General features: G+C 65.6%; 95 protein-coding genes and 5 tRNA genes (2 of these 100 cut by a window edge). 61 read left to right on the top strand and 39 right to left on the bottom strand.

All coding sequences use genetic code 11. From position 1 onward, the window contains the following. Positions 1-642, top strand: the end of a protein-coding gene (gene clpB, locus RUGAMON1_RS02055; protein ID WP_445228920.1) for an ATP-dependent chaperone ClpB. It extends 1,941 nt beyond the left edge of the window; 642 of the gene's 2,583 nt are visible here — the last part of the coding sequence; its start codon lies off the left edge, out of view; it ends in the stop codon at positions 640-642. Between the two features lie 5 nt (positions 643-647). Here clpB and RUGAMON1_RS02060 read toward each other — a convergent pair whose 3' ends face one another. Then, positions 648-1,571 (bottom strand): GGDEF domain-containing protein, encoded by a 924-nt coding sequence (locus tag RUGAMON1_RS02060; protein WP_445228921.1) that lies wholly within the window; start codon positions 1,569-1,571, stop codon positions 648-650. A gap of 98 nt (positions 1,572-1,669) precedes the next feature. Next, positions 1,670-2,458, bottom strand: a complete 789-nt coding sequence (locus RUGAMON1_RS02065; protein WP_445228922.1) for an AraC family transcriptional regulator — start codon at positions 2,456-2,458, stop codon at positions 1,670-1,672. Positions 2,459-2,552: 94 nt separating this feature from the next. Between RUGAMON1_RS02065 and RUGAMON1_RS02070 the strand changes: the two genes are divergently transcribed. From RUGAMON1_RS02070 to aceA, 4 genes are all read left to right on the top strand, one after another. Continuing rightward, entirely contained in the window at positions 2,553-3,770 is a 1,218-nt protein-coding gene (locus RUGAMON1_RS02070; RefSeq protein WP_445228923.1) for an MFS transporter, read from the top strand. 36 nt (positions 3,771-3,806) lie between these two features. Then, positions 3,807-4,301 carry a ribonuclease E activity regulator RraA gene (gene rraA, locus RUGAMON1_RS02075; protein ID WP_445228924.1) on the top strand — a complete coding sequence of 165 codons (495 nt, stop codon included), beginning with the start codon at positions 3,807-3,809 and terminating at the stop codon, positions 4,299-4,301. A 125-nt stretch (positions 4,302-4,426) separates the two neighbouring features. After that, positions 4,427-5,026 (top strand): PEP-CTERM sorting domain-containing protein, encoded by a 600-nt coding sequence (locus RUGAMON1_RS02080; RefSeq protein WP_445228925.1) that lies wholly within the window; start codon positions 4,427-4,429, stop codon positions 5,024-5,026. Between the two features lie 281 nt (positions 5,027-5,307). Continuing rightward, positions 5,308-6,603, top strand: coding sequence for an isocitrate lyase (aceA, locus tag RUGAMON1_RS02085; RefSeq protein ID WP_445228926.1), 1,296 nt, complete (start codon positions 5,308-5,310; stop codon positions 6,601-6,603). 53 nt (positions 6,604-6,656) lie between these two features. Here aceA and RUGAMON1_RS02090 read toward each other — a convergent pair whose 3' ends face one another. Together RUGAMON1_RS02090 and RUGAMON1_RS02095 are read right to left on the bottom strand one after the other, a co-directional pair. Continuing rightward, positions 6,657-6,878, bottom strand: coding sequence for a hypothetical protein (locus RUGAMON1_RS02090; protein WP_445228927.1), 222 nt, complete (start codon positions 6,876-6,878; stop codon positions 6,657-6,659). A 2-nt stretch (positions 6,879-6,880) separates the two neighbouring features. After that, complete coding sequence (locus tag RUGAMON1_RS02095) at positions 6,881-7,138, bottom strand: hypothetical protein (RefSeq protein WP_445228928.1); 258 nt, start codon at positions 7,136-7,138, stop codon at positions 6,881-6,883. 176 nt (positions 7,139-7,314) lie between these two features. On the opposite strand from RUGAMON1_RS02095, the gene RUGAMON1_RS02100 reads away from it, so the two are divergent. Both RUGAMON1_RS02100 and RUGAMON1_RS02105 read left to right on the top strand, forming a co-directional pair. Further along, positions 7,315-8,244, top strand: a complete 930-nt coding sequence (locus RUGAMON1_RS02100) for a 23S rRNA (adenine(2030)-N(6))-methyltransferase RlmJ (protein ID WP_445228929.1) — start codon at positions 7,315-7,317, stop codon at positions 8,242-8,244. Positions 8,245-8,349: 105 nt separating this feature from the next. After that, the gene (locus RUGAMON1_RS02105) at positions 8,350-9,618 is read left to right on the top strand and encodes an EAL and HDOD domain-containing protein (RefSeq protein WP_445228930.1); all 1,269 of its coding nucleotides are present in this window, start codon (positions 8,350-8,352) and stop codon (positions 9,616-9,618) included. An 86-nt stretch (positions 9,619-9,704) separates the two neighbouring features. Here the strand turns inward: RUGAMON1_RS02105 and RUGAMON1_RS02110 are convergent, their stop codons facing one another. Then, positions 9,705-10,430 carry an SAM-dependent methyltransferase gene (locus RUGAMON1_RS02110; RefSeq protein ID WP_445228931.1) on the bottom strand — a complete coding sequence of 242 codons (726 nt, stop codon included), beginning with the start codon at positions 10,428-10,430 and terminating at the stop codon, positions 9,705-9,707. Positions 10,431-10,438: 8 nt separating this feature from the next. Continuing rightward, on the bottom strand, positions 10,439-11,029 hold the full coding sequence (locus RUGAMON1_RS02115; protein WP_445228932.1) for a Maf family nucleotide pyrophosphatase: 591 nt from the start codon (positions 11,027-11,029) through the stop codon (positions 10,439-10,441). A 128-nt stretch (positions 11,030-11,157) separates the two neighbouring features. Between RUGAMON1_RS02115 and RUGAMON1_RS02120 the strand changes: the two genes are divergently transcribed. After that, positions 11,158-11,655, top strand: a complete 498-nt coding sequence (locus tag RUGAMON1_RS02120; protein ID WP_445228933.1) for a YceD family protein — start codon at positions 11,158-11,160, stop codon at positions 11,653-11,655. 183 nt (positions 11,656-11,838) lie between these two features. Next, the gene (rpmF, locus tag RUGAMON1_RS02125) at positions 11,839-12,021 is read left to right on the top strand and encodes a 50S ribosomal protein L32 (RefSeq protein ID WP_008449924.1); all 183 of its coding nucleotides are present in this window, start codon (positions 11,839-11,841) and stop codon (positions 12,019-12,021) included. A gap of 34 nt (positions 12,022-12,055) precedes the next feature. Here rpmF and RUGAMON1_RS02130 read toward each other — a convergent pair whose 3' ends face one another. After that, the gene (locus tag RUGAMON1_RS02130) at positions 12,056-12,244 is read right to left on the bottom strand and encodes a hypothetical protein (protein ID WP_445229256.1); all 189 of its coding nucleotides are present in this window, start codon (positions 12,242-12,244) and stop codon (positions 12,056-12,058) included. Here RUGAMON1_RS02130 and plsX point away from each other — a divergent pair. The 27 genes from plsX (at position 12,216) to RUGAMON1_RS02265 (ending at position 33,907) form a co-directional block, all read left to right on the top strand. Next, positions 12,216-13,277 carry a phosphate acyltransferase PlsX gene (plsX, locus tag RUGAMON1_RS02135; protein ID WP_445228934.1) on the top strand — a complete coding sequence of 354 codons (1,062 nt, stop codon included), beginning with the start codon at positions 12,216-12,218 and terminating at the stop codon, positions 13,275-13,277. The two genes, RUGAMON1_RS02130 and plsX, sit on opposite strands and share 29 nt — an antisense overlap. A gap of 15 nt (positions 13,278-13,292) precedes the next feature. Further along, positions 13,293-14,279 (top strand): beta-ketoacyl-ACP synthase III, encoded by a 987-nt coding sequence (locus RUGAMON1_RS02140; RefSeq protein WP_332855860.1) that lies wholly within the window; start codon positions 13,293-13,295, stop codon positions 14,277-14,279. Between the two features lie 100 nt (positions 14,280-14,379). Then, positions 14,380-15,321 carry an ACP S-malonyltransferase gene (fabD, locus tag RUGAMON1_RS02145; protein WP_445228935.1) on the top strand — a complete coding sequence of 314 codons (942 nt, stop codon included), beginning with the start codon at positions 14,380-14,382 and terminating at the stop codon, positions 15,319-15,321. A 45-nt stretch (positions 15,322-15,366) separates the two neighbouring features. Continuing rightward, on the top strand, positions 15,367-16,113 hold the full coding sequence (gene fabG / locus RUGAMON1_RS02150) for a 3-oxoacyl-ACP reductase FabG (RefSeq protein WP_445228936.1): 747 nt from the start codon (positions 15,367-15,369) through the stop codon (positions 16,111-16,113). Positions 16,114-16,269: 156 nt separating this feature from the next. Continuing rightward, positions 16,270-16,509, top strand: coding sequence for an acyl carrier protein (gene acpP / locus RUGAMON1_RS02155; protein ID WP_008449912.1), 240 nt, complete (start codon positions 16,270-16,272; stop codon positions 16,507-16,509). Between the two features lie 30 nt (positions 16,510-16,539). Next, the gene (gene fabF / locus RUGAMON1_RS02160) at positions 16,540-17,787 is read left to right on the top strand and encodes a beta-ketoacyl-ACP synthase II (protein WP_445228937.1); all 1,248 of its coding nucleotides are present in this window, start codon (positions 16,540-16,542) and stop codon (positions 17,785-17,787) included. 177 nt (positions 17,788-17,964) lie between these two features. Next, on the top strand, positions 17,965-18,393 hold the full coding sequence (locus RUGAMON1_RS02165) for a protein YgfX (RefSeq protein WP_445228938.1): 429 nt from the start codon (positions 17,965-17,967) through the stop codon (positions 18,391-18,393). Between the two features lie 56 nt (positions 18,394-18,449). Beyond that, the gene (gene rpoE / locus RUGAMON1_RS02170; RefSeq protein WP_199538386.1) at positions 18,450-19,073 is read left to right on the top strand and encodes an RNA polymerase sigma factor RpoE; all 624 of its coding nucleotides are present in this window, start codon (positions 18,450-18,452) and stop codon (positions 19,071-19,073) included. A gap of 93 nt (positions 19,074-19,166) precedes the next feature. Beyond that, a complete protein-coding gene (locus RUGAMON1_RS02175; RefSeq protein WP_445228939.1) occupies positions 19,167-19,481 on the top strand; it encodes a sigma-E factor negative regulatory protein in 315 nt (104 codons plus the stop codon). Between the two features lie 132 nt (positions 19,482-19,613). Further along, positions 19,614-21,140: a Do family serine endopeptidase gene (locus RUGAMON1_RS02180; protein WP_445228940.1), complete on the top strand. Its 1,527-nt coding sequence runs from the start codon at positions 19,614-19,616 to the stop codon at positions 21,138-21,140. A gap of 103 nt (positions 21,141-21,243) precedes the next feature. Continuing rightward, complete coding sequence (locus RUGAMON1_RS02185; protein WP_445228941.1) at positions 21,244-21,489, top strand: glutaredoxin family protein; 246 nt, start codon at positions 21,244-21,246, stop codon at positions 21,487-21,489. A 246-nt stretch (positions 21,490-21,735) separates the two neighbouring features. Beyond that, positions 21,736-23,529, top strand: coding sequence for a translation elongation factor 4 (lepA, locus tag RUGAMON1_RS02190; RefSeq protein WP_445228942.1), 1,794 nt, complete (start codon positions 21,736-21,738; stop codon positions 23,527-23,529). Next, positions 23,526-24,443, top strand: coding sequence for a signal peptidase I (gene lepB / locus RUGAMON1_RS02195; RefSeq protein ID WP_445228943.1), 918 nt, complete (start codon positions 23,526-23,528; stop codon positions 24,441-24,443). The genes lepA and lepB overlap by 4 nt, the downstream gene beginning before the upstream one ends. 38 nt (positions 24,444-24,481) lie before the next feature. Then, entirely contained in the window at positions 24,482-24,871 is a 390-nt protein-coding gene (locus tag RUGAMON1_RS02200) for a DUF4845 domain-containing protein (protein ID WP_445228944.1), read from the top strand. Between the two features lie 24 nt (positions 24,872-24,895). Beyond that, positions 24,896-25,708 carry a ribonuclease III gene (gene rnc, locus RUGAMON1_RS02205; protein ID WP_445228945.1) on the top strand — a complete coding sequence of 271 codons (813 nt, stop codon included), beginning with the start codon at positions 24,896-24,898 and terminating at the stop codon, positions 25,706-25,708. 14 nt (positions 25,709-25,722) lie between these two features. Continuing rightward, a complete protein-coding gene (gene era, locus RUGAMON1_RS02210; protein WP_332855850.1) occupies positions 25,723-26,625 on the top strand; it encodes a GTPase Era in 903 nt (300 codons plus the stop codon). Between the two features lie 12 nt (positions 26,626-26,637). After that, positions 26,638-27,522, top strand: a complete 885-nt coding sequence (gene recO / locus RUGAMON1_RS02215) for a DNA repair protein RecO (protein ID WP_445228946.1) — start codon at positions 26,638-26,640, stop codon at positions 27,520-27,522. A gap of 21 nt (positions 27,523-27,543) precedes the next feature. Next, positions 27,544-28,305 carry a pyridoxine 5'-phosphate synthase gene (gene pdxJ, locus RUGAMON1_RS02220; RefSeq protein WP_445228947.1) on the top strand — a complete coding sequence of 254 codons (762 nt, stop codon included), beginning with the start codon at positions 27,544-27,546 and terminating at the stop codon, positions 28,303-28,305. Further along, a complete protein-coding gene (gene acpS, locus RUGAMON1_RS02225; RefSeq protein ID WP_445228948.1) occupies positions 28,302-28,694 on the top strand; it encodes a holo-ACP synthase in 393 nt (130 codons plus the stop codon). Before pdxJ ends, acpS begins: the two co-directional genes overlap by 4 nt. A 10-nt stretch (positions 28,695-28,704) precedes the next feature. Continuing rightward, positions 28,705-30,573, top strand: coding sequence for an excinuclease ABC subunit UvrC (gene uvrC / locus RUGAMON1_RS02230; protein ID WP_445228949.1), 1,869 nt, complete (start codon positions 28,705-28,707; stop codon positions 30,571-30,573). Between the two features lie 96 nt (positions 30,574-30,669). Beyond that, positions 30,670-31,254, top strand: a complete 585-nt coding sequence (gene pgsA, locus RUGAMON1_RS02235) for a CDP-diacylglycerol--glycerol-3-phosphate 3-phosphatidyltransferase (protein ID WP_445228950.1) — start codon at positions 30,670-30,672, stop codon at positions 31,252-31,254. 55 nt (positions 31,255-31,309) lie between these two features. Further along, positions 31,310-33,274, top strand: coding sequence for a DUF6351 family protein (locus tag RUGAMON1_RS02240; RefSeq protein WP_445228951.1), 1,965 nt, complete (start codon positions 31,310-31,312; stop codon positions 33,272-33,274). Between the two features lie 71 nt (positions 33,275-33,345). Further along, positions 33,346-33,421 (top strand) — tRNA-Gly (locus tag RUGAMON1_RS02245). 66 nt (positions 33,422-33,487) lie between these two features. Next, positions 33,488-33,563: transfer RNA gene (locus tag RUGAMON1_RS02250), tRNA-Gly, on the top strand. A gap of 45 nt (positions 33,564-33,608) precedes the next feature. Next, positions 33,609-33,684: transfer RNA gene (locus tag RUGAMON1_RS02255), tRNA-Gly, on the top strand. 56 nt (positions 33,685-33,740) lie between these two features. Continuing rightward, positions 33,741-33,814 (top strand) — tRNA-Cys (locus RUGAMON1_RS02260). Positions 33,815-33,831: 17 nt separating this feature from the next. Further along, positions 33,832-33,907: transfer RNA gene (locus RUGAMON1_RS02265), tRNA-Gly, on the top strand. Between the two features lie 37 nt (positions 33,908-33,944). Here the strand turns inward: RUGAMON1_RS02265 and RUGAMON1_RS02270 are convergent. The 4 genes from RUGAMON1_RS02270 to RUGAMON1_RS02285 form a co-directional block, all read right to left on the bottom strand. Next, positions 33,945-36,068 (bottom strand): putative bifunctional diguanylate cyclase/phosphodiesterase, encoded by a 2,124-nt coding sequence (locus tag RUGAMON1_RS02270; protein ID WP_445228952.1) that lies wholly within the window; start codon positions 36,066-36,068, stop codon positions 33,945-33,947. Positions 36,069-36,108: 40 nt separating this feature from the next. Continuing rightward, complete coding sequence (locus RUGAMON1_RS02275; protein WP_445228953.1) at positions 36,109-36,417, bottom strand: YegP family protein; 309 nt, start codon at positions 36,415-36,417, stop codon at positions 36,109-36,111. A gap of 178 nt (positions 36,418-36,595) precedes the next feature. Then, a complete protein-coding gene (locus tag RUGAMON1_RS02280; protein WP_445228954.1) occupies positions 36,596-37,123 on the bottom strand; it encodes a hypothetical protein in 528 nt (175 codons plus the stop codon). 12 nt (positions 37,124-37,135) lie between these two features. Beyond that, on the bottom strand, positions 37,136-37,555 hold the full coding sequence (locus tag RUGAMON1_RS02285) for a BON domain-containing protein (RefSeq protein ID WP_445228955.1): 420 nt from the start codon (positions 37,553-37,555) through the stop codon (positions 37,136-37,138). Positions 37,556-37,832: 277 nt separating this feature from the next. Between RUGAMON1_RS02285 and RUGAMON1_RS02290 the strand changes: the two genes are divergently transcribed. Further along, positions 37,833-38,336, top strand: a complete 504-nt coding sequence (locus RUGAMON1_RS02290; RefSeq protein WP_445228956.1) for a KGG domain-containing protein — start codon at positions 37,833-37,835, stop codon at positions 38,334-38,336. Positions 38,337-38,638: 302 nt separating this feature from the next. On the opposite strand, the gene RUGAMON1_RS02295 is transcribed toward RUGAMON1_RS02290, so the two are convergent. Together RUGAMON1_RS02295 and RUGAMON1_RS02300 are read right to left on the bottom strand one after the other, a co-directional pair. Next, on the bottom strand, positions 38,639-39,145 hold the full coding sequence (locus RUGAMON1_RS02295; protein WP_445228957.1) for a hemerythrin domain-containing protein: 507 nt from the start codon (positions 39,143-39,145) through the stop codon (positions 38,639-38,641). 51 nt (positions 39,146-39,196) lie between these two features. Continuing rightward, a complete protein-coding gene (locus RUGAMON1_RS02300; protein WP_445228958.1) occupies positions 39,197-39,367 on the bottom strand; it encodes a hypothetical protein in 171 nt (56 codons plus the stop codon). 217 nt (positions 39,368-39,584) lie between these two features. Between RUGAMON1_RS02300 and RUGAMON1_RS02305 the strand changes: the two genes are divergently transcribed. Both RUGAMON1_RS02305 and RUGAMON1_RS02310 read left to right on the top strand, forming a co-directional pair. Then, complete coding sequence (locus RUGAMON1_RS02305; RefSeq protein ID WP_445228959.1) at positions 39,585-40,025, top strand: FKBP-type peptidyl-prolyl cis-trans isomerase; 441 nt, start codon at positions 39,585-39,587, stop codon at positions 40,023-40,025. A gap of 130 nt (positions 40,026-40,155) precedes the next feature. Continuing rightward, on the top strand, positions 40,156-41,112 hold the full coding sequence (locus tag RUGAMON1_RS02310; RefSeq protein ID WP_445228960.1) for a diguanylate cyclase domain-containing protein: 957 nt from the start codon (positions 40,156-40,158) through the stop codon (positions 41,110-41,112). 23 nt (positions 41,113-41,135) lie between these two features. Here the strand turns inward: RUGAMON1_RS02310 and RUGAMON1_RS02315 are convergent, their stop codons facing one another. From RUGAMON1_RS02315 to RUGAMON1_RS02335, 5 genes are all read right to left on the bottom strand, one after another. Then, positions 41,136-42,482, bottom strand: a complete 1,347-nt coding sequence (locus RUGAMON1_RS02315; RefSeq protein ID WP_445228961.1) for an erythromycin esterase family protein — start codon at positions 42,480-42,482, stop codon at positions 41,136-41,138. Beyond that, positions 42,479-43,168 (bottom strand): phosphoribosyltransferase, encoded by a 690-nt coding sequence (locus tag RUGAMON1_RS02320; RefSeq protein ID WP_445228962.1) that lies wholly within the window; start codon positions 43,166-43,168, stop codon positions 42,479-42,481. The genes RUGAMON1_RS02315 and RUGAMON1_RS02320 overlap by 4 nt, the downstream gene beginning before the upstream one ends. Positions 43,169-43,262: 94 nt before the next feature. Beyond that, positions 43,263-43,931, bottom strand: coding sequence for a dienelactone hydrolase family protein (locus RUGAMON1_RS02325; RefSeq protein WP_445228963.1), 669 nt, complete (start codon positions 43,929-43,931; stop codon positions 43,263-43,265). Positions 43,932-44,054: 123 nt separating this feature from the next. Further along, positions 44,055-46,196: an alpha-L-rhamnosidase-related protein gene (locus tag RUGAMON1_RS02330; RefSeq protein ID WP_445228964.1), complete on the bottom strand. Its 2,142-nt coding sequence runs from the start codon at positions 46,194-46,196 to the stop codon at positions 44,055-44,057. Between the two features lie 12 nt (positions 46,197-46,208). Beyond that, positions 46,209-47,384, bottom strand: coding sequence for a glycoside hydrolase family 5 protein (locus RUGAMON1_RS02335; protein WP_445228965.1), 1,176 nt, complete (start codon positions 47,382-47,384; stop codon positions 46,209-46,211). Positions 47,385-47,670: 286 nt separating this feature from the next. Between RUGAMON1_RS02335 and RUGAMON1_RS02340 the strand changes: the two genes are divergently transcribed. From RUGAMON1_RS02340 to RUGAMON1_RS02375, 8 genes are all read left to right on the top strand, one after another. Then, the gene (locus RUGAMON1_RS02340) at positions 47,671-49,251 is read left to right on the top strand and encodes a GH39 family glycosyl hydrolase (protein WP_445228966.1); all 1,581 of its coding nucleotides are present in this window, start codon (positions 47,671-47,673) and stop codon (positions 49,249-49,251) included. Between the two features lie 2 nt (positions 49,252-49,253). Beyond that, complete coding sequence (locus tag RUGAMON1_RS02345) at positions 49,254-51,320, top strand: beta-galactosidase (RefSeq protein ID WP_445228967.1); 2,067 nt, start codon at positions 49,254-49,256, stop codon at positions 51,318-51,320. 21 nt (positions 51,321-51,341) lie between these two features. Further along, positions 51,342-53,645: an alpha-L-fucosidase gene (locus RUGAMON1_RS02350; RefSeq protein ID WP_445228968.1), complete on the top strand. Its 2,304-nt coding sequence runs from the start codon at positions 51,342-51,344 to the stop codon at positions 53,643-53,645. A 21-nt stretch (positions 53,646-53,666) separates the two neighbouring features. After that, a complete protein-coding gene (gene galA, locus RUGAMON1_RS02355) occupies positions 53,667-56,468 on the top strand; it encodes a beta-galactosidase GalA (RefSeq protein ID WP_445228969.1) in 2,802 nt (933 codons plus the stop codon). Next, on the top strand, positions 56,465-58,906 hold the full coding sequence (locus RUGAMON1_RS02360; RefSeq protein ID WP_445228970.1) for a right-handed parallel beta-helix repeat-containing protein: 2,442 nt from the start codon (positions 56,465-56,467) through the stop codon (positions 58,904-58,906). The genes galA and RUGAMON1_RS02360 overlap by 4 nt, the downstream gene beginning before the upstream one ends. A gap of 128 nt (positions 58,907-59,034) precedes the next feature. Next, complete coding sequence (locus RUGAMON1_RS02365; RefSeq protein WP_445228971.1) at positions 59,035-62,106, top strand: TonB-dependent receptor; 3,072 nt, start codon at positions 59,035-59,037, stop codon at positions 62,104-62,106. 81 nt (positions 62,107-62,187) lie between these two features. Then, on the top strand, positions 62,188-63,849 hold the full coding sequence (locus tag RUGAMON1_RS02370) for a DUF5597 domain-containing protein (protein ID WP_445228972.1): 1,662 nt from the start codon (positions 62,188-62,190) through the stop codon (positions 63,847-63,849). A 15-nt stretch (positions 63,850-63,864) separates the two neighbouring features. Beyond that, on the top strand, positions 63,865-65,436 hold the full coding sequence (locus RUGAMON1_RS02375) for an alpha-N-arabinofuranosidase (RefSeq protein ID WP_445228973.1): 1,572 nt from the start codon (positions 63,865-63,867) through the stop codon (positions 65,434-65,436). A gap of 10 nt (positions 65,437-65,446) precedes the next feature. On the opposite strand, the gene RUGAMON1_RS02380 is transcribed toward RUGAMON1_RS02375, so the two are convergent. Then, positions 65,447-68,074, bottom strand: a complete 2,628-nt coding sequence (locus RUGAMON1_RS02380; protein ID WP_445228974.1) for a glycoside hydrolase family 3 C-terminal domain-containing protein — start codon at positions 68,072-68,074, stop codon at positions 65,447-65,449. A 206-nt stretch (positions 68,075-68,280) separates the two neighbouring features. Between RUGAMON1_RS02380 and RUGAMON1_RS02385 the strand changes: the two genes are divergently transcribed. The 3 genes from RUGAMON1_RS02385 (at position 68,281) to RUGAMON1_RS02395 (ending at position 72,911) form a co-directional block, all read left to right on the top strand. Continuing rightward, positions 68,281-69,813: a tryptophan halogenase family protein gene (locus RUGAMON1_RS02385; protein ID WP_445228975.1), complete on the top strand. Its 1,533-nt coding sequence runs from the start codon at positions 68,281-68,283 to the stop codon at positions 69,811-69,813. 87 nt (positions 69,814-69,900) lie between these two features. Continuing rightward, a complete protein-coding gene (locus RUGAMON1_RS02390; RefSeq protein ID WP_445228976.1) occupies positions 69,901-72,252 on the top strand; it encodes a dockerin in 2,352 nt (783 codons plus the stop codon). Between the two features lie 68 nt (positions 72,253-72,320). Continuing rightward, complete coding sequence (locus RUGAMON1_RS02395) at positions 72,321-72,911, top strand: PEP-CTERM sorting domain-containing protein (protein WP_445228977.1); 591 nt, start codon at positions 72,321-72,323, stop codon at positions 72,909-72,911. A 48-nt stretch (positions 72,912-72,959) separates the two neighbouring features. On the opposite strand, the gene RUGAMON1_RS02400 is transcribed toward RUGAMON1_RS02395, so the two are convergent. Further along, positions 72,960-75,098, bottom strand: coding sequence for a beta-galactosidase (locus RUGAMON1_RS02400; RefSeq protein WP_445228978.1), 2,139 nt, complete (start codon positions 75,096-75,098; stop codon positions 72,960-72,962). Positions 75,099-75,562: 464 nt separating this feature from the next. On the opposite strand from RUGAMON1_RS02400, the gene RUGAMON1_RS02405 reads away from it, so the two are divergent. After that, complete coding sequence (locus RUGAMON1_RS02405) at positions 75,563-76,669, top strand: helix-turn-helix transcriptional regulator (RefSeq protein ID WP_445228979.1); 1,107 nt, start codon at positions 75,563-75,565, stop codon at positions 76,667-76,669. 221 nt (positions 76,670-76,890) lie between these two features. Then, complete coding sequence (locus RUGAMON1_RS02410; RefSeq protein ID WP_445228980.1) at positions 76,891-78,093, top strand: XylR family transcriptional regulator; 1,203 nt, start codon at positions 76,891-76,893, stop codon at positions 78,091-78,093. A 52-nt stretch (positions 78,094-78,145) separates the two neighbouring features. Here RUGAMON1_RS02410 and RUGAMON1_RS02415 read toward each other — a convergent pair whose 3' ends face one another. Continuing rightward, complete coding sequence (locus RUGAMON1_RS02415) at positions 78,146-79,822, bottom strand: sodium:solute symporter family transporter (protein WP_445228981.1); 1,677 nt, start codon at positions 79,820-79,822, stop codon at positions 78,146-78,148. 263 nt (positions 79,823-80,085) lie between these two features. Between RUGAMON1_RS02415 and RUGAMON1_RS02420 the strand changes: the two genes are divergently transcribed. Next, positions 80,086-80,955, top strand: coding sequence for an aldose epimerase family protein (locus tag RUGAMON1_RS02420; RefSeq protein ID WP_445228982.1), 870 nt, complete (start codon positions 80,086-80,088; stop codon positions 80,953-80,955). Positions 80,956-80,960: 5 nt separating this feature from the next. On the opposite strand, the gene RUGAMON1_RS02425 is transcribed toward RUGAMON1_RS02420, so the two are convergent. Further along, positions 80,961-83,321 (bottom strand): glycoside hydrolase family 31 protein, encoded by a 2,361-nt coding sequence (locus tag RUGAMON1_RS02425; protein ID WP_445228983.1) that lies wholly within the window; start codon positions 83,319-83,321, stop codon positions 80,961-80,963. A gap of 251 nt (positions 83,322-83,572) precedes the next feature. On the opposite strand from RUGAMON1_RS02425, the gene RUGAMON1_RS02430 reads away from it, so the two are divergent. The 3 genes from RUGAMON1_RS02430 to RUGAMON1_RS02440 all read left to right on the top strand — a co-directional run bounded on the left by RUGAMON1_RS02430 (position 83,573) and on the right by RUGAMON1_RS02440 (position 90,297). After that, positions 83,573-84,916: a diguanylate cyclase domain-containing protein gene (locus tag RUGAMON1_RS02430; protein WP_445228984.1), complete on the top strand. Its 1,344-nt coding sequence runs from the start codon at positions 83,573-83,575 to the stop codon at positions 84,914-84,916. Between the two features lie 270 nt (positions 84,917-85,186). Continuing rightward, positions 85,187-87,889 (top strand): TonB-dependent receptor, encoded by a 2,703-nt coding sequence (locus RUGAMON1_RS02435; RefSeq protein WP_445228985.1) that lies wholly within the window; start codon positions 85,187-85,189, stop codon positions 87,887-87,889. Between the two features lie 155 nt (positions 87,890-88,044). Then, positions 88,045-90,297, top strand: coding sequence for a glycoside hydrolase family 3 C-terminal domain-containing protein (locus tag RUGAMON1_RS02440; protein ID WP_445228986.1), 2,253 nt, complete (start codon positions 88,045-88,047; stop codon positions 90,295-90,297). 4 nt (positions 90,298-90,301) lie between these two features. Here RUGAMON1_RS02440 and RUGAMON1_RS02445 read toward each other — a convergent pair whose 3' ends face one another. The 10 genes from RUGAMON1_RS02445 to RUGAMON1_RS02490 all read right to left on the bottom strand — a co-directional run bounded on the left by RUGAMON1_RS02445 (position 90,302) and on the right by RUGAMON1_RS02490 (position 100,510). Then, positions 90,302-91,978: a sodium:solute symporter family transporter gene (locus tag RUGAMON1_RS02445; protein ID WP_445228987.1), complete on the bottom strand. Its 1,677-nt coding sequence runs from the start codon at positions 91,976-91,978 to the stop codon at positions 90,302-90,304. A 189-nt stretch (positions 91,979-92,167) separates the two neighbouring features. After that, the gene (locus RUGAMON1_RS02450; RefSeq protein ID WP_445228988.1) at positions 92,168-93,700 is read right to left on the bottom strand and encodes a cryptochrome/photolyase family protein; all 1,533 of its coding nucleotides are present in this window, start codon (positions 93,698-93,700) and stop codon (positions 92,168-92,170) included. Next, positions 93,697-94,119 carry a nuclear transport factor 2 family protein gene (locus RUGAMON1_RS02455; protein ID WP_445228989.1) on the bottom strand — a complete coding sequence of 141 codons (423 nt, stop codon included), beginning with the start codon at positions 94,117-94,119 and terminating at the stop codon, positions 93,697-93,699. The genes RUGAMON1_RS02450 and RUGAMON1_RS02455 overlap by 4 nt, the downstream gene beginning before the upstream one ends. Further along, on the bottom strand, positions 94,116-94,895 hold the full coding sequence (locus RUGAMON1_RS02460; protein WP_445228990.1) for an SDR family NAD(P)-dependent oxidoreductase: 780 nt from the start codon (positions 94,893-94,895) through the stop codon (positions 94,116-94,118). Before RUGAMON1_RS02460 ends, RUGAMON1_RS02455 begins: the two co-directional genes overlap by 4 nt. Continuing rightward, positions 94,883-95,416, bottom strand: a complete 534-nt coding sequence (locus RUGAMON1_RS02465) for a DUF3833 domain-containing protein (protein WP_445228991.1) — start codon at positions 95,414-95,416, stop codon at positions 94,883-94,885. Before RUGAMON1_RS02465 ends, RUGAMON1_RS02460 begins: the two co-directional genes overlap by 13 nt. Beyond that, the gene (locus tag RUGAMON1_RS02470) at positions 95,413-96,726 is read right to left on the bottom strand and encodes an MFS transporter (protein ID WP_445228992.1); all 1,314 of its coding nucleotides are present in this window, start codon (positions 96,724-96,726) and stop codon (positions 95,413-95,415) included. Before RUGAMON1_RS02470 ends, RUGAMON1_RS02465 begins: the two co-directional genes overlap by 4 nt. Further along, positions 96,723-97,289: a chalcone isomerase family protein gene (locus RUGAMON1_RS02475; protein WP_445228993.1), complete on the bottom strand. Its 567-nt coding sequence runs from the start codon at positions 97,287-97,289 to the stop codon at positions 96,723-96,725. The genes RUGAMON1_RS02470 and RUGAMON1_RS02475 overlap by 4 nt, the downstream gene beginning before the upstream one ends. Beyond that, a complete protein-coding gene (locus RUGAMON1_RS02480; protein WP_445228994.1) occupies positions 97,258-98,463 on the bottom strand; it encodes a class I SAM-dependent methyltransferase in 1,206 nt (401 codons plus the stop codon). The genes RUGAMON1_RS02475 and RUGAMON1_RS02480 overlap by 32 nt, the downstream gene beginning before the upstream one ends. Beyond that, complete coding sequence (locus RUGAMON1_RS02485) at positions 98,460-99,230, bottom strand: DUF1365 domain-containing protein (RefSeq protein ID WP_445228995.1); 771 nt, start codon at positions 99,228-99,230, stop codon at positions 98,460-98,462. The genes RUGAMON1_RS02480 and RUGAMON1_RS02485 overlap by 4 nt, the downstream gene beginning before the upstream one ends. Then, positions 99,227-100,510 carry an NAD(P)/FAD-dependent oxidoreductase gene (locus RUGAMON1_RS02490; protein ID WP_445228996.1) on the bottom strand — a complete coding sequence of 428 codons (1,284 nt, stop codon included), beginning with the start codon at positions 100,508-100,510 and terminating at the stop codon, positions 99,227-99,229. Before RUGAMON1_RS02490 ends, RUGAMON1_RS02485 begins: the two co-directional genes overlap by 4 nt. Before the next feature lie 97 nt (positions 100,511-100,607). Between RUGAMON1_RS02490 and RUGAMON1_RS02495 the strand changes: the two genes are divergently transcribed. Next, positions 100,608-101,213, top strand: a complete 606-nt coding sequence (locus RUGAMON1_RS02495; protein ID WP_445228997.1) for a TetR/AcrR family transcriptional regulator — start codon at positions 100,608-100,610, stop codon at positions 101,211-101,213. Positions 101,214-101,217: 4 nt separating this feature from the next. On the opposite strand, the gene RUGAMON1_RS02500 is transcribed toward RUGAMON1_RS02495, so the two are convergent. Then, positions 101,218-101,874, bottom strand: a complete 657-nt coding sequence (locus RUGAMON1_RS02500) for a PEP-CTERM sorting domain-containing protein (protein ID WP_445228998.1) — start codon at positions 101,872-101,874, stop codon at positions 101,218-101,220. Between the two features lie 82 nt (positions 101,875-101,956). Here RUGAMON1_RS02500 and RUGAMON1_RS02505 point away from each other — a divergent pair, with 82 nt between their 5' ends. Then, positions 101,957-102,499, top strand: coding sequence for an NADPH-dependent FMN reductase (locus RUGAMON1_RS02505; protein ID WP_445228999.1), 543 nt, complete (start codon positions 101,957-101,959; stop codon positions 102,497-102,499). Here the strand turns inward: RUGAMON1_RS02505 and RUGAMON1_RS02510 are convergent. The 6 genes from RUGAMON1_RS02510 to vioA are packed head-to-tail and all read right to left on the bottom strand — an operon-like array spanning position 102,456 to position 110,983. Then, positions 102,456-103,637, bottom strand: coding sequence for an MFS transporter (locus RUGAMON1_RS02510; protein WP_445229000.1), 1,182 nt, complete (start codon positions 103,635-103,637; stop codon positions 102,456-102,458). The two genes, RUGAMON1_RS02505 and RUGAMON1_RS02510, sit on opposite strands and share 44 nt — an antisense overlap. Positions 103,638-103,661: 24 nt before the next feature. Beyond that, positions 103,662-104,231, bottom strand: coding sequence for a violacein biosynthesis enzyme VioE (gene vioE / locus RUGAMON1_RS02515; RefSeq protein ID WP_445229001.1), 570 nt, complete (start codon positions 104,229-104,231; stop codon positions 103,662-103,664). A 9-nt stretch (positions 104,232-104,240) separates the two neighbouring features. Next, positions 104,241-105,359 (bottom strand): flavin-dependent violacein biosynthesis monooxygenase VioD, encoded by a 1,119-nt coding sequence (vioD, locus tag RUGAMON1_RS02520; RefSeq protein ID WP_445229002.1) that lies wholly within the window; start codon positions 105,357-105,359, stop codon positions 104,241-104,243. Further along, positions 105,359-106,648: an NADP-dependent violacein biosynthesis oxygenase VioC gene (gene vioC / locus RUGAMON1_RS02525; protein ID WP_445229003.1), complete on the bottom strand. Its 1,290-nt coding sequence runs from the start codon at positions 106,646-106,648 to the stop codon at positions 105,359-105,361. The genes vioD and vioC overlap by 1 nt, the downstream gene beginning before the upstream one ends. Position 106,649: 1 nt before the next feature. Then, positions 106,650-109,679, bottom strand: a complete 3,030-nt coding sequence (vioB, locus tag RUGAMON1_RS02530; protein ID WP_445229004.1) for an iminophenyl-pyruvate dimer synthase VioB — start codon at positions 109,677-109,679, stop codon at positions 106,650-106,652. Then, a complete protein-coding gene (gene vioA / locus RUGAMON1_RS02535) occupies positions 109,676-110,983 on the bottom strand; it encodes a flavin-dependent violacein biosynthesis tryptophan-2 monooxygenase VioA (protein ID WP_445229005.1) in 1,308 nt (435 codons plus the stop codon). Before vioA ends, vioB begins: the two co-directional genes overlap by 4 nt. A gap of 385 nt (positions 110,984-111,368) precedes the next feature. Here vioA and RUGAMON1_RS02540 point away from each other — a divergent pair, with 385 nt between their 5' ends. The 3 genes in view from RUGAMON1_RS02540 to RUGAMON1_RS02550 are tightly spaced (at most 1 nt apart) and all read left to right on the top strand, a layout consistent with a single transcriptional unit that may run on beyond the window. Beyond that, the gene (locus tag RUGAMON1_RS02540) at positions 111,369-113,360 is read left to right on the top strand and encodes a TonB-dependent receptor plug domain-containing protein (RefSeq protein WP_445229006.1); all 1,992 of its coding nucleotides are present in this window, start codon (positions 111,369-111,371) and stop codon (positions 113,358-113,360) included. A 1-nt stretch (position 113,361) separates the two neighbouring features. Beyond that, complete coding sequence (locus RUGAMON1_RS02545) at positions 113,362-113,916, top strand: YfiR family protein (RefSeq protein WP_510167290.1); 555 nt, start codon at positions 113,362-113,364, stop codon at positions 113,914-113,916. Beyond that, on the top strand, positions 113,913-114,650 hold the start of the coding sequence (locus RUGAMON1_RS02550; RefSeq protein WP_445229008.1) for a putative bifunctional diguanylate cyclase/phosphodiesterase. It continues 1,170 nt past the right edge of the window; 738 of the gene's 1,908 nt are visible here — the first part of the coding sequence; its start codon is at positions 113,913-113,915; the stop codon falls past the right edge of the window. Before RUGAMON1_RS02545 ends, RUGAMON1_RS02550 begins: the two co-directional genes overlap by 4 nt.

The following is a 114,650-nucleotide window of genomic DNA, read 5'->3' on the forward strand; positions in this document are numbered from 1 at the left end:
GTGGCCCGCCTGATCGGCGCGCCGCCCGGCTACGTCGGCTACGACGAGGGCGGCTACCTGACCGAGGCCGTGCGCCGCAAGCCGTACAGCGTGATCCTGCTCGATGAGGTGGAGAAGGCGCATCCGGACGTGTTCAACGTGCTGCTGCAGGCGCTGGACGACGGCCGCATGACGGACGGCCAGGGCCGCACGGTGGACTTCAAGAACACGGTCATCATCATGACCTCCAACCTGGGCTCGCACAAGATCCAGGCGATGGAGGACTCCGATCCCGGCGTGGTCAAGCTGGCGGTGATGGCCGAGGTGCGTTCGCACTTCCGTCCCGAATTCATCAACCGTATCGATGAAATCGTGGTGTTCCACGGCCTCGATGAGAAGAACATCGGCGCCATCGCCAAGATCCAGCTGGCGATCCTGGAGCAACGCCTGGCCAAGATGGAGATGACGCTGACCATCACCGAGGCGGCGCTGCAAAAAATCGCCGAGGCGGGCTACGATCCGGTGTACGGCGCGCGGCCGTTGAAGCGGGCGATCCAGCAGCAGATCGAAAATCCGCTGTCCAAGCTGATCCTGCAAGGCCGCTTCGGCCCCAAGGACACCATCCACATCGACGCCGTGAACGGCGAGCTGGACTTCAGCTAATTCAGCTAAGCCCCGTGGTGGACGATGCGATTGCGGCCGTCGCGTTTGGCGCGGTACAGCGCATCGTCCGCCCGTTTCAACACTTCCTCGCTTGAGGTGTCGCCGGGCAGTATTTCGCTCAGGCCGCCGCTGATGGTGGCGCCGCTGCCCAGCGTGCCCAGTTCCCGCAGCTGTTCGGCGATGCGCAGCCGCAGCCGCTCGGCGATCGGCACCGCCTGCGCCCAGCTGGTGTGCGGCATCAGGATCACGAACTCATCGCCGCCCAGCCGGGCTGGAAAATCGGTGCTGCGCAGCTCGCGCCGGCAGACCTCGGCCGTGGTCTGGATCGCCTTGTCGCCGCTCAGGTGGCCGTACTTGTCGTTGATGTCCTTGAAGCGGTCGATGTCGAAGATCAGCACCGAGGCAGGCGTCTTGTAGCGGGCGTGCAGTTCGTGGGTGTCGCCGAGGGCCTGCATCAGCTTGCGGCGGTTGGCCAGGCCGGTCAGCGAGTCGGTCTCGCTCTGCATGCGCAGCAGCGCCTCCAGCTTCTTGCTGGCGGTGATATTGCTGGCCACCCACAGCACGGCGTCCTCGCCCAGCACCTGGTATTCCAGCGCCTGTACCCGGCCTTCGAACCAGATGGTGTCTTCCGGGCCGTCGCTGTCCAGACCCTTCACATCCTTGCGGTCCAGCCGGTATTCGACCACGTGCAGGCCGCGCTTGGCCAGCGCGACGGCGATCTGCGCCAGGAACCAGGCGGCTTTCTCTGCGTTCAGCACATCGGGAATGCGCTTGCCGACCAGGGTGCTGCCGTCGTGATAGTAGCGGGCGTCGGTGCCGCCGAACAGGGCGGCGTAGGTGCCGTTGCGCGTCAGGATAAATGCCGGGTCCGGCAGCGCGGCGAGCAGCGCTGCGATCTGTTCGCTCGAGAAGAGTGACACGTCGGTCATGCGATACCGCTTTTCCAGTTGTTGAGTTTCCACTAATGTACCGTACTTTCGTCCAAGACAACATTATCGGTGCATTTTTCAAAAACTTGACCGTTTATCTATTTTTCAGCGAAAAAAGCTGTCGGCGTGCTGCCAAAGGTCTTCTTGAACATGGCGGAAAAGGCCGATTGGCTGGCATAGCCCAGCTGCGCCGCCACCTGCGACAGCGGCACGCCGCGCGCGATCAGCGGCGCCGCATGCGCCAGCCGCACCTGCTGGCGCCACTGGCTGAAGCTCATGCCCAGCTCGCGCTCGAACAGGCGGGTCAGCGTGCGCTCGGAGGCGCCGACCTGACCGGCCCAGCCTTCCAGCGTGTGCTCGGCGCCGGGATCGGCGATCAGCGCGTCGCACAGGGTTTTCAGGCGCTTGTCGTCCGGCAGCGGCACGCGCAGCGCCTGGCCGGCGCAGCGCGGCAGTTCGTCGAGGATCATCTCGCCCAGCAGCTGCTCGCGGCCGGATTGCTCGCCCTGGTCGTGCTGCTCCAGCGCCGCCATCAGCTCGCGCAGCAGGCTGGATACTTCGACCACCTTGCAGGCGTCGGGGAAGGGCGAACGGCTGGCGTGCACGCACAGCGGCCGCAGCCGGGTCGGCTCCAGCACCGTGATGGCGTGCTCGACGTCCGGCGCGATCCAGATGGCGCGCTGCGGCGGCACGATCCAGCTGCTGTGGTTGGCCGTCACCCGCATCACGCCCTGCATCGCGTAGGTGAACTGGCCCCACGGATGGTGGTGCGGCAGCAGCACGGCGTCGGCCGGCAGGTCGCGGCCGGACATGGTCAGCGGCCGGGCGGCGGTGGGGAAGTCGCAATGCCAGTTGAATTGCGTGTGCGTGACGACCGGTATCGGCATGGCGGATTCTCGACAAATGTTGACCTGCTATCTTAAATCGGCCGGGCGGCAAATGCTTACACTATGCTTTCTTTTTTTGAAACGGGGAGGCGGCATGAAGGACACATCGTTGCTGCGGCAGGACGCCAGGGTCATCGGCCTGGTCGGGCTGGCGCATGGCACTTCGCATTTTTACCATGTGATCCTGGCGGCGCTGATTCCGTGGCTGAAGCCGGAATTCCATCTTTCCTATGCCGAGCTGGGCTTGCTGATGACGGTGTTTTTCACCGTCTCCGGCGTGGGCCAGGCGATGGCCGGCTTCGTCGTCGACCGCTACAGCGCGCGCACGGTGCTGTTCAGCGGTATCGCGCTGCTGGGCTTGTCGGCGCTGATGCTGTCCAGCGCGCACAGTTATGCGCAGCTGATGCTGGGGGCTTTCCTGGCCGGCTGCGGCAACAGCGTGTTCCATCCGGCCGACTACACGCTGCTGAACCAGCGGGTGTCCAAGGTGCGGCTGGCGCACGGCTTTTCGGTGCACGGCATCAGCGGCAATATCGGCTGGGCGGTGTCGCCGCTGTTCCTGACCTTCGTGGCGGCCCGCACGGACTGGCGCACCGCGCTGCTGAGCGCGGCCCTGCTGCCGCTGGCGGTGCTGGCGCTGCTGGTCTGGAACCGCCACGCGCTGCGGCCGGAACCGGTCGCCGCGCCGGCGGCGGCGGCTGGCGGCCAGGCCAGCGCGTTCGGCTTCCTGCGGCTGCAGGTGGTGTGGATGTGCTTTGCCTTCTTCCTGATCTCGGCGGTGGCGCTGGCCGGCGTCCAGAGCTTCGCGGCCACCAGCCTGGTGAGCTTGTACGGCATGTCGCTGGCGTGGGCCACCACGGCCTACACCGCCTACATGCTGGCCTCGGCGGTGGGCATGCTGTACGGCGGCTTCCTCGGCGCCGGCAGCCGCCATCACGACCGCATCATCATGCTGGCGTTCGGCACGGCGGCGCTGCTGGCGCTGGTGCTGGCCGCCGCGGTGGTGCCGGCCTGGCTGGCGGTGGTATTGATGGGGTTGATCGGCCTGGTGACCGGCATCTCGGGACCGTCGCGCGATTTGCTGATACGCGGCGTGGCGCCGGCCAACGCAACCGGCCGCGTGTTCGGCGTCGTGTATTCCGGCCTGGACAGCGGGCTGGCGCTGGGGCCGCTGCTGTTCGGCGCGCTGATGGACGCCAACCATCCGTCGGGCGTATTCATCGGCATCGCCGTGTTCCAGGCGCTGGTGATACTGACCGCGATCGGGGTCGGCAGCAAGACCCGCGTGGTGGGCGTGCCCAAAACAGCATAGAATCTTGCTATCTTAACCAACGCACACGAGACCACCATGAGTTTTGCCACCACCGATTTATGCGACGACAACGCCAACCTGCTGGAGGACGGCCGCCTGGCCGTGCTGCCGCCGGTGTTCCTGCACTTTGGCAAACAACGGCGTTTTTCCGGCCGCGTGACCACGCTCAAGGTGCATGAGGACAATGCGCTGGTGCGGTCGGTGCTGGAAACCCAGGGCGGCGGCAATGTGCTGGTGATCGACGGCGGCGGCAGCCTGCGCCGCGCGCTGGTCGGCGGCCAGCTGGGCCTGCTGGCCCAGGACAATGGCTGGGCCGGCATCCTCGTCGATGGCTGCATCCGCGACACCGACGAGATCAATTCCTGTGAAATCGGCGTGCGCGCATTGGCTGCCCATCCGCAAAAGAGCGGCAAGAAGGGCGTTGGCGAGCGCAACGTGCGCGTCCACATCCAAGGCGTGCCGGTGCAGCCCGGCGACTGGATCTATGCCGACGCCGACGGGATTCTGGTGGCGCAGCAAATGCTTGCCTGAAACTGGAAATATTTACGTTAAGGAAATATTTGTGGTATTTTCGCAATAGAATATTGACAACAGTAAGTTTTCATGTGAAAGTTACAATGCGTCAATTCCAGGCGCAGAATTGTCAGGAGTCCTCCATGAAAAAACTTACATTAGCTGTGTTGTGCGCTCTTGCCGGGCTAACCGCCCAAGCTGCCCAGGTGACGTCGCTGCCGGGCGGTGCAGTGTTGACGATGCCAGTGTCGAATTACTTTGGTTCCGGTCCGCAGAATCTGGCGCCGGGTGTGGACTGGAGCAGCGCTTATTACTATTCGGTCTTCGGCTACGACGGTGGCTATGGTTTTTCCGTGAATGGTTACTGGAGCGGCATGCCGATGGCCGGCACCAACGACACGGGCAGCACCATGAAGCTGACGTTCACCCAGGCGGTCAGCGGTGTGGGCGCTTTCTTCAACTACGCGCGGGACTATGGCCCGGCAACGATCGCAGTCTACGATGCGAACTCTAACTTGATCGAGTCGACCACTTTGACCTTCGCGACCAATGGTGGCACGAACCAGGGTGAATTCCATGGTTTCCTGGAAAACACGCCGTCGATCAGCTACCTGACGATGACCGGTGCTTACCTCGGCGCCACCAACTTCACCGTGGTGGCCGTTCCTGAGCCGGAAACTTACGGCATGCTGCTGGCCGGCCTCGGCCTGCTGGGTGTTGCCGCGCGCCGCCGCAAAGCCTGATCCCCACACCGCATTGATCGACACCCCGTCAGCCGCGCGGCTTGCGGGGTGTTTTTCATCTGGCGAGGCATTCATTTCACATCGCGGAAATGCATGACTGGCGGATATCTTTTTCTCTTCCATTTCAAGAAATGTCATTCCGTATCATGGAAAATTATATCTAACAGTATGATTTTTAATGAAAAATATTTAGTTATATGTCTTATATAAGACTATTGGTGCATTGCGCAAAGAGGTCTACTATTTGATGAACGGATTTCGTTTTTAAATAGGAGAGCACCATGACAACCCGTGAACAGCAAATCGCAGCCTTGCAACAGGACTGGGACAGCAACCCGCGCTGGAAGGGCGTCACCCGCACTTACACCGCAGAAGATGTGGTGCGCTTGCGCGGTTCCTTGCTGATCGAGCACACCCTGGCCAGGCGCGGCGCGGAAAAACTGTGGAACCTGGTCAACAACGAGCCTTACGTCAACGCCCTCGGCGCGCTGACCGGCAACCAGGCCATGCAGCAAGTCAAGGCCGGCCTGAAAGCGATTTACCTGTCCGGCTGGCAGGTTGCCGGCGACGCCAACCTGGCCGGCGAAATGTACCCCGACCAGTCGCTGTATCCGGCCAACTCGGTGCCGATGGTGGTCAAGCGCATCAACAACACCTTCCAGCGCGCCGACCAGATCCAATGGTCGGAAGGCAAGGACGACATCGATTTCTTCGCGCCCATCGTGGCCGATGCCGAAGCCGGCTTCGGCGGCGTGTTGAACGCCTACGAGCTGATGAAGTCCATGATCGAAGCCGGCGCCGCCGGCGTGCACTTCGAAGACCAGTTGGCGTCGGTCAAGAAATGCGGCCACATGGGCGGCAAGGTGCTGGTGCCGTCGCGCGAAGCCATCGAGAAACTGACCGCGGCCCGGCTGGCGGCCGACGTCATGGGCACTTCGACCCTGGTGATCGCCCGCACCGACGCCGAGGCGGCCGACCTGCTGACCTCGGACGTGGACGACAACGACAAGCCCTTCTGTACCGGCGAGCGTACGGTGGAAGGCTTCTACAAGGTCAAGCCGGGCATGGAGCAGGCGATCTCGCGCGCGCTGGCCTATGCGCCGTACGCCGACCTGGTCTGGTGCGAGACAGGCAAGCCCGACCTGGCCTTCGCCAAGCAATTCGCCGAGGCCGTGCATGCCCGCTTCCCCGGCAAGATGCTGGCCTACAATTGCTCGCCTTCGTTCAACTGGAAGAAAAACCTGGACGACGCCACCATCGCCCGGTTCCAGCGGGAACTGGGCGCCATGGGCTACAAGTTCCAGTTCATCACGCTGGCCGGCTTCCACGCGCTGAACTACGGCATGTTCAACCTGGCGCACGGCTATGCGCGGCGCCAGATGTCGGCCTTCGTGGAATTGCAGGAAGCGGAGTTCGCCGCGGCCGAGAAGGGCTTCACGGCCGTCAAGCACCAGCGCGAAGTCGGCACCGGCTACTTCGATGCGGTGACCCAGTGCATCCAGAACGGCCAGTCGTCGACCACCGCGCTGCACGGCTCGACCGAGGACGAGCAATTCTTCGACAAGAAGGTTGCCTGAGTCGGCAGACGCGGCGCGGGCTGGACGAGGCCTGCCGGCGCCGCGTTTTTTCCTCAGGGCTTGCCGGCCAGGTGCTGGTCCAGGTGTTGTTTCAGGCGGCCCTGGAAGTCGTCGATGTCGTTGATGGTGCCCAGGTCGTCGTCAACCTCCAGCATGTGGGTGGTGTGGCCGGGGGCGAACGAGACGCTGGCTTCCACGCCGCCCTGATTGTCGGTCAGCGAGTGACCCTGGACCGCGCCCAGGATGTTGTTCTGGTCGTCAGTGATGATCGTCATTTTCATATCATGCCTCCGCCTTGCAAGTTGTGGAAGGCGCCGCCTATGCCTTTGTTGTGGATCTGGACGAAGTAGGTGGCGTTGCCATTGTTTTCCTTGCGCTTGCTTTGCTGGTCCGCCATGTGGACCGCGCCCAGGTTGGGCGCCTTGACGTCGGCCGAGGCGAACTGCGTGCCATGGTCTTTGGGGTAGCTGTAGCTCCAGTACGCCGTCTGTCCCGGCGCCAGATAGACGAGCGGACCTATGTTGTTGAAAGCCATAATCTCCTCCATGAAAGTACGCCGCGCCTGCGGATGCAGCCCGGCTGTTCCATCTTAGTCACCAGGCTGGTTCGCGCTTTGACGCAAACCATATGGGCGCTTTTTTGGCGGGCGGCGCTTTCTAGTGGATAATGCCGGATTGTTCCGCACCATCTTATTTAGGAAGTACCAAGCTTATGTTGAGTTACCGCCACGGTTTTCACGCGGGTAATCACGCCGATGTGTTGAAGCATTTCGTGACCATCCAGTTGATGCAGTATCTGAATCAGAAAGATACCGCCTACAGCTATATCGACACCCATTCCGGCGCCGGCGTCTATGCGCTCGACGGCACCTTCGCCTCCAAGAATGCCGAGTACGACACCGGCATCGGCCCGCTGTGGGAGCGCACCGACATGCCGGCCGCGCTCAAGGAATACGTCGACCTGGTGCGCGCCATGAACCCGAGCGGCAAGATGCGCTACTACCCCGGTTCGCCCTATATCGCCGACCAGGTCGCCCGCGAGCAAGACCGCCTGCGCCTGTTCGAACTGCACCCGGCCGATTCCAAGCTGCTGGCCGATAACTTCCGCAAGCTCGACGAGCACGCCGCGCAGCAGGGCATCCGTCCGACCACGCGCGGCAAGCGCGTGCTGGTCACCCGCGGCGACGGCTTCCAGGCGCTGAAGGCGCTGCTGCCGCCGCCGTCGCGCCGCGCGCTGGTGCTGATCGATCCGCCGTATGAAGACAAGCAGGACTACAAAAAGGTCAAGGACACGCTGGCCGAAGCGCTGGTGCGCTTCCCGACCGGCACCTATGCGGTCTGGTATCCGCTGCTGCAGCGCATGGAGTCGCGCCAGTTCGCCGACAAGCTCAAGCAGCTGCCGTGCAGCGACTGGCTCAACGTCGTGCTGACCACCAACACGCCGATGCCCGACGGCTTCGGTTTGCACAGCAGCGGCATGTTCATCCTGAACCCGCCGTACACGCTGGAGCCGACGCTGAAGGAAGTCATGCCCTACCTGGTCAAGGTGCTGGGCAAGGATTCCGGCGCCCGCTACACGCTGGAGAGCGGCAAACCGACGGCTACGCGCAACAATGCGGTGCGCCGGCCAGTTACGCGTTAGAAAAATATTGTCAGGACGGTATAGGCAGGTATAGTCTCGTAATTAGCGGAGTGCCGCTTGAGACGGCAAACCGAATCAAAGCAGATTGCAGATTGGGAGTTTCCCATGATGATCGCGCCGTCCACCATGCCGTCCAAGCTCGCCGATAATTTCTTTCTTGCGCGCCAGCCCATCCTCAACCGGGGACAGCGGCTGGTGGCATACGAGCTGCTCTTTCGCGATGCCCGTGTCCGCAACGAAGCCTATGTCACCGACGACGCCGAGGCCACCGCCACTGTGATCGCCCACGCTTCCGAGCTGGGCATGGAGCACGTGGTGGGCGACCAGATGGCCTTCGTCAACGTCGATGCCATCGGCCTGATGAGCGACTTCATCCGTTTTCTGCCGAACGACAAGGTCATCCTGGAAATCCTGGAGACCGTCAAAGCCACGCCGGAAATCCTCGACCGCATCCGCGAGCTGAAGCAGGCCGGCTTCAAGTTCGCGCTGGACGACGTGATCGGCCAGTCCGAGGACGTGCAGAAATTCCAGCCGCTGTGCGACGTCATCAAGGTCGACATCAAGGAAATGCAGCCCGGCACCTTGCCGGCGCTGACGCGCGTGCTGAAGAACCCCAGGCAAAAGCTGCTGGCCGAGAAGGTCGAGACGATGGAGGAGTTCCAGCAATGCATGGAGCTGGGCTTCGAATATTTCCAGGGCTATTATTTCGCGCGCCCCGTCATCCTCAGCGGCAAGAAGATTTCGCCGTCGCAGCGCAGCGTGCTGCACCTGCTGGACCTGCTCAACACCGACGCCAGCAGTCACGAGATCGAGCGCAGCGTCAAGCACGACGCGCTGATCACGCTGAATCTGCTGCGGTTGGTGAACACGCCGGCGGTCGGCGCGCGCTACCGCATCAACTCGGTCGGCCATGCGCTGATGGTGCTGGGACGGCGCCAGCTCAAGCGCTGGCTGCAGATCCTGCTGTATGTGAAGAACGGCGGCGCGCAGGAATTCACCTCGCCCCTGCTGCAACTGGCCACCACGCGCGGCAAGACGCTGGAGCTGATGGTCGAGCATTTGCGGCCGGGGCAGCGCGTCAGCGCCGACATCGGCTTCACGGTGGGGGTGATGTCGCTGATGGACACGCTGTTCTCCATCCACATGCGCGACGTGCTGGAAAGCGTCAACGTGCTCGACGAGGTGCGCGCCGCGCTGCTGCACCGCAGCGGCGATTACGGCAGCATGCTCAGCCTGATCGAGCACATCGAGCGCAACCGCGACGGCAAGCAGCTGGCGCAGATGCTGCACCAGCTGGAGCTGACCCCGGCCGAGCTGTACGCGATCCAGCTAGCGGCGATCGAGTGGGTGACCGACTACACCCGCAGCGTCTAGGCGTCATTCCCGCGCAGGCGGGAATCCATACATCGCATCCGCAGCTGACTCAGCATGGATGCCCGCCTGCGCGGGCATGACGTTGGTTACTGCCCCAGCAGCAGGAACACGGTCGGCTTCTTGTGGAAGTCCGGCGCCTTCGCGTTTTTCCATTGCGACGCGCTCATGGTGCGGATGGTTTCCGACGGCAGGCTGAGGTCGGTCGCCACGCACACCAGCGTGCCCGGCGCGCAGGCCGCGATCAGCGCCTCCAGCATGGCGGCGTTGCGGTAGGGCGTTTCGATGAACAGCTGCGTCTGCTTTTCCTTGCGCGAGCGCAGCTCCAATTCCTTGATGCGGATGGCGCGCTGCGCGGCGTCGGTCGGCAGGTAGCCGTTGAAGGCGAAGCTCTGGCCGTTCAGCCCGCTCGCCATGACGGCCAGCAGCAGCGACGACGGCCCCACCAGCGGCCGCACCGGAATATTGTGCTGATGCGCCAGCCGCACCAGGTCGGCGCCGGGATCGGCCACCGCCGGCACGCCGGCTTCCGACACCAGGCCGCCATCGCGTCCGGCCAGCAGCGGCGCCAGCAGGCCCGCCAGCGCGGTCGCCGGGGTGTTGACGTTCAGTTCGGAGATGGTGATTTCCTGCAGCGGCCTGGCCAGCGGATGCCGGGCGTTGACCAGCTTGAGGAAGGCGCGCGCGGTTTTGGCGTTCTCGGCGACGAAATAGTCGAGCTGCGAGGTGATCTGCTGCACCTGTTCGGGCAGCACGGAGGCGAGCGCTTCAGTCTCGCCCAGGGTGTTCGGTATTAAAAAGAGGGTGCCGGGCATAAAAACAGTCAAAGATTAAAAAAGGAAACGCCTATCTTGCGCAGCATGCCTGTCAGCGCGATCAAAGGCAAGCCGGTGAGGGCGCTCGGGTCGCTGCTGTCGATGCGTTCCAGGATGGCGATGCCGAGCGCCTCGTTCTTGGCGCTGCCGGCGCAGTCGTAGGGCTGCTCGATGCGCAGGTAGGCGTCCAGCTCGGCGTCGGGCAGGTCGCGGAACTTGACGACGGTCTGGATGTCTTCCAATTGGAAGCTCTGGTCGCGGCCATCCCACACGCACAGCGCGGTGTGGAAGATCACCTCGCGGCCGCGCATTTTTTGCAGCTGGGCCAGCGCGTTGGCGTGGTTGCCCGGCTTGCCGATCTGCTCATCGTCCAGCGTGGCGACCTGGTCGGAGCCGATGACGATGTGGCCGGGCATTTTGGCGGCCACTGCGGCGGCTTTCTCGCGCGCCAGGCGCAGCGCGGTGGCGCTGGGCGTCTCGCCGGGCAGGGGGCTTTCGTCGATGTCCGGCACCGCCACGTCGAACGGCAGTTGCAGCCGTGATAAGAGTTCCTTGCGGTAGGCGGAGCTGGAGGCGAGTACGAGTAAACTTGATGTCATGTGGGGAATGTTATATGCTCTGTCGCCGGACGTGCCAGCGGCACAAAAAGAACGAAAAATACGCTAAGGCTTTGACTTGACGATGAAAACCCTGTTATTATCGCAGGTTTTCCGGGGAAATTTCTGTAATGAATGCTATTGTGATCGACGCCTTTGATTTTTGTCGGAGCAAGGGCAGCCAGCACGGCACGACGCCTGTTGCCGAAATGACCCGTTTGACCAAGGATTGCGCCGATACGTCGGGCACGATCACCTGGAAAGCAGTAGGGGGCACCAGCAAGATGGGCTTCCCGCAGATGACGCTGTCGGTTGCCGGCACCGTGCAACTGGTCTGCCAGCGCTGCCTGACGCCTTACGCGCACACCATCGACGCCGAAACGGTGCTGATGCTGGGCAAAGACGATCAGCAGGCTGACGAGATCGAAGAAATGCTCAACGACGAGACGATCGATGTGATCGTCGGCAGCCGCAGCATGGAGCTGATGGACTTGGTGGAAGACGAAGCGCTGCTGGCCCTGCCGCATACGCCGAAACATGATGTCTGCCCCGATTCCGCTCTGCTGGAAAAGGCAAAAAGCGAAAAGTTGTCGCCGTTCGACGCCCTCAAGGGCCTCAAATCCGAATAAGTAGTGTTGTAAAGAACGTGTCAAACGCGTGTAGTAAATCGAGTATGGCAAGTCAGCAGTGAAATGTAGTAAATCTCAGTTTAACTATGCCGGTTAAGTTTTGCCGGCAGGATACTCGATTCGCATGTATTTGCTGGTCGAATGTGTTAAAATTTTAGAACTTATGTATTAGGAGTCATTAACATGGCAGTTCAACAGAACAAGAAGTCCCCTTCGAAGCGCGGTATGCACCGTTCGCACGATTTCCTGGTTGCTCCACAACTGGGTATCGAGCCAACCACCGGTGAAACCCACCTGCGTCACCACATCAGCCCTAACGGCTTCTACCGTGGTCGTAAAGTCCTGAAAACCAAAAACGACGAGTAATCGACGCTTTTGCTGGACCTGGAAATAGGCGGTGCTACGTGGATAACTCGCGCAGCATCGCTTTTTCTTTATCATCGGCTGCAATCCTCTTTTGCACACCGTCATTTTGAAACGCGTAGACCTGGAACTGATTGGTCCGCAGCTTGCCGCAGCTTGCCTCGTAAAGGCTGGAGCGTGGTACTGAATCAAAACAAATGACAATCAAAATTTCTATCGACTGCATGGGCGGAGATCACGGCCCCTCGGTCACCATCCCCGCAGCTATTTCCTTCGTTAAACGCGAACCTGATGCTGAACTGATTTTGGTCGGTTTGGAAGACGTCATCCGCGCGGAACTGAAAAAGCAGCACGCCGACGCGCATCCGCGCATCACCGTGCAACACGCCTCCGAACAAGTCACCATGGACGATCCGCTCGAAGTGGCCCTGCGCCGCAAGAAGGATTCGTCGATGCGCGTCGCTATCGAGCAAGTCAAGGACGGCAAGGCCCAGGCCTGCGTCTCGGCCGGCAATACCGGCGCGCTGATGGCGGTCTCGCGCTACGTGCTCAAGACCATGACCGGCGTCGACCGTCCCGCCATCTGCGGCATCATGCCGAACCAGAAAAATGGCCCGACCTATATGCTGGACCTGGGCGCCAACGTCGATTGCGAACCGCATCACCTGCACCAGTTCGCCATCATGGGTTCGGTGCTGGTCGCGGCCATGGAAAAAATCGACCGCCCGACCATCGGCCTGCTGAACGTCGGCACCGAGGACATCAAGGGCAACGAAGTGGTCAAGGCCACCAGCAAGCTGCTGCAGGCCGACCACGAGCGTGGCGCGCTGAACTTCCACGGCAACGTCGAGGGCAACGACATCTTCAAGGGCACCACCGACATCGTGGTGTGCGACGGCTTTGTCGGCAACGTCACGCTGAAGGCGGTGGAGGGCGTGGCGCGCTTCTTCGGCGACACGCTGCGCACCGAATTCAAGCGCAACCTGTTGACCATGCTGGGCGGCTTGCTCGGTGGCGGCGCGCTGAAGGCGGTCAAAGACCGCTTCCAGCCATCGCGCCATAACGGCGCCAGCCTGCTGGGACTGCGCGGCCTGGTGTTCAAGAGTCACGGCGGCGCCGATGCCTATTCATTTGAATGGGCGATCCGACGAGCGTATGATGCTGCAAAAAATGATGTGTTGGGACATATCTCGGAAATGATTGCCGAGCTCATGCCACGCAACACTGAAATTCCGGAAGTACCTGGCTCAACTATTTAGTGGACGGTAGACGGCATGACTTTGTACAGCAAAATTATAGGCACCGGCAGCTATCTGCCGGAAAAGCGGGTGAGCAACCAGGATCTGGCTGATCAACTCGCCGCCAAAGGCATCGAGACTTCGGACGAGTGGATCGTCAGCCGCAGCGGTATTTCGGCGCGCCACTTCGCCGAGCCTGAGCAGAAGTCGTCGGACCTGGCGGTCAACGCCGCCAAGAAGGCGCTGGAGATGGCCGGCCTGGAGCCGAACGACATCGACCTCATCGTGCTGGCCAGCTCGACGCCGGACTTCTTCGGCAGCTTCCCCAGCACCGCCTGCATCGTGCAGAAAAAACTGGGCATCACCAACAACGGCGCGGCGGTCGACGTGCAAGCCGTGTGCAGCGGCTTCGTCTACGCCGTCTCCACCGCCGACGCCTTCATCCGCGCCGGCGTGCACAAGAACGTGCTGGTGATCGGCGCCGAAGTGTTCTCGCGCATCCTCAATTTCGACGACCGCACCACCTGCGTGCTGTTCGGCGACGGCGCCGGCGCCATCGTGCTGAGCGCATCGGAAGAGCCGGGCATCCTGGCCACCAAGCTGCACGCGGACGGCCGTCATTCGGACATCCTCAGCGTGCCGGGTTCGGTCGATGGCGGCGCGGTTGCCGGCAGCGCCTTCCTGTACATGGACGGTCCCGCGGTGTTCAAGCTGGCCGTGTCGGTGCTGGAAAAAGTCGCGCACGAAGCGCTGGACAAGGCCAATATGACCGCCGACCAGATCGACTGGCTGATTCCGCACCAGGCCAATATCCGCATCATGAACAGCACCGCCAAGAAGCTGGGCCTGCCTGCCGAGAAGATGGTCGTCACCGTCGACCAGCACGGCAATACCTCGGCCGCTTCGATCCCGCTGGCGCTGGACGTCGCCGTGCGCGATGGCCGCATCAAGAAAGGCCAGCACATCATGATGGAAGGCGTGGGCGGAGGATTTACCTGGGGCGCGGTTTTGGCGCGGTTTTAAGCGTCTGAATTAGAATTAGAGTTCTAACGGACTCGTCGGTAGCAAGCCTGTCACGATGGCATGCTAGCGTAGCGTTCAATAAAAATGAGATGGATGAAGTATGACTAAATTTGCTTTTGTATTTCCAGGCCAGGGTTCGCAAGCGATCGCGATGATGGACGGCTTCGCCGGCAATCCGGTGGTGGCACAGACCATCGCCGAAGCATCCGACGCTCTGCAGTTCGACCTGGGCAAGCTGATGGCCGAAGGTCCGAAGGAAGAGATGGACCTGACCACCAGCACCCAGCCGATCATGCTGACCGCCGCGGTCGCCGTCTACCGCGCGTGGATCGCCGCCGGCGGCCCGCTGCCGTCCATCGTTGCCGGCCACAGCCTGGGTGAATACTCGGCGCTGGTGGCTGCCGGTGTGATCTCGTTCAAGGATGCGGTGCCGCTGGTGCGCTTCCGCGCGCAGGCGATGCAGGAAGCCGTGCCGGTCGGCATGGGCACCATGGCCGTCGTGCTGGGCCTGTCGGACGACGACGTCCGCGCCTCCTGCGCCGAAGCCGCCGCCGCCGTGCCCGGCGCCGTGGTCGAAGCCGTCAACTTCAACGCACCGCTGCAAGTGGTGATCGCCGGCGACACCATCGCTGTCGAGCGCGCCTGCGAGATCGCCAAGGCCAAGGGCGCCAAGCGCGCCATGAAGCTGCCGGTGTCGGCGCCGTTCCACTCGTCGCTGCTGAAGCCGGCGTCGGACCGCCTGCGCGACTACATGGCCGAGCTGACTTTCTCGGCGCCGCAGATCGCGCTGATCAACAACGTCGACGTCGCCGTGCTGAGCGATCCGGCCAGCATCAAGGATGCGCTGGTGCGCCAGGCCGCCGCGCCGGTGCGCTGGGTCGAGACCATGCAGAAGGTCGCCGCCGAAGGCATCACGCAAGTGGTCGAGTGCGGTCCAGGCAAGGTGCTGATGGGCTTGACCAAGCGCATCGACGCCACCCTGGTCGGCGACGCCATCACCGACCAAGCTTCGCTGGAACGCGTGTTGACCCTGCTTAAATAAGCGGCCGGGTTTTCAGGCACACTCCCTAAACGTTTAAGGATACAAATGAATTTAGCAAATCAAATTGCCCTGGTAACGGGCGCATCGCGCGGCATCGGCAAGGCCATTGCCCAGGAGCTGGCGCGTCAAGGCGCCCGCGTGATCGGCACCGCCACCACCGAAGCCGGTGCTGAAGCGATCTCGGCCTACCTGGCCGAGTTCGGCGCGGAAGCAGGCAAGGGCATGGTCCTCAACGTCACCGACGCCGAGCGCTGCGCCGCCGTCATCGACGAGATCGGCAAGACCTGGGGCGCCGTCGGCATCCTGGTCAACAACGCCGGCATCACCCAGGACCAGCTGGCCATGCGCATGAAGGACGAGGAGTGGGACAGCGTCATCGCCACCAACCTGAGCTCGGTCGGCCGCCTGTCGCGCGCCGTGCTGCGCGGCATGATGAAGGCCAAGACCGGGCGTATCATCAACATCACTTCGGTGGTGGCGTCCTCCGGCAATCCGGGCCAGATGAACTACGCCGCCGCCAAGGCCGGCGTCGAGGGCATGGGCCGCGCGCTGGCGCGCGAGATCGGCAGCCGCAACATCACCGTCAACAGCGTGGCGCCGGGCTTCATCGACACCGACATGACCAAGGGCCTGGGCGAAGAGCAGCACGCCGCCTTGCTGACGCAGATTCCGCTGGCGCGCCTGGGCAAGCCCGAGGATATCGCCGCCGCCGTGGCCTTCCTGGCGTCGCCGCAAGCGGCGTATATTACCGGTACCACCCTGCACGTGAACGGCGGGATGTACATGAATTGATGTGTTCCGGTGGCGTAAAATCCACCGGTTCTCGTCTTTTAGCAGTGATTTCGGATTAGTTGTCGGCAAATACGCAGCAGCTACCGAAATTAGTTTTTCAGTGCGCAAACCTGATAAAATGCGCGCTTTCCGTAACAAACAAAATGGAGCCATAACATGTCGGATATCGAACAACGCGTTAAGAAAATCGTCGCTGAGCAACTGGGCGTCGCCGAAGCAGACATCAAGATCGAATCCTCGTTCGTCGACGACCTCGGCGCTGACTCCCTGGACACCGTGGAACTGGTGATGGCCCTGGAAGACGAATTCGAAATGGAAATCCCTGACGAACAAGCAGAAAAGATCACCACCGTGCAGCAAGCGATCGACTACGCTACCGCCCACGTCAAGGCGTAATTTCTGCCCGATCGACTTTAGGAGAATCGCTTGAGAGGTTCTAAAAACCGTCGTGTTGTCATCACCGGCCTGGGTGCCGTGACTCCGGTCGGCAACACCGTTGCCGAATCGTGGGCCGCGATCACCGAGGGTAAATCCGGGATTGCCAACATCACCAAGTTTGATGCGCAAGCTTTCACCACCAAGTTCGCCGGTGAAGTCAAAGGCTTCAATATCGAGGATTACATCCCCGCCAAGGAAGCGCGCCACATGGATACCTTTATCCATTACGGCATGGCGGCCGGCATGCAGTCGGTGCAAGACTCCGGCATCGTCGTCACCGAAGAGAACGCCGATCGCATCGGCGTCATCATCGGTTCCGGTATCGGCGGCCTGCCGCTGATCGAAGAAACCAAGGAAGAGTACGACAAGCGCGGTCCGCGCCGTATCTCGCCGTTCTTCGTGCCTGCCTCGATCATCAACATGATCTCGGGCAACCTGTCGATCAAGTACGGCATGCGTGGTCCTAACCTGTCGATCGTCACGGCCTGCACCACCGGCCTGCACTGCATCGGCGCGGCTGCCCGCATGATTGAGTACGGCGACGCCGACGTCATGGTGGCCGGCGGCGCGGAATCGACCGTGTCGCCACTGGGTCTGGGCGGTTTCGCCTCGGCCCGCGCGCTGTCGACCCGCAACGACGATCCAGCGACCGCGTCCCGCCCCTGGGACATGGACCGCGACGGTTTCGTGCTGGGCGAAGGCGCCGGCGTGATGGTGCTCGAAGAGTATGAACACGCCAAGGCCCGCGGCGCCAAGATCTACGCTGAACTGCTGGGGTTCGGGATGAGCGCCGACGCTTATCACATGACCTCGCCATTGGAAGATGGCAGCGGCGGCAGCAAGTCCGTGATTGCAGCGCTGGCCAACGCCGGCATCAATCCGGACCAGGTGCACTACCTGAACGCCCACGGCACGTCGACCCCGCAAGGCGACGTGGCGGAAGTGCAGGGCATCAAGCGCACCTTCGGCGCGCACGCCAAGAACATGGTGATCAATTCGACCAAGTCGATGACCGGTCACCTGTTGGGCGGCGCCGGCGGCCTGGAAGCGGTGTTTACGGTACTGGCGGTCCACCATCAGGTGTCGCCTCCGACCATCAACATCTTCAACCAGGACCCTGCTTGCGACCTGGACTTCTGCGCCAATGTGGCCCGTCCGATGAAGATCGAGTATGCAGTCAAGAACTCGTTCGGCTTCGGCGGCACCAACGGCAGCCTGGTGTTCGGCAAGATCTAAAGTCCGTAAAAAGTTCGACCCCGCGTTGAACTAATCCCCGCGATCCCTGTCAAAACAGGGTGAGCGTGGATTCGGCGCCGGCATTCGCCGGCGCCAGAATTGCCCGGCCTTCGCGGCCGGCGCTTCCGAATGTAATTCCCTATTTTGTTGAACCGTTGTTGAACGCATGCTGCCGTCATGTCGATTGCGGTTTCCGTCATCATTCGCCCCTCGTCCGGCTTGCGGCTGCTGCATGCCGGCGCGTGTTGCTGCGCGATGGCGTCGGCCGCCGCGTGTCCCGGCTGGTGCGCGACGATGTGTTGCGTGCTGGCCGGGTTATTCGGCCTGTGGCAGGGACGTCCGTATCGTTTTGCACGTCAGCTTGATATTTCCGCTGTCGGCCAGTTGCGGCTGACGGTATACCGGGAGACGGGGATGGCGCTGCGCCTGCTGGAGGGTTCGACCGTTTGGCCGGGCTTGCTGCTATTGCGGCTGGGCAGCGACGGCGGCGATGTGCAGCTGGTGACGGTGTTGCCCGACAGCGTGACGCGCGCCGATTGGCGCGCCTTGTCGCTGGCTTGCCGGGCCATCGCCGCACGAACTGAAATAAAAACGCGAACACTGTGAACTTCTTGCAGCGGGCTAACTCTATAGCATATGGCTATATTATTCGGCCACGCTGCATGCCACCGAGGAATGCAGGAGTGACGACAGAACGTGAGTGCGACCAGGTGCTGGTGGACCGGGTACGGGATGGTGACAAGCAGGCGTTTGATCTGCTGGTGGCGAAGTACCAACGCCGGCTGATGCGCCTGCTGTCGCGTATCGTCCATGATCCGGCCGAAGCCGAGGATGTGGTGCAGGAGACATTTATCAAGGCCTATCGCGCGCTGCGGCATTTCCGCGGCGACTCGGCCTTCTATACTTGGCTGTACCGCATCGGCATCAACACCGCCAAGAATTTTCTGGCGACGCAAGGGCGCCGCACGCCCACGTCGACCGAAGCCGACGCCGAACAAGCCGAAGCCTTTAACGATGGCGAGCATTTGCGCGACATCAATACGCCGGAATCCATGCTGGCGAGCAAGCAGATCGCCCAAACCGTCAACGCGGCGATGGATGCCTTGCCCGTGGATTTACGCACCGCGATCGCCTTGCGCGAGATCGAGGGACTGAGCTATGAGGAAATTTCCGACATCATGGCCTGTCCGATCGGCACAGTGCGTAGTCGCATTTTCCGCGCCCGCGAAGTCATCGCCGAGAAATTGAGGCCGTTGCTGGATTTGCCGGTTGACAAGCGCTGGTAAGCGGCGAATGATAGCAATTGCAATTGTTATTGGCGTCTAGCAATGCGCCTGCGGCTGGCGTGGCGGACTTGTTTTGACATGGCGGGAAACGCGATGGATACCCAGAAAAGACTGCACGAAAACATCTCGGCGCTGGCCGACGGCGAGTTGGCGGACAGCGAGCGCGAACTGGCCCTGGCGGCGCTGGACACGGCGGAAGGGCAGGCCGCCTGGCGCGCCTACCATCTGACCGGCGACGTGCTGCGCGACCAGGCCAAAGGCGAGCTGAGCGACGGCTTCAGCGCCTCGCTGGCGGCCCGTCTGGCAGCCGAGCCTGCCTACGTCCCCGAAGCCGCGCCGGCGGGCCGTGCGGCCGATGCCGTGGCGCCGGATTCGGCCGAGTCGCCGGCCGACGTCATCTTGCCTTGAAGCGCATACGCTTTTAACATCAGCGAACGCACCATCGGGCGACTTTTCGCTTACCATACGCTAGCCTTAGCCTCGCGCAACTTGCCCGAGGGGTACGTGCGTTCCAGAACTTTATAGAGACCGATACTTTCCATGAAAAATAATTTCTCTGCTGGTAGTAAAACTCTTTCTGCGCTGCTGGTCAGCGCAAGCGTATGGATGTCTCCGGCCGTATTCGGCCTGGCCCCGGCAACGGCCGCCGCGCCGGTCACCGGCGCCGTCATCGGCCTGCCGGACTTCGCCGACCTGGTCGACCGCGTCGGTCCGGCGGTGGTCAATATCCGCACCACCGAACGTCTCAAGCTGGGCAGCCGCGGCAACGCCGACGGCCAGCCGGGCGAAGAGGAAATGCAGGAATTCCTGCGCCGCTTCTTTGGCGGCGCCTTGCCGCAGCCGGGCAATCCCGGCGGCAAGAGCGCGCCGCGCGGCCGCCGCCAGGCGCCGTCCGACGAACCCGTCCAGCGCGGCGTCGGTTCCGGCTTCATCCTGTCGGCCGACGGCTACGTGATGACCAATGCCCACGTGGTCGACGGCGCCGACGAAGTGTTCGTCACGCTGACCGACAAGCGCGAGTTCAAGGCCAAGGTGCTGGGCGCCGACGCCCGCACCGACGTCGCCGTGCTGAAGATCGAGGGCGACAAGCTGCCCTTCCTGCTCATGGGCGATTCGGACAAGATCCGGGTCGGCGAATGGGTGATTGCGATCGGCTCGCCGTTCAACCTGGAAAACACCGTCACCGCCGGCATCATCTCGGCCAAGCAGCGCGACACCGGCGACTACCTGGCGCTGATCCAGAGCGACGTCGCGGTCAATCCCGGCAACTCGGGCGGCCCGCTGATCAATATGCGCGGCGAGGTGATCGGCATCAATTCGCAGATCGCCACGCTGTCGGGAGGCTACAACGGCATTTCCTTCGCCGTGCCGATCGACGAGGCGATCCGCGTGTCGGAGCAGCTGAAGAAGAACGGCAAGGTCACGCGCGGCCGCATCGGCGTGCAGATCGGCGAAGTCAGCAAGGAAGTGGCTGAATCGCTGGGCCTGAAGAGCGCGCAGGGCGCCGAAGTGTCGCTGGTGGAGCCGGGCGGTCCAGCCGACAAGGCCGGCATCAAGGCGGGCGACATCATCCTCAAGTTCAACGGCGTGCCGGTGAACCGCTCGTCCGACCTGCCGCGCCTGGTGGGCGGCACCGCGCTGGCCAGCAAGGCCACCGTGACGGTGTGGCGCAAGGGCCAGCAGCTGGACCTGCCGGTGACCGTGGCCGAGCTGGAAGCGGACAAGACCGCCAAGGCCGGCAAAGGCAAGGGCAAGGGGAGCGGCGCCGAGCCGGAAGCGGTGGTCAAGGCCAACGCGCTGGGCTTGAAGGTCAGCGACCTGACGGCCGAGCAGAAGAAGGACCTGGGCGTCGACGGCGGCGTGGTGGTGGATTCGGCCGAGGGCGTGGCCGGCCGCGCCGGCGTGCTGGAGGGCGACGTGCTGCTGCAATTGAATAACGTCGAAATCAAGGACGCCAAGCAGTTCAACGCGGCCGTGGCCAAGCTCGACGCCAAGAAGGCTTCGGTGCTGCTGGTGCGCCGCGGCGACGTCACGCAGTTCGTTTCCGTGCGTCCTAGCGCCAAGTAAAGGCAGATTGAGCCGCGCAGTACCTCGCACAGGTCGGGGTCTGACCCCGTACGGGGTCAGACCCCAGGTCGCCGCAGTGCGGGGCGAGCGGCTCCCGCATACCATGCACTTCACCCTCTACTCCCGCAGCTACTGCCACCTCTGCCAGGACATGCTGGACGCCCTGATGCGCCTGCAAACGCCGGAACGCCCGATCACCGTGGACGTGATCGACGTCGACGCCGACGACGCCCTGGTGGGCCGTTTCGACGAACTGGTGCCGGTGCTGTACGCCGACCTGTCCCAGCCCGAGCTGTGCCACTACTTCCTGGACGAAGCAAAAGTGCAGCAACTGCTCAATTCTGCTTAATAAATAAGCATTTGCGCGACTTTTTTTGCCTCAAAGTCTTAAGCAATATGCATTTCACACCGCATAAGTCGGCCTTTCCCCTCTGAAATCCGGTAAAATGCGGGGGTAGAAAAGCTTACGTTTTGCTTTTAGTGGCTGTCATCAAGGCGCTCGCCAGGGCATTACCGCCCCGCTCGGAGCGCTTTTTTCGTATTGCGCTCAGTTTCTGCGCCCCGTCGTTTCAAACCCGTTTTTGAATATTTGTTAATGAACAACATACGCAATTTTTCCATCATCGCCCACATCGACCACGGTAAATCCACCCTGGCGGACCGTATCATTCAATTGTGCGGTGGCTTGTCCGAACGCGAGATGGAGTCGCAAGTGCTCGATTCGATGGATCTGGAGCGCGAACGCGGCATTACGATCAAAGCACAGACCGCTGCGCTGCAATACAAGGCCCGCAACGGCCAGATCTACAACCTGAACCTGATCGACACCCCGGGCCACGTCGACTTCTCCTACGAAGTGTCGCGCTCGCTGTCGGCCTGCGAAGGCGCGCTGCTGGTGGTCGACGCCTCGCAAGGCGTGGAAGCCCAGACCGTGGCCAACTGCTACACCGCGCTCGACCTGGGCGTGGAAGTGGTGCCGGTGCTGAACAAGATCGACTTGCCGAACGCCGATCCGCCGACCGCGATCGCCGAGATCGAAGACGTGATCGGCATCGAAGCCGGCGACGCCGTCCACTGCTCGGCCAAGACCGGCCTGGGCGTGGAAGACGTGCTGGAATCGATCATCGCCAAGGTCCCGCCGCCGAAGGGCGACCCGGACGCGCCGTTGCAGGCGCTGATCGTCGACTCCTGGTACGACGCCTACGTCGGCGTGGTGATGCTGGTGCGCGTGATGAACGGCACCCTCAAGCCCAAGGACAAGATCAAGCTGATGGCCACCGACTCGCTGCAGTTGGTGGAAGACGTCGGCATCTTCGCGCCGCGCTCGGTTTCGCTGCCGCAGCTGTCGGCCGGCCAGGTGGGCTTCATCATCGCCGGCATCAAGGAATTGAAGGCCGCCAAGGTGGGCGATACCGTCACCCTGGCCAACCGTCCGGCCGCCGCGCCGCTGCCGGGCTTCAAGGAAGTGCAGCCGCAAGTGTTCGCCGGCCTGTTCCCGGTCGAAGCCAACCAGTACGACGCGCTGCGCGACTCGCTGGAAAAGCTCAAGCTGAACGACGCCGCCCTGATGTACGAGCCGGAAGTATCGCAGGCGCTGGGCTTCGGCTTCCGCTGCGGCTTCCTCGGCCTGCTGCACATGGAAATCGTCCAGGAGCGCCTGGAGCGCGAATTCGACCAGGACCTGATCACCACCGCGCCGACCGTGGTGTACGAGGTGGTCATGCGCGACAACAGCATCATCAAGGTGGACAATCCGTCGAAGATGCCGGAGCCGACCAAGATCAACGAAATCCGCGAGCCCATCGTCACGGTCAACCTGTACATGCCGCAAGAGTACGTCGGCTCGGTGATCACGCTGTGCATCAGCAAGCGCGGCGTGCAGATGGACATGGCCTACCACGGCCGCCAGGTCAAGCTGGTGTATGAAATGCCGATGGGCGAGATCGTGCTGGACTTCTTCGACAAGCTGAAGTCGACCTCGCGCGGCTACGCCTCGATGGACTACGAGTTCAAGGAATACCGCGCCTCCGACGTGGTCAAGGTCGACATGCTGATCAACGGCGAGAAGGTCGATGCGCTGGCCATCATCGTGCACCGTTCCAACTCCGCCTATCGCGGCCGCCAGGTGGCGGCCAAGATGCGCGAACTGATCCCGCGCCAGATGTTCGACGTGGCGATCCAGGCGGCCATCGGCGTCAACGTGATTTCGCGCGAGAACGTCAAGGCCTTGCGCAAGAACGTGCTGGCGAAGTGCTACGGCGGCGACATCAGCCGTAAGAAAAAGCTGCTGGAGAAGCAAAAAGCAGGTAAAAAACGCATGAAACAAGTGGGCTCGGTAGAGATTCCACAAGAAGCGTTCCTGGCAATCTTACAAGTGGACGACAAATGAACCTGCAAGTGATCTTAGGTAATTTTGCTTTAATCCTGTTCGTACTGATGGTGATCACCGGTGTGATCTGGTTCCTGGATGTGTTCTACCTGGCCAAGCAGCGCCGTGCCGCCGCCGACCGCGCGCTGGCCGACTACGACGCCCGCAACGCCAAGCTGACCGCCGACGGCATCAAGCTCGACAACCAGGGCAACCGCGCCGCGATCGAGGCCGCGCTGCTGCGCCAGCCGACCTGGATCGAATACTCGGGCAGCTTCTTCCCGGTGATCGCGCTGGTGTTTTTCCTGCGTTCGTTCCTGTACGAGCCGTTCAAGATCCCGTCGTCGTCGATGGTGCCGACCCTGCTGGTGGGCGATCTGATCCTGGTGAACAAGTTCACCTACGGCATCCGCCTGCCGGTGCTGAACCAGAAGATCGTGCAGATCAACAACCCGCAGCGCGGCGACGTGATGGTGTTCAAATATCCGATGGATATGAGCCAGGATTACATCAAGCGCGTCATTGGCGTGCCGGGTGATAAAATCACATATGAAAACAAGCGCTTAACGGTGAACGGCGTGGCAGTGAAGTACACGCCGCTGGACGACTACCTGGACGACGAGCACCTGGCCTACAACAAGCAGTTCCAGGAAGACTTGACCGGCGTCAGCCACCGCATCCTCAACAACGAGGCTGCGCCTACGCTGAGCCTGGATGGCGTGAAGAAGTTCCCGTACAGCGAAAACTGCACCTACAAGTATGAAGGCTTCACCTGCGTAGTTCCGCAGGGCAATTACTTCATGATGGGCGACAACCGCGACAACAGTGCGGACAGCCGCTACTGGGGCTTTGTACCGGACAAGAATATTGTCGGTAAAGCATTCTTCGTATGGATGAACCTGGGTAACCTGCGCCGCATCGGCAGCATCCATTAAACATCGACGCTCAGCGGGCCATGGCGAAAAGGACTAAGATGCAATCAAGCTTGAAGCAGCAGCAGGGCATTTCCCTGGTCGGACTGATCATCGTGCTGGCCGCGCTGGGTTTCGTCGGCGTGCTGGCGCTGAAGATCGTGCCGACCTACACCGAATACCGGGCGATCCAGAACGCCATCGTCACGGCCAAGGCCAACGGCGGTTCCGTGCTGGAGATGCAGAAGTCGTTCGACGCCAACGCGACCACCGGCTACATCAGCTCGATCACCAGCCACGATCTGCTGATCGCCAAGGAAAACGGCGAGTTCGAAATCAGCTTCGCCTACGAAAAGAAAATCCCGCTGGTCGGACCGGCCAGCCTGCTGTTGGAATACCAGGGCACCACGGCCAAGAACGGCATGCCGGCCCCCGCCAAGACCGATCAATAAGTCAGTAAAGAATCGTACAGAACAATGAATCTTCAGTTATTGCAAAACCGTTTAGGCTATACGTTCCAGGATGCTGGCCTGTTGCAGCAAGCCTTGACGCACCGTAGCCACAGCAGTTTGCATAATGAACGACTGGAGTTCCTGGGCGATTCGATTTTGAACTGCGTGGTGGCGTCCATCCTGTACGAGCGCTTCGTGGCGATCGACGAGGGCGACCTGTCGCGCCTGCGCGCCAACCTGGTCAAGCAGCAGTCGCTGTACGAGATCGCGCAAAAGCTGGAGCTGTCGCAGTTCCTGCGGCTGGGCGAAGGGGAGTTGAAGTCGGGCGGTTTCCGCCGGCCTTCGATCCTGGCCGATACGCTGGAGGCGCTGCTGGGCGCCATCTTCCTGGACGGCGGCTTCAACCCCGCGCGCGACGTGATCCGGGCCTTCTACATTCCCATCCTGGAATCGGTGGACCCGCAAACCCTGGGCAAGGACGCCAAGACCCTGCTGCAGGAATTCCTCCAAAGTAAGAAGATTTCGCTTCCGCTGTACAATGTGGTGGCCACCCATGGCGCCGCGCACAGCCAGGAATTCGAAATCGAGTGCCTGGTGCCCAAGCTGGGCATCCAGGTCTACGGACGCGGCGGCAGCCGCCGCGCCGGCGAACAGGCCGCCGCCAAACTGGCGCTGGAAGTGGCCGAACAAGCGTTGGTGAAGACGCCGGCCGCCGGCCGCAAGTCCAAACCGCGCGCTGCCCAGCTCAAGCTGGCCGGCATCGCCACCGTGCAGACGACCGAGGCCCCGGTTGACCATGAACCGTCGCCACCGCCTGCCAAAGCAGCAAACAAGTAAAAAGAGAAACTGAAATGAATACCGAAACGACCTCCGCCAACTTCCGTTGTGGCTATATCGCCATCGTGGGCCGCCCGAACGTGGGCAAATCGACCCTGATGAACACGCTGATTGGCGCCAAGGTCAGCATCACCTCGCGCAAGGCGCAAACCACGCGCCACCGCATCACCGGCATCCAGACCCATGACGACGCGCAGTTCATCTACGTCGACACGCCGGGCTTCCAGACCCGCCACTCGAACGCGCTGAACAAGACGCTCAACAAGACCGTCACCAACACCCTGATCTCGTCCGACCTGATCCTGTACGTGATCGAAGCGGGCACCTTCGGCCCGGCCGACCAGCAAGTGATGGACCTGCTGCCGTCCGAAGTGCCGGTGATCCTGGTGATCAACAAGTCCGACCGCGTCAAGGACAAGGCGGTGCTGCTGCCGTTCGCCCAGCAGGTTGCGGCCAAGTTCAACTTCGCCGCCATCGTGCCGGTGTCGGCCAAGCTGCGCTTCCAGCTGGACGGCCTGGAAAAAGAGATCAAGCGCTTCCTGCCGGAGAACCAGCCTATCTTCGGGCCGGACGACATCACCGACCGCAGCGAAAAATTCCTGGCGTCGGAAATCGTCCGCGAAAAACTGTTCCGCTTTGTTGGCGACGAGCTGCCGTACACCAGCACCGTGCTGATCGAGCAGTTCGAGCAGGAGGGCGACCTGCGCCGCGTGTTCGCCGCCATCCTGGTCGAGCGCGATACGCACAAGTCCATGATCATCGGTAACAAGGGCGCGCGCCTGAAGGAAGTGTCCACGCAAGCGCGTTTGGACATGGAAAAACTGTTCGGCGGTCCCGTGTACCTGGAGATCTGGGTCAAGGTCAAATCCGGCTGGGCCGACAACGAAGCGGGTCTGCGCGCCTACGGCTACGAATAAAGAAGAGGGGCGATGTCCACCACCACGCTAGACGCCGACATCGCAGCGGCACCGCAGCAGGCCGCGCCTGAGGCGGAGCGTGAAGTGGTGCCCGCCCCGGCAGCAGTGGCAACCCCTGCAGCACCAGCACCAGCACCACCCGCACCACCCAAACGCCCGCGCGCGCCGTCGCGCGAGCGCACCTTCGGCACCAAGGTTGCAGGTCAGCCGGCCTTCGTCCTGCACAGCTATCCCTACAAAGAAACCAGCCTCATCATCGACCTGTTCACGCGTGACTTCGGCCGCGTGGCCTTGATCGCCAAGGGCGCCAAGCGGCCGCACTCGCAACTGCGCGGCGTGCTGCAAACCTTCCAGCCGCTGTCCTCCAGCTGGGTCGGCAAATCCGAACTGCGCACGCTGACCGAGGCCGAATGGGTGGGCGGCATGCTGCCGCTGGAGAAGACCGCGCTGCTGTGCGGCTTCTACCTGAACGAGCTGCTGGTCAAGCTGCTGGCGCGCGACGACGCCCATCCGCGCCTGTTCGACCACTACGTCGCCACCTTGAACCAGCTGGCGCACAACGAACCGGCGCCCATCGTCTTGAGAAAATTCGAACGGGCCCTACTTAAAGAGACAGGCGTCTCCGCCGACCTGACCCGCTGCACCGAAACCCGCCGCGCCGTGCAGGCCGACGTGGTCTACGTGGTGGATCCGGAACGCGGCCCGCGCCCCGAGCGCGCCGCCGATCCGTGGCCGCGCGTGGCCGGCAAGACGCTGCTCGACATGGAGCGCGAAGATTACCAGGACGCCGCCACGCAAGCGCAGAGCAAGCAGCTGATGCGCTTCCTGCTGGCGCACCACCTGGGCGGCGCGCCGTTGAACACCCGCCAGATCCTGATCGACTTGATGCAGTTATAACTAGATAAACGGTATAAACTAATGAGCTTCCTGCAACCCTCCGGCACCATCATCGACCTCGGCGTGAACATCGACCACGTCGCCACCCTGCGCAACGCGCGCGGCACCACCTATCCGGACCCGATCCGCGCCGCGCTGCTGGCCGAGCAGGCCGGCGCCGACTGCATCACGCTGCACCTGCGCGAAGACCGCCGCCACATCAAGGACGCCGACGTCATCGCGCTGGCGCCCCAGCTGCTGACCCGCATGAACCTGGAAGCCGCCGTCACGCAGGAAATGATCGACTTCGCCTGCCGCATCAAGCCGTCCGACGTCTGCCTGGTGCCCGAGAAGCGCACCGAAGTCACCACCGAAGGCGGCCTCGATGTGGTCACCCACTTCAAGGCCGTGCAGGCCGCCGTCAAGCAGTTGCAGGCCGAAGGCATCCGCGTCAGCCTGTTCATCGACGCCGACGAAGCGCAGATGAACGCCACCGCCGAAATCGGCGCGCCGGTGATCGAGCTGCACACCGGCCGCTATGCCGACACCGAGGGCGCCGAGCAGGCCGCCGAACTGGAACGCATCCGCCGCGGCGTGCTGTATGGCGTGTCGAAAGGCCTGAAGGTCAACGCCGGCCACGGCCTGCACTACACCAACGTGCAAGCGATCGCCGCGATTCCGGAAATCGCCGAGCTCAATATCGGCCACGCCATCGTCTCCCATTCGGTGTTCGTCGGCTGGGAAAACGCCGTGCGCGAGATGAAGGCCATCATGGTCTCGACCCGCCTGGGCGCGAGAAAATGATTTACGGCATAGGCACCGACATCTGCAAGATCCCGCGCATCGAGGCGGCGCTGGCGCGCAACGGCGACCGTTTCGCCGCCAAGATCCTCGGTCCGCAGGAGATGGAGAAGTACCTGGCGCGCAAGGCCAAGAACGCGGCGCGCGGCATCCGCTTCGTCGCCACGCGCTTCGCCGCCAAGGAAGCCTTCTCCAAGGCCATCGGCCTGGGTATGCGCATGCCGATGACCTGGCCGGCCGCGCAGATGCTCAACGCGCCCAGCGGCAAGCCGATGATCGTCTGCAGCGGCGTGCTGAAGGAATTCATGGAAAAGAATAAGCTGTCGGCACAGGTGACGGTCAGCGACGAAGAGGAATACGCCGTCGCCTTCGTCATCGTCGAACAGGCGTAGCGGGAATAGCATGACTGAACTGGAAGTGGAAACAAGCGCACCCGATCCGCGCGAACAGGTGCTGGCCACCGTGGCCAAGCTGCCCAACCTGCCGGGCGTGTACCGCTATTTCGACGCCGACGACAAGGTGCTCTACGTCGGCAAGGCGCGCGACCTGAAGAAGCGCGTCTCCAGCTACTTCCAGAAAAACCTCAGCAGCCCGCGCATCGCCATGATGGTCGAGCGCATCGCGCGGCTGGAGACCACCGTCACCCACAGCGAAGCCGAAGCGCTGATCCTTGAGAATAACCTGATCAAGGCCCTGAGCCCGCGCTTCAACATCCTGTTCCGCGACGATAAGTCGTATCCCTACCTGAAGATCACCGGCGGCGACGCGCCGCGCATGGTCTACTACCGCGGCGCGGTGGACAAGAAGAACCAGTATTTCGGCCCGTTCCCCAGTTCGTGGGCGGTCAAGGAATCGATGCAGATCCTGCAGAAGGTGTTCCTGATCCGCACCTGCGAAGACAGCGTCTATTCCAACCGCACCCGCCCATGCCTGCTGCACCAGATCGGCCGCTGCAGCGGGCCGTGCGTGGACCTGATCAGCAAGGACGACTACAAGGCCGACGTCGAAAACGCCGCGCGCTTCCTGCGCGGCCGCCAGAGCGAAGTGATGGCCGACCTGGAAAAGAAAATGCACGCCTACGCCGGTGAGCTCAAATTCGAGCTGGCCGCCGGGGTGCGCAACCAGATCCAGTCGCTGTCGCGCGTGCTGCACCAGCAAAGCATGGAAACCACCGGCGACGCCGACGTCGACATCATCGCCGTGCTGGTGCAGGGCGGCCGCGCCTGCGTCAACCTGGCGATGGTGCGCGGCGGCCGCCACCTGGGCGACCGCGCCTACTTCCCCAACCACATCGGCGACGCCGCCGCGATCGCGGAAGCACCGATCGAACTGGAGGTGCTGGCCGCCTTCCTCGCCCAGCACTACACCGAGAAGTTCATCCCCGGCACGCTGATCCTGAATATCGAATTCGACCACCCGGCGCTGATGCAGGCCTTGCAGGAGCAGTGCGGCCACCGCATCAACCTGATCTTCCAGCCGCAGGACCAGCGCCGCAAATGGCTGGAGCTGGCGCAGAAGGGCGCCGAGATCTCGCTGGCGCGGCTGCTGTCGGAGCAGGGCTCGCAGCAGTCGCGCACGCGCGCGCTGGTCGAGGCGCTGCAACTGGAGCCGGAAGACATCGACGCGCTGCGCGTGGAATGCTTCGACATCTCGCACACCCAGGGCGAGGCCACGCAGGCCTCGTGCGTGGTGTTCCATCACCACCAGATGCAGAACGGCGAATACCGCCGCTACAACATCAACGACATCACCCCCGGCGACGATTACGCGGCGATGCGCCAGGTGCTGATGCGCCGTTACGAAAAGGTCGCCAACGGCGACGGCGTCATGCCGGACGTGGTGCTGATCGACGGCGGCAAGGGGCAGATCGAGATGGCGCGCCAGGTGTTCGCCGAACTGGGGCTGGACATCAGCCTGATCGTCGGCGTGGCCAAGGGGGAGGGGCGGCGCGTCGGCCTGGAGACGCTGATGTTCGTCGACGGCCGGGCCGCGCAGGAGCTGGGCAAGGAGTCGGCGGCGCTGATGCTGGTGGCGCAGATCCGCGACGAGGCGCACCGCTTCGCCATCACCGGCATGCGCGCCAAGCGCGCCAAGACGCGCCAGACCTCGCGCCTGGAGGAGATCGAGGGCATCGGCGCCAAGCGCCGCCAGCGCCTGCTGGCGCGCTTTGGCGGCCTGCGCGGCGTGGTCGACGCCAGCATCGAGGATCTGAAGCAGGTCGAGGGCATCTCCAGCGCCCTGGCCGAGGAGATCTACCGACAATTGCATTGAGGCGTGCACAACAACAGTGCGCTGGTTTAATGTGCTGCGGCAAGGTAGACTAGCGGCGCATTAACAATTTTCACGGCCGCACTAATTTCCGAGCTTATGCCCTTCAATATACCGATACTGTTGACCTGGTTGCGCGTTGCGCTGATTCCGCTGGTGGTAGGCGTCTACTATCTGCCCACCACCGTGCTGCCGGTGGCGGAACAGAACCTGGCGGCCACGCTGGTGTTCATCGTCGCCGCCGTCACCGACTGGTTCGACGGTTTCCTGGCCCGCCGCTGGAACCAGACCTCGGCCTTCGGCGCCTTCCTCGACCCGGTCGCGGACAAGCTGATGGTGGCGGGGGCCTTGCTGGTGCTGGTGCAGCTGGACCGCGCCAACGCCGTGCTGTCGTTCATCATCATCGGCCGCGAGATCGCCATCTCGGCGCTGCGCGAATGGATGGCGCAGATCGGCGCCTCCAAATCGGTGGCGGTCAGCTCGCTGGGCAAGATCAAGACCACCGCGCAGATGACGGCCATCCCGCTGCTGCTGTTCCATGACGTGCTGGTGGGCGCCGTCGACACCCAGTTCTGGGGCTCGCGCCTGCTGGAAGTGGCGGCCGTGCTGACGGTGTGGTCGATGTTCTACTACCTGCGCCTGGCGTGGCCGCTGATCAAGGAAAAAGCGGGCACGCTGAACTAGTAACAAAATGCTATGATCCGGTGAGGCTCACTACACCAGATCAGGAGCACACGCCATGGGCTTTTGGAGATTTCTGGCCGCCTGCGCGGCAACCGCAATCTGCCTGGCAGCGCAGGCGCAACAACAACCCTTCGTCTGCCGCACGCAGGAAGCCGGCCTGGGCCAGCCCAGCGTCGATAACCGCGACGGCATCGGCCACCCCGTGATCGACGAGGCCAGCGGCGCCATCGTCGGCTACAGCCGCAATTGCGGCATCGCCACGCGCATCCAGTACTTCTACCTCGCCGGCAACCGTTTCAAGCCCTTCGATCCCGCCACCGGCTACGCCTCGCCGCCTTCCGACCTCACCACCATCAAGCTCAAAGGGGCGGACGTGCCGTTCGTGGTGCGGGTGGAGGTTGGCACCATCAACCGCTTCGTCTACACCATCGCCATGCTGGCCCCTGCCGAGGCCTGGAACCGCAAACTGGTGTACTGGCTGGGCGGCGGCGTCGGCATCGGCCACCATCAAGGCTTGCCGCTGTGGTTCAAGCCCGGAGGCTTGAGCGGCAACGAGCGCCAGTTGATGGTGCCCATGCTGGAGCGGGGCTACGCCATCGTCAGCTCGACCGGCAATGAGGCCGGCGTCCATTACAACATGCGCCTGGCCGGGCAGACCGCCATGCTGACCAAGGCGCGCTTTGTCGAAGCCTATGGCGCGCCGCTGTTCACCATCGGCCTGGGTGGATCGGGCGGGGCGGTGCAGCAGTACCTGTTCGCGCAAAACCATCCCGCCCTGCTCGATGGCGGCATTCCGCTGCAGTCGTATCCGGACATGATCACGCAGACCATCCCGATCGCGGATTGCCCGCTGCTGAGCCAGTACTTCAAGGACGAGGTGGCGCTCGATCCGGCGTCGCCATGGGCCAGGTGGAGCAATCAAATCGCCATCGAAGGCATGAACGCCAGCGACACCGCCAAACACGCCTGGACCGGCGGCGCCGGCTCGACCGAGTGTATCAACGGCTGGAAGATGGCGATCGTGACGGTGCTGAACCCGCGCTACAAGGACGACCGCTACGACCTGGCCGCGACCTTCTACCGCTATCCCGCCGGCGCGTTCGACAAGGTCAAATGGACGCACTGGAACGATCTGGAAGACGTCTACGGCACCGATGCGCAAGGCTATGCGCCCGTCTCCATCGACAACGAGGGCGTGCAGTACGGCCTGCAGGCGCTGAGGGCAGGGCAGATCGGCATCGACCAATTCCTGCGCCTCAACGCCTGCGTGGGCGGCTGGAAGGAGCAGGCCGACTTCGTGGATTGGCAGGGCAAGGACGACCCCTACGACAGCCGCAACATGCTGCGCAGCGCCACCTGCCGCGATCCGCAGGGCACGCCCGCGGCGCGCCGCAGCGGCAGCGTCGACGCGATGCGCAAGGCCTACGGCTCGGGCCAGGTATTCACCGGCCAGCGCCTGGGCATTCCGATGATCGACCTGCGGCCCTATCTGGAGCCGGAGCTGAACATGCACAACGCCCGGCAGGCCTTCTCGGTGCGGGCCCGCCTGCTTGGCGCCGGCCGCGCCGAGGCCAGGCGCCAGGTGATCTGGTTCACCCGTTCCGAGGCCGACATGCCGGGCAGGGTGCTGGAAGCCTTGTCGACCATGGACCGGGTCTTGGGCGGCGGCCCGGCGCCGGCCGAATTCACCGACCGCTGCATCGATACCGGTGGAGCCGTCATCGCCGCCGGGCCATCCGTCTGGGACGGCATCCTGGACGCCAGGCCGCCGGGCGCCTGTGCCAAGGCCTTCCCGCTGTTTTCCAGCCCGCGCATGGTGGCGGGGGCGTCGATCAAGGGCGACGTCTTCAAGTGCGCGCTGAAGCCCGTGGCGCAGGCGCTGCGGGACGGCGGCTATCCCGCCGACGTGGCTTGGACGGCGCCGCAGCAGGCCTGGCTGCGGCGGATTTTCCCGCATGGCGTCTGCGATTACAGCCAGCCGGACCAGGGGCGGCCGCCGGCTTTGGAGCTGAACCGATAAGATTGGCATCAAGGCCATTGACAGGCGTCATGGATCATCTATAATGCTGGCCTGTTGTTGATGACAGCGACGCGGGAGTAGCTCAGTTGGTAGAGCGCAACCTTGCCAAGGTTGAGGTCGAGAGTTCGAGACTCTTCTCCCGCTCCAAGTTATCAAGAACTAAGTAGCACTGGCAATATTGATCGCTAGCTGCTATGATGTTGGACTCCAAATGCGGGAGTAGCTCAGTTGGTAGAGCGCAACCTTGCCAAGGTTGAGGTCGAGAGTTCGAGACTCTTCTCCCGCTCCAGTTTCTTCGAAGCTGGTTAGCGCAGTAAAAATCAGTAACTCCAATGCGGGAGTAGCTCAGTTGGTAGAGCGCAACCTTGCCAAGGTTGAGGTCGAGAGTTCGAGACTCTTCTCCCGCTCCAGAATTCCGGATCGCAGCGCGTAACCCCGCTGTGCATCTTAGTAAAAAGTTTCCTCTGGCGAGGTAGCAAAGCGGTTATGCAGCGGCCTGCAAAGCCGTCTAGGTCGGTTCGACTCCGATCCTCGCCTCCAGACAATTTGAACTCCAAGCGGGAGTAGCTCAGTTGGTAGAGCGCAACCTTGCCAAGGTTGAGGTCGAGAGTTCGAGACTCTTCTCCCGCTCCAGTATGTAGAAGGGCAGCCGATGTGGCTGCCCTTTTTGCTATGCGCGCCGGCACGCCTCAGCACCCGCTCGCGCTGCTTCCGCGAGCAATAGTTGTTCGAAATCGTCAGGTGTGACGGGGGCCGAGAAATAGTACCCTTGCGCCATATCGCATCCGGCCGTCTTCAGCCAGTCCTTCTGACCGGCTGTTTCCACGCCCTCGGCGATCACTTTCAAGCCCAGCTTGTGGGCCATCGCGATGATGGAATCGACGAACATGCGGCTCTCGGTCTGGTTGGTGACGGCGTGGATGAAGGAGCGGTCGATTTTCAGGTAGTGGACCTTGAACTTCTTCAATTGGCCCATGGCGGCGCAGCCGACGCCGAAATCGTCGATGGCCAGCTCGCCGCCCTCCTGGCGCAGCAATTCCAGCGTGCTCCGCATCGCCGGCGAACTATGGAGCAGCACCTCTTCCTTGATCTCGATCAGCAGGCCGCCGCCGGGCGGCGCGGGCGCTGGTTCCAGCGGCCCCTTGATCATCAATTCGGTCGCCGACTTGTGGATGGAGACCTGGAACGATGCCCCGCTCAAGGCGCACCACTTGTGCGCATGCGCCAGGGCTTCACTATGGACCCATACACCGATTTCACCGATCAGCCCGGTTTCCTCGGCCAGGCCGATGAAGGCCTCGGCCGACATCAGGCCCGAGTCGGGATGCAGCCAGCGCAGCTGCGCCTCGGCCTTGACGATGCGATCCGAGGCGAGGTCGACGATGGGCTGGTAGTGCAGGAACAGGCGGCGATCGGCGAGCGCGTTGCGCAGTTCGTCGATGACCCGCAGGCGGGCCCAGGCGGCGTTGCGCATTTCCAGGGTAAAGAAGCCGAAGCGGTTGCGGCCGGCGGCCTTGGCCGCATACATGGCCTGGTCCGCGTTCTTGAGCAATTCGTCCGGCGTGCCGCCGTCCTGGGGGCACAGCGTGATGCCCATGCTGCCCGACACCTGAACGTCGCTGTCGAGGACGGAAAACGGCTTGGCCAGTTCTGCCAGGATTTGCTGCGCCAGGATTTCGACGTGGGCGGTGCGCGTGACCTCGGTGAGGATCACGGTAAATTCGTCGCCGCCCAGGCGCGCCACCGTGTCGACTTCGCGCACGCAGTGCCGGATGCGCTGCGCCGCCTGCTGCAAGAGCTGGTCGCCGGCGGCATGCCCGAGCCTGTCGTTGACGTCCTTGAAACCGTCCAGATCGATGAACAGCAGCGCGCACGGGACGTCGGCGCGGGCCGAGCGCTTGACTTCGCGCTCCAGGCGGTCACGGAACAGGCGCCGGTTCGGCAAGCCGGTCAGGGAATCGTAGTTGGCGTTGCGCTTGATCCTGTCTTCCATGGCCTTGCGCTCGCTGACGTCGCGCGCGGTGGCCGCGATCGCCTCGAAGTTGCCGGCCTCGTCGAACACGGGGATCAACAACCCTTCATAGGTGGCGGCGATGTCTGATGCCGAGGGGATGCATGGAATGTCGCCCTGATACAGGATCCTGGTGGCGATCAGATGGTCGACCAGGCCCCGCAGTTCTTGCGCGCCGACCGAGCAGATGTCAAACAGGTTCCTGGATATGATCTCGGCGGTGGACATGCCATACAGGCGGGAAAACGACTTGTTTGCGTAGACGATGGCGCCATCGGCCCGGAAGATGAAATGGAGATCGGGCGAGGAGGACAGCAGGGCGTCGAACAGCCGCGTATAGCGGTCTTTTTCATCGGAGAAGCGTCCGATCGATTCGCTCAGCGCCTGGTCGATCGACTCGTTGAAGCGGGTGATATCCTCGGCGTCGCCCGGCTGGACTTCCTGCCTGGCCTTGGTCCACAGCCGCAGCACGCTGGCGCGCAGGGCGCGAAATTCGGCCATCGCGTTATCCAGGCTGAAGCCTGCCATGACGCGTGTGGCGCCATGCATTTCCGCCTCCGTCGTCAACAGCAGGCGTGGCCCGTGGCCAGTGGACTTGGCCAGCTCTTCCTGGGGCGACTGGGGGCGGTCGAGGTCGCTGGCGATGGTATGCAGGATGCCGACCGCGTGATCGCGCAGCGTGCCGATCTCGAGGTTGCGCCCGGCGGATATCTCACCGGCGAATTTTTCCCAGGCGTCGAGGATGGGATCGATATTGGCGCGGATGAAGTCGGAGCGTTTCATGGTGTCGCCGATGGCGCGGGTAGCCGCGCATGAAACCATGTTAGATCAAGGGGATTCCATTTTGTTCAAATGCGCCGGCGGCGTGGCGGACGATGGCGCGCCGGTCTTTGCGATGGCGGTGGTGTTCGTAATGATGGGATGTGCGCGTGACGACGGGCGTCGAGCAGCTTGCGTTGGCCACCGCGCGGATCGCCGCCCTGCAGGCCAATTCGTTGTCATAGCTGGCCGCGCCTACCGCCAGCACGCTGCTGTCGGTATCCAGCAGACGCCAACGCCAGGACTGGACCGTCCGCGGCGTCGTATCTCGATAAAGTTCAAAAAACATGGGTAAGGTCCACAAAAATTTCATGCTACTCCATTCGGAAATCCGCGTACCTGTCGAGCGTGGTCTAGGGGACGGAGCGAGCAAATTCGTTCGGGTGAGGTCGCGCGTTCGAGACGCTCCTCCCGCTCCAGTATGTAAAAGGGCAGCCGATGTGGCTGCCCTGTTTGCATTTGACTTGCGTTACCGCCGCCTGGGTCTTGGTTCAGCTATGCGAAGGCACGCTGGCTTCCGACGTGGATTTGATATCGGTGGCGTTGCCACGCTCGAAGATGTCTTTCGCCAGTTTCTCCTGTTCGGATTTCTCCGTGTGGACGGAGATCAGCACATTGCCGCTGCGGATTTTGCCGTCGTACAGCTTGGCTTCGTATTCCGGAATGCCCATCCCCACCAGGCCGCCGATGATGCCGCCTGTGGCGCCGCCAATGGCTGCGCCACCGAGCGCTGCCATGATCGGGCCGGCGGCGATGAACGGACCGATGCCTGGAATCGCCAGCGAGCCGATGCCGGCCAGCCAGCCGAGCACCGCGCCGGTGCCCATGCCGGCAATGCCGCCGGTCGCCGCGCCTTCCGGCATCTTGGTGTTTTGCTCATGCGCGAAATCGCGGGTGCCGCTTTTATCGGGGAACAGCACGGAAATTTCATTGGCGGAGAACCCGGATTCTTTCAGGTTACTGACGATGTTTTCGGCGTGGGCGTGATCTTGGGCGATGCAATATACAGCTGTATTCATGATGTGCTCCAGTTAGTTGGTTTTGATATCGACTTTATTGTCGACGCTGCTGACGCCGGCCACGGATTTCGCGAGGGCTTCGACCTTGCTCTTCTCGTCTTCGCTTTTCACGGGGCCACGCAGGGTGACGACGCCGCCGCTCGCCAGGATCTTGATGTTATGGGCGTAGACCGATAACGACTTGTCCTTGACGATGGTGCGACGTACCGCTGCCAGCAACTCACGATCGCTCTTGGCGTTCGATTGCGTCTGCGGCGTCTGGGCGGGATCGCCCTTGTCGCGCTGGTTCATTCTGGTGTTGTCCGCGCTCGGGCTGGCTTGGCCTTGGGCGGTTTGAGTTTCGCTGCGGGCGGCCGTTTGCGCCACCGCCCAGCTGGTGCCCAGCATGGATGCCAGCGCCACAATGAGCAGCTTCTTTGATAAACATTTCATATACGCCTCTCGGTGATTCGCTTTCGCGGACCCCGATCATGGTGGGGCTGGGGTACGCCGTCTGTTAAGCGCGTAACACTCGGCGAAGGCGGCGAGCGGATGGGCGATGTTAATTTTCGTGTAGGGAAAAGTATCAATCTTGGCGGGTTGAAATCCTACGTCTGCACCAGACCAGTGCGCACCCTGCCAGCCAGTCCAGCCTTCTATGATGATCTCACCGACGAACTAAACCCAATAGCGCGGCGGTTTCGATCAACCTACTATTCAGGAGTTCATCATGACTGCATCGAATCAAGGCGGTAACAAGACCAGCGACACCAGCAAATCCCAGGCTTCCCCATCCACCGCTTCCAAACAGAGCGGCGAATCCGGCTCGCGCGGCTCGGCCGGCAAGGATGACAAGGACAATGAATCCGGCACCGCCGGCCGTGAGTCGTCGCAGCGCGGCGGCAGCAAGCAATCGGGCGGCGACAGCGATTCGCAGGGCGGCGGCCGCGGCTTCGCGTCGATGGACCCTGAACGCCAGCGTGAGATCGCCGCTGAAGGCGGACGCGCCGCCCACGCCGCCGGCAACGCGCACGAGTTCACGTCGGAAGAAGCGCGCGAAGCCGGCGCGATGAGCCACAAGAACGACGGCAATCAACAGAGCGACAGCGGCGCCGGCGGCTCGCGCGCCGGCGGCAGCCAAGCGTCGAAGCAGGGCGGCAAGGAAGACGACGCGAAAGGCGGGAGCAGGGGTGGCGCGACTGGCGGCTCATCCAGCGGCTCGCGTTCGAAATAAACCCCAGCGCCCGTAGCGCCGTTGTTTGATTCCGCCCGCATCTTGCGGGCGGTTTTGCTATCTATTGCGGAGACCCCCAATGCGCGCCCTTGTCTATGATTCTGCCCACGACGTCAAAATGTCGGTCGGATCAAAATCCCGGACACGCTGGAAGACGAGAAGGTGTTTTTTCTGAGCGGCATACTAGGCGGCCGAGGGCTATAAGATGTTCGACAAGAAGGATGACGCCTGCCGCAAGATCGTCCTGCGGCGGCCGTAGTACTGGAGCCGTCCGGGCCGGCCGCTGCGGGCCGGATGGCTTCTTAGTGACTCACGGGCAGGCCGATTTCTTCCTTGCGGGCCGCAATCGCTTCGCCCAGCGCCATCAAGTCCAGCTTGGCCTTGCGCGCCTTCGGGAACATCTCGGATTCTTCTTCCTTGACGTGGTGCTCGATTTGCTCGGACAACACCTTGATCTTGGCGTCATACAGGTCCTCGCCCGGGCTCATGTTGAGGATCTGGGCGATGAGTTCCTTGACGCACGCGTGCTCAACGGTCGCCTCATCGACCAGGTCGTCGGCATCGCTGGCGGCCTCGCGTACGGCGGTGTAGAAGATTTCTTCCTCGGCGGTCGCATGCTTGGTCAGCTCGAGGCAGATCTGCGTGGCCAGTTTTTTCTTGGCGGCGGTCGAGCGGTCGCTGAGGTTGTCGTACTCCTCGAACAGCGCCTTCACCTTACGGTGGTCGGCGGTCAGCAGCTTGATCGCATCGACCGGCTCGGCGGCCGGGTGCTTGCCTGGGTTTTCAGCTTGGGTAGCGGTGGTTTTCATGTCGAGTGCCTCATGGATGGGGTTGAGGGAGGCCGGGCCTCCCGTTGCCGATTACTTGGATTTGGAGCCCGATGCAGGCTTGGCCGCGGTGCTCTTGTTGGCGGGCGATGCAGACTGGCTGTTGCCGGCGCCGGTGGATTTATTGCCGGCGTTTTTCGCGCCTTTGGCTTCTTCCAATTTGCTGTTGCCACCGTTTTTGCCGGCTTGGGTAGGTTTGCTCATGATGATCTCCAGAAATTTACGTCGCGGTTGGTGGCAGCGTGCGCTGCCGTGATTCATAGTAGTTGAGCTACTATTTTTCTCTGTAGGAGCAATACTCACAGCGGCGTAGGTGTGCGGGTGGTGGCGCGACTTTGAGCGATCAGCCATAATTCGCCGCCATACGGTTTTCATGAGAACCCAAGACCACTCCCTTTTGCCATTTTTACGAAAGCACACGATGAAACAACTGCTGTCCTCCTGCGTTATCGGCCTGACCCTGACTTTCGCCCTGGCGGGCTGCGACCGCGCCAAGGCGCCGGCGCCTGCCGCGGCCAACGCGACGCCATTGCAAAAGATCGACACCCTGGCCGGCGCCGGCAAGGAAGCGGTGGCCGGCGCCACTGCCGTCGTCAACTACACCGGCTGGCTGTACCAGCCGAACGCGCCGTTGCAGCACGGCGCGCAGTTCGACTCCTCGATCGGGCGCGAACCGTTCAGCTTTCCGCTCGGCGCCGGACGCGTCATCCCGGGCTGGGACGAGGGCGTAAAGGGGATGAAAGTCGGCGGCAAGCGCACCTTGATCGTGCCCGCCGCCATGGGCTATGGCGAAAACGGCGCCGGTCCGATCCCGCCGAACGCCACCCTGATCTTCGACGTCGAGTTGCTGGACGTGCGCTGAGCGACTCAGGCCGATCGCCGGCGCGGTGCGCACTGCATGGGATAGCGGTGTGAGGTCGCCACATTTAGTGCACAATGATGGTGCCTCCTGCTCATTCCTCTGCTCATTGCCCTGCTCATTGCCCTGATTCATGACCTCTCCGCATCCAGCCTCCGAAGCCGTCGCCAACACCGATCCGCTCGTTTATCGCACCCTCCTTGAGTCTACCCGCGCCATTCCCTGGCGTATCGACTGGGCCACGATGAGCTTTAGCTATATCGGCCCGCAGATCGAGCAACTGCTGGGCTGGAAACAGTCCAGCTGGCTGTCGGCGAACGACTGGGCGGAGCGTATCCACCAGGAAGACCGCCAGAAGACGGTCGATTTCTGCATCGCCCAGTCGCAAAAGGGCGTGGACCACGAAGCCGACTACCGCGCCCTGACGGCCGACGGCGACTATGTCTGGATCCGTGACGTGGTGCACGTGATGCGGCGCGCCGACGGCAGCGTCGAGGCGCTGGTGGGCTTCATGTTCGACATCACCGAGCGCAAGCAGGCGGAAGACAAGATCCTGCAACTGCAGCGCGAGCTGGAAGTGCTGTCCTACCGCGACAGCCTGACCGGCGTGGCCAACCGCCGCATGTTCGATACCCTCTATCCGGTCGAATGGGCCAAGGCGCACGCCACCGGCGAGCCGCTGTCGCTGGTCGTGATCGACATCGATTACTTCAAGCAGTACAACGACCACTACGGCCATGTGCAGGGCGATGAGTGCCTGCGCCGCGTGGCCCAGGCATTGGACACCTGCGCCAGCCGTTCGCGCGACCTGTGCGCGCGCTTCGGCGGCGAGGAATTCATCCTGCTGTTGCCGGCCACCGACGAGGACGCGGCCCGCAACGTGGCCGAGCGTTGCCGCAAGCTGCTGGAGCACAAGGAAATTCCGCACGCCCGCTCGGGCGTGGGCCGCGTGATTACGGTCAGCATGGGCGTGGGCACCATCGTGCCAGGGGCGCACGACGACCTGAACGTCTTCCTGGACCGGGTCGACCGCCGCCTCTACCAGGCCAAGTCCGCCGGGCGCGACCGGATCTGCGACACAGAGGCTTGATGAAAACGACAAGCGGTGGCTGGCTAGACGCCGACGGGAAAGGTCTCCGGCGCCTCGCCCAGTGTCCACGGCGTCGTCGGATCCAAGGGCGTGAGCGCGCGCGTTTCGTCAAAATGCAGCACCGCGTCAAATTGCTGTGACAGGTGCGCATGGAAATAATGGCTCTGGCGTTCCGTCTCGGGCCGATAGATGACCCCGATGGCCCGCTCCAGCCTTTGCTTCCACAGCGCCTGGTTGGCGTCCGGATGGTTGCGGAACGGCAGCACGAAGCGTGGGATGCCGGTCTGGTGCAGCAGTGTTTCGTAGGCGCCGGGCAGCGCCGGGCGCACCCGCTTGCGTTCGGCTGGGCCATCCCAGTCCGAGGCGGCCGTGACCGTGCCCGAGTAGGTCGTCAAGCCCACCAGCACGGCGCGCTGGCGGTAGCGCTCGCGTGCCAGCTGGCCCAGCGTCCATTCGCCCGAGCGCCCCGTTTCCGTCGCGCGCGCGTCGCCGACGTGCGAGTTGTGGGCCCAGACCGCGATCGGGACCGCGACGCCGGCTTCCGCCGCCAGGTGCTCGGCCAAGGCGTCGAGCGTGCTGGCCATGTGTTGGTCGCGCAAATTCCAGGAGGAAATGTGGCCGCGGAACATGGTGCGGTAATAGCGCTCGGCCTGCATGACCAGGCGCGCGTTTTGCTGGGCATAGAACAGGGCGTCGCGCGCCGTCGGGCCGTCGCGCCGCAGGTAGCCGGCGGCTTTGGCGTTGAGTTCCTGTAATTGCAGCACGACGGCGTCCTCGCAGGAAGGCGAGATGCCGAACGCGGCCGCGTAGCCGTAGCGCTGGCTGTCGGGCTGGAAGTGGTCGAAGCAGGCATAGCGGGCGCGCGCGCGGCGCGCGCCGTCCGGATCGACCTGGTCGAGGTAGCTCAGCACTTCGGCGATCGAAGTGAACAGGCTGTACAGGTCGAGTCCGTAAAATCCGACCGGCGCGGCATGCGGCGGCAGGGAGGCGTTGTAGCCGCGCAGCCATTCGACGAACTCGACCATGACGGTGTTGCGCCACATCCAGGCCGGGAAACGCCGGAAGCCGCTCAGCGCGGCGTTGGCGTCGGCGTCGTCGCTGCGGCCGCAAACGTAGCGATGGACGCGGAAGGCGTCCGGCCAGTCGGCCTCGACGGCGACCGCGCCGAAGCCGTGGTCGACGATCAGGCGCCGGGTGAGGCGGGCCCGCTCCTCATAGAATTCATGGCTGCCGTGGCTGGCCTCGCCGATCAGCGCGAATTGGGCGTCGCCGATCAGCGTCAGCAAGCTGTCGTAGTCGTCGGCGGCGCCGTGCAGCGGCTGGGCCGCTGCCGCGATCAACTCCACCAGTGGCGATTCCGGCGCGCTCATGGCGCGCTCCCGGCGGCGCTGCCGGCCGGCTGCGGCGCCGCGCGCTGGCGCGTCTGCCTGAGCAGCTGCGCCACTTGCTCGTCGCTGACCTGTTCGAAGTCCTGATAGCATTGGCCGACGGAAAGGAAAGGCGAGGGCGTGCGCAGGCAGACCAGTGCATCGACCTCGGCGTTCAGCGTCCGGAACACCTCGTTCGGGGCGACCGGGACGGCGACGATGATTTTCGCCGCCTTCGCCTGGCGCGCGAGCCAGATCGCCATCTGCATGGTGGCGCCGGTGGCGATGCCGTCGTCCACCAGGATCACGATCTTGCCCTCTAGCTGCGGGGCTGGCCGGCCTTCTCGATAGCGCAGTTCACGCCGGGCGATTTCGTCCTGTTCGTGCCTGGCCTCGGCTTCAATCGCGTCCAGCGGCAGGCCCAGCAGCTTGACCTGGCCGGTATTGAGCAGACACTGTCCGTCGCCGGCGATGGCGCCGATCGCGCATTCAGGATAGCCGGGCACGCCCAGTTTGCGCACCAACAAGACGTCCAGCGGCACCGCCAGCGCCCGGGCGATGACCGCGCCCAGCGGCACGCCGCCGCGCGGCAAGGCCAGCACGATGACCTCGGGGCGCCGCGCGTATGCAAGCAGGCGCTGCGCCAACAATTTGCCCGCATGCAAACGGTCTTTGAACAATTTATGCATGAGTGACCTTTGTTATCAACACGACCGGCAGGCCGGCGCTATCGGTCAATGTAAGACGCGCGGCCGCCGATTTGGTTCCCGGCGGCGCCGCCCGTCATGCGCCGCGCCGCGCCGCGTCGGCAAGGTGGCGGGTGAACCAGCGACCGGCGAGCAGCGCGACCTCGTCAAGTTTTCCGGGTTCTTCAAACAGATGGCTGGCGCCGGCTATGATGGCCAGCTCTTTTTCGGCGGGCAGCGCGAGATACGAAATGCGGTTGATGGCGACAACCAGCTCGTCCAGTGCGCCGACGATGAACAGCGTCGGCGCGTGCACCTTGGCCAGCTCGGCCGCACCGGCCAGGTCGGTGCGGCCGCCGCGCAGCGCCAGCGCCGCCACTGCCGCATCCGGCATGGCCGCCAGTCGCAGCGCCGCCGCCGCGCCGGTGCTGGCGCCGAACACGCCCAGTGGCAAGGCCGCGGTGCTGGCCTCCTCGCCCAGCCAATCGGCCCCGCAAGCGAGGCGCCGCGTCAGCAGGGCGATGTCGAAACGCGTATTCGGGTCGAGGTCTTCCAGCGGTGTCAGCAGGTCCATCAGCAGCGTGCCGAAGCCGTCCGCATGCAAGGCGTTGGCAAGCTGCGTATTGCGCGGGCTGAGGCGGCTGCTGCCGCTGCCATGCGCGAACAGGACCATGGCCGCGGGGGCGTCCGGCAGGGCGAGCAGTCCGTCCAGACTGACCGCGCCGCAGCGCACCTTGATTGCCCGCCTGTGTGTCGGTGTATGCATGTCTGACTCCGGTTCAGTTGAGATTCGCTGCGGCTTGTCGATCGCCGCCACGCCACCCTCGCGCTGTCGTGCCCATGGTCCACCGACTATCGGCGCAGGCTTTGATCCGGCTCAAGGTGGCGCTTAGGGCGCCGTGTAATCGACCACGTAGTGCCTGCCGCTTTCGAGCCGCATTTCATAGCCGCCGCTGCCGTCGGCCTGGACCAGGCCATCGGCGCTGCGCGGCGGGCGGCGGCTCTTGAAGCGCAGTACACCGACGCCGCCGGCGGCCGCCACCCTGATCTGGCGCTCGTCCATGGAGACGGTAATGTCGCCGTGCGGCGTCGGCACGCTGCCCTCTATCCACTTCAGTCCGCCCAGATGCGGCTCGACCAGATAGGCCGCATAGCCGGGCTGCGTGGGCCGGACGCCGAGATAGTATTTTCCAAGCAAATAGATCGGGCTCGCCCCCCACGCATGGCACAAGCTCTTACCGAACTGCTTGCCATACATGGCGTAGTGTTCCTGGCCTGTCTTGCCCGGATCGTACTCCTCCCAGAAGCAGCTCGCGCCTTGCTTCAGCATGCCGCCCCAGTAATCCTTGATCTGTCCGGTGACGTAGGCATGCTGGCCGCTTTCGGCCAGCGCGGCCAGCTCGTAGAACCGCATGTATGGCGTGGTGATGTTCAGGACCTTGTCGTTTAACAGCACATTGTTTTTCACCGAGGCCAGCTGCTCCCCGTCGAGGTAGCCGAACAGCAGGGCGAACATATTCGGATAACGCGTCACCAGCGGATTCAACTGCTCGCCGCTGCGGCCGTGGATGAAGACTTTGCGGTCGCGGTCCCAGAAGGTGTCCATGATGCTGGTCTTCAGCTCGGCCGCCAGCGCGCGATAGCGCGTCGCGCCGGCCGCGTCCTGCGCCAGCGTTGCGCTCTCGGCCATCGCTTCCAGGCTGCGCGCCAATAGAATCTGGATCACGGCCAGCTCGCCATCCTTGGGGATGGGCGCCCAGTCGACAAATACCCAGTCGCCCGGCAGCCCCGCCAGCATGCCGCGCGCGTCGCGCCGGCCCAGCACGAACTCCATCAGCGACACCATGCGCGGATACACGCTTTGCACGAAGGCCTGGTCGCCCGTGTAGTGGTAGTACTGCTGGATGCCGATGAACCAGTACAGCGAGTAGTCCATGATCGTGTTGATGTGCATGTCCACCGGATCGGCGCCGCGCAGGGCCCAGGTGGTCCGCTTGACGGCGTCGCCGTCGAAGAAGGCGTAGTAGTTCATCAGATAGGCCTGCGCCGCGTCGCCGGCCCAGACCCAGCGGTCGCGCTTGACGCCGTCGACGAAGAATTCCCGCGTGTTCAACTCCAGCGTGCGGAGAGCCACGTCCCAGATCCGGTTCAACTCGGCATCGGAGCTCTTGAACGTGCCGCGCCGGGTCACGGGCAGGTATTCGTACATCAGGGCGACGTCGGCGATGGAGATCCCTTCGTCCATCAGGACGTTGACGTAGCGCAGCGCGCGCGAGCGGTCGGCGACGAACTCGCCGCCGTTGCCGTCCACCGTGTAGCGGTCCAGGGTTTCGCCGGCGTCGACCGCCAGCGCCTCCTCCCGCGACTCGCCGTAATGCAGGACGATGTTGCCACGGCCGCGCAAGCCCTTCAGCTTCACGAAGCCCACCGTCTCGCGGCCGAAGTCCACCAGCATGGAGCGGGGCGCACGCGTCTGCGCCAGCGCCGGCAGCTCGGTCGTGGCCAGCCGGTAGTCCGACGGCCGCTGATCCGGACCGTCGAAATGCCAGCTCGCCGCATGCACCGGGACGCCGTTGGCCGGCTGGTATTGCGGCGTCGGCCCCACCGTCCAGCCGGCGTCGGATTGTAGCGTCGCGCCCTGCAGATAGATCGCCGGCGGCGCCGCCTGGTTGTACACCTGGACGTTGATCACATGCTGGCCGGCCGGCAGCCGGATCCGGTGCTGGTCGCCCTGGACCGAGCTGCCGTCGATGGCGACGCTGTACTGGCCTTCCGCCGTGACCGCGATCTCCTCGGTCGCGGCGAGGTCGACGCGGCGCGTGAAGTTCATCTGCGGCTGATGGCTGTACAGGCGCCAGAACGGCATGAACAGCGCGTCGCGTTCGACCCGCTGGACTTGCATCCGGTTGCTCAGCCAGATCTCGAAATCGCCGGGATACCATATCCAGGTGGCCCGGCCTGCGGCCGGCGAAGGCAGGGACAGCAGCAGGGCCAGCAGGCCGGCAAGCGCGGCGGCGATGTTTTTTTGCATGTCGTCTGCTTCCTAGCGGCTGGCCTTGACGATCATGGCGATCACGTCGGGGTCCAGCTGGGCGCCGGTGTTGCGGTCGATCATCCCGCCGGTATCCCAGTAGACCGGCACCAGGCCGTGCTGGAAGGCCGACTGCGTGATGTACTGGTCCCAATACTTGCGGTAGGCGTCCATGCCGGGATAATTGCTCTTCATGCCCGCGCCGTACTCGCCCAGGATCACCGGCACGCCCTTGTCGCCGAAGCTGGTCTTCATCTTCTGGAATTCGGCGTCGGCCCACGGCTCGTTGGCCCAGGCCTCGACGGCCGACGGGTCGGCCGCGTTCACGCCCCATTGCCAGATATTGCTGCCGCTGTCGAGCGTGAAATGGTAGGGATCGTAGTAGTGCACCTCCATGAACAGCCGGTTGGCGACGCTGTCGTGCGGCACCGTGTTGAAGGCGGCGGTGTTGTCGATGTTGGTGAAATAGCCCTGGACCACCAGGTGGCGCCTGGCGTTGTTGCCGGCGGTGGCGCGCACTGCGTCGACGAAGGTCTGGTTGAAGCTGTTCTGCACGGCGGCGTATTCGGCCGTCGGCGGGCCCCAGGTGTTGACCTGGCCGACTTCGTTGCTGCCGGCGAACAGCAGGGTGTCGTCATAGTCCTTGAAGGTGCTGGCGATCTGGGTCCAGAACTTGGTCAGCTTGGCGTTGATCGCCGCCTGCTGGTCGTAGGTGGGATGATTCATCCAGCCGCCGTCCCAGTGGATGTTGACGATCGCGTACAGGCCGGCGTTGTGCGCGTAGTCGACCACCTGGCGGATGTGGGCCAGCCAGGCAGGGCTGATGTTGTTGCCGGCGTCGGCGTACTGGCTCCACGACACCGGAATGCGCACGGTCTTGAAGCCGGCCGCCTTGTAGGCGTTCATCAGCGCCTGGGTCGGCACCGGGTTGCCCCATGCGGTTTCGTTGGGCAGGGCTTCCAGCGTGTTGCCCAGGTTGATGCCGGGCGACATCAGCTTCGACAGTTCGGTGCTGGTCAGGTTGCGCATGGCGCCGCGCGCCGAGGTGTCGACCTTGGCCAGCAAGGCGGTCGGCGCGCCGGACGACGAGGCGGACGAGCCGCCGCTGCAGGCGGACACGCCCGCCGCCAGCAGCGCGAAGGATGCGGCGGACGCGACGGACGCGAGTGAACCAAAAGATGATTTCATGAGCTAGGGTCTCCTTTGTTGTTGGGGCTGCATGCGACAGGCCGCCTCAGCCTTGGAGACATGCTGCGCGCCGCGCTATTGGGCGGCAATTGTCAAAAACATCAAAGCGGCACATGAAATTGCCGAAGGCCGGAGGTCGGAGGTCGGGCAGGGCGGCCGGCTTTATGCAAATCACCAAGCGGCTTAACGATATCTTGCAACGCTGCCGTTCCCCGTTTCGGCGAGGCGACGCAGGTGCTAGCATCCGGGCAATAAACAGCACAATATCAACAAGGAGATCATTTCAATGCCGTCTATCCGCCCTGGCTGCCTGGCAGCGCTCGCCTCGATCTGTCTTCAGCTGGCCGCCGCTTCCGCAGCCAACGCCGGCGCGCCGGCGCCGCGCCGCATCGTGCTCGACGCCGCGCAGGCGCTCAAGCCGCTCGACCGCTTTTTCGACCTGTCGGTCGGCTCGGACTATCCGGGCACGCTGCTGCGCGACGACAGCATGGCGCAGTTGCAGACCACGGTCGACGAACTCGGCTTCCGCTACCTGCGCTTCCACGCCATCTTCCACGACGTGCTGGGCACGGTGCGCGTCGTGGACGGCAAGACCGTCTATGACTGGACCAAGCTGGACCAGCTGTACGACCAGATGCTGGCGCGCCACATCAAGCCCTTCGTCGAGCTGGGCTTCACGCCCCAGGCCATGGCGACCTCGGACAACAAGATCTTCTACTGGCAGGGCAACACCTCGCATCCCGACCCGGCCAAATGGAAGGACCTGATCGCCGCCTTCGTGCGCCACGTCGAGCAGCGCTACGGCCAGGAGGAAGTGCGCAGCTGGTTCTTCGAAGTGTGGAACGAGCCCAACCTGGACGGCTTCTGGGAGCGCGCCGACCAGAAGGCGTATTTCGACCTGTACGTCAACACCGCCAACACCATCAAGGCGATCGATCCGGCGCTGCGCGTGGGCGGGCCGTCGACCGCCGGCGCCGCCTGGGTGCCGGAATTCCTCGAGCACGTGGCGCGCAGCGGCGCCGCCGTCGATTTCGTCACCACCCACACCTACGGCGTGGACGGCGGCTTCCTCGATGAAAAAGGCGAGGGCGACACCAAGCTGTCGCCGTCGCCGGACGCCATCATCGGCGACGTGCGGCGCGTGCGCGAGCAGATCTCGGCGTCGAAGTTCCCCAAGCTGCCGCTGTACTTCACCGAGTGGAGCACCAGCTACACGCCGCGCGACCTGGTGCACGATTCCTACATCAGCTCGCCGTACATCCTCAGCAAGCTCAAGGGCACGAAGGGCCTGGTGCAGGGCATGAGCTACTGGACCTACACCGACCTGTTCGAGGAGCCGGGGCCGCCGACCAAGCCGTTCGAAGGCGGCTTCGGCCTGCTCAATCCGCAGGGCATCCGCAAGCCGGCCTACTTCGCCTACAAATACCTGCACGCGCTGAGCGGCAACGAGATCCCGGTCGCCGACGCCCAGGTGATGGCGTCCTCGGACGGCCGCAAGGTGGCCGCGGTGGTGTGGGACTTCCAGCAGCCGGAGCAGAAGGTCAGCAACCGGCCGTTCTACAGCCGCATCGTGCCGGCCTCGCCGGCGGCGCCGCTGGCCGTGCGCATCAGCCATGTGAAGGCCGGCAAGTACCGGCTGCAGGTGCGCCGCAGCGGCTTCCGCGCCAACGACGCCTACTCGGCCTACATCGACATGGGCGCGCCGAAGACGCTGACGCCGGCCCAGGTCGAGCAGCTGCACGCGCTCACCCGCGACCTGCCCGAGACCGACCGCGTGATCAAGGTCGGCAAGAGCGGCGCCGTCGACGTCAACCTGCCGATGCGCAGCAACGATGTCGCGCTGCTCACGCTGACGCGGGAGGACTGAGCATGAGCTACCGTCTCCGCCAGGTTGCGGCCGCCTGCGCGCTGGCGCTGGCCGCGCTCGGCCCCGTGCCGGCCCGCGCGCAGGGCGCGCCCGGCCATCCGGACTGGCCAGGCGCCGGCCAGCTGTTCGTCGGCACCTGCTACCAGCCGGTCGACCGCAGCCGCGCGCAGATCGTGCGCGACATCGCGCTGATGCAGCAGTCCGGCTTCAAGGTGGTGCGCATGGGCGACCTGTCGTGGGACTATTTCGAACCGGCCGAGGGCAAGTTCGAGTTCGCCACCTTCGACTGGATCATGGACCAGATGCATGCCGCCGGCATCCGCGTCATCGTCGACATCGCCGGTCTGCCGGCGCCGCTGTGGCTGCACCACAAATACCCCGGCGTCGACCTGGTCACGCAGCAGGGCACCCACCTCGACGCGGCCGAGCGCTACATGGACAATATCAGCGACCCGGACTACAAGCGCCTGGTGGCCCGCTTCGCCGACCAGCTCACCAAACGCTACGCCCACCATCCGGCGCTGCTGGCGATCGGCTTCGACAACGAGATCGGCAACGGCTTCATGTCGTACTCCGAGGCCGACCGCAAGCGCTTCATCGGCTGGCTCAAGCGGAAGTACGGCGGCATCGCCGCGCTCAACCAGGCCTGGGCCACGCAACGCTGGTCGCGCCGCATCGGCGCCTGGGACGAGGTGCGCCTGCCGTACGCCGACGGCCCCGGCGCCTACGAGCGCCAGATCGACCTGCGCCGCTACTGGTCCGACGTCACCATCGCCACCCTGAAGGACCTGGAGGCGATCCGCAGGAAGAACGTCCCGGACAAGCCGGCCATCTCCAATCTGTGGGACAGCGCCGGCCGCAAGGGCTTCGACTACCTGTCGAGCTACCGCGACTACGCCCACTACGGCGCGATGGGCTTCTATCCCGGTTCGCCGGTCGGCTCCGGCTTCGAGGCGTTGATGATGAAGGGCGGCATGTCGACGCCGATCTGGTTCAACGAATTCACCGCCGGCGGTCCGGGCTACTACGGCACCAAGGGCCGCTCGCGCATGTGGGCGCATTTCGGCCTGCTGCTGGGATCGCAGGCGGTGCTGGCGTGGACCTACAACAGCCACCTGGGCGGCGAGGAGCAGGCGCTGTTCGGCCTGCTCGACCACGACGACCGGCCGTCCTGGAAGCTGGGCGAGTTCGCCACCATCGCGGCCGATTTCGCCAAGCTGCAACAGCTGGGCTTCCCGCGCATGACACAGCCGAAGGTGGCCTTCGCCTACTCGTTCGACAATATGCAGGCCACCAACCCGGCCGGGCCGGACAACACCAACACCGTGCGTCCGTACCTCAGCACGCCGTACCTGACGCAGGCGCACAACGCCTTCGAGCCGCTGTTCAAGGACAATATCGACGTCGCCGTCATCAACATCGCGCACGAAGACCTGAGCCGCTACAGCCTGCTGGTGGTGCCGGGCCTGTACCTGATGGACCAGGCCAGCGCCGACGCCATCCGCAAGTTCGTCGGCGACGGCGGCACGGTGATCATGACCGCGTGGTCGGACAAGGTCAACGAGCACAACCAATGGTTCGACACGCCGCTGCCGGGCCGCCTGACCGACGTGTTCGGCCTGCGCACCAACGAGTTCTACAACGGCGGCACGCTGCTGACCAAGATCGGCGACGAGGAGGTCAAGGGCAGCATCGGCCACTACGAGGTGCTGGAGCCGTCCACCGCGCAGGCGCTGGCGCGCTTCACCAACGTCGACGGCGCGCCGCCGGCCATCACCGTCAACCACTACGGCAAGGGCAGGGCGATCTACGTCGCCACGCCGGCCCAGCCGCAGATCATGCGGCCGCTGTACCGCCAGCTGTACGCCAGCCTGGGCATCGTGCCGGGGCCGAAGACGCCGGACGGGGTCTACGCCCGCACGGTCGAGGGCCGCACGCTGTACGTCAACACCACCGGCGAGGCCAGGGAGGTGGCGATCGACGGCGCCATGACCGGCGTGCTGGGCGGCAAACAGTGGTCCGGCACCTTGCGGCTGGAGCCGCTCGGCGTCGAACTGCTGTCCAAATAATCCGCTGACAGGAAAACCACCATGCATCGAAACACCATGACCGCGCTGGCGGCCGCGCTGCTGCTGGCGCTGGCCGGCGCACGCGCCGCCAGCGGCCCGATTCCCTATGCGACGCAACAAGTGATCGCCGACGGCGACAGCGACGCCGTCAAGGCCGAGAAGGCCGCCAAGGTGCTGCCGCGCCCCAACCAGAGCGCGTGGATGCGGATGGAGCGCACCTTCTTCCTGCACTTCGGCGTCAACACCTTCAACGAGGTGGAGTGGGGCAGCGGCCGCGAGACGCCGTCGCTGTTCAACCCCGACGCGCTGGACGCGCGCCATTGGCTGGGCGCGGTCAAACAGTTCGACGGCAAGATGATCGTGCTGGTGGCCAAGCACCACGACGGCTTCGCGATGTGGCCCAGCCGCTACACCGGGCACTCGTCCGCCGCCAGCCCGTGGCGCGGCGGCAAGGGCGACCTGGTGCGCGAAGTGGCCGACGCCGCGCGCGCGGCCGACGTCAAGCTGGGCATCTACCTGTCGCCGGCCGACCTGTACCAGCTCAAGACCAACCCGTCCAACCCGGCCGGCTACTACGGCAACGGCAGCCCGGCCGTGATGTCGGCGATTCCCACCGACCCGGCCAGCTTCCAGAGCGACCCGTCCAAAGGCCGCGCGCCGACGCCGGGCTTCCAGTCCTACCGCTACCGGGTCAACGACTACAACCGCTACTTCCTCAACCAACTGTACGAGCTGCTGACCCAGTACGGCCCGGTGCACGAAGTGTGGTTCGACGGCGCCAATCCCGACCCCAGCGTGGCGGAAACCTACGACTACGAGGCGTGGTACGACCTGATCCGCAAGCTGCAGCCGCAGGCCGTCATCATGGGCAAGGGGCCGGACGTGCGCTGGGTCGGCACCGAAAGCGGCTACGGCCGCACCACCGAATGGAGCGTGATCCCGCTGCCGGAAGCGCCGGGACAGTTCCGCTGGCCCGACATGCACGGCGAGCTCGGCGCCCGCGCCCAGCTCAAGCCGGGATCGCACCTGTGGTGGTATCCGGCCGAGACCAACGTCACCATGCTGGCCAACGGCCAGTGGTTCTGGGCCCGCGACAAGCGGCCGCGTCCGGTCACCCAGCTGGTCGACATCTTTTATTCGTCGATAGGCCGCAACGGCAACCTGATCCTGAACCTGTCGCCCGACCGGCGCGGCCTGCTGCCGGACGACCAGGTCGCGGCGCTGGGCCAGGTGGGCGAGATCGTGCGCGCCACCTTCGCCACCGACCTGGCGGCCGGCGCCCAAGTGTCGGCCGACCACGCCGCGCCGCGCCACCCCGCCGGCGCCGCGCTGGACGGCAAGCTCGACACCTGGTGGGAGGCGGCGCCCGGACGCAGCGCCGGCACGCTGACCCTGGCCCTGCCCAAGCCGGCCCGCTTCGACGTGGTGTCGCTGCAGGAGGCGGTCGACCAGCGCGGCCAGCGCATCGAATCCTTCGTGATCGAGACCTGGAACGGCGCGGCCTGGGTCGCGGCCCAGCCGATCGCCTCGGACGAGCTGACCACGGTCGGCCACCGCCGGCTGGTGCGGCTGCAGGCGCCGGTGACCGCCGAGCGCGTGCGGGTGCGCATCACCGGCGCGCGGCTGGCGCCGACCCTGGCGGAAGTGGGACTGTACCTGCAATCGACCGAGCTGCTGCCGCCGGCCATCGCCGACCGCGACGCCGAGGGCAGGGTGGCCGTCAGCCATCCGGCCGGCGGCACGCTGGTCTACACCACCGACGGCTCGGCGCCCAACGCCGGCTCGGCGGTGTACCACGCGCCGCTGGCGCTGGCGGCGAGCGGCGTGGTGCGGGCCGCGCGGCTGCTGCCCGGCGGCCGCCTCGGCGTGGCCGGCCGGCGCGACTTCATCGGCCTGTCGCCGCGCGGCTGGAAGGTGGTGGCGGCCGATCGCGAGCAAGCCGGCCAGCCGGCCGCGTTCGCCATCGACGGCGACCCCGCCACCTACTGGGATACCGGCTGGGGCGCCGACGTCAAGCTGCCGCACGCCATCACGGTCGACATGGGCCGGGCGCACCGCATCGGCGGCCTGGTCTACCTGCCGCGCCAGGATGGCCAGCTCAACGGCACGGTCGAGAACTACCGCTTCGACACCAGCGAGGACGGCGTGCACTGGAGCGCCGCCATCGAGCGCGGCACCTTCGCCAACATCCGCAACAACCCCGACAGCCAGCAGGCGCGCTTCGCGCCGGTGACCGCGCGCTACTTCCGCTTCACCGCGCTGGACGAGGTGTGGCGCGGCGGCTCGACCAACGCTGCGGAATTGACCGTGATACCGGCCGATTGAACGTCTTTGTGGAAACAGACCATGTATAGCAAACGCATACTGATCCTCGCGCTGTTGACTTGCGCCCAGGCCTGCGCCGCCGAGCGCCTGTCGCTGGACGCCGGCTGGCGCTTCCTGCAGGGCGACGTGGCGCTGCCGTCGATCCAGGGCCATGGCGCCAGCTACCTGAGCGCGCAGACCGGCGAGGCGCACGGGCCGGCCAAGGCCGACTACGACGACTCCGACTGGCGCCGGGTCGACCTGCCGCACGACTGGGCGGTCGAAGGCCCGTACGACGCCGCGCAGAACAAGTCGCAGGGCTACCGGCCGCGCGGCATCGGCTGGTACCGGCGCTACTTCACGCTGCCGGCCTCGGACCGCGGCCGCCATCTGGAGCTGCAGCTGGACGCCGTCGCCACCCACAGCACGGTGTGGGTCAACGGCATCGTGGTCAACCGCAACTGGTCGGGCTACAACGGCCGCGCGCTCGACATCACTCCGTATGTGCGCTACGGCGACGAGGTCAACACCATCGCCGTGCGCGCCGACGCCGAGGTGATGGAGGGCTGGTGGTACGAGGGCGCAGGTATCTACCGCCACACCTGGCTGGTCAAGCGCGACGCGCTGCACATCGCCACCGACGGCGTGCACGCCAACCCGGTGCTGAAGGACGGCCGCTGGACGCTGCCGGTGACGGTGCAGGTGGAAAGCAGCGCCGAGACGCCGCGCAAGGCGGTGCTCGACGTGCGCGTAATCGACCCGGCCGGCGCCGAGGTGGCGCGCGGCAGTGTGCCGGTGCGGGTGGGCACGCTCGGCAAGGCCAGCGCGCAGGTCGCGCTGGCGCTGCGCAAGCCGAAGTTGTGGAGCCCGGAACACCCCGAACTGTACCGGGTGCGCACGGTGCTGCGCGACGGCGCGGCCGAGCTCGACAGCAACGAGCTGCGCACCGGCTTCCGCACCATCCGCTTCGACGCCGCGCGCGGCTTCTTCCTTAACGGTCAGCCGCTCAAGCTGCAGGGCGTGGCGATCCACCAGGACCACGCCGGCGTCGGCGTCGCCGTGCCGGATGCGATCTGGGAATTCCGCCTGCGCCAGCTCAAGGCGATGGGCGTCAACGCCATCCGCTTCGCGCACAACGCGCCGGCCGCCGAGGTGGTGGACCTGGCCGACCGCCTGGGCCTGATGGTGATGGACGAGAACCGCAACTTCAACCCGTCGGCCGACTACCTGCAGCAGCTGCGCTGGCTGGTGCAGCGCGACCGCAACCACCCCAGCGTGATCCTGTGGTCGATCTTCAACGAGGAGCAGTTGCAGGGCAGCGAGATCGGCTACCAGATCGCGCGCCGCATGGTGGCGGCGGTCAGGGAGCTGGACCCGACCCGGCCGGTGACGGCGGCCATGAACGCCGGCCTGTTCGCCGACAGGAACGCCGCCCAGGCGCTCGACGTGGCGGGCATCAACTACCAGGTGTGGGAATACGACCACTTCCACAAGACCTTCCCCAACAAGCCGGTGTTCAGCTCGGAGGACACCTCGGCCTTCATGTCGCGCGGCGAATACACGACCGACTGGAACCGCCACCTGGTGGCCAGCCTGGACGACGACGCCGCCAACTGGGGCCAGACCCAGCGCCGCAGCTGGAAGCTGATCAACGAGCGCCCCTTCCTGGCCGGTGGCTTCGTCTGGACCGGCATCGACTATCGGGGCGAACCGACGCCGCACGAATGGCCGAGCGCCTCGTCGTTTTTTGGCATCCTCGACCTGTGCGCCTTCCCCAAGACGGCGTTCTACATCCGCCAGGCGCTGTGGCGCAAGGACGTCGCCGTGGTCAAGCTGGCGCCGCACTGGACCTGGCCGGGCCGCGAAGGCCAGCCGGTCAAGGTGCTGGTGGCCACCAACGCGCCGCGCGTGCGGCTGCTGCTGAACGGCGCCGTGATCGGCGAGCGCGACGTCGATCCGTACGACATGGCGAGCTTCGAGGTGCCGTACGCGCCCGGCAGGCTGGAGGCGGTGGCGCTGCGTGACGGCGCCGAGATCGGGCGCGACAGCGCCGACACCAGCGGCGCCCCGGCGCGCCTGGTGCTCACGCCGGACCGCGCGGCGCTGGCCGGCGACGGCGCCGACGCGGTGCCGGTGACGGTCAGCGCGGTCGATGCCCAGGGCCATCCGGTGCCGACCGCCAACCTGCACGTGCGCTTCGAGACGGCCGGCGCCGGCGCCATCATCGGTGTCGGCAACGGCGATCCCAACTCGCACGCGTCGGAGAAGGCGCCCGAGCGCGACCTGTACAACGGCCTGGCGCAGGTGATCGTCCAGAGCCGCCGCGGCCGCCAGGGCGCGCTCACGCTGCGCGCCAGCGCCGACGGCCTGCAAGCGGCCGAGACGGTGCTGGCGGTGCGCGCGGTGGCGCCGCTGCCGGCCGTGCCCGAAGCGCAGCCGGTGGTGCGCGTCGGCGGCTGGCGCATTTCGCCGGCCCAGGCCGCGCGCCCCGATCCCAACCTGACGCTGGCCGACAGCGACATGAACAGCTGGGCCTGGGGCGCGCCGCCGCTCAAGCAGGCGCCGGAAGCGCAGCGCTGGCGCAGCTACCGCGCCTCGTTCGGGCTGCGCGGCGACCGCAATGACGGCCGCGCCCACCTGGAGTTCGGCCAGATCGCCGGCAGGGCCGAGGTGTGGCTGGACGGCGTCAAGCTGGGCGAGAAGAGCGCGCCGGAACCGGGGCCGCTGTCGCTGGCGGTGCCCAAGGGGACGGCGTGGCGCACGCTCACCGTGCTGGTCGAGGCGCAGCCGGACCAGCCGTCCGGCCTGATCGGGCCGGTGCTGGTGGAGCCGGGCGCGCCATGAGGGCGGCGGCTATCCTGCTCGCGCTGGCGGGCATGGTGGCCGCCGCGTCCGCCGCCGCCGCCGCCGCCGTGGTCTCCGGCGTCGCACAAGGCGCCAACGTCAACAACGCCGCCAACAACGCCGCCAACAACGTCGGCGTCACGGTCGGCGACGGCAAGTCGCTGGCGGCGGCGCTGCAACGGGCGCGCGCCGACCGCCGCATCCGCCGCATCACGCTGGCCGCCGGCAATTATGAGCTGGCGGCGCCGCTGGTGATCGACGAGCGCCTGTCCGGCAGCGCCGACGCACCCTTCGTGCTGACCGCCGCGCCCCATGCGCGGGTCGTGTTGCGCGGTGCGGTGCACCTGCCGGCGCTGCGCTGGCGGCCTTGGCGCGACGGTATCTGGCGCGCCCCGTATGCCGGTCCGCCATTCCAGCGTTTGTGGCTGGGTGAGCTGCCGCTGGTGCGCTCCCGCTATCCGAACGCCGATCCGGCCCAGGCCGGTTACGGCGGTGCCGCCGACGCCACCAGCGCCGTACGCGTGGCGCGCTGGCGCGACCCGGCCGGCGCGGTGCTGCACGCGCTGCACGGCAACCGCTGGGGCGGCCTGCAGGTGCCGATACTGGGCAAGAACGCCGACGGCAGCCTCGCCTACGGCGCCCAGGTCGGCAACAACCGCGTCATGCCGCCGAGTGAGCGCGACCGTTACGTCGAGAACGTGTTCGAGGAACTGGACGCGCCCGGCGAATGGTATGACGACCGCCGCCAGCGCTGGCTGTACTTCAAGCCGCTGGACGGCGCACGCCCGCCGGCGCAGGGCTTCCGCGCCGGCGTGCACGAAGCGCTGATCCGCATCGAGGGCCGGCGCGCACCGGTGGAGCATGTGCGCATCCGCAAGCTCGGCTTCCGCGACACGGAACCGACCTTCCTGAAGGCGGTGGAACCGCTGCTGCGCTCGGACTGGAAGTTCTACCGCGCCGGCGCGGTGACGATAGAAAACGCCGCCGACGTGCGCGTCGAGGACGGCGAGTTCAGCGAGCTCGGCGGCCACGCGATCGTGGTCAGCGGCCGCGCGCGGCAGGTGCGGCTGACGGGCAATCACATCCACGCCATCGGCGGCACCGCGCTGGCCTTCGTCGGCCGCCCGCAGGCGGTGCGCTCGCCGCTGTTCGAATACCACGAGCACCTCGACCTGGCCGCCGTGGACCGCGTCCCCGGTCCGCGCGGCGACGACTATCCGCGCGATTCGGCCGCGGTCGACAACCTGATCCACGACATTGGCCAGATCGACCGCCAGGCGGCCGGCGTGCAGATCGCGATGGCGGCGCGCATCACGGTCGACCACAACACCATCTACCGGGTGCCGCGCGCCGGCATCAACATCGGCGACGGCGCCTGGGGCGGGCACCGCATCACCTACAACGACGTGTTCGACACGGTGCGCGAATCGGGCGACCACGGCGCCTTCAACAGCTGGGGGCGCGACCGCTACTGGGATCCGGACCGCAAGGAGATGGAGCGCCGGGTGGCGGCCGATCCGCGCCTGCCGCTGCTGGACGCGGTCGAGCCTATCGTGATGCGCCGCAACCGCTTCCGCTGCGACCACGGCTGGGACGTCGACCTCGACGACGGCGCCTCGAACTACCTGATCGAAGAGAACCTGCTGCTGGCGGGCGGCCTGAAGCTGCGCGAGGGTGTGGCCCGCATCGTGCGCAACAACATCATGGTCAACGGCACCTTCCACCCGCATGTGTGGTTCGCCGACAGCGGCGACGTGTTCGAGGCCAACGTCGTGATGGCGCCGTACCAGCCGGTCGAGATCGAGCGCTGGGGCCGCAGCGTCGACCGCAACCTGTTCGTCGGCGGCGCCGGCCTGGCGCAGGCGCAGGCGCGCGGCACCGACGCCGGCTCGGTGGCTGGCGACCCGCGCTTCGCCGCGCCGGCCGACGGCGACTACACGGTCACCAACGCGGCGCTGGCGGCGCGCATCGGCTTCGTCAATTTTCCGATGCATGATTTCGGCGTGCGCCCCGCGCGCCTGAAGGCGCTGGCCGCCGCGCCGGCCTATCCGCTGCCCTATACCGACACCGACATCGCCACCGACAGCGCCGCCGCCGACCCGGCGCCGGGCGCCGCCACGCTGGAGGGACTGCTGCTCAAGCCGGTGGAGACGCTGGGCGAGCAGTCGGCCGCCGGGCTGGCAACGGCGGCCGGCTTGCGGGTTCTGGCGGTGCAGGCCGGCAGCCGCGGCGAGGCCGCCGGCTTGCGCCCGCGCGACGTCATCGTCGGCGGCGGGCGCGACGCGCAGGGCGCGTTCGCGCCTGTCGCCGGACTCGCTGCATTGCAGGCGCTGCTGGCGGACGGCCACGCGCCGGAGCTGCAGGTGATGCGCGACCAGGCGCTGATTGTCGTGCGCTGGCAACAGCCGGCGGCCCCGGCGGAAGACCTGCGCCGCTGATTCCCGCCGCCTGGTCATTTGCGTAATTTCGTTCCGGCGTTGATGGTTTTTGGACTTGTCGCTCCCAGGGGCATTCCAGAGAATGAGCCTTACTGCACAGGTGCAGGAACGAAATGGAGACAATTAAAATGACAAATTTAAAAAAGACAGCAATCGCAGTTGGGGTGGCCCAGTTGGTCCTGATGGCCAGCGGCGCCGCGCTGGCGCAAACCGCGCCGGCAAGCAAGACCGCCGGCGATGACAAGACGGTGACCGTGATCGTGTCCGGCCAGCGCGGCGCATTGGACTCGGCCCAGAACATCAAGAAGAACGCCGACGAGATTCTCGATTCGGTGGTCGCCGACGACATCGGCAAGCTGCCCGACCGGTCGGTGACCGAGGTGCTGCAGCGCATGCCGGGCGTGACCATCGACCGCACCATGAACCGGGTCGATCCGCAGCAGGGCGTCGGCGACGGCATCGCCCACTTCGCCGCCGAAGGCACCGGCGTGTCGATCCGCGGGCTGGGCTCGGGCCAGGTCCGTTCCGAGTTCAACGGCCGCGACTCGTTCTCCGCCAACGGCGGGCGTTCGCTCAGCTTCGAGGACGTGCCGCCGGAACTGATGGCCGGCGTGGACGTCTACAAGAATCCGTCCGCCGAGCAGATCGAAGGCGGCATCGGCGGCCTGGTCAACCTGCGCACCGCGCTGCCGTTCGACAGCAAGGGACGCAAGTTCGCGCTGTCGACCGACGTTTCCGGTTCGTCGCTGCGCAAGAAGGTGTCGCCGCCGTCGCTGTCGGGCCTGTACTCGGACCGCTGGGAAACCGACCTCGGCCAATTCGGCCTGCTGATCGATCTGGCGCATTCGAAGATCGCCAGCCAGAGCGACAGCATGTCGATCAGCCCCTACATTTCGCGCAACGACCTGGTCGCCGGCGACAACAAGATGCGCTGGGTGACGCCGGGCGCGTCGTGGGGTTCGAACACCTATGAGCGCACCCGCGACGGCCTGTACGGCGCGCTGCAGTGGAAGAAGGGCGACCTGATGTCCTACCTGACCTTCCTGCGTTCCAAGTACAAGATGCACACGGGCGAGAACTCCTTCTTTGTCGGCACCAATCCGGCCACGCTGTCGGTCGATCCGGGCGCCGTCTTCGACGACCGCGGCGCGCTGGTGACCGGCACGCTGCGCGACACCACCAACAGCGGCGTCGGCTTCGGCACCGGCCTGGGCTTCGGCACCGACGCGCGGTCCAGCGGCCGCGATTCCGACACGCGCGACCTGTCCTGGTCCGGCACCTGGCATGCCAGCAACGCCTGGACCTTCAAGGCCGACCTGCAGCACGTGCAGGCCAAGACCGAAGGCTACGACAACACGATCGGCCTGGGCGGCTGGGTGCCCGGCCAGACGGTGAGCCTGGGCGGCAGCCTGCCGTCCTTCACCTTCGACAAGACGGCCCAGGACTACCTGGCCGATCCGTCGCACTACTACTGGGGCTTCACCCAGGTGCACAAGGACGTGGCGACGGCGAAGATGAACACCGCGCGCATCGACGCCAAGTTCACCTTCGACCACCCGGTGCTCAGCGACCTGCGCTTCGGCCTGCGCGCCACCGAGCGCTCGTCGCTGACGCAGTCCACCCACGATTCGGAATGGACCCAGATCTCGCAGGGCTGGGCGGTCGGCCCCAACTCGTGGCAGCCGCTGGCCCAGTTCGCCGGCCTGGGCGATCCCCGCTTCGCCGGCAACACCGGCCTTTACCAGTTCAATAACTTCTTCGGCGGCACCGCGCCCAAGCCGGCGGCGGTGATCGTGCCGGACATGGCGCTGACCGGTTCGCTCGACGCCATCGCCAAGCTGCACAGCTACTTCACCACGCTGTGCCAGGAAGCCAACGCCACCGGCCGCACCAACGATTGCAGCTGGAAGCTGCCGCCGTACGGCGACGCCACCGGCCTGAACGAGCAGCACGAACGCACCCAGGCGGCCTACGCCCAGCTGCGCTTCAATGTTGAAAAAGCGCCGTACCCGATCGACGGCAACGTCGGCGTGCGGGTGGTGCGCACCAATCCGGAATCGGTCGGCTACACGCTGTTCGATCCGCCGAAAAAGCCGCTGCTGCCGGGCGTGCCGGACATCCCGGCGTCGTCGCAGAAGCAGAGCTTCGAGAACACCTATGTCAAGGTGTTGCCGAGCCTGAACCTGCGGATGAAGGTCAGCGACGAACTGCAGTTCCGCATGGCCTTGTCGCGCGGCATGTCGCGGCCGGACTTCTACCAGCTGCAGGCCTACACCACGCTGGGCATGGACGTGAAAACCCATACGCCGCCCGGCGACAACCAGCAGCCGGTGGTCGATTCGATCTCGTACACCGGCAACCTGCGCGGCAACACGGCGCTCAAGCCGGTCATGGCCAACAACATCGACCTGACGGCGGAGTACTACTTCGGCCGCGCCAGTTCGGCGACGCTGGGTGTGTTCAGCAAGTACCTGAAGGACCTGGTCATCGGCCAGACCACGGTCTACCCGCTGCAGGACGTGAACGGCAAGACCTACGACTTCATGGTCAGCGGACCGGTCAACGGGATGGACGCGCGCGTCAGCGGCCTTGAAGCGGGCTTCCAGACCTATTTCGACAAGCTGCCCGGCCTGTGGTCCGGCCTCGGGGTGTCGGGCAACTACACCTATATCGACAGCAGCACCACCTACCACGATCCGGTGACCGGCACCTGGTGCACGCCGAAGGACACGCTGAACGCCAACCAGGTGCGCAACCTGCAGGGTTGCGACACCGACGGCCGGGTGTTCGGCAACATGCCGCTGTCGGGGATGTCGCGGAACTCGTTCAACGCGGCGCTGCTGTATGACAAAGGCCCGCTGTCGATGCGCCTGGCGTACAGCTGGCGCGGCAAGTACCTGCAGTCGACCAATGCCTACGGCACCGCCGGCGGCGACGGCATCGACCGCAACCCGGCCAGCCCGAACCAGGGCAACGCCTACTCGGTTAACTACGGTTTGCCGACCTGGGGCGGCGCCTACGGCCAGGTGGACTTCGGCTTCCAGTACAAAATCACCGACAACCTGCGCATGGGCGCCCAGGTCGGCAATCTGACCAACCAGGTCTACAAGCAGTACATGCAGCAGCAGATCGGCATGAAGTTGCGCTCCGCGTTTTACACCGGCCGCAGCTTCGGGGCGCAGCTGAACTATTCGTTCTAAGCGCTTTTTTCCGCGGCCTCCCGCTGCCGCTGCCGGCGGCGGGAGGCCATTTCGTTTTGGCGTACCTTCCTATCCCATCTCATGAAGAAAACCCCCAACTATCTGCTTGGCGCGCTGGGCGCGCTCGCCATTTCCACCGCCGTTCCCACCGCCTGCGCGCAGGCCGGCGTCTTGCCCCGGCTGGTGCAAAACGATGGCCGCCATGCGCTGATGGTCGACGGCCAGCCGTACATCATGTTGGGCGTGCAGGCCCATAATTCGAGCAACTATCCGGCCGCGCTGGGCAAGGTCTGGGCCGCCGTCAAGGATGCCCACGCCAACACGCTGGAGATCCCGGTGGCCTGGGAACAGATCGAGCCGGTCGAAGGCAAGTTCGATTTCAGCTACGTCGACACGCTGGTGGCCGAGGCGCGCCAGAACAAGGTGCGGCTGGTGCTGCTGTGGTTCGGCAGCTGGAAGAACACCGGGCCGGCCTACACGCCCGAATGGGTGAAGTTCGACAACCGGCGCTTCCCGCGCATGATCGACAAGGACGGCAAGAACAGCTACTGCCTGTCGCCGCTGAGCGAGCAAACCGTCAAGGCCGACACCCGGGCCTTTGTCGCGCTGATGGGCCACCTGAAAAAGATCGACGAGCAGCGCACCGTGATCATGGTGCAGGTCGAGAACGAGGTCGGCACCTACGGCACGGTGCGCGACTTCAGCCCGGCGGGCGAGGCCGCGTTCCGCCAGCCGGTGCCGCCGGCGGTGCTGGCGCGCAAGAAGTCGCCGCTGCCCGGCGCCGCCAGCGGCAGCTGGTCCGAGGTCTACGGCCCGTATGCCGACGAGTATTTCCACGCCTATGCGATCGCCAGCCACATCGAGCAGGTCGCCAAGGCGGGGCGCGCGGTGTACGACCTGCCGATGTACGTCAACAATGCGCTGCGCGATCCGGTCGAGCCGATGGCGCCGTGGAAGGGCAACTTCGCCAGCGGCGGTCCGGGCTACGACGTGATCGACATCTACAAGGCGGCCGCGCCGCATATCGACGTGGTCGCGCCGGACATCTATGTGTCCGAGTCGAACAAGGTGGCGGCCACGCTGGAGCAGTTCCAGCGCCGCGACAACGCGCTGTTCGTGCCGGAGATGGGCAACGCCCAGCACTATGCGCGCTACGTCTACCCGATCCTGGGGCGCGGCGCGATCGGCGTGGCGCCCTTCGGCGTCGACTACGCCGACTACAGCAACTATCCGCTGGGCTCCAAGCTCAAGGATAAATCCATGGCCGAACCCTTCGGCAGGATCTACGAAGCGTTCCGCCCGATGGCCCGGCAGTGGGCGCGCTGGGCGCTGGAAGGGCGCACCGACGGCCTGGCCGAAACCGAGGCACGCACGCCGCAGACGCTGACGTTCAAAGGCTGGAACATCAAGGCCTCGTTCCGCGAGTGGCAGCTGGGCGGCCAGCCCGATCCGGCCCACATCACGGACGCTCCGCCGGGCACCGAGTCGCCGTCGGGCGGGGTGGCGGTGGCCCAGATCGGCGACAACGAGTTCGTGCTGTTCGGGCAGCATGTGCGTATCCATCTCGACGGCACCGGCGCCAACGCCGGCAAGCCGTATATGTTCGCCCGCGTCGAGGAGGGGCATTTCGATGCGCAGGGCAAGTGGGTGATGGAGCGCAACTGGAATGGCGACCAGACCGACCATGGGCTCAACTTCACCGGCCAGCCGATCACGCTGAAGGTCCGCATGGGCAGCTATTGACAACCGGGAGACAGAATGAAGCACATCAGATTGCCGGCGCTGGCCGCCGGCATGGCCGCCGTGTTCGCCGCCTTCGCCACGTTGCCGGCGGCGGCCGAGGTCGGCGTCACGATCGAGGCCGCCAAGCCGGGGCCGGTCATCAGCAAGTACGTCTACGGCCAGTTCGCCGAGCATCTCGGCACCGGCATCTACGGCGGCCTGTGGGTGGGGCCGGAGTCCGCCATTCCCAATACCCGCGGCTGGCGCAACGACGTGGTGGCCGCGCTGAGGGAGCTGCACGTGCCGGTGGTGCGCTGGCCGGGCGGCTGCTTCGCCGACCAGTACCATTGGCGCGACGGCATCGGCCCGCGCGCCAGTCGGCCGGTGCGCATCAACACCAACTGGGGCGGCGTCGACGAGGACAACGCGGTCGGCACGCACGAGTTTTTCGAACTGGTCGAGCAGCTTGGCGCCGACGCTTACGTCAACGGCAACCTCGGCTCCGGCAGCGTGCAGGAAATGGCCGAGTGGGTCGAGTACCTGACCGCCGGCGGCAAGTCCAGCCTGGCCGCGCTGCGCGCCCGCAACGGCCATCCGGCGCCGTACAAGCTGGCCTTTTTCGGCGTCGGCAACGAGGCTTGGGGCTGCGGCGGCAATATGCAGGTCGAGCAGTACGCCCGTGAATACAGCCGCTATGCCAGTTTCCTGCATCCGGCGCCGGGCGGCGCCACGCAGTTCATCGCCGCCGGCGGCCACGACGACGACACCAGCTGGACCGATTACCTGAGCTCCAAAGTCCAGGCCCGGCTGGACGGGGTCTCCTTCCACTACTACACCTCGCCCGGCGCCGACGGCAACGGCAAGTACGGCGCGCTGGGCTTCGACGAAGGACGCTGGATCTGGACGCTGCAGCAGACGCAGCGCATGGAGGGCTTCATCGCCGGCAACGTCGCCAAAATGGACCAGCACGACAAGCAGAACAAGCTGGCCTTCGTGGTCGACGAATGGGGCACCTGGTACGACGCCGAGGAGGGCAGCCGGTCGGGTTTCCTGGTGCAGCAGAATTCGTTGCGCGACGCCGTGGTGGCCGCGCTCAACTTCAACATCTTCCACGCCCACGCCGGCCGCGTGCGCATGACCAGCATCGCGCAGATGGTCAACGTGCTGCAGGCCATGATACGCACCGACGGCGACAGGATGGTGCTGACGCCGACCTATCATGCGTTCAAGATGTACGTTCCGTTCCAGGATGCGACCTCGGTGCCGGTCCGGCTGGCGAACAATCCGGCCTATACTTTTGGCGGCGTCAGCATGCCGGCCGTCAGCGCTTCCGCCGCGCGCGGCAAGGACGGCAAGCTGTATCTGGCGCTGGTCAACACCAATCCGAGGGAGGCGGCCGAGGTGGCCGTCGACGTGGCCGGCGTCAGCGCCGGTTCGGCGTCCGGCACGGTGCTGACCGCCGGCGCAATGGATGCGCACAACACGTTCGCCGCGCCGGACGCAGTCCGTCCGGCGCCGTTCACGGCCACGGCCAGGGAGGGCAAGCTGACGCTGAGACTGCCGGCCAAGGCCATCGTGGTGGTGGCCGTGCAGGAAGCGGCGCCCTAGGCGCCTTCCCTCAGAACGGCGGCAGCTCGCGGCGCCCCTTGACGGTCAGCCGCAGGCTGACGCCGGACGAGGGGCGGGCGACGGTGGCGCCGTCCGGCTGTCCGCCGCCTATCCACACGGTGGCGGGACCGGCTTCGACGCTGCGCTTGCCGGCCGCGTCGACCGTGCTCAAGGCATTGCCGTCCAGCTTGAAGCTCAGCTGCCGCCGCTCGCCCGGCTTCAGCGTGACGCGGGTGAAGCCGACCAGCGTGGCGTTGGGCGCCGCGTCGCCGGGCCGGGTGGCGTACACTTGCACCACCTCGTCGCCGGCGCGCCGGCCGTCGTTCTTCACGGCGACCGTGAGCCGGAGCTCGCAGCCGGCGCACACCGTCTTCGGCGTGGCCGCGCCGGCCGCATAGCTGAAGTGCGTGTAGCTCAGCCCGTAGCCGAAGGGGTACAGCGGCTCGCCCTTGAAGTATTTGTAGGTGCGTCCCCGCATGCCGTAGTCTTTGAACGGCGGCAAGTCGGCGGCGGACTTGTAGAAGGTCACCGGCAGCCGGCCGGCGGGGCTGTAGTCGCCGGCGATCAGTTCGGCGATGGCCTGTCCGCCTTCGCCGCCCGGATACCAGGCCTGGATGATGGCGGGGACCTTGCGGTCGGCCCAGTTCAGGGCCATGGCGCTGCCGCTCATATTGACCAGCACCAGCGGCCGGCCGAGCGCGCCCAGCCGCTCCAGCAGCGCCTCCTGCGGGGCGGGCAGGTCGATGCTGGTGCGGTCGCCGCCGGCGAAGCCGGGCGCGTGCACCGTCATTTCCTCGCCCTCCAGCTGCCAGTTCAAGCCGCTGACGTAGACCACCAGGTCGGCCTGGCGGGCCGCCTCCAGCGCCGCCGTATCGTCAAAGCTGGGCTTGGTCCATTGCAGCTGCTGCTCGCCGTCCCAGCCGCTCTGGCGGGCCTCGATCTCGATCCGGTAGAGCTTGCCGGCAACAAGGTCGAGCCCGGTTTTGGAGGTCGGCCAGGCCAGGTCCCACAGGTCGGTGACCAGCTGGCCGTCGATGCGGATGCGGTAGCCCTGGTTGCTCTTCAGCCGGAAATTGTGCACGCCGCTCTCGGTGGCGCGCAGGTAGCCGCTCCAGCGCGCCGAGCTGTTGCGGTCGTGGGCGTTCGGCCAGCCCCATTTGAGTTCCGCCCTGGCGACGGTCTCGACCGAGGAGGGCGCGCCGTCCAGGCCGGGGTTGTCGTAGCGCTCGAGCTTGACGCCGGGCTGGCTGCACGCCGCGTCCAGGCACAGGCTGGCCGCCGGCACGTCCTGCAGCGGCGGCGCGACCCAGCCGGTGCCTTCGACGTAGCTCACCTGCGCCGTCGGGAACCTGGCGCGCAGGCCTTGCAGCACGGTGACCGGGCGCGACGGCGTGCCGTTGTAATTGCCGACCAGGGCATCGACGCTGTCGGCATTCGGACCGATCACGGCGATGCGTTGCGGCGCGTTGCGCAAGGGCAGCAGGCCGTCGTTCTTCAGCAGCACCAGCGACTGGCGCGCGGTCTCCAGGTTCAGGCCGCGGTTTGCCGGGGTGTCGTAATCCTTGGCGGTGATCTGTTGGAACGGCCGCTGGCCGGGCGTCTCCAGCAGCCCCAGGCGGATGCGCGCTTCGAGCAGGCGCAGCACGGCGCGGTCGACGTCGGCCTCGGCCAGCAGGCCCTGGCGCACGGCGCGCACCGTGGTGGCGGCGGCCGCCGTCGGCGCGCCGCCGAATTCGCAGAACACGTCGGTGCCGGCCTTGATGGCGGCCGCCACCGCCTGCTCGGGCGTGCCGGTGTAGCGGTGCGCGCCGTCGCTGTGGATGTCGGCCACGGCGCCGCAATCGGACACCACATGGCCCTGGAATTTCCATGCGCCGCGCAGGTAGTCCTTGAGCAGGCTCTCGCTGGCGCAGGCCGGCACGCCGTCCACCGCGTTGTAGGCGCACATGACGGACAGCGCCTTGCCTTCGGTGACGGTGGCGTGGAAGGCAGGCAGATAGGTCTCGGTCAGGTCGTGCGGCGACGGATGGACGTCCTCCCGGTGGCGGTCCGACTCCGGCCCGCTGTGCACCGCGAAGTGCTTGACCGTGGCCGACACCTTGGGCGCGCCGGGATCGTCGCCCTGCAGGCCGCGCACATAGGCGACGCCGATGCGCGAGGTCAGGTAGGGATCCTCGCCATAGGTCTCCTGGCCGCGGCCCCAGCGCGGATCGCGGAAGATGTTGACGTTGGGCGACCACACCGTCAGGCCGCGGTAGATGGCGCTGCCGCCGTCGGCGCCCACCGCCTCCAGGTACTTGGCGCGGAACTCGGTGGCGACCGTGTCGCCGACCCTGGCGACGAGCGCATGGTTCCAGGTCGCCGCCAGGCCGATGGCCTGCGGGAACACGGTGGCGTTGCCGGCGCGGGCCACGCCGTGCAGGCCCTCGTTCCACCAGTTGTAGCCGGGGATGGCCAGGCGCGCGATGGCCGGCGAATCGTGTTGCAGCTGGCTGGCTTTTTCTTCCAGCGTCATGCGCGCCAGCAGCTCCCTGGCCCGCTGTCCGGGCTCGGCGCCGGCCGCCGCCGCGAGGGCGTGCAGCGACAGGGCGGCGCTCACGGCCGCCGCGATGGCGGTGGACCGGTATCGATGTTTCATGGTGATCTTCCTATGGTTTGCAGACGCCGCGCTGCGTATGCGGGCGGGTTGCGGCGATGGTATCACCGCTGGTTTGGGCCGGCGACGGCGGCGACGGCGGTTGTGATAAATGATGTCGGCGTTGGTGATTTTTGTAATTCGGGCGGCGCGCATTTATGCATAAGATGTCGCCATGGACGGGCAAGAATAACTACACGGAGACAGACATGTCCGATAAGGCTATCCGCAAGATCGTGATCGTCGGCGGCGGCACCGCCGGCTGGATGAGCGCCGCGCCGCTGGCGCTCAAGCTGGGCGCCGCCTGCGAGATCGTGGTGGTGGAGTCGCCCGACATCGGCACCGTCGGCGTCGGCGAGGCGACGCTGCCCACCATCCGCAACTTCAACCAGGCGCTCGGCCTGGACCCGGTCGACTTCGTGCTGAAGACGCGGGCCACCTTCAAGCTCGGCATCGAGTTCAAGGACTGGGGCCATCTGGGCAACCGCTTTTTCCACGGCTTCGGCGATTTCGTGCCGGCCATCGAATACCGCTCCGCCTACCAGTACTGGCAGCGGCTGGCGCGCGCCTTCCACGACATGCCCTCGTACGAGGACTGGTCGGTCGCCAGCGTGATGGCGCGCCATCAGCGTTTCGCGCCGCCGCACGGCGAGCGGCCGGGGCCCACCAACGCCTATTCCTACGCCTTCCATTTCGACGCCGGCCTGTATGCCGCCTACCTGCGCGACTATGCGATGCAGCGCGGCGTCGGCCGCATCGAGGGCACGATCACCGCGGTCGAGCAGCATCCGCACAGCGGCAACATCGTCGCCGTCACGCTGCGCGACGGCCGCCGGGTCGAGGGCGACCTGTTCGTCGACTGCTCGGGCTTTCGCGGCCTGCTGATCGAAGGCGTCTACCAGGCCGGCTACGACGACTGGAGCGCCATGTTGCCCTGCAATAGCGCGCAGGCCGTGCCGTGCGCCGCCGCCGCACAGCTGACCCCGTACACCCTGTCGACCGCCCGCAGCGCAGGCTGGACCTGGCGCATTCCGCTGCAGCACCGCACCGGCAACGGCCACGTCTACTGCGACGGCTTCACCACGGACGAGGAAGCGGGGCGCGTGCTGCTGGCGGGCCTGGACGGCCGCGCGCTTGACGCGCCGCGCCAGCTGCGCTTCACCACCGGCCGCCGCCGCAAGTGCTGGATCAAGAACTGCGTCGCCATCGGCCTGTCGAGCGGTTTCCTGGAACCGCTGGAATCGACCAGCATCAACCTCATCGAAAACGCGGTGGGCTGGCTGCTGGAGCTGTTCCCGGACCGCGATTTCCGCCCTGAGCTGGCCGACGAGTTCAACCGCCTGGCGGCCTACCGCTACGAGAGCGTGCGCGACTTCATCGTGCTGCACTACAAGCTGACCGGGCGCAGCGATTCCGAGTTCTGGCGCTATTGCGCCAACATGGCCATCCCCGAAACGCTCAGGCACCAGATCGCGCTGTTCCGGGAAACCGGGCGGGTCGCCATCTACGACCCGCAGGGCTTCGGCGTGTCGTCGCACGTCTCCATCCTGGCCGGACTGGGCGTGACGCCCGGCGCCGACGATCCGCTCATCAACCAGATGGACTTGCGCAAATTGCACGCGCATTTCCACCAGCTGCGCCAGACCATCGCGCACACCGTCAACGCCATGCCCGACCATACGCGCTATGTGCGGCAGCTGCTCAGCGAGAGCGAGCCGTCCGCGCCTGGACAGGCTGGCTGACACCAGGCAGTAGCGGCACTGCGTCGGGCCCGGCGCGGTCCGATTTTTGTTCGTAGTGATGCAGCACTTTCCTTGGAGCTAAAAAATATGAATAAGAGACAACTCGCGGCCGTGACCGGCCTGCTGGCAGGCTTGCTGGCCGGCTGCGGCGGCAGCGGCGGCGACAGCGCCGCGCCGGCGCAGGCCACGGCCTCGCTCAGGATGGGCGGGACGGCCAAGGCGCCGGCGCCCACCCGCTGGGCCAGCGTGAAGTTCGGCGGCGGCGGCTACGTGCCCGGCCTGATCTATCACCCCACCAGTCCGAACGTGCTGTACGCGCGCACCGACATCGGCGGCGCCTACCGCTGGGACGCCGCCAGCAAGGCCTGGCTGGCGATCACCGATGGCTTCGGCGCCACCGAGGGCTTCTACCACGGCAGCGAGACCATGGCGCTCGACCCGAACGACGACCAGCGCGTCTACATGAGCACCGGCATGTATTTGTCGGACAGCCCCAACGCGCGCCTGTACATCTCCACCGACCGCGGCGACAACTGGCAGCACGTCGACCTGCCGTTCTCGGCGGGCAGCAACAACCAGGGCCGCGCCGTCGGCGAACGGCTGATGGTGGACCCCAACCAGCCTTCGATCCTGTTCTACGCCACGCGCGCCAACGGCCTGTGGAAGAGCGGCGACTACGGCCGCAGCTGGACCCAGCTGACCTCGCTGGCCTCGCACAATATGAGCAAGGATGAAATCAACGCCGTGTTCTGGAGCGGCGTGGTCGGCTTCGAGCAGGTGATCTTCGACACCGACACCAAGGGCAGCGGCAGCGCCACCCAGACCATCTACACCGCCGTCGCGCCGGACTACGCGGCGGTGGCCGGCCTGGGCTACAGCATGTACAAGACCACCGACGGCGGCGCCACCTGGAGCGGCATCGCCACGCCGGCCGACGTCGCCGGCTTCTATGTGCCGCACATGGTGCGCAACAAGGACGGCATGATGTACGTGGCCTTTACCAAGGACACCGGCCCCGGCGCCGGCGGCCCGTCCCGGCTGTACAAGTTCGACGGCAGTCATTGGACGCTGTTGAAGAAGTACGACACCGAGCAGTGGGTCAACTTCGGCATGGGCGGGCTGTCGGTGTCGGGCAGCGGCGCGACCACCCGCATCGCGCTGGGCGTCACCAACTCCTGGGGCAACTACGACGGCCAGCCGGTGGTGCAGCTCTCGGACGACGCCGGCGCCACCTGGCGCGAGATCGCCGCCACGGCCCCGCACCTGCCCGACGCCGGCTTCTCCGGCTGGACCGACGACGTCGAGATCGATCCGAACAATCCCGAGCACATCCTCCACGTGCACGGCGGCGGCGTGTGGGAAACCCGCAACGCGTCGGCGGCCAAGCCGACCTGGACCAACGCGTCCGAGGGCATCGAGGAAGTCGCCACCAGCGCCCTGATGGCGCCGCCACCGGGCGCCAGCTACACGCTGCTGCGCAGCGCCGGCGACGTCGGCACCTCGGTGCAGACCGAACTGTTCAAGTCGCCCACGCGCGGCTCGTGGGGCATGTTCAACAGCACCTACAGCTCGGACATGGCCTGGTCCAATCCGGCGTACATGGCCACCACCGGCAGCCACGTCTGGAACAGCACGGCGGCCGGCGCGTATTCCACCGATGCCGGCGTGACCTGGAAGGTGTTCCCGACCAACCATCCGGACGCGGCGGCCAATGACAGCGGCGCCGGCAATCTTGCCGTCACCAAACTCAACAACGTGATCTGGGCGCCGTCCCACTCGGCGCCGGCCTACACCACCGACAACGGCGCCAGCTGGACCTACACCAACCTGCCGGCGCTGAACCACATGGGCATCGACCGCGCCTACCGGCTGGTGGCCGACCGCAAGAACCCGAACAAGGTGTATGCCTACAACTCGGGCGGCTCGTGGTGGGTGCAGTGGTCGGAGACGGCGCACTTCTACACCTCGACCGACGGCGGCCACACCTTCACCGAGAGCGCCGCGTTCGCGGCCAACTCGTGGACCGCCGACTTCTACGCGACCTCGGTGGCGGTCAATCCGAACGCGGAAGGCGACATCTGGGTGGCGGACGGCAAGAGCATCCTGCACTCGCTCGATTCGGGCGCGACCTGGACCCGGCTGAGCGCGGCGGCGCCGATCTGGGGCCAGTCCACCTACCAGCCCGACGTGTACGGCGCCACCTCGATCGCCCTGGGCAAGGCGCCGGCCGGCGCCAGGTACTCGGCCTCGGTGTACGTGGCCGGCGTGATCAACGGCGTGTCGGGCGTGTTCCGCTCCGACGACGGCGGCGTCAGCTGGACCCGCTTCAACGATGACAAGCACCAGTTCGGCGGCATAGGCACGCTGGCGGCCGACCAGAACGTGCCGGGGCGCCTGTACCTCAGCGGCGGCGGCCGCGGCGTCATGTTCAGCTACTGATCTTTTGGGCCGGGCACCCCGCCCGGTCCCGTTCAACCTGTTATGTATCGGAGAATAAATTGAAATCCATGAAGTTATCCAGCATCGCCGGCGCCCTGGTCCTGGCGTGCGGCCTGAGCGCGGCGGCCGGCAGCGCCGGCGCCGCCGTCCTGACCTTCAGCGGCCTGGCCGAGCTCGTCGTGTACGGCAACAGCGGCGCGCTGCCCGCCAATATGCATTACGACGGCAACAACCTGAGCTACGAGGAGGCCGGTTTCCTGCTGACCCTGAACGCGCCCAACGCGGCGGCCGGCCAGGCCCACATCGGCGACGGCACGTTCGAACCGCAGACCTACAACTGGCACGACGGCCTGGAAAACGGCGCGCAGACCTTCGTCACGCTGACGCGGGTCGGCGGCGGCCGTTTCAACCTGGCCGGCTTCGACTACTATGCCGACAGCAGCGCGCTGTCGGCCGACGGCCGGCAGATCGGCGTGCTGGAGGGCGAGGGGAGCTGGAGCCTGGCGCAGAACGGCATCAGCGAGCTGCGCCTGAGTTCGGGCGTCTACAACCAGCTCGACAACATCGACGTCAGCGCCGTGCCGGAACCGGGCACGTACGCGATGCTCGGCGCCGGCCTGGGCCTGCTGGCCTGCATGCGCCGCCGCAGGAAAGCCTGATCGCAGGCCGTTGATCGGTGACCCGCACCGCGCGGGTCACCTGCGCGCTTACTGCGCCGTATCGGGACGGCCCGCCTGGCCGTCCTCTTCGATGATCGCCAATTCCCACGGACCCAGTTCCAGCGCCTCGTCCGGCCGCACGCGGCGCGAGCTCAGCAGCTCCACGCCGGCCCGGTGGCGGTAGCTGAAGCTGACCGCCGCGCCGGAATAGTTGAAGTAGTAGCGCAGCGCGCGGCCAAAGCCGTTGACGCCCGAACGCTCATGCACGTTGGTCGGCAATTGCCGCTCCGGCGCCAGCATGCCCAGCTCCTGCAGCGACGACTGCAACACCGCCTTCTGCAATTTGTCCGACAGGTAGGTGCCCTCGTAGACCACCTTGCCGGCGCCGTACTGGTTGGCGGTGATGGCGGGCCAGCGGCCGAAGAACGGATGGTCGTACCAGGCCAGCGCCTTGGCCGTGTCCAGTTGCAGGAACTCGGCCCAGTGCTGCACCTTGTTGTCCGCGCCGGCCTGGTAGGGATCGCCCTTCAGCGTCAGCGGCTGGGCCAGGTTGGAGAATTCCTGATAGTGGAAGCCGAGCGCCTCGCGCAGCGGGCCCGGCGCCATGGTCCAGCGCACGGCGGCGTTTTCGTTGGCGAAGCCGCTCTTGAAGGTCATCACCACGCGCCCGCCCTTGCGGATGTAGTCGCTGATGCGCTGGAGCAGCGCGTCGTCCGCCACGTACAGCGCCGGCACGATCAGCAGCTTGTAGGCCGAGAAATCCTGGGTGTCCGAAAACACGAAGTCGGCCCCCACGTTCAGGTCGTACAGCGTGCGGTGCATCTGGCGCACCAGCGAGCCGTAGTCGGCCTTGGTGCCGCCGCCGCCCCATTGCGAGTCCTTGGCGAAGGGCATGTCGTTGAGGGCGTTCAGCGAATCGCGGCTCCACAGGATGGCGACGTCGTTGTGCAGCTTCAGGTTCACCAGCCGCGGGCCGATCTTTTGCAGTTCGCGCCCGGTGCGGCTCATCTCGGCGTAGGCGCGGTTGGGTTCCATGTCGTGCGACAGCACGCCCTTCCAGTAGGTCTCCTGGTTGGCGTGGATCGACGCCCAGTGCCAGTATTCGACCATGTTGGCGCCGTTGGACAGGTGGGTGTAGACGTCTTCGCGGAACTGGCCGTCGTACGGCGGGTACTGGAAGGACGAAGACCAGTCGGTGGTCTGGGCGTTGGTCTCGGTGACCAGGAAGTTGCCGCGCTTGAGCGAGCGCGTGAAGTCCGCCTGCAGCGTCTGCTCGGCGCCGTTGTAGTACTCGCGCTGGCCCCAGTGGTAGATGTTGACGGCCGGCGTGTCGAGCGCGCGCGCCACGTCCACCTCGTTGACGTCGCCGTGCATGGCGCCGGCGAAATCATGGGTGACGAACTGGCGCGGCGAGGCGCATTCGCGGATCAGCGCGGCCTGCCAGCCGAGGAAGTCGGTGACGCGCATCTGGCCCCAGCGCGACCACTCCAGCTTGTAGCCGGTGCTCTGGGCGCCGTCGGGGCGCGGCAGGTCGGTCCAGCTGTGCAGGTCCTGGCCCCAGTAGTTCAGGAACCAGGCCTTGCTGAGCTTTTCCGGCGTGCCGAACTTCTTTTCCAGATAGTGCTGGAAGCGCACGAACACGTCGTCGTTGGCGGCGCCGTAGCTGCCGGTCTCGTTGTCGACCTGCCAGCCGATGACGGTCGGGTTGTCCTTGTAGCGCGCGGCGATCTTGCGGATCAGGCGTTCGGCGTAGAAGCGGTAGGCGGCCGAGTCGGTGTTCATGTTCTGCCGCATGCCGTAGGTGTTCTGCGCGCCGTTGAACTTGCGGGCCAGGATTTCCGGGTTCTGCCTGGCCATCCAGGCCGGGATCGAGTAGGTCGGCGTGCCCATGATGACCTTGATGCCGGCCTTGCCCATGGCGTCGATGACGCGGTCCATCCACGCGTAGTCGAAGCGGCCGTCCTCCGGCTCCCACAAGCTCCACGTCGATTCGCCCAGGCGCACCACGTTGAAGCCGGCCTCCTTCATCATCTGCACGTCTTTGTCCAGCCGCTCGTAGGGCATGTATTCGTGGTAGTAGGCGGCGCCGTACAGGATGGTGGGGAAGGGCGGCGGGCCGGCGGCCGGGGTTTGCGCGGCGGCGGTCGCGCACGACAACGCCAGCGAGAGCAGTGTCCGTTTCAGCATTCGAAGTCTCCGTGATGTTTGCAGGGCTGGGATCAGCCAGCCATTGTGGAGACTCGCGGCATGGCCGCGCAATTATGAAAATTACCAATCCGCTCAATGATTTGTCGCCGGCTTCCTGGGCCTGCGCAATTTCATGGGGATCTTGATGGTTTTGACAATTGCCGCGTCCGCACCTTGCCCCGACAATGCATCTCAAGGACTGCGGCGCGGCGCTGCGGTGCCGGGCGCGCCCCGCAGTCCCCGTTTGTGCTCTCCAACTACCTCTCCGGTAGTTTTGGGGCGGCTGCGGCCGCCCCTTTTTTTTCGGCGGCGGACCCAACCGTACGCTTATTGCCATATGACCATTGAACGCGTAACATCGCGTGCAGCGCCGGACCGGCAGCCCGGCGTGCGACTGTCATACACTCTGATCCAGGCTTTCAATGCATGAATTTTATAAAAAAGCGCTAGTCGGGTGCTTTGGTTTGATTGCAGCAAGCGTCGTGCTCGGCTACATCTGCCTGAAACAGAGCTATTTGCAGCTGCCGCTGCTGCCCGCCGCCGACAGCGCGCTGGCCTGGGAAGCCAAACCCAGCTGGGATACGCGTCCGGGCGGCACCGCCCTGATGCAGCTGCGCGAAGCCGGGCAGCAGCTGCGCTTCGACTTCAGCATTGCGAAGTCGGTCGACGCCTTCGCCGGCGCCGAATTGTTTTTCCACGACAGCAAAGGACAGCCCATCCATGTGGATCTGTCGCGCTACAGCGCGATCTCGCTGCTGGTGCAATGCTCGCCGGCCAACACGCTGGCGCTCAGCATTCCCACCTTCGTCGGCGGCACGCCGAAACAGCAGGAGTTCCTCAGCTACCGCACGCCGATCGCCTACTTTTCCTGCGACGAGCATCCTTCGCGCGTCGAGCTGGACCTGACCCGGCTGGAAACGCCCCAGTGGTGGTTCGCCATGGCCGGACAGGCGCTGTCGCGCCAAACCTACAAGCTCGACAAGGTGCCCAAGATCGCCATCGGCAGCACCTTCCAGAGCCCGCGCGGCGCCAGTCTGGCGGTGCGGATCGGCGAGCTGGAACTGAAGGGCCGCGACCGCCGCTATCTGCTGCTGTACGGCGCGGTGCTGGCGCTGGCCTGGAGCGGCTTTGGCGCGTGGTTCTTCAGGAAGCACGCGCAGGCGCTGGTCGACGATGTCAAAGGCAAGCTGCAGAAAGACCTGCCGTTTGTTGCGTACCAGCAACTATCGATGGAGCCGCACCGCGACAAGGAAAAGACGGCCATCCTGCAGTTCATCGCCAGCCACTACGCCGACGCCGAACTGGACCTGGACAGCGTGGTCGAGCAGACCGGGGTCACCCGCAACAAGATCTACGACATCCTGAAGACCGAACTGGGCTTCACCTTCAGCAGCTATCTGAACAAGCTGCGCCTGACCGAGGCGGCGCGGCTGCTGGCCGCCAAGGATACGGCAACGGTGGCGGAAATCGCCTATTCTGTCGGCTACGGCAACGTATCGTACTTCAACAAGCTGTTCAAGGAAGAGTACGGGTGCACGCCGAAGACCTTCCGCGGCGCCTGCCCGCGCTAGCCGGGCGCTAACACTATCGTCATCATTTCTTCAACTATCGCCGTTTTGCTAGCAATTTCAGCCGGAACGCTAGTGCGGGCCGGCTGATCTTCCTATCCTGCTATGCAGCGCTCCGGCCAGGCCGAGAGGGTAGCTGACATAAAAAAATAACGACAAGGAGGAGACGATGACCTGCTTAACAACGGGCGCGCCGCCGCGCCGCAAGCTGGCGCCGGCATGACATGGGCGCCACCAAAGCATACCGGATTGCACTGCTGTTCAACGCCAACAAGACTTTCGACCGCGAGGTACTGGAAGGCATCGCCGACTATCTGGGCAGCACGCGGCTGGCCTGGGAAGTGTTCCTGGAGGAGGATTTTTGCCTGCGGCTGGCCGGCATCGGCAGCTGGCAGGGGGACGGCATCATCGCTGACTTCGACGACCCCGGCGTGGCGGCGGCCTTGTCGGACTGCCAATTGCCGGTGGTGGCGGTCGGCGGCTCCTACGCCGCCGAGGACCAGTATCCGCCCGGCGTGCCCTATGTGGCGACCGACAACTTCGGGCTGGTCAAGCAGGCGCGCGAGCATCTGATCGACGCCGGCCTGCAGCGCTTCGCCATGTTCAGCCTGCCGGAGTCCGGCGAAAACCGCTGGGCGCAGGAGCGCGAACACGCGTTCCGCCGCCTGATGTGGAACGACCGCAGCGAAGCCGAGATCTTCCGCGGCTGCGTGACCAACCCCTGCTCATGGGACGAGGCGGTCGAGCGCCAGGTCGACTGGCTGCGCGGCTTGCCCAAGCCGGTCGGCATCATCGCCGTCACCGACGCCCGCGCGCGCCAGCTGCTGCAGGCCTGCAGCATGGCCGGCATCGAGGTGCCGGGGCAGGTGGCCCTGATCGGCATCGACAACGACCCGCTGGTGCGCATGCTCACCCCGATACCGCTGAGTTCGGTCATGCACGGCGCGCGCGAGATGGGGCGCACCGCGGCCCATTTGCTGAGCCAGAAACTGCACCGGGTCCGGGTGCCGAACGCGCCGGTGCTGGTGCCGCCGGCCGGCGTCAACGTGCTCGCATCCAGCCTGCATCAGCCGGCCGGACATCCGCTGGTGATGCGGGCCTGCCACTTCATCCGCCGGCACGCCTGCGAGAGCCTCAAGAGCCATCAGGTGGCGATGCATCTGGGCGTGTCGCGTTCTTCGCTGGAAGCCTATTTCCGCCAGGAGCTGGGATGCAGCGTGCACGACGTCGTGTTGCGCTGCAAGCTGGACGCCGCCAAGGCCGGCCTCGACAGCGGCGAGCGCAGCATCGCCGACGTGGCGCTGGGCTGCGGTTTCGGCTCGACCCAGTATATGCACCTGGTCTTCAAGCGCGAACTGGGTTGTACGCCGCGCGCCTACCGCGACCGCACATTCGGCGCGCGCGGGCTGCGGTCGGCCGCCGGCTAGCGGCGCGGCCAGGAAACAGGTCGCTGCACGCGACCTGTTTCATTTCAGCCGCCTACCACCAGAGGCTGTAGATCGTCGTTAGCGCGACGGCGATAAGCGCCGAGCCGAACGCGAAGGCGCCGTCGACGCGGAACATCGACGTATCGATATGCATGTGCTTCGATAAGCTGTCGCGCTTGACGCCGGCCATCTTGCTGATGACGACCATGCCGGCCACCACAAACCAGAACACGATGAACATGCGGTCGAGGAAGGGAATTTCGTACACGCCGCTGCCGTTGGCCTTGGAGAAGCCGGTCGACGCCAGGAACGACAGGTCCATCATCGTCGGCAGGAACTTCAGCACGATCGAACCGACCAGGCCGCCCAAGGTGGCGAACATGGCGGCGCCGGCCGTGGTTTTCTTCCAGAAGAAGCCCAGCAGGAACATGGCCAGGATGCCGGGCGAGACGAAGCCGGTGTATTCCTGGATGTACTGGAAGCCGCCTTTCTTGTCGATGCCCAGCATCGGCGCGATCAGCACGGCCAGCACCATCGCCACCACCACGCTGACGCGGCCGATCCACACCATGCGCTGTTCGCTGGCCTGCTTGTTGAAGGCCTTTTTGTAGATGTCGAGCGTGAAGATGGTGGCGATGCTGTTGGCCTTGCCGGCCAGCGAGGCCACCACGGCCGCCGTCAGCGCGGCGAAGGCGATGCCCTTCAGGCCCGATGGCAACAGGCCCAGCAGGATAGGGTAGGCGCGGTCGGGATTGACTTCGCCGCCGACCTTCATGGCGTCGCCCAGCGCGCCGGACTTGTCCAGCGCGTAGGCGGCGATGCCGGGCAAGACCACGATCACCGGCATCAGCAGCTTCAGGAAGGCCGCGAACAGCAAGCCCTTGCGCGCGGTCGGCAGGTCGGCGCCCAAGGCGCGCTGGGTGATGTACTGGTTGCAGCCCCAGTAGTTCAGGTTGACGATCCACATGCCGCCCAGCAGCACCGACAGGCCGGGCAAGTCCATGTAGTTGGGATTGTCGCGCGCGAGCACCATGTCGAAGTGGTCGCGGGTGTGGTTGTACAGCTCGGACAGGCCAGACAGCGCGCCTTGCTTGTGCGCCAGCGCGGCCACCATGTCAAGCGCCAGCCAGGTGGTGACCAGGCCGCCGACCACCAGGCAGGTGACCTGCACCACGTCGGTGTAGCCGATCACCTTCATGCCGCCCAGCGTGATCACCGCCGCGAACACCGCCAGGAACAGCATGCACGGCAGCAGGGCGATGCCCGACAGGCTGCTGATGGCCAGCGCGCCCAGGTAGAGGATGGAGGTCAGGTTGACCACCACGTACAGGCCCAGCCAGAACAGCGCCATGGTGGTGGCCACCGCCTTGCCGTAGCGCTGTTCGAGGAACTGCGGCATGGTGTAGATGCGGTTCTTCAAATAAACCGGCATGAAGAACACGGCCACGATCACCAGCGTGGCGGCCGCCATCAGCTCGTACACGGCGATCGCCATGCCGATCCTGAAGCCGGAGCCGCTCATGCCGATGAACTGCTCGGCCGAGATGTTGGAGGCGATCAGCGAGGCGCCGATGGCCCACCAGGTCAGCGACCCCTCGGCCAGGAAGTAGTCGTGTGAAGCCGAACCGGAACCGGCCTGCTTGCGCCGGTAGACCCAGATGCCATAACCGGCGACCAGGACGAAATAAAACAGAAAGACGGTGACGTCTATGGTGGAAAAAGTGCTCATGCAATGCTCACGATAAAGAGGTTGTCTCCGGGCGGTCGGCCTTGCCTCGGCCGCGCCCTTTTTGATGGTGGGCCAAGGCGTAGCTGCCCCGGCCCGGCCTGCTGCGTTGGCATTATTGCCCAATACCACCCGGCGCAAACGCCGGCGGCGCGCGCTTCGGCAGAATCATTCCGCCGGTTGAGGATTTTCGTAATTGATGCGCCATGCGGCCGGTTGCAAAATGGGTAAAACGCCATTTTCGACCACCGTGCCCTGAATGTTCCATGATGACTACACCCCTTGCCGGCACCACCGGCGAACACCGCTTGTTTACGCTCAGGAACGCCGGCGGCATGGCGGTGACGATCAGCGAATGCGGCGCCGCGCTGCACGCGTGGCGCGCGCCCGACCGCTACGGGCGGATCGCCGACGTGCTGCTGGCCGCGCCCGACCGTCACGGCCCGCTGTTTGCGCCGCCCCGCTGGCAGGGACGCCGCGCCGGAGGCGGCGTGGCGCTGCGGCGCATCACGCCGGACGCCGCCGAGCTGCAGCTGAGCTACCATCTCGACGACGACGGCAACCTGGTCGTCGAGCATGCCGCCTTGGCCGCGGCGCCCACGCCGTGCCCGGCGCAGCCGCCCCCTTGCTTCAACCTCAACAGCGGTGACGCCGACGTCGGCGGCCACATGCTGCAGATCTGCGCCGACTATTACGTGGAAGTCGACGCCGGCGGCATGCCGGCCGGCGTGGCGACGGTGGGCGGCACGCCGTTCGACTTCCGCCATCCGGCGCCGATCGGCGCGCGCCTGTGCTGGCCCGACACCCAGATCCAGGTGGCGGGCGGCTTCGACCACTGCTTCTTCGTCGGCGACCACTACGCCGGCGGACAGGGCGCGTTGCGCGAAGTGGCGCGCGTGATCGATCCCGGCTCGGGCCGCCGTCTGCAGATGTACAGCACCGAGGCGGTCCTGCAATTTCGCGCCGGCGGCCCCGATGCGGAGCCACCGGCCGCGCCGCATCGGTGGCGGCGCGGCCTGTCGCTGCACGCCCAGCCCCGGCCCAGCCTGGTGAGCCAGGGCTGGCCGCAGCTGATGCTGCGCCCCGGCGAGGTCTATCGCCAGACCACCGTCTACCGGTTGTCGCTGCAGCGCTAGCCGGCCTATTTCCCGACCACCTTGAGCAGGGCGGGCGCCTGGCGCGCCAGCTCGGCGTCGCCGCCCACCGTCAGGCGGCCGGCGCCGTCGTTCCAGTGCAGCCGCGCCAGCGTGCCCTTGCCCTGCTGGTAGTCGTAGGACACGCCATCGTCGTCGTACAGCGCGAAGTCGCCGTCCTTGCCCGGATAGACCCTGAGCTCGGCGATCGCCTGGCGGGTCGCGGTCGACTGGATCTCCGCGCCCAGCGGCACGATGGCGCCGGCCCGGACGAACACCGGGATCTGCTCGATCGGCGCGGCCGCCTTGATCCAGCGTCCGCCGGTCAGCTTTTCATTGGTCCAGAAGTTGTACCAGTCGCTGCCGGCCGGCAGGTAGACGTCTTTCTGCGTCTGCCCCTGCTCGGTCACGGGCGCGACCAGGAACGCCGGGCCGAACATGTACTGCGTGCCGATGTTGGCCACCTGCGGGTCGTTCGGGAAATCCATCCACAGCGGCCGCATGAAGGGCGCGCCGCTGTCCCAGGTCGCCTTGGCCTGGCTGTAGAGGTAGGGCATGAGCTGGTAGCGCAGCCGGTCGTAGCGGGCCAGGATGGCCTCGGCCTGGGCGCCGAATTCCCAGATTTCCGTGTGTTTGCGGTCGCCGTGCACGCGCAAGGTCGGCAGGAAGGTGCCGTACTGGAACCAGCGCGTGAACAGTTCCGGATAGTCGTGGTTCTGGCCGACGGTGTCGGCGGCGCCGGCCGGGTCGAGCAGCGGCGTCTTGGTGGCCTTGGTGCTCTGCGACAGCCACTGCCAGCCGCCGATGTCGTTGCCCCAGTAGGCGATGCCGGAGGCCGTCATGTTCAGGCCGGTGGGAATCTGGCGCGCCAGCGCTTCCCAGGACGGCTGGATGTCGGACGACCAGAACAGCGCGCCGGTGCGCTGGGCGCCGAGGTAGGCGGCGCGCGACAGGATCAGCGCGCGCTTGTTCGGCTTCCACGCGCGCATGCCGTCGGCCACGCCTTCGACGTGCAGCAGCGGGAACACGTTGTGATAGCGGTCGCCCGAGCCGATCGCGTAGAAATAGCCGTCCGGCACCAGGTCCGGCTCGGTCTCGTCCAGCCACGGATAGTCGAAGCCGTGCGAGAGGATGTTGTCGCGCGCGTGCTCCCAGTACCATTTGCGTGCCGCCGGGTTGGTGGCGTCGATCAGCGCGCCGGTGCGGTCGGCGCGCGACGGCAGGCCGTCGACGGTCTTGCCGTCCTTGTCCTTGAGGAAGTAGCCCTTCGCGTCGAGCTCGTTGAAATAGCGGCCGGCCGTCTCGAAGCGCGGCCAGATCGAGATGATCGACTGCATGCCCAGGCCGTGCAGTTCCTTGTTCATCGCGTCCGGGTCGGGGAACTGCGCCGGGTCGATGTCGAGCTGGCCCATGCGGGTCCAGTAGAACCAGTCGACCACCATGATGTCGAGCGGGTACTTCTTCTGGCGGTAGGTGTTGGCCACGCGCAGCACTTCCTGCTGGCTGTCGTAGCGCGCCTTGGACTGGATCAGCCCGAACGCGGCCTTGGGCGGGATCGGCGTCCTGCCGGTCACCCGCGCGTAGCCCGAATACAGTTCTTCCGGCGTATTGCCGGTGATGACGAAGAAGCTGACGCGCTCGCCCACGCTGGACTGGAAGCCGGTGCGGCCGTTGACGCCGGCGATGAAGCGGGTCGCCGACGGGTTGTCCCAGACGATGCCGTAGCCCTTGGACGACACCATGAACGGCACGCACACCGTCTCGCCGGCCGGGGCGTCGTACCAGTGCTTGCAGTCGATGACGCGGCCGCGCAGGTCGAGCGGGCCGGTCGATTCCTGGTTCTGCCCCATGCCGTAGTAGTGCTCGTCGGCCGGCGCGCTGAACGAGGCGCCGGTCTGGTAGGTCTTTTCGGTGTTGACGGTTTGCGGCGCCATCTCCCAGCCGGTCATGTCGAGCAGCAGTTCTCCCTTGGCGTTCTTCACCTGCAGCGCCAGCGGCGCCAGTTGCGGCGCGAAGTATTTTTCGGCCATGCTCGGCGTGCGCGCCGCCGGCGCCGCTGCGACGTGCAGGCTCAGCGCCGGCGAGGTGAAGCTGTCGCCGTCCTTGCCGCTGCTGTGGCGGAAGGCGCTGTTGTCGGCGCCGCCGGCCAGGATGCCGTAGCCGGCGCCTTTCAGCGCCTCGGCCTTGTCGGCGGCCAGCGTGATGCGCACCACGTTCGGGCCATAGGCCTCGACCGCGACCCAGGCGCCGTTGCGGTCGAGCGTGGCGATCGGCGCGCCCTGGGCCACGGCCGCGGCGCCGAGCGCGATCGTGGTCATCGTGGCGGCCAGCGTGGTGCGCCGGCGGCGGGCGGGGTGGTGCGTGCTCATGTCAGTCTCCTGTATTCGGGTGGGGCATGCTTGCCTTGGGGGCCCTTGCGCGTGATGCCCGTATTTTGGGCGCTCCATGATTGCAGAGCCGTCATGGGGCCGCAATTATGAAAATCACCGACTCCGGGTATGATTTGCAGCAATTCCCGGCATTGCCGTTCCGGGCCGGGTATCCGTGCGGGTGTTGGTCTTTGGTCACAAAACGCCGCGGAACGCCTTGCCGGCCGTTTTCGGGACTAAAATCGGCCGATATGCATAAATCGACCGCCGCCACGATAGCCCGCTTCACCGACCTGCTGATGGATGCCGTCTGCATGGTCGATGCGGACGGCCGCTTCGTGTTTGTCAGCGCCGCCTGCGAGCGCATCTTCGGCTATGCGCCGCAGGAGATGATCGGCATGCAGATGATCAACCTGGTCGCGCCGGCCGACCGCGAACGCACGCTGGCGGCGGCCCGCACCATCATGGATGGCCAGCCTGCCTCCCACTTCGAAAACCGCTACGTCCGCAAGGACGGCAAGATCGTCCATATCATGTGGTCGGCGCGCTGGTCCGAGGCCGACCAACTGCGCGTGGCCGTGGCGCGGGATATCACGGCGACCAAGCAGGCCGAAACGATGCAGGCGGCGCTGTATGCGATCTCGGAAGCGGCCCATGCCAGCGACGACCTGCCGGCCTTGTTCCGCCATATCCACCAGATTATCGGCGCCATGCTGCCGGCGCCCGGATTCGCCGTTGCGCTACGCGGCGACAGGGGCGAGGGCGTGGAGTTTTCCTATCACGTCAACGCCCATGGCGGCGCCGCGCCGCCGCCGCTGGCGTGCTGGCTGGGGGAGCAAGTGCTGCGCGGCGGCCAGCCGGTGCTGCTGACGCCCGCCACCGCCGCCGCGCTGCCGCCGGCATTGCAGGCGGCCGGCATGCTGCCCGATTGCTGGCTGGGCGTGCCGCTGACGACCAGCCAGGGCAGCATCGGCGTGCTGATGCTGCAGAGCGGCGACGGCCCTGAGCAGTCCGGCTACACCGACCAGGACCAGGAATTGCTGATGTTTGTCTCCAACCAGGTGGCGACGGCGATCCAGCGCAAGCAACTGCATTCCAGGCTGCGCTTCATGGCCCAGCACGATGAGCTGACCCAGCTGCCCAACCGCCGGCTGTTCCTCGACCGCCTGCAGATGGCGGTGGCGCGCGCCCAGCGCCACCAGTGCCGGCTGGCCCTGCTGTTCATCGACCTGAACAAGTTCAAGCAGGTCAACGACGAGCACGGCCATGCCTGCGGCGACCTGCTGTTGCGCGAAGTGGCGCACCGGCTGAAGCGCTGCGTGCGCGAATCGGACACCGTGGCGCGGCTGGGCGGGGACGAGTTCGTCATCATTGTGGAAGAAGTGCTGGTGGCCGACGACGCCCTGCAGATCGTCGACAAGATCCACCAGGTGCTGGCGGCGCCGATGCTGCTGACCACCGGCCTGGGCCTGGCGATCACCGCCAGCGTCGGGGTCGCGCACTACCCCGACCACGGCGCCGACATCGCGCAGTTGATGCGCTATGCCGACCAGGCCATGTACGCCGCCAAGCAGACGGAAGAGCATTCCGGCTAGCCGCCATCAGCCTGTCCAGGCAGTGGTTTTACGACGTGGCTCCTTCGGGAGCCATGTTCGTTTTGGTCCCGGTTGTGCCGATTTCGTTGGTTTCCAGTGTTGAGACTGCCAAGACGTCGGTTACCCATCCACGTAAGCTCTGTTGCGATTCGATAGTCTGTTGACACACGCCATCGAAGCAAACCGGCAGTTTCATTACAACGATTCCCCACACGCGATGGGGGACGTCATCACTAGGAGACGAGTAATATGTTTCAGGAAAAAATATGTGTGCGCTGGGTGAAGTTGGCGCTGGCCTTGTTGTCGGCCCACGGCGCGGCGTACGCGCAGATGGAGCAGGCGCCCAAGCCGGACGCCAAGATGGAGCGGGTGGAAATCACCGGCAGTAACATCAAGCGCATCGCCCAAGAGGGCGTCTCGCCGATGACCCTGATCACCAAGGAAGACATCAAGCGCTCGGGCGCGACCTCGGTGCTCGACGTGTTGCGCAACCTGCCTTCGGTCGGCGGCAACGGCCGCGATTTCGGCGGCGGCAACGACTTCCGCAACGGCGCCACCACGGCCAGCCTGCGCGGCATGCCGACCCTGATCCTGTTGAACGGCAACCGCCTGCCGGTGTCCGGCTCGGACGACTCCAACGGCTTCACCTCGGTGGACTTGAACATGCTGCCGCTGGCGGCGATCGAGCGCATCGAGGTGCTCAAGGACGGCGCCTCGGCGATCTACGGCACCGATGCGGTGGGTGGCGTGATCAACTTCATCATGCGCCAGAACTACCAGGGCGTGGACCTGAGCACCAGCTACGGCACCACCACGCTGGGCGGCGGCGATGTGCGCAAGCTGTCGGTGGCCGGCGGCTACGGCGACCGCGCCACGCAGAAATTCAACCTGACCTACGCGGCGATGGTCGAGGACACCAAGCGCATCAAGGGCACCGACCGCGACTGGGCCAACCACATCGACTTCGGCGCCAGCGGTGGCCTGCAGTACGCCAACGTCTACGGCGCCCACGGCACCGACGCCGGCACGCTGTCGATCGGCGGCAACCGCTTCGCCGACCCGGGATGCCTGCCAGGCTCCAAGCTGCCGTATCCGAGCGGCGCCGAATGGTTCCCTTCGCCGACCCGCAACGGCTGCCTGTCGGCGACGGCGGAATTCACCGACCTGGTCAAGCCGTCGCGCCGCGCCGGCGCCACCGCCGCCCTGAACTGGGACCTCGCGCCGGACCTGACCTTGTTCGCCAATGCTTTCTTCACCAACTTCGACAAGCGCATCGTCGGCCAGTCGTCGTGGCTGCAGAACCGCGCGCGCAACAACCTGGTCATCCCGGCCTCGAACCCCTTCAACACCTACGGCAAGCCGGTGACGGTGCGGCGCGATTTTCCGGTCTACGAGGGCGGCATCAAGACCAATGTCGACAATATCTGGCTGCTGACCGGGCTAAAGGGCGAGCTGGCCGGCTGGGACTGGTCGGCGACCTTGTCGCACGGCGAGGAACGGGGCCGCACCGATACCCTGGGCGCCTACAAGCTGGAGGAATTGAACAAGGCGGTCGACGACGGGCGCTTCAATCCCTTCGGCGTCAACAGCAATTCGGACGCCTTGATCAGGGAACTGTCGGGCGAAATGTATGTGAAGACCCGCAGCAAAACCGATTCCATCAAGGTGCAGGCCGGGACCGAATTCGGCGAGCTGCCGGGCGGGAAGGTCGGCGTCTCGGTGGGGTCCGAGCTGCGCAAGAATTCGCTGTCATACACGCCGTCGCAGGATTGGCAGCAGGGCTTGCTGGGCCAGTACGCGGTGTTGCCGCCGATCTCGGGTTCGGAAAAACTGTCGGCCGTGTATGCGGAGCTGAGCCTGCCGCTGCTGAAGACACTGGAGGCCCAGGCCGCCGTGCGCTACGACAAATATGAGCTGGCCGGCGCCACCACCAATCCCAAGTTCGGCCTGAAGTGGAAGCCGAGCAAGGAGATCATGCTGCGCGCGAACTACAGCACCGGCATGGTGGCGCCGTCGCTGCCGCAGCGCTTCAGCGAAGGCCGGGATTCCTTCTCGGCCACCAAGGACCCGCACCGCTGCGTGGAGGGCGATGTCTATTTCGATACCTATTGCACCCGCTACGTGAAGGCGTCCAACGTCGGCACCAAGAATCTGCAGCCGGAGAAATCGAACCAATACAACATCGGCTTCGTCATCGAACCGTTCAAGGACCTGAACATCGGCCTGACCTACTACGATATCAAGTGGAAAAACAAGATTGACGTCCTCGACAACACAACGGTGCTCGATAACGAAGATGGCGCCTACAAGTCGCATGTAACGCGCGACGAAGTCACCGCCGAGGATATCGCGGCCTATGCGGCGCTGTCGGCGGCCGACCGGGCGCGGCTGGGTCCTTTGCGCGGCGAACTGTCCAACATCAAGACTGGCTGGGTCAACCGCTTCCAGTCGCACACCTCCGGCATCGACCTGGAAGCGTCCTACACCTTCCGTACCGAAAAGCTGGGCCGCTTCAAGGTGTTTAGCGAAGCCAATTACACGCTGCGCTACGACACGGTGCTGTTGGCCGACAACGTCTACATCAACTGCGCGAACAACACCTCGTGCGATGCCGGCGAATACGGCAATCCGCGCGTGCTGGCCAACGTCGGCGTGAACTGGGATCAGGGACCGTGGAGCGGCACCGGCATCGTCAAGTACGTGGCCGGCACCAAGGTCGATCGCACGCCGTCGGCCGTGCAGAACCAATGGTATGACTTCTATGCCAAGGGACGGCGGATTCCCGCCATCGCCACGCTGGACGCATCGCTGGCCTATTCGGGCATCAAGAACGCGGTGATCCGCGTCGGCGCCAACAACGTGTTCAACCGCGATCCGGCCTTCGATCCGGGTTCCTCGCTGGGTTACAACGACAGCTGGGGCGATCCGCGCGGCCGCTACGTGTATGTCAGCCTGGACTACAGCTTCAAATAAACGTTGCTGACGATCCGGCCGCCTTCTTCCGGGAGGCGGCCGGATTTGTCGTTGTTGCGGAATATCGTTCCGGCTTTTCGTCATTTTCGTAATTGCCCGGCTTGCGCGCCGGGGGCACAATCGCCCGCAAACAATTCAGAAAGTGATGGAGACAAATGAAATTGAAGAGAAAATTCAGCCTGCTGGCGGCCGCCGTGGCGCTTTGCTGCGGCAGCGCCAACGCGCAAACCGGAGGCGAGACTGCCGCGCCTGCGGCCATGCCGTGGATGAACGCGCAACTGGATGCGCAGGAGCGGGCCCGCCTGGCGGTCGCGGCGATGACGTTGGACGAGAAGCTCAAGCTGGTCTACGGCTACCTCGGCGCCGACATGGAATACAAAAAGACCACGCGGCCGGCGCCGGCGCACAAGCAGTCGGCCGGCTTTATCTATGGCGTGCCGCGCCTGGGCATCCCCAACCTGTGGGAAACCGACGCCGGCCTGGGCGTGGCCAGCCAGGCCGGGCCGGACGCGCGCCAGGGCACGGCGCTGCCGTCCGGCCTGAACACGGCGGCCACCTGGGATCTGCAGACCGCCTATGCGGGCGGCGCCATGATCGGCGCGGAAGCGCGCGCCTACGGCTTCAATGTGCTGCTGGCCGGCGGCGTCAACCTGATGCGCGAGCCGCGCAACGGCCGCAACTTCGAATACGCGGGCGAGGATCCGCTGTTGGCCGGCAAGATCGTCGGCGCGCAAATCAAGGGCATCCAGTCGAACCGCGTGGTGTCCACGCTCAAGCACTTTGCCCTGAACGACCAGGAAACCGGCCGCACCACGCTCAACGTCAGGATCGACGACCGTTCGGCGCGCATGTCGGACCTGCTGGCCTTGCAGATCGCCAACGAGGACGGCAATCCCGGCGCGGTCATGTGTTCCTACAACCGCGTCAACGGCGTGTATGCCTGCGAGAACGACTATCTGCTGAACCAGGTGCTGAAGAAGGACTGGGGCTTCAAGGGCTGGGTGATGTCGGACTGGGGCGCGACGCACAGCACGGTGCCGGCCGCCAATGCCGGCCTGGACCAGCAATCCGGCATGCCGTTCGACCTGGCCGATTATTTCGGCCCGCCGCTGAAGGAGGCCGTGCTGAACGGCTGGGTGCCGCAGGCGCGCCTGGACGACATGGTGCGCCGCATCCTGTATGCGATGTTCGCGCACGGCGTGGTGGACCACCCGGTGGCGCCGGCGCCGCAAGCGATCGACTTCAATGCGCACGCGGCGGTGTCGCGCAAGGATGCGCAGGAGGGCATGGTGCTGCTGAAAAACAGCAACGGCGCCTTGCCGCTGAACCGCGCCGCCAAACGCATCGCGGTGATCGGCGGCTATGCCGACCGTGGCGTGCTGGCCGGCGGCGGTTCGTCGCTGGTGTATCCGGTTGGCGGCAATGCCGCGCCGGAGTTGACGCCCAAGACCTGGCCCGGTCCGGTCATGGTTTATCCGTCGTCGCCGTTGAAAGCCATCCAGGCGCGCATGCCGTCGGCCACGGTGACGTACAGCGACGGCAGCGACCGCGACGCGGCGGCCAGGCTGGCGCGCGACAGCGACGTGGTGCTGGTGTTCGCGACCCAATGGACGGGCGAGGGCTTCGACATGCCCAACCTGTCCCTGCCCGACAAGCAGGACGAGCTGATCGCCACGGTGGCGGCGGCCAACGCCAACACCGTCGTGGTGCTGGAAACCGGCGGACCGGTGACCATGCCGTGGCTGCCCAAGGTGTCGGCCGTGCTGGAGGCGTGGTATCCGGGCACCAGCGGCGGCGAGGCGATTGCCGGCGTGCTGTTCGGCGAGGTCAATCCTTCAGGCCATTTGCCGGCCACCTTCCCGGCCTCGGAATCGCAGTTGCCGCGCCCGGCGCTGGATGGCTTCCCCGAAGTGGCGGACCGCCGCTTCGATGTCGACTACCGCGAAGGCGCGGCGGTCGGCTACAAGTGGTTCGACCTGAAGGGGCTCAAGCCTTTGTTCCCGTTCGGCCATGGCTTGTCGTACACCGAGTTTGCTTTCTCGGACCTGGCCGCCAGCGTCAAGGACGGCGTGGTGCGGGCATCGTTCACGGTGAGGAATGCGGGCAAGGTGGCGGGCAAGCAGGTGGCCCAGGTCTACGTGTCGCCGCTGACCGCGCGCTGGGAAGCGCCCAAGCGTTTGGCGGGCTTCCAGAAGGTTGAGGTGCAGCCGGGGGCGGGTGTTCAATCGTCAGTCACCGTCGATCCGCGCTTGCTGGCCGTCTATGACTCGGCATCGAAGACCTGGAAGGTCGCCAGGGGCGATTACAAGCTCACCCTGGCGACCAGCGCTGCCGACGACCAGGCCGTCAGCACAGTGGTTCATCTGGAGGCCGCCGTCTACGATGTGAACGGCAAGCGCTCCCGTTAAATCGTTACCACCAAAGGCTGTAGATCGTCGTCAGCGCGACGGCGATCACGGCCGAACCCAGCGCGAAAGCGCCGTCGACACGGAACATCGACGTATCGATATGCATGTGCTTCGACAAGCTGTCGCGCTTGACGCCGGCCATCTTGCTGATGACGACCATGCCGGCCACCACCACCCAGAACACGATGAACATGCGGTCGAGGAAGGGGATCTCGGCCAGGCCGCTGGACGTGACCTTGGCAAAGCCGATCGGCACCAGGAACGACAGGTCCATCATCGTCGGCAGGAACTTCAGCACGATCGAACCGACCAGGCCGCCCAGGGTGGCGAACATGGCCGCGCCGGCCGTGGTCTTTTTCCAGAAGAAGCCCAGCAGGAACATGGCCAGGATGCCGGGCGAGACGAAGCCGGTGTATTCCTGGATGTACTGGAAGCCGCCTTTCTTGTCGATGCCCAGCATCGGCGCGATCAGCACGGCCAGCACCATCGCCACCACCACGCTGACGCGGCCGATCCACACCATGCGCTGTTCGCTGGCCTGCTTGTTGAAGGCCTTTTTGTAGATGTCGAGCGTGAAGATGGTGGCGATGCTGTTGGCCTTGCCGGCCAGCGAGGCCACCACGGCCGCCGTCAGCGCGGCGAAGGCGATGCCCTTCAGGCCCGATGGCAACAGGCCCAGCAGGATAGGGTAGGCGCGGTCGGGATTGACTTCGCCGCCGACCTTCATGGCGTCGCCCAGCGCGCCGGACTTGTCCAGCGCGTAGGCGGCGATGCCGGGCAAGACCACGATCACCGGCATCAGCAGCTTCAGGAAGGCCGCGAACAGCAGGCCCTTGCGCGCGGTCGGCAGGTCGGCGCCCAAGGCGCGCTGGGTGATGTATTGATTGCAGCCCCAGTAGTTCAGGTTGACGATCCACATGCCGCCCAGCAGCACCGACAGGCCGGGCAGGTCCATGTAGTTGGGATTGTCGCGCGTGAGCACCATGTCGAAGTGGTCGCGGGTGTGGTTGTACAGTTCGGACAGGCCGGACAGCGCGCCTTGCTTGTGTGCCAGCGCGGCCACCATGTCGAGCGCCAGCCAGGTGGTGACCAGGCCGCCGACCACCAGGCAGGTCACCTGCACCACGTCGGTGTAGCCGATCACCTTCATGCCGCCCAGCGTGATCACCGCCGCAAAGACCGCCAGGAACAGCATGCACGGCAGCAGGGCGATGCCCGACAGGCTGCTGATGGCCAGCGCGCCCAGGTAGAGGATGGAGGTCAGGTTGACCACCACGTACAGACCCAGCCAGAACAACGCCATGGTGGTGGCCACCGCCTTGCCGTAGCGCTGTTCGAGGAACTGCGGCATGGTGTAGATGCGGTTCTTCAAATAAACCGGCATGAAGAACACGGCCACGATCACCAGCGTGGCGGCCGCCATCAGCTCGTACACGGCGATCGCCATGCCGATCCTGAAGCCGGAGCCGCTCATGCCGATGAACTGCTCGGCCGAGATGTTGGAGGCGATCAGCGAGGCGCCGATGGCCCACCAGGTCAGCGAACCCTCGGCCAGGAAATAATCATGCGAGGCTTTGCCGGAGCCGCCTTGCTTGCGCCGGTAAACCCAGATGCCATAACCGGCGACCAGGACGAAATACACAAGAAAAACGGTCAAGTCTATGGCTGAAAAAGTACTCATGCGGTGCTCACGATAAAAGGTTGTCTCCGGGCTGGTGGCCTTGCTGCGGCCGTGGCCCTTTTTTTGATGAATCTGCCAGAGCGGAATCTTAGGCGATTTGGCCCTGTCATTTCCAATAAGACTTTTGCACTCAGCTATATTGTTTGGGTAGGGGTAGGCCGTATCGGGAGCGTGGGACGCTACCGTAAGTTACAAATCGGCCAGCCGCGCGCGGGTGTCGGCGGCTTGTTCCTGCAGCGCTTGCCTGTCGGCGCCGTCCATGCGGTGCAACTGACGGTAGACCATGCCGAGGCGATGGTTGCCGCCCAGTCGTTGCTCGTTGCGGGCAAAAAAATCCCAATACAGCGCGTTGTAGGGGCAGGCGCGCTCGCCGATGCGCAGCTTCTTCTGGTAGTGACAGCCTTTGCAGTAGTCGCTCATGCGGTCGATGTAGGCGGCGCTGGAAACGTAGGGTTTGGTGGCCAGTTGGCCGCCGTCGGCATACTGGCTCATGCCCAGTGTGTTGGGCAGTTCCACCCATTCGAAGGCGTCGATGTAGATGCCCAGGTACCACTGATGCAGTTCCTGCGGCGACAACCCCGCCAGCAAGGCGAAGTTCCCGATGACCATCAGGCGATTGATGTGATGGCTGTGCGCGTGCTGCAGCGACTGGCCGATCGCCGTCGCCAGGCAGCGCATCCGGGTGTTGCCGCTCCAGAACCAGTGCGGCAAGACTGTCGTATGGCCGAAGGCGTTGAGCTGGTCGTAGCCGGGCATGCGGTGCCAGTAGACGCCGCGCACGTATTCGCGCCAGCCGAGGATTTGCCGGATATAGCCTTCGGCCGATTCCAGCGGCACGGCGCCGTCGCGCCATGCGGCCTCGACCCGCTCGACCACCGTGAGCGGATCGAGCATCTTGGTGTTCAGCGCGAACGACAGCAGGGAGTGGAACAGCCGCCAGGCGCGCAGGCTCATCGCGTCCTGGTAGCGGCCGAAATGCGGCAGGGCGTCGCGCACGAACTGGTCCAGCTGGTGCAGCGCTTCTTCCCGGTTGAGCGGCCATGCGAAGTCGTCGGCCTGCGGCTCGCCGAAGCTGCGCACGCCGGCTGCCTGGATGGTTTGCCACAAGGCGCCATGGTCGTGCCGGCCGCGCGGATCGGCGGGCTCCCACGGCAGGCCCGGCCAGGCCTCGCGGTTGTCGTGGTCGAAATTCCACTGGCCGCCTGCCGGGGCGCCGTTCCCGGTCATCAGCACGCCGTGCCGCTTGCGCATGTGGCGGTAGAACGGCTCCATCACCCAGGCGGCGCGGGCGTTGAAGAATTGCGCGGCCTCGTGGCGGCCGGCGTAGAAGTGTTCGCTGTCGTCCATGCTGGCGGGGATGGACAGGCCGGCGGCGTAGTCGGCCAGCTGCCGGTCCAGCCGCCATTCGTCCGGCGCCTGCCAGGCGAAGGCGTCCGCCTCGTAGTGCGCCAGCAGGTAGTCAAGGTTGGCGGGCAATGACTGGCGGTTGTCCGGATCGTCGATCGACAGATAGTGGACGCAGTGTCCGGCCGCGCGCAGCCGGCGCGCCAGGTCGCGCATGGCGGCAAAGATGGCGATGATCTTTTGCGCGTGATGCAGCACGTAGTCGGTTTCCTGGCGTACTTCCATCAGCACGAAGACCACGTCCGGCGACGGCTGCGCGAACCAGCTGTGGCGGCAGTTGAGCTGGTCGCCCAGGATCAGTTTAAGCGTCGTGCTCATGGCATGGGAACGCGGAAGCGGCCGCGCAGCCAGCGTATCGGCGCGCCGACCAGCGGCAGCTTTTGCAGCAGCTCTTCGGCCGCGTCCCAGTAGTCGCGGTGCGAGATGACCAGGCCGGCCTGGTTGAAGCGCAGGTGGCTGCCGCCTTCGATCCGGTAAGGCACACCGCGCAGGCTGAACACGAATAGCCAGGTGACGAAGGCCTGGTCGCCCTGCGCCATGCGTTCGCCGATGATGAAGCGCGGCTGTTCGGTATGGGTGAACATGTGGCGGAAGATCGCTTCGATCGCGGCGATGCCGCGCACGTCGTTGAACGGGTCGCGGAACTGCGCGTCGGCTGCGTAAAATTTTCCGGCTTGGGGCACCGTGTCGGGCGTCAGCGCGGCGTACCAGGCCAGCAGTGGTTCGGGATCGGTCATTGCGGCACCAGCAAGTGAGTGATTACGGCAAAACGCCAGCGGTAGGGCAGCCAGCGCAACAACTTTACCAGCCGCGTGAAACGCTTGGGGAAGTGGATTTCGAAGTCGCCGGCGGTCAGGCCGCGGCAGATCGCCGTGGCCGCCGCTTGCGGCGTCTGCAAGGCCGGCATGGGGAAGGCGTTCTGCGCGGTCAGCGGGGTTTGCACGAAGCCCGGATTGATCAGGTAGACGTTCAGCCCGCGCGGGCGCAGGTCGGTGTACAGCAGTTCCGCCAGGTTGATCAGCGCCGCCTTACTGGGGCCGTAGACGCTGGCGTTGGGCAGGCCGACGTAGCCGGCCACGCTGGCGACGATGGCGACGCCGCCGCTGCCGCGCGCCAGCATGTCCGGCAGCACCGTGGCCAGCCCGGTGTAGACGCTGCCCAGGTTCACCGCCAGCGTGTGGGCCGCGCCGGCGGCGCTGACCTCCCAGCTGCGTTCCGGATGGTAGGCCGCGGCGCAGAATACGATCAGGTCGACGCCGCCCGCTTGCGCGCAGATATCATGGTAGCGCGCGCTCCAAGCATCGTGGTCGAGGATGTCGAACGGCGCCACGATGGCTTGCGCATGGCCGGCGGCCACCGCCTGCAGCAGGTCGGCGCGGCGCGCCGAGAGCGCCACCCGCGCGCCGGCCCGCAGCAGCTCGCCGGCCAGCGCGGCGCCGATGCCGCTGGAGGCACCGACCAGCCAGACTCGCTGGCCGGCCCAGGCCGCGATCGGCCGGTTCAGGGCGCGCATGCGCGTCTCCGGAACATCAGCGTCACTTGCCCCAGCTCGATCCCGAACTTGCCCATGCTGGCGCGGTTGATCATGGTGCAGTCGTCGATCAGGAACATCCAGTCGTCGAAGCGCATGTCGTAGCTGCGGCCGTCCACCGGCAGCCGCAGCGTGTACTGCCAGTGCAGCGCGTTGCCGGCCACTTCGCCCAGCGCCTCTCCTTCGACGTCGTCGGCGCGGCCGTGCCAGACGCCGTCGGCCGCGCGCGTCAGGCGCCAGACGCGGCGCTGGCTGCTGCCGTCGTCGTAGCGGAACTGTTCGTCGAGCGTCAGCGTGCCGTCCTTGCTGGTGCCGGTGATGACGACGTGGAAGCGCTTGACCACGTCGCCGCCGCGCTTCTGGAACATGCCCCAGGCGTCGGTGGTGCCGGTGAAGTAGGCCGGCAGGTCGAGCGCCGGCTGCAGCGCCTTGTATTGCTGGACGTCGGGGCCGGCGCAGCCGGCAAGCAGGGCCAGCAACAGGCCGGTGAGCAGGGTTTTCATGGTGTACTCCGGTAGCGGTAGGCGGGCACGGACGTTGGCGGAGCGCGCCACAGCGCCGCCATTGCCAGCAGTTTCAGTAAGCAGGGCAGGGCGGCATACACCAGCGCCAGCGCGGCGCCGCCGCTGGTGCTGGCCATGCCGGGACGGTAGCCGAGCGCGGCCAGCAGCGGCAACGCCAGGCCGGACAGGGCCAGCGCCAGCTTGCCCAGCAGCGTCAGCACGCCGTAGTAGGCGCCGGCCGCCTCGTCGGGCGCGAGCGTTTCGGCCAGCAGCACCGGCGGCATGGCCAGGTCGGCGCCGAGCGCCGCGCCGGCGGCGACGCACACCGCAAAGTAGGGCAGCACGTCGCCGGCGCCCAGCAGTCCGGCGCCGGCAAAGCTGGCGATGGACAGCGCCATGCCCAGCCGCCAGCACGGCAGCACGCCGATGCGGCGCGCCAGCGCGGTCCACAGCGGCAGGCCGCAGGCGGCGGCGATGAAATAGCATCCCAGGAAGGCGCCGGCCAGCGGCGCCGCCCGCAACTGGTCGCCGATGAAGAACAGCGCCAGCGTCGCCGGCAGCGAGACCGAGCAGGCGTTCAGGAAATACGGCGCCAGCAGGCGCCGGAAGCGGCTGTTCGACGCCATGCGGCGCAGCGTGGCGCGCCAGTCGCCGGCCGGCTGGACAACGGATGGCCAGGCCGGCGCCAGCTTCAGCAGCGCCAGCAAGGCGGCCAGCAGCAGCGCCGCGAACGCCAGGCTGTAGAGTCCCATGCGGGCCGGGATGGCGTCGGCGGCGCCGCTCATGATGGTGGCGGGGATCACGCTGGCGATGACCATGCCCGCCAGTCCCGCGCCTTCGCGCCAAGCGGCCGCCGGCAGCCGGGCGCCGCCGGCTTGCGCGGCGTGGCCCGGCAGGCGCGCGCCCCACGTCAGGTAGGCGATGTTGAGCATGCTGTGGGCGCTGTAGGCCAGCACCAGCATGGCGCCCAGCCACAGCGTCGCGGACACGCCCGCGCCCGGCGGCGCCCACAGGCCGGCGAAGGCCAGCGCGAGCACCACACCGCCGGCGGCCAGCCAGCGCCTGATGCCGCCGCGCAGGCCGTCGATCAGATGGCCCTGCAGCGGATCCTGCAGCGTGTCGAGCAGTCGAGCCGCGAACAGCACCCAGCCCAGCTCGGCCAGCGCGACGCCGCGCAGCACGCTGTAGTAGGCCGCCACCTGCAGGTACACAGGCAGCGCGGCCATCGCCAACGGCAGGCCCAGCAGGCCATACGCGGCCAGCCGCCACCAGCGCGGCTGGCTGTCCGGCGGCGTGGTCGCGGTCCTCACTGCGGCGCTCCCATCAGTTTGCGGCGCAGGTCCTGGTCGCGCGTGTCGCGGTCGAGCCAGATGCCGAAGAAGGCGCGCGCCAGTCCGACGTCGTCGATGTCGGCCAGCAGCTGCTGTTGGTTGTAGAGGCGCATGCCGTGACCGGGAAGATAGACGCCGATCAGTTCGTCGCCGGACGCGACGTCGGTGAAGGCGTGCTCCAGCGCGCGCTCCCATTGCTGCAAGGTGGCCGCGTCCAGGCCGGCGCCGCGCAGGCGCCGCATTTCATCCAGGCTGGTCTGCACCAGGCGCTGGCGGCTGATGCTGCGGTAGTAGCGCAGTTGCAGCGCAAACGCCGCCTGCGGCTGGAACGGCCGCTGCTGCGCCCACAGCGTGGCGTGATAGATGCGGAAGCCCAGCCAGCTCAGGTCGCCGTCGCCCAGCCTTTCGGCCTGCGGCAACGCGTCCTGCCAGCTGGCGGCGCGACACAGGCTGCTCAGCAGCAGGCCGCCGATCGCCAGCCAATGCCGGACCCGAAGCCGGCGGGCCGGCTCAGGATTTTTGCAGCAGGAATTGGACGACATCGGTTCTTCCCTCGTCAAAGGCCGCTTCGCAGTAGGCGAAGTACATATGCCAGATGCGCATGAAATGCTGGTCGTAGCCCAGGCCGGCGATTTGCGCGTGGGCGGTGTTGCACTGGGCGTTCCAGCGGCGCAGTGTTTCGGCGTAGTCGGGGCCGAAGGCGTGGCGCTGCAAGGGACGCAGGCCGGCGCGCGCGGCGTGCTGCTCGAAGCGTTCTACGCTGGGCAGCATGCCGCCGGGGAAAATGTACTGCTGGATGAAATCGGTGCTGCTGCGATAGCGCGGGAAGAATTGCTCGCCGATGGTGATCGACTGGATCAGCGCCTGGCCGCCGGGCTTCAGGCGCGCCGCGACCGTCTTGAAATACTGTTGCCAGTATTGTTCGCCCACCGCCTCGAACATCTCGATCGACACCACGGCGTCGTATTCGCCGTCGAGGTCGCGGTAGTCGCACAAGGCCAGCTGCACCCGGTCCTGCAGGTTCAGCGCCTGCGCGCGGCGCTGCGCGATCTCCAGCTGCGACGGCGAGATCGTCACGCCGTGCACATGGATGCCTTGCTGCGCCGCGTGTTCCGCGAAACCGCCCCAGCCGCAGCCGATCTCCAGCACGCGCTGGCCGGGGCGCAACTGCAGCGTGTCGATGATGCGCTGGTACTTGCGCTGCTGCGCGGCCTGCAGCGACAGGCTGTGGTCGCCGTCGAACAGGGCGCTGGAATAGGTCCAGCTGGGATCGAGCCACAGCCGGTAGAAATCGTTGCCGATGTCGTAGTGGGCGTGGATGTTGCGCGCGCTGCCGCTGCGGGTGTTGGGCCGCAGCCAATGGCGCAGGCGGTACCAGCAGCGCGCCAGCGCGCCACCGAACAGCATGCGGTCCAGCGACGCCTCGTTGCGCAGCGCCAGCCGCAGCAGCGCGGTCAGGTCGGGCGTGTCGACCCAGCCGGCGGCATAGGCTTCGGCAAAGCCGATGTCGCCGGCGCGCAGGATGCGCTGGCAGGCGCGCCAGTCGTGCACCGTCAGCGTGGCGCCGATGGGCGAATGGGCGTCGCCGAACACCATGCGGGTGTTGCACGGCGTGACCAGTTCCAGGTGGCCCAGACGAATATTGTTGAGCAGCGTGAGAAACCATCGGGCGCCGACTGGCGCCGACGGCAGTTGGGTCGACAAGGTGCGGTTCATCGGGAGGTCTCCTGGTGCACGGTGGTGTGGTGTGACGTGGTTGGGGCGGGCGGCTTGCCGAACACCGGTACGCGCTTCAGCCACAGCCTGAGCGCCTGCCAGTGGATGCGGGCGACGATGCCTATCCCCAGCAATGGGTAGCGCAGCAGCGCGGCGGCCAGCGAGCCGTCGGTCATCGGCACCGGGCGGCCGCTGAGCGCGGTCTTCAGCAACAGGCCGTGGTCGTCGTGATAGTCCAGTCCGGTGCAGTGGCTGGCGCCGTTCAGCCGGAAGCGGAAACGATAGTGTCCCTGCACCGCGCAAAACGGCGACACGTGCAGTTGCTTGGTGGCCGAGCAGGTGCCGTCGGCGCCGATGCGCAGCAGATAGCGGTGGCTTTCGCCGAAGGTGTTGTTGACCTCGGCCAGCACGGCGCACAGCCGGCCGTCGGCGGCGTGGCAATGCCAGAAGCTGACGGGATTGAACGCATAGCCGGCCACGCGCGGGAAGGTCTGCAGCCAGATCTCGCCGTCGGCGTCGATGGCGTGCTCGCGCAGCAGCGCGCGCATCCACAGTTCCAGGCTGGAGCCGTCGCGCGGGCCGTAGTCGCGGCGGCGGATCGACAGCGGCCGCCAGCGGTCGACGCCGAACCAGCTTGAATTGCAGGCGTCCAGCCGGGCCAGGTTGAGGCGCACATACAGCACCGGATAGACGAAGCGGTGGCGCGCCGGGCGCAGGCGCGCGTGCATCACCTGGCCGTGCACCAGCTGGTGGGCGGGCTGCTTCATGGCAGCGTGGCCCACGCCGGCGCCACGTCGAATGCGGCGGCGATGCGCAACGCCGATTTCAGGCCGTCCTCGTGGAAGCCGTAGCCGGTCCAGGCGCCCGCGTACCAGACGCCGCCGTTGCCCTGGATCTGCGCCAGTTGCTGCTGCGCCCTGATCGTGGACTGGTCCATGATCGGGTGCGCGTAGTCGAATTTGGCCAGGATGGTGTCGGCCGCCGGCAAGGCGTGCGGGTTGAGCGTGACCATCAACGGGGTCTTGAACGGCAGCGCCTGCAGCTGATTCAGCCAGTAGCTGACACACACCGGACGTTGGCCGGCGGACTGCGATCCGGCCAGGTAATTCCAGGCCGCCCATACCTTGCGCCGGCGCGGCATCAGGCTGGCGTCGGTGTGCAGGTAGGCGGTGTTGGGCTGGTAGCGGACGCCGCCGAGGATGGCGCGTTCGGTCTCGCTGGCGTCCAGCAGCAGCGCCAGCGTGGTCGGCGCGTGGGTGGCGCACACCACGGCGTCGAAGGTCTCGGCGCCGGCGGCGCTACGGACGATCAGCTCGCCGGCCGCGCCGCGCAGCACCGACTGCACCGGCGTGCGCAGCCGGCAGTCCGGCAGGGTGGCGGCGATCTTCTCGACGTAATGGCGGGCGCCGCCGGCCACGGTGCGCCACTGCGGCCGGTCGTTGATTTGCAGCAGCGCGTGGTTGAGGCAAAAGCGCAGGAAGGTCGCGGCGGGGAAATTCAGGATATCGTTCGGCGAACTGGACCAGATGGCGGCGGCCATCGGCAGCAGGTAGGCGTCGCGGAAGCTGGCGCCGTAACCCTGTTGTTTCAGCAGCTGTCCCAAGCTCAGGCCGGCCTGGGTCGACTGTTGCAGCAGGCGCCGCGCATTGCGGTTGAAGTGCAGGATATCCCACAGCATGCGCAGGAACGACGGCGAGCCCAGGTTGGCGCGCTGCGCGAACACGGTGGCTAGGCTGGTGCCGGCCCATTCCAGCTTGCCCTGGTCCATGGACACGGCGAAGGACATGTCGCTGCCGATGCTGGCCACGCCCAGCTCGTCGAACAAGGCCACCAGGTTGGGGTAGGTGTGCTCGTTGTAGACCAGGAAGCCGGTGTCGACGCCGTGGCTGCGGCCTTCGAGCGTGACGTCGACGGTATTGGTGTGGCCGCCCAGATAGTGGCCCGCTTCAAACAGCACGACATCATGCTTTCGGCTGAGAAAATAGGCGCTGGCCAGGCCGGAGATGCCGGAGCCGATGACGGCGATGCGTTTGCGTGTTGGATTCATGTGCTGTTGTTGGTTATTCTGGCCGCGGTTCTACCGGCGTGCTAATATTACTACTACCAAACAACAAAAGCTACTGATTAGTAGCGAAAATTTACCAATGAGTATCCTTCCGAGATTAAGCTTTAAAAATCAAGCGTTTAAGTTGCGCGAGAGTGCGATTCTCGATGCCACGACGGTGGTGTTGAGCCATAAAGGCTACGATTTGATGACGATGGACGATGTCGCCGGCGCGGTGGGCATCTCCAAGCCCAGCCTGTACAAGCACTTCAAGTCCAAGGAAGAGCTGGTCGGCGAGGCGCTGATACGCCTGCTCGACGGCGCGCTCGACTACGTGGCGGCGCTCGATGCCGCGCTGAGTCCGGTGCAGAAATTGTCGGCCTTGCTGGAATGGGCGCTGCGGGTGCGCCTGGATGGCGGCTTGCCGTTCCTGCCGTCCACCAGTCCCCATGTGCGCGACATGTTGATACGCAATGTGAAGTACATGCTGCGCATCATGAAACTGAACCGTCAGCTGGAGGCGCTGGTCAAACAGGCGCAGCAGCAGGGGCAGCTGAGCAGCGAACTGCCCACCGACGTCATCCTGTACAGCTATTACGCCCGCACCTGCGATCCGGCGGTGGAGTATCTGCAGAAGTACAGCAAGATGGCGCCCGACGATATCGTGCGCCACATGCTGCAGGTGTCGTTTGACGGTTTCCGCTGAGTAGTCAGGCGCGGCGGCGGCGCGCGATCGCGCCGAGCAACAACAAGCCGCCGGCGAGCATCGCGTACGACGACGGTTCCGGCACGGCGCTTACCGAGAACTTGATGTTGTCGATGCCGACGTTGTAGGCGCTGTCATGCCACTGGATGCTCAGGCCGCTGGCCGACGAGACGTTCGGCACCAGGGTGGTGGCCGAGTTATTGGTCGGGATAATGCCGTCAAAACTGAACAACACGCCGCCGCCGATCGCCGACACCGTCACCGAAGTGGTGTGCGCGCCGCCATAGGTGCCGAGGTCGAAGCGCGACAGGCTCACCATCTGGCCGGCTTGCTGCGGCAGCAGATCGATGCGGGCGGCCGAATGGGCGTCGCTCGAGCCGGCCCACAGCACGCCGTACAGGGTGTTGTAGCCGGTGCTCCACCAATTGAGTGTGCCGTGGCCGGTGTAGGGCGCGGAGTATTGCACATCGACCACGCCGGCCACGTCGCCGTAATCCTGCCCGATGCTGCCATTGCCGTTGGAGCAATCCTGGTGCGCGCCGTAGCCGCTGCCGTTGGCGGTGCAAATTTTCGGGGCGTCGAAGTCGAGCGTGTAGTTGCCTGCGTGCGCGCTGCCGGCGAACGCCAGCGCGGCGCCCAGGACCAGAGATGCTGTTTTCATGTCGCTTGCCTTTCGGAATAGTGTCAGAAATAAAACATGTACTATACAATAAGTGTCATTTCGACACCACATAAAGGGAAACATGAAAGTCTTAGCATTCGCAGCAAGCAATAGCAGCAAGTCGATCAACAAGAAACTGGCGATCTACGCCGCGAGCCTGCTGGAAGACGCCGAGGTCGAGCTGCTGGATTTAAACGATTATGAAATGCCGCTGTTCAGCATCGACCGCGAAGCGGCGTCCGGCCACCCTGAACTGGCCAAGGCCTTCCTGCAAAAAATCGCTGCGTGCGACGCCATGATTATTTCGTTTGCCGAACACAACGGCTCGTACAGCGCGGCGTTTAAAAACCTGTTCGACTGGTGCTCGCGGATAGAGCCCAAGGTGTTCCAGAACAAGCCGCAGGTCTTCCTGTCCACCTCGCCGGGCGCCCGCGGCGGCGCCTCCGTGCTGGCCGCCGCGACCGGCTCCGCGCCGTTCTTCGGCGGCCACGTCAAGGCCAGCCTCGCCATCCCTAGTTTTCATGACAACTTCGATCTGGAGCGAGGCGTGCTCAAGCATGAGGAACTCAATGCCCAGCTGGTCAAAGCTGTGGGGTTGCTGAAGGAACTCGCGCCGGTGCTGTAGTCCGTTGCCCGACATAGGGCAGCAGGCTGAGCAGCGCAAGCACGGCCAGCGCCACGCCCACCCATAACGGCGAGCGCATGCCGTGGCCGGCGGCGATCCCCAGCCCGCCGATCCACGATCCCGCGCCCAGGCCGATGTTGATGACCGAGGTGTGGATGGTGTTGACCAAGGGCCCGGGATGCGCGGTGCGCATCACCCGCGCGATGATGGCGGGATTCATGGACATGCCGACCAGGCCGGTCACCACCAGCAAGGCGATGCTGATCGTCTGGTCGTGCGCAAAGACTGCGAACAGCGCCAGGCTGATGCTCAGGATCAGCATGCCGCCGACCATGATCGGTATCGTGTACTGGTCCGCAAACCGCCCCACCACGCCGTTGCCCACCACGTTGGCGACGCCGTAGACCCCCAGCAGCCACGGGATCGACGAGGGCGGAAAGCCGCTGACCTCGGTCAGGATGGGCGCGAAGTAGCTGAAGGCGGCGAAGATCGCACCGATGATGAGGCCGCTGCTGGCATAGGCGGTCCACAGATGGGGATTCCTGAACTCCTTCAGTTCGCTGCCCAGGCTGACCGCCTGGGACGGCCTGGAGCGCGGCATCAGCAGCGTGACCAGCACCATGCACAGCACCGTCAGCAGCACCACCAGCCAGAAGCTGGCGCGCCAGCCCAGATGCTGGTCGATCAGCGTGGCCATCGGCACGCCGACCACCGAGGCCAGCATCAGGCCGCCGATCACGACGGCGGCGGCGCGTCCGCGCGCGTGCACGCCGACCAGGTCGGCACAGATGGCCAGCGAGACGCCGAAGCAGGCCGAGGCGGCCACGCCGGTGGCCAGCCGCGCGCAGGCCATGACGTCGTAGCTGGTGGCCGAGGCGGCGATCGATTGGGCGATCACGTACAGGCTCAGCAGCCCGAGCAAGCCATCTTTTTTGGTGATGCGCAGCTTGAGCATGCCGACCGTGATCAGCGGCCCGCCGACCACCATGCCGATGGCGTAGAGCGAGATCAGGTAGCCGATCCGCGTCACCGGCTCACCCAGCGCCAGCGCCAGCGACGGCATCATGCCCGCCACCATGAATTCGGACGTGGTCAACGAGAAGATCGTCAAGCCGAGTATATAGACAAGCAAGGGCATACAGGTTTCCTTCGAGAGTAAAAGCTAGGACTGGGCGGGGATGAAAATGCTGTCCGCGATGTCGGCGGTTGAAAAGTTCGGGAAGTCGCGCACCGACAGATGCTGCGGGTCGTTGCCGGTGACCATGCGCAGCAGCTGGTTGCCGCCGGCCTGCAGGTAGAACACCGAGCGCGCCTTGCCCGGCCGCTCGACGACCCAGGCGTCGGCCGGCTGGCCCAGCACCGAATGACTGCCGTCATGCAGCGCTTCGCCGTCGCGCAGGATGGCCTGCGGCAGGAACAGTTCACGGAACGGCGCCACCTCGTCCGGCAGCGCCGTTTCGCGCAGTTGCTCGCCATGCCTGGCATACGCCACCTTTTGCTTGCGGCTGCGCTCGCGCCCGGCGTCGCCGATTTCCGACATCCACAGACGGTGCCCGGTTTCCCGTTCCGACCAGGGGTTGAACAGGCCGTCGATGCGGCAGATATTGCGGGCGTAGTCGAACCAGCAATAGCCGGAGGTGACTTCGTCCTCGTCCCGCATCGGCGACCAGTAGGAGATGTAGGCGCTGCTCCATTGCAGCGGCAGCAGCGGCGGGGTGGCGTAGTTCGGCATGGCGGCTCCCTATCGACCCAGCGCGTAGCCGAGCGTGGCCATCAACGCGTCCTGCAACGGCGGCAAGTCCTTGCGGCGGTTGTCGAAGCTGATGGTCAGTTCGGCGTTGCTCAGTCCGATGCGGTCGCTGACGGTCTCGAACCAGCGGCGGCTGCTGTCGGCGTGGTCCTTGAACAGCCGCACCAGCGGCACCGCGCGGGCGTTGAAGTTGGCCAGCGCGGCCGCGGTGTCGGCCTCGGCGCCCAGGGTTTTCGCCAGCAGCAGGGCGACCGTCACCGCCATCGTGGTGCCGTGGCCGATCGAGAAGTGGCCGGACTGCAGCGCATCGCCGATCAGCACGAACTTGCCGTCGCTGGCCTGTTCGCGGCTGAGCGTCATGAAGTTGCGCCAGCCCTGGCCCGGTTGGCTGATCAGGTCGTGGTCGCCCAGTTCGGCCTGGAAGGTCTGGGCCAGATAGGCGGCGACCTCGCTGTCGCTGCGATGCTCCAGCCCGGCGCGCACATAGCTCTGCTCGCTGCACTCGACGATGAAGGTGCTCATCGTGTCCGAGTACTTGTAGGCGTGGCCCATGAAGATGCCTTGCTCGTTGCTGCGGAATACCAGGTTCATCTGGTCGAACAGCTGGGTGGTGCCGTACCAGATGTATTTGTTGCGGCCGAACTCGACCTGCGCCGCCAGCGCCTGCGGCAACTCCAGCGATTTGTGGTTGACGCCGTTGGACACCACCACTAGGTCGTACTCGGCCTCCAGCGCTTCCTTGCTGGCCAGCGGCGTTTCGTACTGGATGGTGATGCCGGCCGCCACGCACCTGGCGCGCAGCGCCTGCACCAGCGCCTGGCGGCCGACGCCGCACAGCGTGATGCCGGTGCTCATCAGGTTGGGCTGGTCGTGGTGCACCAGCTTGAACTCTTCCAGGTACTGCGGGTTGAGCAGTTCCGGCTGCTCCAGGTAGGACAACGGATTGGCCGGATGGCGCGGCGGCCGTCCCGGCAGCACCACGCCCCAGCCCAGCACTTCTTCCTGGGTGTTCTTTTCCGCGATGCGGATGTCCCAGCCGGGCTGGGCTTGCTTCATCTGACTGGCAAAGATCAGTCCTGCCGGTCCGGCGCCGATAACGAGAATCTTCATTAATTTACCCTTCCAAGTTTGTACCAAACGTTTTGCTTCTTCTGGATTTGTTGCAACTCATCGTAGGGAACCGATGTGAAGTACAGTTTCTCCGCCATGTCGGGCGGATAAACACGGGGGAATTTCTTGTGCATGTAGCGGGTGTACCGGGTCTGCAGGAAGAAAATCAGATTCGGGTTGCTCAGCGCCTCGTAGTTGGCGATCGCCATGTCCTGCATGGCGTCGGCCTGCACCTTGCGCTGGCGGGTGAACTCGGCCAGCACCTGGTTCATCGCATCGGGCTGGCGGTCGAGCAGGGTGGCGAACACGTACACGTCCTCCAGCGCCATGTTCATGCCCTGGCCGAGGAAGGGCGCGGTGGCGTGCGCCGAGTCGCCGATCAGCAGCACGTTGCCCTTGTAGTGGAAGGTGTTGGAGCGAACATTGATGAGGTCGTTGCTGGGCAGGGCGATGAACTGGTCCAGCAACTCCTGGCGGCTGGTCGGCGGCAGGCTGCCGAAGTAGCGGCTGAAGAAGTCGGCCATGGCTTCGCGGTTGAGCGTGGCCAGGCTGGGCGTGCCGGTGTAGGGCAGGCAGATGGCGAAGCTGATGCTGCCGTCCGGGATGGTGGCGGCGCGGCCGGCGAACAGGCCCTTGGAATCCATGCCGAAGAAGTACAGCAGGTCCTTGCGGAAGCCCAGGCCTGCGGCGTTCGGCAGCACCAGGGTCTTGTAGCCGTGGCGGAAGAAGGTCTGCTTGAACTCGAAGCGCCGCATGCCGCTTTGCATGGCGCGCCGCACCGCCGAGTGGGCGCCGTCGGCGCCGATGATCAGGTCGCCTCGCAGATGCTGCAGCGCGCCGTTGCTGTCCTGGATCAGCACGGATTTCCGGTCGAGGTCGACGTCCAGGCATTTATGCTCGAAGTAGTATTTGACCTCGTGCCTGACGGCGTGCCGGTTCAGCAGCCGCTGGAAGGCGGTGCGGTCCAGCGACAGCGGGAACAGGCCTTCGAGCGGAGTCAGCTCGCGCACCTTGAAGTCGCCGCGCACGGAGAACGCCATGCCGACCACGGGCTCGCCGCACTGGTCCAGCTCCTGCTTGCTGACGCCGGCCCCCAGCACCGCCTTGATGCCGCGCACGGTCATGCTGACGCCGATCGCGCGCGAGCCGATCGGATCGGCGCTGGCCGCGTTGGGGCCGAGTGGATCGCTGCGTTTTTCGATGACGTGGACGTCGTGCCCCCGCCGCGCCATATAGATGGCGGCCAGGCTGCCCGCCAGGCCGCCGCCGACGATGATGATCTTGTACATTTCAGGCCTCTCTAGACATCTTTCCCCGAGATAAATCGGTTAATTGCTGATTAAAAAATTCCAACATTTCGATCTGCGCCAGGCCGACCACGCCGGCCTCCAGGCAGCGGCCGTACTGGGCCAGCGCCAGGCATTGCTGCGCCAGCTGTTCGCAGCCCAGGCTGTAGTCGGCGCTGACGGCGGCGCCCGGCGGCTCCGGCACCGGCGGCCCGGCGTTGCGGCCGGGCAGGCCGGACGGCATGTTCATCAGCGCGGCCGACAGCGGCCGCAGCAAGCCGGTCATGATGTCGATGGCGGCGTTCATCAGGCGCGAACGGCGCAGGCTGCCCAGCGGCTGTTGCGCGAAATGGTGGGCCATCAGCCCGAAGGTCAGCGCGTAGCAGCCCTGGTACAGCTGCATCAGCGAACGGGCCTTGGGGTCGGTCACCACGGTGCAGTCGGCGCGCGCCGCCAGCACCGGGTTTTTCAGCGACGGCACGGCCGGTTCGAACGGTTTCTCGCGGGACGAGAAGCGCCCGCCCAGCGCGCGCAGCCGGTGGAAGTGCGAGACGTCGAAATGCGGCGACTCGACCGCCACGCCTTCGCCCTGCTCGGTGACGAAGTCGATCGCGAACAGCGCTCTGGCGCGGTCGCCCACTTCCAGCTGGTAGCCGGGATAGGCGCGGTTGGTCAACTCCTTCAGGAACAGGTGGTGCTCGCCGCCGCGCTTGCCGCCGTTGGTTTCAAACAGCTCGGGCAGCTCGGCCAGCGCCTGGCGGATGGCGCGATAGAAGGTGGCGATCGACTTGCCCGGCGTGGGCAGGTAGTCGGGCCATTCGAAGCGCACGAACCTGGCCAGCACGTGCTCGGAAAACGGTTCGAATGCAAATTCCGTGTCCAGGCCGAAGCGCTCCCGCGCCTGCTGGCCCAGCAGCGGGACGCCGGCGTAGAACGGTTCTCCCAGCGCCATCAGCACGTTGTTGATCAGCAGATAGTGGATCATCTCTTCGTGGGCGATCTCCAGCAGTGCGCCGCGCGCGCCGCTGTTGCGGCGCCGGTCGGCGTCGCCGCAGGCGAGCTCCAGCTCGTCCGCCTGCCAGCGGCCGGCTTGCACCAGCTGCTGGCCCTGCTCGTAGTTGGGGATGCTGTAGGCGGCGTACAGGTATTGCATCATCAGCGACAGTTCCAGGTCGATCGCCTTTTTCAGCTCATCGATCAACGCCGGCTTGCTGCCGATGAACTGCGGCGGGGCTTCCTGCGGCGCGGCGGTCCTGGCGGCGGCTTCGACCTGGGTCAGGTATTTCAGGAACAGCCTGGATTTCGGCAGCGACAGTTCGCGCGTGCTCGGCATGTAGTAGCTCTTGTCGCGGTTCTGCGGATCGCACATCTGCCACATCAGGCGCGAATAGGTCTCGCACTTGCACTGGTCTGCCAGGCTGAACACCTTGTCCGCCATGAAGGGATAGACCAGCTCGTAGTAGCTCATCACATGGCGGTAGAGGAAGGCGTAGTCGACCTGTTCGGCCGGCACGTCGTCCAGGTGCCAGTCGTCGGGCAGCACGCGGGCGCCCAGGTGCTGGGCCTGCGGTCCTTCGCCCAGCACGATGCGGGTGACGCCGGATGTGCGGCCGGTGACGGTCAGCTCGGCGTAGCCGGGCCCGCGTGCCGAGGCTTGCAGTTCCAGCGCCAGCAGTTCGCCATGCCCGGCTTGCTCTGCCTCTTGTACGGCCAGCGCCGGATGCGCCTTCAGCTCGCCGCGGTAACGGCTTTGCACGGTGATCGTCTGCGGGAAGTCCTGTTGCCGTTGCCGGTTGGGTGCTTCCAGGTACAGCTGGTTGCTGTCGGACTGGTGCACCCAATCGGCTTCGTCCCACTGCGCCTGCGCGCTGCCCAGGCTGAGCGAGCCGGTGGCCGCGCCGCCGTGCAGCAGCGCCACGTCCACCACGCCGTGATGGCGCCAGTGATCCAGGTACAGCTGCTCGGGGATGCGGGCCAGCAGCACGCCGTCGGCGCCGTGCAGCAGCAGGTCGCCCAGCGCCGCCTTGCCGCCCAGCGCGTGCGTCGGATGTTGCTCGGACACGGGGCCGGCCGCGCGGGTGGTGAACGGAATCGCGGTCGGCATATTGAGCGAGACCCGCTCGCCGTCCACTTTCACCAGCACCGGTCCCAGGCTGGCCTGGCGCGGCAGCAGCAGGCGGCCGGCCGGATACGTGGCCAGCTCGTCCCGGCGCCACAGGCCGATGCTGCCGGCCAGGTCGTAGAACACCGGCGAGTCCGGCTTCTGCGGCGTCGACATATTGAACAGGGCGTACTGGATCGTCAGCCCCAGCACGTCGTCGCCGGCCAGCGCCTGTTGCAGGGCGCGCATGCTGGCCGGCAGCGGCGTGTCCGGATTGAACAGGAAATGCGGATCCTGCTTCGCCACCGAAAACTGGAACAGCCGCGAGCGGCCGAACTCCTCGTCCAGGAAATGCCCGCTGCGCTCAGTGATATGGCCGCCGCCCAGCCAGCGCACCGAATGCGCCTGCGCGATGTCGGCGCTGAACAGGGCCGGCGTGTTGGGCGTGGCCTGTTTGCCGCTGAGCGTGAACTGGCCGGCGTAGATCAGCGTGGTGTCCGGCCGGGCGGGGTTGTTGTCGACCCACCTGGCGCGGTTGAAGGTGGTGCGCAGATAGTCGTTGTAGTGGCCCCATAAGGCCAGCCTGGCGCCGACCAGCGCGTCCTCGGTGTCGACCTCCCCATGCCGCAGCTGGACGCCGGTGATCCTGGCGTTTTCCCACGAAAAGTGGTTGTTGCCGCAGGCGTTGTAGCCGGCCGCCTGGCTGAACACGCCTTCCGGATCCGGCTTGCCGGCGGCGTTGAAGCGGGGCGCGAGCTGCTTCAGGTGCTGGTGGAAGTCGGACGGCGGACGCTCCAGGTCGAACGGCTCGCCGGCCATCGATATGGTGTTGGTGGCGAGATCGATGTGGCCGTGCGTGTTGCGATTGGCGGTCGGCACGTTGGCGCGGGCGAAACCCCGGAAATGAAAGCGCGGGAAATCCAGCAGACTCATACGTCCTCAGCGGTGGAGGTGGCGAAGGCCTGGGCGTCGTTGGCTGCGTCGGGCAGTTGGCCCAGCCGGTCGAGCAGCAGCTGGCTGGCGTGGCGGGCGCTGATCAGGCTGCCCTCCATCCAGCCGCAATGCGAGGTATAGGCATCCGAGCAGGCGATGATGCCGTCCTGGTGCAGCAGGGCGGCCGGATGCTCGGCGTCGGTGTCCATGCAAAACTCGACGCCGTGCGGCCAGTGCTTGTAGAAATGCCCCTTGATCGGCGGCAGCGGCTGGCCGTTGAGCGGCAGCACTTCTTCCAGGTGGCGGCGGACATGTTCCAGGTAGACGTCCTCGCCTTGTGTCAGGCAGTCCCGCCAATAAATCGCGCTTTGGCTGTCGGTGTAGAACAGCAGGTATTTGTCGCCCTTGAAGTAGATTTTCCGCAGCGGGTTCTCGGCCATCAGCACTTTGTCGGTCAGTCCCAGCGCTTGCCACCAGGCGTCGTCGAAGGTCAGGAAGCCTTTGAACAAGGGCAGCGAATCGTACTGGAACGGACTCCAGCCGGAGCGCAGGTCCAGGTTCAGGCGCGCCATGGCGGTGGGCGGGACGGCCATGACCAGGTGGCGCGTCCGGTGCACCCGCCGTTCGCCCATGTGGTTGAAGGCGAGCACGTGGTCAGCGCCGGATTTTTCAACCGACAGCAGGCGGTGGCCCAGCTCGAACTGCACGCCGCCGGCCTGCGCCTGGCCCTGCAGCTGGTTCAGCAGCTCGGCGTAGCCGTCGGTGGCATAGCGCCACTGGTTGGCGGCGTTCTCGGTGATGCTTTGCGTCTCGGGATGTTTCTTGATGATGTCGTAGGCCATGGCCGGCGAGACGATGGGCAGCAGCAGGGCGTCGTAGCCGGTGGCCTTGATGATGCGGGTGGCCTCGGCGGCGCCCAGGTAGTGGCTGAGGAACTGCAGGAACGAGTCCTGCGGATGCTCTTTCACCATCGGTCTCAGGCTCAGCAGGGTGGACTTCAGTTGCTCCTGCACGCGATCGTGGAACACCGCCTCGGTGAACGGATAGACCGCGTGCGGCAGCTCGCTGCCCTGCATCAGTTGCTGGAAGTTCGGATGCAGCTGCGGCGAATAGCGGGCGGCGCCGAGCTCGGCGATTTCCTCGCCGTCGATTTTGCGCGACTGGATGCGCCCGCCCACCGCGGCATTCAGATCGAACACCCGTATGCGCAGATGCTTGCTGATGGCGGCGCCGATCAAGCGGGTGGCGCAAGTCAATCCTCCGATGCCTGCGCCGATGATGCAAATGTCAGAATAATTGGTCATCCAGAATTCCCTTTTGGTGAATCCCGAGCCACTAACCCAAATGTCCCCCCGCGTGCTGGTATGGCGGGAGGTGCAGCGTGCCGCCCCTTTTGAGGGCATTACTGGCGTGGTTCAAGAGTGATGTCGATTTGGCGAAGTCACTTGCATGTCCCTAGTTGCTTATTATTAAATATTGCGCAAACAATATCGTAGGCAATCGCCGGGCGGCTTGATAAATGTCAAGCCGAGTTCGCCTGACGCGAAATGGCGGGAAGTCGGCGCGGGCGCGCCCGGGTTGTTGCGGAAACACCAGCGCATGATGGTCATCGGCAGCGCCGACTGTACAAGCGCGCCTCAACCTGCCAACATGTTTTAATAGAGCAATTATTCGGGCGGTGAGTAGCATATGGCAACGATGAAGCAACGGCGGCGGGCGCCGCTCCACCTCCCCCTACTGTGCGGTTGGCTCGCGCTCAGTCCGTGCGCCGATGCGCAAGACCTGACCGCGTTGCCGCTGGAACAACTGATGTCGCTGGAGGTGTACAGCGCGTCGAAGTTCGTCCAGCGCGCCAGCGAGGCGCCGTCCAGCGTCACCGTGATCACCGCCGCCGATATCCGCGCCTACGGCTGGCGCACGCTGGCCGACGTGCTGCGCAGCGTGCGCGGCGTCTACGCCAGCTACGACCGCAACTACACCTATGTCGGCGCGCGCGGCTTCCTGCGGCCGGGCGACTACAACACCCGCTTCCTGTTGCAGATCGACGGCAACCGCATCAACGACGTGGTGTTCGATTCGGGGCCGATGGGCGGGGAATTCCCGCTCGACCTGGAACTGGTCGAGCGCATCGAATACGTGCCCGGACCCGGTTCGTCGGTGTACGGCGCCAACGCCTTCTTCGGCGTGATCAACGTCATCACGCGCCGTCCGCGCGACCTGGACGGCAGCACGCTGGCCCTGTCCGGCGGCCAGGACGGCGCCCGCCGCGCCCTGGGCAGCCAGGCCTGGACCGACCGCTTCGGCACCGACTGGCTGCTCGCCGCCAGCCGCTACAAGACCGATGGCCGCGACCTGTTCTACGCCGCCTACGCGCAGGACGGCGTCAGCGACGGCGTGGCGCGCGGCCTCGACTACGACAGCGGCCATCGCCTGTTCGCCAAGGCCATCCACGGCGACTTTACCGCCACCCTGATCCACGCGGAGCGCGACAAGGGCGTGCCGACCGCCTCGTACAGCCAGCGCTTCAACGATCCCCGCTCGCACACGGTCGACACCCAAAACTATGCCGACCTGAGCTACCGCACCATGCTGTCGCCGCAGCTCGAACTGAGTGCCCGCGCCTACTGGGCCGAGTACGGCTCGCTGGGCTACTACGTCGGCGACGACGCCAACGGCGTCCTCAATCGCGACGTCTTCGCCAGCCGCTGGTGCGGCGCGGAGCTGACGCTGCTGGCCAATATCGGCGACCACAAGCTGCTGGCGGGCCTGTCCTACGAGGACGACTATCGCCAGCGCATGCTCAACTTCGACGCCGATCCGTACGCGCTGTACCTGAACGAAAACCACGACGGCAACCGCTACGGCCTGTACCTGCAGGACCAGCTGGCGCTGACGCCGGCGCTGCTGCTGAACGCAGGCCTGCGCTACGACCGCCACGTCGCCACCGGCGGCGTATTCAGCCCGCGCCTGGCGCTGGTGCAGCAGTGGGACGAGGCCACCACGCTCAAGGCCATGTACGGCAATGCCTACCGCGCGCCCAACAGCTACGAGCGGTATTACAGCGCGCCCGGCGACGGCGGCCAGCTGGCCAATCCGGCGCTGGGCCGCGAACGCATCGCCAGCGCCGAGCTGGCGATGGTGCGCCAGCTGCCCGGCAACCGCCGCCTGACGGTATCGGTGTTCCGCAACGTGGTGTCGGCGCTGATCACGCAGGTCGACCAGGGCGGCTTGCCGATCTTTGTCAACGCCGGCCGCGCCGTGGCGCGCGGGGTGGAGTTCGAGTACGAGCAAAACTGGAGCAACGCGGCGCGCCTGAAGGCCAGTTACAGCTGGCAGCGCACGCGCCAGGACGGCGCCGACGGCGAGGGCGGCAACGTCAACACGCCCAGCCAGCTGGTCAAGCTGAACCTGACCTTGCCGCTGCAAGGCGCCTGGCGCGCCGGCGCCGAAGCCCAGTACGTGGGCCGGCGCGCCATGATCCAGGGCGGCAGCACCGGCGCCGCGCTGGTGGCCAACCTGAACCTGTATTCGCACCGGCTGACGCGCCACGCCGACTTGGCGCTGACCGCCTACAACCTGTTCAACCGCCGCTATGCCGATCCCGCCTCGGTCGAGCACCTGCAGGACGCGATCGAGCAGGACGGCCGGCGGCTGCAACTGAAACTGACGATGGACTATTGAGATGCCGATGGTGCGCGCCATAGCCGTGTGGTTCTCCAGCTTGCCGCTGGCCCTGCTGTTGGGCGGGTGGAGCGGCGCCGCGCGCGCGGAAAGCGCGGTGCCCGAGTACCAGCTCAAGGCGGCTTTCGTGTTCAACTTCGCGGTGTTCGCCGAATGGCCGGCCGAGGCGCTGCCGCAGGCCAGCCCGCTGGCGCTGTGCGTGTACAGCGGCAACGCGCTGCTGGCGGCGTTGCAGGAACTGCGCGACAAAAGCGTCAACGGCCACCGGCTCGAAGTGCGCGTGCTGGCCGCCGGCGCGGCGCCGCGCAACTGTCACCTGCTGGTGCTGGACCGCCAGGACCGCGACGCCTGGCCGCAGCTGCGGCAGGAGCTGGCCGCGGCCGGCGCCAGCGTGCTGACCGTCGCCGACGACCGCCAGATCGCCCGCGCCGGCGTGATGCTGGCGCTGTTCATGGACGACAAGCGGGTGGTGTTCGACGCCGACCTCGGCGCCTTGCGCGCCGCCCGCATGGTGCTGAGCTCCAAGCTGCTGCGCCTGGCCAGGAGCGTGCAATGATGCGCGCGCCGCAGGCCGCTGACACGAGGGCGGAAACCGGGGCGCTCGGCAGCACGGTCGCGCGCAGCAATCTGCTGGTGGCCGGCGCCGCGCTCAGCGTGGCCGCCTTGCTGCTGGTGGTGTTCCAGTACTTTGTGCTGCGCGACGCGCTGCTCGACGACGTGCAGGTGCAGGCGCGCATCGTCGGCAGCAACAGCAGCGCCGCGCTGCTGTTCGAAGACCAGCGCGCCGCCGCCGAAACGCTGGCCGGGCTGGCGCTGTCGCCGGTGGTGGAGAGCGCCGCCATCCTCGATCCGCGCAGCGTGCCGCTGGCCAGCTACCGGCGCGCCGGCGGCGCCCCGCCCACCGTCGACGAGGCCTTGCGGGCCGGGCGCCAGGTGTTTTCCGCCGGCGCGCTCGAAGTGCTGGAGCCGGTCGCCGCCAACGGCGCGGTGATCGGCAGCGTGGTCTTGCGCGCGACCCTGGCGCCGCTGTACCGCCGCCTGGCCGCGTTTGCCGCCTATATGCTGTTGGTGGCGCTGGCGTCGATGGCGCTGGCCTGGCTGCTGGTGTCGCGCATGCGCGCCACCGTGCGCGCGGCCGAGCGGCGCCTGAACTACCTGGCCCTGGTCGATCCGGTGACGGCGCTGCCGAACCGCAACGCCTTCAACGAAAACCTCGACGCCTGCCTGCGCCGGGCCGACCGCCAGTCCAGCGCTGTCGGCCTGCTGCTGCTCGACCTGGACAACTTCAAG

The organism is Duganella rhizosphaerae, assembly GCF_040364205.1.
GTDB lineage: Bacteria > Pseudomonadota > Gammaproteobacteria > Burkholderiales > Burkholderiaceae_D > Rugamonas > Rugamonas rhizosphaerae.

Excerpts from the sequence above, each read along its gene's own strand:
- RUGAMON1_RS02060 (WP_445228921.1), bottom strand. The coding sequence starts at position 1,571 with ATGACCGACGTGTCACTCTTCTCGAGCGAACAGATCGCAGCGCTGCTC.
- RUGAMON1_RS02065 (WP_445228922.1), bottom strand. The coding sequence starts at position 2,458 with ATGCCGATACCGGTCGTCACGCACACGCAATTCAACTGGCATTGCGAC.
- RUGAMON1_RS02070 (WP_445228923.1), top strand. The coding sequence starts at position 2,553 with ATGAAGGACACATCGTTGCTGCGGCAGGACGCCAGGGTCATCGGCCTG.
- rraA (WP_445228924.1), top strand. The coding sequence starts at position 3,807 with ATGAGTTTTGCCACCACCGATTTATGCGACGACAACGCCAACCTGCTG.
- RUGAMON1_RS02080 (WP_445228925.1), top strand. The coding sequence starts at position 4,427 with ATGAAAAAACTTACATTAGCTGTGTTGTGCGCTCTTGCCGGGCTAACC.
- aceA (WP_445228926.1), top strand. The coding sequence starts at position 5,308 with ATGACAACCCGTGAACAGCAAATCGCAGCCTTGCAACAGGACTGGGAC.
- RUGAMON1_RS02090 (WP_445228927.1), bottom strand. The coding sequence starts at position 6,878 with ATGACGATCATCACTGACGACCAGAACAACATCCTGGGCGCGGTCCAG.
- RUGAMON1_RS02095 (WP_445228928.1), bottom strand. The coding sequence starts at position 7,138 with ATGGCTTTCAACAACATAGGTCCGCTCGTCTATCTGGCGCCGGGACAG.
- RUGAMON1_RS02100 (WP_445228929.1), top strand. The coding sequence starts at position 7,315 with ATGTTGAGTTACCGCCACGGTTTTCACGCGGGTAATCACGCCGATGTG.
- RUGAMON1_RS02105 (WP_445228930.1), top strand. The coding sequence starts at position 8,350 with ATGATGATCGCGCCGTCCACCATGCCGTCCAAGCTCGCCGATAATTTC.
- RUGAMON1_RS02110 (WP_445228931.1), bottom strand. The coding sequence starts at position 10,430 with ATGCCCGGCACCCTCTTTTTAATACCGAACACCCTGGGCGAGACTGAA.
- RUGAMON1_RS02115 (WP_445228932.1), bottom strand. The coding sequence starts at position 11,029 with ATGACATCAAGTTTACTCGTACTCGCCTCCAGCTCCGCCTACCGCAAG.
- RUGAMON1_RS02120 (WP_445228933.1), top strand. The coding sequence starts at position 11,158 with ATGAATGCTATTGTGATCGACGCCTTTGATTTTTGTCGGAGCAAGGGC.
- rpmF (WP_008449924.1), top strand. The coding sequence starts at position 11,839 with ATGGCAGTTCAACAGAACAAGAAGTCCCCTTCGAAGCGCGGTATGCAC.
- plsX (WP_445228934.1), top strand. The coding sequence starts at position 12,216 with ATGACAATCAAAATTTCTATCGACTGCATGGGCGGAGATCACGGCCCC.
- RUGAMON1_RS02130 (WP_445229256.1), bottom strand. The coding sequence starts at position 12,244 with ATGCAGTCGATAGAAATTTTGATTGTCATTTGTTTTGATTCAGTACCA.
- RUGAMON1_RS02140 (WP_332855860.1), top strand. The coding sequence starts at position 13,293 with ATGACTTTGTACAGCAAAATTATAGGCACCGGCAGCTATCTGCCGGAA.
- fabD (WP_445228935.1), top strand. The coding sequence starts at position 14,380 with ATGACTAAATTTGCTTTTGTATTTCCAGGCCAGGGTTCGCAAGCGATC.
- fabG (WP_445228936.1), top strand. The coding sequence starts at position 15,367 with ATGAATTTAGCAAATCAAATTGCCCTGGTAACGGGCGCATCGCGCGGC.
- acpP (WP_008449912.1), top strand. The coding sequence starts at position 16,270 with ATGTCGGATATCGAACAACGCGTTAAGAAAATCGTCGCTGAGCAACTG.
- RUGAMON1_RS02165 (WP_445228938.1), top strand. The coding sequence starts at position 17,965 with ATGTCGATTGCGGTTTCCGTCATCATTCGCCCCTCGTCCGGCTTGCGG.
- rpoE (WP_199538386.1), top strand. The coding sequence starts at position 18,450 with ATGCCACCGAGGAATGCAGGAGTGACGACAGAACGTGAGTGCGACCAG.
- RUGAMON1_RS02175 (WP_445228939.1), top strand. The coding sequence starts at position 19,167 with ATGGATACCCAGAAAAGACTGCACGAAAACATCTCGGCGCTGGCCGAC.
- RUGAMON1_RS02180 (WP_445228940.1), top strand. The coding sequence starts at position 19,614 with ATGAAAAATAATTTCTCTGCTGGTAGTAAAACTCTTTCTGCGCTGCTG.
- RUGAMON1_RS02185 (WP_445228941.1), top strand. The coding sequence starts at position 21,244 with ATGCACTTCACCCTCTACTCCCGCAGCTACTGCCACCTCTGCCAGGAC.
- lepA (WP_445228942.1), top strand. The coding sequence starts at position 21,736 with ATGAACAACATACGCAATTTTTCCATCATCGCCCACATCGACCACGGT.
- lepB (WP_445228943.1), top strand. The coding sequence starts at position 23,526 with ATGAACCTGCAAGTGATCTTAGGTAATTTTGCTTTAATCCTGTTCGTA.
- RUGAMON1_RS02200 (WP_445228944.1), top strand. The coding sequence starts at position 24,482 with ATGCAATCAAGCTTGAAGCAGCAGCAGGGCATTTCCCTGGTCGGACTG.
- rnc (WP_445228945.1), top strand. The coding sequence starts at position 24,896 with ATGAATCTTCAGTTATTGCAAAACCGTTTAGGCTATACGTTCCAGGAT.
- era (WP_332855850.1), top strand. The coding sequence starts at position 25,723 with ATGAATACCGAAACGACCTCCGCCAACTTCCGTTGTGGCTATATCGCC.
- recO (WP_445228946.1), top strand. The coding sequence starts at position 26,638 with ATGTCCACCACCACGCTAGACGCCGACATCGCAGCGGCACCGCAGCAG.
- pdxJ (WP_445228947.1), top strand. The coding sequence starts at position 27,544 with ATGAGCTTCCTGCAACCCTCCGGCACCATCATCGACCTCGGCGTGAAC.
- acpS (WP_445228948.1), top strand. The coding sequence starts at position 28,302 with ATGATTTACGGCATAGGCACCGACATCTGCAAGATCCCGCGCATCGAG.
- uvrC (WP_445228949.1), top strand. The coding sequence starts at position 28,705 with ATGACTGAACTGGAAGTGGAAACAAGCGCACCCGATCCGCGCGAACAG.
- pgsA (WP_445228950.1), top strand. The coding sequence starts at position 30,670 with ATGCCCTTCAATATACCGATACTGTTGACCTGGTTGCGCGTTGCGCTG.
- RUGAMON1_RS02240 (WP_445228951.1), top strand. The coding sequence starts at position 31,310 with ATGGGCTTTTGGAGATTTCTGGCCGCCTGCGCGGCAACCGCAATCTGC.
- RUGAMON1_RS02270 (WP_445228952.1), bottom strand. The coding sequence starts at position 36,068 with ATGAAACGCTCCGACTTCATCCGCGCCAATATCGATCCCATCCTCGAC.
- RUGAMON1_RS02275 (WP_445228953.1), bottom strand. The coding sequence starts at position 36,417 with ATGAAATTTTTGTGGACCTTACCCATGTTTTTTGAACTTTATCGAGAT.
- RUGAMON1_RS02280 (WP_445228954.1), bottom strand. The coding sequence starts at position 37,123 with ATGAATACAGCTGTATATTGCATCGCCCAAGATCACGCCCACGCCGAA.
- RUGAMON1_RS02285 (WP_445228955.1), bottom strand. The coding sequence starts at position 37,555 with ATGAAATGTTTATCAAAGAAGCTGCTCATTGTGGCGCTGGCATCCATG.
- RUGAMON1_RS02290 (WP_445228956.1), top strand. The coding sequence starts at position 37,833 with ATGACTGCATCGAATCAAGGCGGTAACAAGACCAGCGACACCAGCAAA.
- RUGAMON1_RS02295 (WP_445228957.1), bottom strand. The coding sequence starts at position 39,145 with ATGAAAACCACCGCTACCCAAGCTGAAAACCCAGGCAAGCACCCGGCC.
- RUGAMON1_RS02300 (WP_445228958.1), bottom strand. The coding sequence starts at position 39,367 with ATGAGCAAACCTACCCAAGCCGGCAAAAACGGTGGCAACAGCAAATTG.
- RUGAMON1_RS02305 (WP_445228959.1), top strand. The coding sequence starts at position 39,585 with ATGAAACAACTGCTGTCCTCCTGCGTTATCGGCCTGACCCTGACTTTC.
- RUGAMON1_RS02310 (WP_445228960.1), top strand. The coding sequence starts at position 40,156 with ATGACCTCTCCGCATCCAGCCTCCGAAGCCGTCGCCAACACCGATCCG.
- RUGAMON1_RS02315 (WP_445228961.1), bottom strand. The coding sequence starts at position 42,482 with ATGAGCGCGCCGGAATCGCCACTGGTGGAGTTGATCGCGGCAGCGGCC.
- RUGAMON1_RS02320 (WP_445228962.1), bottom strand. The coding sequence starts at position 43,168 with ATGCATAAATTGTTCAAAGACCGTTTGCATGCGGGCAAATTGTTGGCG.
- RUGAMON1_RS02325 (WP_445228963.1), bottom strand. The coding sequence starts at position 43,931 with ATGCATACACCGACACACAGGCGGGCAATCAAGGTGCGCTGCGGCGCG.
- RUGAMON1_RS02330 (WP_445228964.1), bottom strand. The coding sequence starts at position 46,196 with ATGCAAAAAAACATCGCCGCCGCGCTTGCCGGCCTGCTGGCCCTGCTG.
- RUGAMON1_RS02335 (WP_445228965.1), bottom strand. The coding sequence starts at position 47,384 with ATGAAATCATCTTTTGGTTCACTCGCGTCCGTCGCGTCCGCCGCATCC.
- RUGAMON1_RS02340 (WP_445228966.1), top strand. The coding sequence starts at position 47,671 with ATGCCGTCTATCCGCCCTGGCTGCCTGGCAGCGCTCGCCTCGATCTGT.
- RUGAMON1_RS02345 (WP_445228967.1), top strand. The coding sequence starts at position 49,254 with ATGAGCTACCGTCTCCGCCAGGTTGCGGCCGCCTGCGCGCTGGCGCTG.
- RUGAMON1_RS02350 (WP_445228968.1), top strand. The coding sequence starts at position 51,342 with ATGCATCGAAACACCATGACCGCGCTGGCGGCCGCGCTGCTGCTGGCG.
- galA (WP_445228969.1), top strand. The coding sequence starts at position 53,667 with ATGTATAGCAAACGCATACTGATCCTCGCGCTGTTGACTTGCGCCCAG.
- RUGAMON1_RS02360 (WP_445228970.1), top strand. The coding sequence starts at position 56,465 with ATGAGGGCGGCGGCTATCCTGCTCGCGCTGGCGGGCATGGTGGCCGCC.
- RUGAMON1_RS02365 (WP_445228971.1), top strand. The coding sequence starts at position 59,035 with ATGACAAATTTAAAAAAGACAGCAATCGCAGTTGGGGTGGCCCAGTTG.
- RUGAMON1_RS02370 (WP_445228972.1), top strand. The coding sequence starts at position 62,188 with ATGAAGAAAACCCCCAACTATCTGCTTGGCGCGCTGGGCGCGCTCGCC.
- RUGAMON1_RS02375 (WP_445228973.1), top strand. The coding sequence starts at position 63,865 with ATGAAGCACATCAGATTGCCGGCGCTGGCCGCCGGCATGGCCGCCGTG.
- RUGAMON1_RS02380 (WP_445228974.1), bottom strand. The coding sequence starts at position 68,074 with ATGAAACATCGATACCGGTCCACCGCCATCGCGGCGGCCGTGAGCGCC.
- RUGAMON1_RS02385 (WP_445228975.1), top strand. The coding sequence starts at position 68,281 with ATGTCCGATAAGGCTATCCGCAAGATCGTGATCGTCGGCGGCGGCACC.
- RUGAMON1_RS02390 (WP_445228976.1), top strand. The coding sequence starts at position 69,901 with ATGAATAAGAGACAACTCGCGGCCGTGACCGGCCTGCTGGCAGGCTTG.
- RUGAMON1_RS02395 (WP_445228977.1), top strand. The coding sequence starts at position 72,321 with ATGAAGTTATCCAGCATCGCCGGCGCCCTGGTCCTGGCGTGCGGCCTG.
- RUGAMON1_RS02400 (WP_445228978.1), bottom strand. The coding sequence starts at position 75,098 with ATGCTGAAACGGACACTGCTCTCGCTGGCGTTGTCGTGCGCGACCGCC.
- RUGAMON1_RS02410 (WP_445228980.1), top strand. The coding sequence starts at position 76,891 with ATGGGCGCCACCAAAGCATACCGGATTGCACTGCTGTTCAACGCCAAC.
- RUGAMON1_RS02415 (WP_445228981.1), bottom strand. The coding sequence starts at position 79,822 with ATGAGCACTTTTTCCACCATAGACGTCACCGTCTTTCTGTTTTATTTC.
- RUGAMON1_RS02420 (WP_445228982.1), top strand. The coding sequence starts at position 80,086 with ATGATGACTACACCCCTTGCCGGCACCACCGGCGAACACCGCTTGTTT.
- RUGAMON1_RS02425 (WP_445228983.1), bottom strand. The coding sequence starts at position 83,321 with ATGAGCACGCACCACCCCGCCCGCCGCCGGCGCACCACGCTGGCCGCC.
- RUGAMON1_RS02430 (WP_445228984.1), top strand. The coding sequence starts at position 83,573 with ATGCATAAATCGACCGCCGCCACGATAGCCCGCTTCACCGACCTGCTG.
- RUGAMON1_RS02440 (WP_445228986.1), top strand. The coding sequence starts at position 88,045 with ATGAAATTGAAGAGAAAATTCAGCCTGCTGGCGGCCGCCGTGGCGCTT.
- RUGAMON1_RS02445 (WP_445228987.1), bottom strand. The coding sequence starts at position 91,978 with ATGAGTACTTTTTCAGCCATAGACTTGACCGTTTTTCTTGTGTATTTC.
- RUGAMON1_RS02450 (WP_445228988.1), bottom strand. The coding sequence starts at position 93,700 with ATGAGCACGACGCTTAAACTGATCCTGGGCGACCAGCTCAACTGCCGC.
- RUGAMON1_RS02455 (WP_445228989.1), bottom strand. The coding sequence starts at position 94,119 with ATGACCGATCCCGAACCACTGCTGGCCTGGTACGCCGCGCTGACGCCC.
- RUGAMON1_RS02460 (WP_445228990.1), bottom strand. The coding sequence starts at position 94,895 with ATGCGCGCCCTGAACCGGCCGATCGCGGCCTGGGCCGGCCAGCGAGTC.
- RUGAMON1_RS02465 (WP_445228991.1), bottom strand. The coding sequence starts at position 95,416 with ATGAAAACCCTGCTCACCGGCCTGTTGCTGGCCCTGCTTGCCGGCTGC.
- RUGAMON1_RS02475 (WP_445228993.1), bottom strand. The coding sequence starts at position 97,289 with ATGTCGTCCAATTCCTGCTGCAAAAATCCTGAGCCGGCCCGCCGGCTT.
- RUGAMON1_RS02480 (WP_445228994.1), bottom strand. The coding sequence starts at position 98,463 with ATGAACCGCACCTTGTCGACCCAACTGCCGTCGGCGCCAGTCGGCGCC.
- RUGAMON1_RS02485 (WP_445228995.1), bottom strand. The coding sequence starts at position 99,230 with ATGAAGCAGCCCGCCCACCAGCTGGTGCACGGCCAGGTGATGCACGCG.
- RUGAMON1_RS02490 (WP_445228996.1), bottom strand. The coding sequence starts at position 100,510 with ATGAATCCAACACGCAAACGCATCGCCGTCATCGGCTCCGGCATCTCC.
- RUGAMON1_RS02495 (WP_445228997.1), top strand. The coding sequence starts at position 100,608 with ATGAGTATCCTTCCGAGATTAAGCTTTAAAAATCAAGCGTTTAAGTTG.
- RUGAMON1_RS02500 (WP_445228998.1), bottom strand. The coding sequence starts at position 101,874 with ATGAAAACAGCATCTCTGGTCCTGGGCGCCGCGCTGGCGTTCGCCGGC.
- RUGAMON1_RS02505 (WP_445228999.1), top strand. The coding sequence starts at position 101,957 with ATGAAAGTCTTAGCATTCGCAGCAAGCAATAGCAGCAAGTCGATCAAC.
- RUGAMON1_RS02510 (WP_445229000.1), bottom strand. The coding sequence starts at position 103,637 with ATGCCCTTGCTTGTCTATATACTCGGCTTGACGATCTTCTCGTTGACC.
- vioE (WP_445229001.1), bottom strand. The coding sequence starts at position 104,231 with ATGCCGAACTACGCCACCCCGCCGCTGCTGCCGCTGCAATGGAGCAGC.
- vioD (WP_445229002.1), bottom strand. The coding sequence starts at position 105,359 with ATGAAGATTCTCGTTATCGGCGCCGGACCGGCAGGACTGATCTTTGCC.
- vioC (WP_445229003.1), bottom strand. The coding sequence starts at position 106,648 with ATGTACAAGATCATCATCGTCGGCGGCGGCCTGGCGGGCAGCCTGGCC.
- vioB (WP_445229004.1), bottom strand. The coding sequence starts at position 109,679 with ATGAGTCTGCTGGATTTCCCGCGCTTTCATTTCCGGGGTTTCGCCCGC.
- vioA (WP_445229005.1), bottom strand. The coding sequence starts at position 110,983 with ATGACCAATTATTCTGACATTTGCATCATCGGCGCAGGCATCGGAGGA.
- RUGAMON1_RS02540 (WP_445229006.1), top strand. The coding sequence starts at position 111,369 with ATGGCAACGATGAAGCAACGGCGGCGGGCGCCGCTCCACCTCCCCCTA.
- RUGAMON1_RS02545 (WP_510167290.1), top strand. The coding sequence starts at position 113,362 with ATGCCGATGGTGCGCGCCATAGCCGTGTGGTTCTCCAGCTTGCCGCTG.